Origin of the sequence: Streptococcus oralis subsp. tigurinus, from assembly GCF_002356415.1 — a bacterium.
Taxonomy (GTDB): Bacteria; Bacillota; Bacilli; order Lactobacillales; family Streptococcaceae; genus Streptococcus; species Streptococcus oralis_F.
The window spans coordinates 343,981-459,323 of record NZ_AP018338.1; the positions used below are offsets into that span (position 1 = coordinate 343,981).

Annotated in this window: 107 protein-coding genes, 1 other RNA gene, 4 pseudogenes and 1 riboswitch (2 of these 113 only partly in view); of the genes and pseudogenes, 89 read left to right on the forward strand and 23 right to left on the reverse strand. The window is 43.3% G+C overall.

The features are described 5' to 3' along the window. The 3 genes from STO1_RS01735 to STO1_RS09865 form a co-directional block, all read left to right on the forward strand. Positions 1-910 carry the final stretch of a peptide ABC transporter substrate-binding protein gene (locus tag STO1_RS01735; protein ID WP_084939322.1) on the forward strand. The gene continues 1,073 nt to the left of window position 1, outside the view, so only the last 910 of its 1,983 coding nucleotides appear in the window; its start codon lies beyond the left edge, outside the window; it ends in the stop codon at positions 908-910. Positions 911-1,176: 266 nt separating this feature from the next. Next, positions 1,177-1,512: a hypothetical protein gene (locus STO1_RS09860; protein WP_231870003.1), complete on the forward strand. Its 336-nt coding sequence runs from the start codon at positions 1,177-1,179 to the stop codon at positions 1,510-1,512. Between the two features lie 51 nt (positions 1,513-1,563). Further along, positions 1,564-1,857, forward strand: coding sequence for an IS30 family transposase (locus STO1_RS09865; RefSeq protein WP_231870004.1), 294 nt, complete (start codon positions 1,564-1,566; stop codon positions 1,855-1,857). A gap of 9 nt (positions 1,858-1,866) precedes the next feature. Here STO1_RS09865 and STO1_RS01745 read toward each other — a convergent pair. The 3 genes and pseudogenes from STO1_RS01745 to recU form a co-directional block, all read right to left on the reverse strand. Next, positions 1,867-2,235, reverse strand: a pseudogene (locus tag STO1_RS01745) (transposase); the annotation flags it as partial. Between the two features lie 357 nt (positions 2,236-2,592). Next, positions 2,593-4,770, reverse strand: coding sequence for a penicillin-binding protein PBP1A (gene pbp1a, locus STO1_RS01755; RefSeq protein ID WP_084939319.1), 2,178 nt, complete (start codon positions 4,768-4,770; stop codon positions 2,593-2,595). After that, positions 4,767-5,363, reverse strand: coding sequence for a Holliday junction resolvase RecU (gene recU / locus STO1_RS01760; protein WP_007520634.1), 597 nt, complete (start codon positions 5,361-5,363; stop codon positions 4,767-4,769). Before recU ends, pbp1a begins: the two co-directional genes overlap by 4 nt. A 66-nt stretch (positions 5,364-5,429) precedes the next feature. Here recU and STO1_RS01765 point away from each other — a divergent pair, with 66 nt between their 5' ends. The 17 genes and pseudogenes from STO1_RS01765 (at position 5,430) to tig (ending at position 21,192) form a co-directional block, all read left to right on the forward strand. Further along, the gene (locus STO1_RS01765) at positions 5,430-5,957 is read left to right on the forward strand and encodes an SLOG family protein (protein ID WP_007520633.1); all 528 of its coding nucleotides are present in this window, start codon (positions 5,430-5,432) and stop codon (positions 5,955-5,957) included. Positions 5,958-6,028: 71 nt separating this feature from the next. After that, positions 6,029-6,355 carry a cell division regulator GpsB gene (gene gpsB, locus STO1_RS01770; RefSeq protein ID WP_007520632.1) on the forward strand — a complete coding sequence of 109 codons (327 nt, stop codon included), beginning with the start codon at positions 6,029-6,031 and terminating at the stop codon, positions 6,353-6,355. Between the two features lie 22 nt (positions 6,356-6,377). Then, positions 6,378-6,759: RNase P RNA component class B (gene rnpB / locus STO1_RS01775), an RNA gene on the forward strand. A gap of 83 nt (positions 6,760-6,842) precedes the next feature. Further along, complete coding sequence (locus STO1_RS01780; RefSeq protein ID WP_084917717.1) at positions 6,843-8,015, forward strand: THUMP domain-containing class I SAM-dependent RNA methyltransferase; 1,173 nt, start codon at positions 6,843-6,845, stop codon at positions 8,013-8,015. Further along, positions 8,012-9,454 (forward strand): cell division site-positioning protein MapZ, encoded by a 1,443-nt coding sequence (gene mapZ / locus STO1_RS01785; protein WP_061588438.1) that lies wholly within the window; start codon positions 8,012-8,014, stop codon positions 9,452-9,454. The genes STO1_RS01780 and mapZ overlap by 4 nt, the downstream gene beginning before the upstream one ends. Positions 9,455-9,529: 75 nt before the next feature. Continuing rightward, entirely contained in the window at positions 9,530-10,954 is a 1,425-nt protein-coding gene (gene gndA / locus STO1_RS01790) for an NADP-dependent phosphogluconate dehydrogenase (protein WP_096421690.1), read from the forward strand. 11 nt (positions 10,955-10,965) lie between these two features. Next, on the forward strand, positions 10,966-11,655 hold the full coding sequence (locus tag STO1_RS01795; RefSeq protein WP_000517997.1) for a response regulator transcription factor: 690 nt from the start codon (positions 10,966-10,968) through the stop codon (positions 11,653-11,655). 99 nt (positions 11,656-11,754) lie between these two features. After that, positions 11,755-12,750 carry a choline-binding protein CbpF gene (cbpF, locus tag STO1_RS01800; protein ID WP_061588437.1) on the forward strand — a complete coding sequence of 332 codons (996 nt, stop codon included), beginning with the start codon at positions 11,755-11,757 and terminating at the stop codon, positions 12,748-12,750. Positions 12,751-12,866: 116 nt separating this feature from the next. Beyond that, positions 12,867-13,745, forward strand: a complete 879-nt coding sequence (gene mvk / locus STO1_RS01805; RefSeq protein WP_000163309.1) for a mevalonate kinase — start codon at positions 12,867-12,869, stop codon at positions 13,743-13,745. Further along, complete coding sequence (mvaD, locus tag STO1_RS01810; protein WP_096421692.1) at positions 13,727-14,680, forward strand: diphosphomevalonate decarboxylase; 954 nt, start codon at positions 13,727-13,729, stop codon at positions 14,678-14,680. The genes mvk and mvaD overlap by 19 nt, the downstream gene beginning before the upstream one ends. Then, on the forward strand, positions 14,667-15,674 hold the full coding sequence (locus tag STO1_RS01815; RefSeq protein ID WP_096421694.1) for a phosphomevalonate kinase: 1,008 nt from the start codon (positions 14,667-14,669) through the stop codon (positions 15,672-15,674). The genes mvaD and STO1_RS01815 overlap by 14 nt, the downstream gene beginning before the upstream one ends. Further along, a complete protein-coding gene (gene fni, locus STO1_RS01820; RefSeq protein ID WP_096421696.1) occupies positions 15,658-16,659 on the forward strand; it encodes a type 2 isopentenyl-diphosphate Delta-isomerase in 1,002 nt (333 codons plus the stop codon). The genes STO1_RS01815 and fni overlap by 17 nt, the downstream gene beginning before the upstream one ends. A 166-nt stretch (positions 16,660-16,825) precedes the next feature. Further along, the gene (gene liaF / locus STO1_RS01825) at positions 16,826-17,524 is read left to right on the forward strand and encodes a cell wall-active antibiotics response protein LiaF (RefSeq protein WP_084939307.1); all 699 of its coding nucleotides are present in this window, start codon (positions 16,826-16,828) and stop codon (positions 17,522-17,524) included. Beyond that, complete coding sequence (locus STO1_RS01830; RefSeq protein ID WP_084939306.1) at positions 17,521-18,519, forward strand: envelope stress sensor histidine kinase LiaS; 999 nt, start codon at positions 17,521-17,523, stop codon at positions 18,517-18,519. Before liaF ends, STO1_RS01830 begins: the two co-directional genes overlap by 4 nt. Before the next feature lie 10 nt (positions 18,520-18,529). After that, the gene (locus STO1_RS01835) at positions 18,530-19,162 is read left to right on the forward strand and encodes a response regulator transcription factor (RefSeq protein ID WP_096421698.1); all 633 of its coding nucleotides are present in this window, start codon (positions 18,530-18,532) and stop codon (positions 19,160-19,162) included. Continuing rightward, positions 19,163-19,818 (forward strand): annotated as a pseudogene (locus STO1_RS01840) (DNA alkylation repair protein). It begins immediately after the preceding gene. Between the two features lie 90 nt (positions 19,819-19,908). Beyond that, positions 19,909-21,192, forward strand: coding sequence for a trigger factor (tig, locus tag STO1_RS01845; protein ID WP_096421700.1), 1,284 nt, complete (start codon positions 19,909-19,911; stop codon positions 21,190-21,192). A 47-nt stretch (positions 21,193-21,239) separates the two neighbouring features. Here the strand turns inward: tig and STO1_RS01850 are convergent, their stop codons facing one another. The 3 genes from STO1_RS01850 to rnhC all read right to left on the reverse strand — a co-directional run bounded on the left by STO1_RS01850 (position 21,240) and on the right by rnhC (position 25,238). After that, entirely contained in the window at positions 21,240-23,609 is a 2,370-nt protein-coding gene (locus tag STO1_RS01850; protein ID WP_096421702.1) for an SF1B family DNA helicase RecD2, read from the reverse strand. 129 nt (positions 23,610-23,738) lie between these two features. Next, positions 23,739-24,353: a signal peptidase I gene (gene lepB / locus STO1_RS01855; RefSeq protein ID WP_049479298.1), complete on the reverse strand. Its 615-nt coding sequence runs from the start codon at positions 24,351-24,353 to the stop codon at positions 23,739-23,741. A gap of 9 nt (positions 24,354-24,362) precedes the next feature. Next, positions 24,363-25,238 (reverse strand): ribonuclease HIII, encoded by an 876-nt coding sequence (gene rnhC / locus STO1_RS01860; protein WP_061588428.1) that lies wholly within the window; start codon positions 25,236-25,238, stop codon positions 24,363-24,365. Positions 25,239-25,324: 86 nt separating this feature from the next. Here rnhC and zapA point away from each other — a divergent pair, with 86 nt between their 5' ends. The 6 genes from zapA to STO1_RS01890 all read left to right on the forward strand — a co-directional run bounded on the left by zapA (position 25,325) and on the right by STO1_RS01890 (position 31,981). Then, a complete protein-coding gene (gene zapA / locus STO1_RS01865) occupies positions 25,325-25,627 on the forward strand; it encodes a cell division protein ZapA (protein WP_000002028.1) in 303 nt (100 codons plus the stop codon). Beyond that, complete coding sequence (locus STO1_RS01870; RefSeq protein ID WP_007520605.1) at positions 25,624-26,172, forward strand: CvpA family protein; 549 nt, start codon at positions 25,624-25,626, stop codon at positions 26,170-26,172. The genes zapA and STO1_RS01870 overlap by 4 nt, the downstream gene beginning before the upstream one ends. 113 nt (positions 26,173-26,285) lie before the next feature. After that, on the forward strand, positions 26,286-28,622 hold the full coding sequence (locus STO1_RS01875; RefSeq protein ID WP_096421704.1) for an endonuclease MutS2: 2,337 nt from the start codon (positions 26,286-26,288) through the stop codon (positions 28,620-28,622). A 168-nt stretch (positions 28,623-28,790) separates the two neighbouring features. Continuing rightward, positions 28,791-28,879, forward strand: a riboswitch (glycine riboswitch). Between the two features lie 89 nt (positions 28,880-28,968). After that, entirely contained in the window at positions 28,969-30,291 is a 1,323-nt protein-coding gene (locus STO1_RS01880; RefSeq protein ID WP_007520601.1) for an alanine/glycine:cation symporter family protein, read from the forward strand. Positions 30,292-30,422: 131 nt separating this feature from the next. Continuing rightward, the gene (locus STO1_RS01885) at positions 30,423-30,971 is read left to right on the forward strand and encodes a carboxymuconolactone decarboxylase family protein (protein ID WP_007520600.1); all 549 of its coding nucleotides are present in this window, start codon (positions 30,423-30,425) and stop codon (positions 30,969-30,971) included. 110 nt (positions 30,972-31,081) lie between these two features. Further along, positions 31,082-31,981 carry a TDT family transporter gene (locus STO1_RS01890; RefSeq protein WP_007520599.1) on the forward strand — a complete coding sequence of 300 codons (900 nt, stop codon included), beginning with the start codon at positions 31,082-31,084 and terminating at the stop codon, positions 31,979-31,981. Between the two features lie 23 nt (positions 31,982-32,004). On the opposite strand, the gene serS is transcribed toward STO1_RS01890, so the two are convergent. The 3 genes from serS to STO1_RS01905 form a co-directional block, all read right to left on the reverse strand. Continuing rightward, complete coding sequence (serS, locus tag STO1_RS01895) at positions 32,005-33,279, reverse strand: serine--tRNA ligase (RefSeq protein WP_007520598.1); 1,275 nt, start codon at positions 33,277-33,279, stop codon at positions 32,005-32,007. 213 nt (positions 33,280-33,492) lie between these two features. Then, positions 33,493-33,864: a DUF956 family protein gene (locus STO1_RS01900; protein ID WP_000079370.1), complete on the reverse strand. Its 372-nt coding sequence runs from the start codon at positions 33,862-33,864 to the stop codon at positions 33,493-33,495. A 2-nt stretch (positions 33,865-33,866) separates the two neighbouring features. Beyond that, on the reverse strand, positions 33,867-35,231 hold the full coding sequence (locus STO1_RS01905) for an aspartate kinase (protein ID WP_096421706.1): 1,365 nt from the start codon (positions 35,229-35,231) through the stop codon (positions 33,867-33,869). Between the two features lie 277 nt (positions 35,232-35,508). Here STO1_RS01905 and STO1_RS01910 point away from each other — a divergent pair, with 277 nt between their 5' ends. The 18 genes and pseudogenes from STO1_RS01910 to STO1_RS01995 all read left to right on the forward strand — a co-directional run bounded on the left by STO1_RS01910 (position 35,509) and on the right by STO1_RS01995 (position 49,208). Then, positions 35,509-36,294, forward strand: a complete 786-nt coding sequence (locus STO1_RS01910; RefSeq protein WP_007520595.1) for an enoyl-CoA hydratase — start codon at positions 35,509-35,511, stop codon at positions 36,292-36,294. A gap of 90 nt (positions 36,295-36,384) precedes the next feature. Then, positions 36,385-36,819, forward strand: a complete 435-nt coding sequence (locus tag STO1_RS01915; RefSeq protein WP_045617632.1) for a fatty acid biosynthesis transcriptional regulator FabT — start codon at positions 36,385-36,387, stop codon at positions 36,817-36,819. Then, positions 36,819-37,793, forward strand: a complete 975-nt coding sequence (locus tag STO1_RS01920; protein ID WP_007520591.1) for a beta-ketoacyl-ACP synthase III — start codon at positions 36,819-36,821, stop codon at positions 37,791-37,793. The genes STO1_RS01915 and STO1_RS01920 overlap by 1 nt, the downstream gene beginning before the upstream one ends. Positions 37,794-37,849: 56 nt before the next feature. Then, a complete protein-coding gene (locus STO1_RS01925) occupies positions 37,850-38,074 on the forward strand; it encodes an acyl carrier protein (protein ID WP_007520589.1) in 225 nt (74 codons plus the stop codon). 119 nt (positions 38,075-38,193) lie between these two features. Next, on the forward strand, positions 38,194-39,168 hold the full coding sequence (gene fabK / locus STO1_RS01930; protein ID WP_007520587.1) for an enoyl-[acyl-carrier-protein] reductase FabK: 975 nt from the start codon (positions 38,194-38,196) through the stop codon (positions 39,166-39,168). Further along, a complete protein-coding gene (gene fabD / locus STO1_RS01935) occupies positions 39,161-40,081 on the forward strand; it encodes an ACP S-malonyltransferase (RefSeq protein WP_096421708.1) in 921 nt (306 codons plus the stop codon). Before fabK ends, fabD begins: the two co-directional genes overlap by 8 nt. A 45-nt stretch (positions 40,082-40,126) precedes the next feature. After that, complete coding sequence (gene fabG, locus STO1_RS01940; RefSeq protein WP_096421710.1) at positions 40,127-40,858, forward strand: 3-oxoacyl-[acyl-carrier-protein] reductase; 732 nt, start codon at positions 40,127-40,129, stop codon at positions 40,856-40,858. A 28-nt stretch (positions 40,859-40,886) separates the two neighbouring features. Beyond that, on the forward strand, positions 40,887-42,122 hold the full coding sequence (gene fabF / locus STO1_RS01945; protein WP_057488697.1) for a beta-ketoacyl-ACP synthase II: 1,236 nt from the start codon (positions 40,887-40,889) through the stop codon (positions 42,120-42,122). Between the two features lie 2 nt (positions 42,123-42,124). Then, positions 42,125-42,613 carry an acetyl-CoA carboxylase biotin carboxyl carrier protein gene (gene accB, locus STO1_RS01950; RefSeq protein ID WP_096421712.1) on the forward strand — a complete coding sequence of 163 codons (489 nt, stop codon included), beginning with the start codon at positions 42,125-42,127 and terminating at the stop codon, positions 42,611-42,613. After that, positions 42,610-43,032, forward strand: coding sequence for a 3-hydroxyacyl-ACP dehydratase FabZ (fabZ, locus tag STO1_RS01955; protein WP_000565515.1), 423 nt, complete (start codon positions 42,610-42,612; stop codon positions 43,030-43,032). Before accB ends, fabZ begins: the two co-directional genes overlap by 4 nt. 11 nt (positions 43,033-43,043) lie before the next feature. Beyond that, positions 43,044-44,411, forward strand: coding sequence for an acetyl-CoA carboxylase biotin carboxylase subunit (gene accC / locus STO1_RS01960; RefSeq protein WP_000488663.1), 1,368 nt, complete (start codon positions 43,044-43,046; stop codon positions 44,409-44,411). Positions 44,412-44,446: 35 nt separating this feature from the next. Continuing rightward, positions 44,447-45,313, forward strand: a complete 867-nt coding sequence (gene accD, locus STO1_RS01965; protein WP_001173376.1) for an acetyl-CoA carboxylase, carboxyltransferase subunit beta — start codon at positions 44,447-44,449, stop codon at positions 45,311-45,313. Beyond that, a complete protein-coding gene (locus STO1_RS01970) occupies positions 45,310-46,077 on the forward strand; it encodes an acetyl-CoA carboxylase carboxyl transferase subunit alpha (protein ID WP_001017372.1) in 768 nt (255 codons plus the stop codon). Before accD ends, STO1_RS01970 begins: the two co-directional genes overlap by 4 nt. 147 nt (positions 46,078-46,224) lie before the next feature. Then, complete coding sequence (locus tag STO1_RS01975; RefSeq protein ID WP_096421714.1) at positions 46,225-46,926, forward strand: CPBP family intramembrane glutamic endopeptidase; 702 nt, start codon at positions 46,225-46,227, stop codon at positions 46,924-46,926. A gap of 226 nt (positions 46,927-47,152) precedes the next feature. Next, positions 47,153-47,335: a hypothetical protein gene (locus STO1_RS01980; protein ID WP_007520576.1), complete on the forward strand. Its 183-nt coding sequence runs from the start codon at positions 47,153-47,155 to the stop codon at positions 47,333-47,335. A gap of 26 nt (positions 47,336-47,361) precedes the next feature. Continuing rightward, positions 47,362-48,087 (forward strand): CPBP family intramembrane glutamic endopeptidase, encoded by a 726-nt coding sequence (locus STO1_RS01985; protein WP_096421716.1) that lies wholly within the window; start codon positions 47,362-47,364, stop codon positions 48,085-48,087. A 185-nt stretch (positions 48,088-48,272) separates the two neighbouring features. Then, a pseudogene (gene briC / locus STO1_RS01990) lies at positions 48,273-48,468 on the forward strand (biofilm-regulating peptide BriC). Positions 48,469-48,485: 17 nt separating this feature from the next. Then, complete coding sequence (locus STO1_RS01995) at positions 48,486-49,208, forward strand: CPBP family intramembrane glutamic endopeptidase (protein WP_096421718.1); 723 nt, start codon at positions 48,486-48,488, stop codon at positions 49,206-49,208. Positions 49,209-49,260: 52 nt separating this feature from the next. On the opposite strand, the gene nusB is transcribed toward STO1_RS01995, so the two are convergent. The 9 genes from nusB to gatC form a co-directional block, all read right to left on the reverse strand. Further along, positions 49,261-49,680: a transcription antitermination factor NusB gene (gene nusB / locus STO1_RS02000; protein WP_045617622.1), complete on the reverse strand. Its 420-nt coding sequence runs from the start codon at positions 49,678-49,680 to the stop codon at positions 49,261-49,263. Further along, complete coding sequence (locus STO1_RS02005) at positions 49,673-50,062, reverse strand: Asp23/Gls24 family envelope stress response protein (RefSeq protein ID WP_000510584.1); 390 nt, start codon at positions 50,060-50,062, stop codon at positions 49,673-49,675. Before STO1_RS02005 ends, nusB begins: the two co-directional genes overlap by 8 nt. A gap of 21 nt (positions 50,063-50,083) precedes the next feature. Next, positions 50,084-50,644 carry an elongation factor P gene (efp, locus tag STO1_RS02010; RefSeq protein WP_000568640.1) on the reverse strand — a complete coding sequence of 187 codons (561 nt, stop codon included), beginning with the start codon at positions 50,642-50,644 and terminating at the stop codon, positions 50,084-50,086. Between the two features lie 81 nt (positions 50,645-50,725). Beyond that, entirely contained in the window at positions 50,726-51,853 is a 1,128-nt protein-coding gene (locus STO1_RS02015) for an SPFH domain-containing protein (protein WP_096421720.1), read from the reverse strand. An 8-nt stretch (positions 51,854-51,861) separates the two neighbouring features. After that, positions 51,862-52,818 (reverse strand): zinc-ribbon domain-containing transport protein, encoded by a 957-nt coding sequence (locus tag STO1_RS02020; protein ID WP_096421722.1) that lies wholly within the window; start codon positions 52,816-52,818, stop codon positions 51,862-51,864. Positions 52,819-52,917: 99 nt separating this feature from the next. Continuing rightward, positions 52,918-53,313 carry a hypothetical protein gene (locus STO1_RS02025; protein ID WP_001031998.1) on the reverse strand — a complete coding sequence of 132 codons (396 nt, stop codon included), beginning with the start codon at positions 53,311-53,313 and terminating at the stop codon, positions 52,918-52,920. Positions 53,314-53,370: 57 nt separating this feature from the next. Beyond that, positions 53,371-54,816 carry an Asp-tRNA(Asn)/Glu-tRNA(Gln) amidotransferase subunit GatB gene (gene gatB / locus STO1_RS02030; protein ID WP_096421724.1) on the reverse strand — a complete coding sequence of 482 codons (1,446 nt, stop codon included), beginning with the start codon at positions 54,814-54,816 and terminating at the stop codon, positions 53,371-53,373. Beyond that, the gene (gene gatA, locus STO1_RS02035) at positions 54,816-56,282 is read right to left on the reverse strand and encodes an Asp-tRNA(Asn)/Glu-tRNA(Gln) amidotransferase subunit GatA (RefSeq protein ID WP_049550253.1); all 1,467 of its coding nucleotides are present in this window, start codon (positions 56,280-56,282) and stop codon (positions 54,816-54,818) included. Before gatA ends, gatB begins: the two co-directional genes overlap by 1 nt. Next, a complete protein-coding gene (gatC, locus tag STO1_RS02040) occupies positions 56,282-56,584 on the reverse strand; it encodes an Asp-tRNA(Asn)/Glu-tRNA(Gln) amidotransferase subunit GatC (RefSeq protein ID WP_000705419.1) in 303 nt (100 codons plus the stop codon). The genes gatA and gatC overlap by 1 nt, the downstream gene beginning before the upstream one ends. A gap of 165 nt (positions 56,585-56,749) precedes the next feature. Here gatC and STO1_RS02045 point away from each other — a divergent pair, with 165 nt between their 5' ends. The 15 genes and pseudogenes from STO1_RS02045 to STO1_RS09740 all read left to right on the forward strand — a co-directional run. Then, the gene (locus STO1_RS02045; RefSeq protein ID WP_000468953.1) at positions 56,750-57,442 is read left to right on the forward strand and encodes a YwaF family protein; all 693 of its coding nucleotides are present in this window, start codon (positions 56,750-56,752) and stop codon (positions 57,440-57,442) included. 143 nt (positions 57,443-57,585) lie between these two features. Next, on the forward strand, positions 57,586-59,130 hold the full coding sequence (locus STO1_RS02050; RefSeq protein WP_096421726.1) for a peptide chain release factor 3: 1,545 nt from the start codon (positions 57,586-57,588) through the stop codon (positions 59,128-59,130). A 727-nt stretch (positions 59,131-59,857) separates the two neighbouring features. Continuing rightward, entirely contained in the window at positions 59,858-64,786 is a 4,929-nt protein-coding gene (locus STO1_RS02055) for an accessory Sec-dependent serine-rich glycoprotein adhesin (RefSeq protein ID WP_096421728.1), read from the forward strand. Between the two features lie 219 nt (positions 64,787-65,005). Beyond that, positions 65,006-66,232: a glycosyltransferase gene (locus tag STO1_RS02060; protein ID WP_096421730.1), complete on the forward strand. Its 1,227-nt coding sequence runs from the start codon at positions 65,006-65,008 to the stop codon at positions 66,230-66,232. Positions 66,233-66,247: 15 nt separating this feature from the next. Then, complete coding sequence (locus STO1_RS02065; RefSeq protein ID WP_096421732.1) at positions 66,248-67,477, forward strand: glycosyltransferase; 1,230 nt, start codon at positions 66,248-66,250, stop codon at positions 67,475-67,477. Positions 67,478-67,563: 86 nt separating this feature from the next. Next, on the forward strand, positions 67,564-68,781 hold the full coding sequence (gene secY2, locus STO1_RS02070) for an accessory Sec system protein translocase subunit SecY2 (protein ID WP_096421734.1): 1,218 nt from the start codon (positions 67,564-67,566) through the stop codon (positions 68,779-68,781). 9 nt (positions 68,782-68,790) lie between these two features. After that, on the forward strand, positions 68,791-70,371 hold the full coding sequence (gene asp1 / locus STO1_RS02075) for an accessory Sec system protein Asp1 (RefSeq protein WP_096421736.1): 1,581 nt from the start codon (positions 68,791-68,793) through the stop codon (positions 70,369-70,371). Next, complete coding sequence (gene asp2 / locus STO1_RS02080; protein ID WP_084872580.1) at positions 70,355-71,884, forward strand: accessory Sec system protein Asp2; 1,530 nt, start codon at positions 70,355-70,357, stop codon at positions 71,882-71,884. Before asp1 ends, asp2 begins: the two co-directional genes overlap by 17 nt. Next, on the forward strand, positions 71,881-72,321 hold the full coding sequence (gene asp3 / locus STO1_RS02085; RefSeq protein ID WP_084872581.1) for an accessory Sec system protein Asp3: 441 nt from the start codon (positions 71,881-71,883) through the stop codon (positions 72,319-72,321). The genes asp2 and asp3 overlap by 4 nt, the downstream gene beginning before the upstream one ends. Then, positions 72,314-74,686, forward strand: coding sequence for an accessory Sec system translocase SecA2 (secA2, locus tag STO1_RS02090; protein WP_096421738.1), 2,373 nt, complete (start codon positions 72,314-72,316; stop codon positions 74,684-74,686). Before asp3 ends, secA2 begins: the two co-directional genes overlap by 8 nt. A gap of 12 nt (positions 74,687-74,698) precedes the next feature. After that, positions 74,699-76,219 (forward strand): accessory Sec system glycosyltransferase GtfA, encoded by a 1,521-nt coding sequence (gtfA, locus tag STO1_RS02095; RefSeq protein WP_096421740.1) that lies wholly within the window; start codon positions 74,699-74,701, stop codon positions 76,217-76,219. Further along, entirely contained in the window at positions 76,203-77,549 is a 1,347-nt protein-coding gene (gene gtfB, locus STO1_RS02100; protein ID WP_096421742.1) for an accessory Sec system glycosylation chaperone GtfB, read from the forward strand. Before gtfA ends, gtfB begins: the two co-directional genes overlap by 17 nt. Then, positions 77,542-77,721 (forward strand): accessory Sec system protein Asp4, encoded by a 180-nt coding sequence (asp4, locus tag STO1_RS02105; RefSeq protein ID WP_033583412.1) that lies wholly within the window; start codon positions 77,542-77,544, stop codon positions 77,719-77,721. Before gtfB ends, asp4 begins: the two co-directional genes overlap by 8 nt. Positions 77,722-77,726: 5 nt before the next feature. Further along, positions 77,727-77,948, forward strand: coding sequence for an accessory Sec system protein Asp5 (gene asp5 / locus STO1_RS02110; RefSeq protein WP_084856915.1), 222 nt, complete (start codon positions 77,727-77,729; stop codon positions 77,946-77,948). 68 nt (positions 77,949-78,016) lie between these two features. Then, a pseudogene (locus tag STO1_RS09740) lies at positions 78,017-78,100 on the forward strand (TIGR01741 family protein); the annotation flags it as partial. A gap of 256 nt (positions 78,101-78,356) precedes the next feature. Here the strand turns inward: STO1_RS09740 and STO1_RS02120 are convergent. After that, positions 78,357-79,310 carry an aromatic acid exporter family protein gene (locus STO1_RS02120; protein ID WP_096421744.1) on the reverse strand — a complete coding sequence of 318 codons (954 nt, stop codon included), beginning with the start codon at positions 79,308-79,310 and terminating at the stop codon, positions 78,357-78,359. 49 nt (positions 79,311-79,359) lie between these two features. Further along, positions 79,360-80,571 (reverse strand): serine/threonine transporter SstT, encoded by a 1,212-nt coding sequence (sstT, locus tag STO1_RS02125; RefSeq protein ID WP_096421746.1) that lies wholly within the window; start codon positions 80,569-80,571, stop codon positions 79,360-79,362. Positions 80,572-80,720: 149 nt separating this feature from the next. Here sstT and STO1_RS02130 point away from each other — a divergent pair, with 149 nt between their 5' ends. The 23 genes from STO1_RS02130 (at position 80,721) to STO1_RS02245 (ending at position 102,745) form a co-directional block, all read left to right on the forward strand. Then, positions 80,721-81,281 carry a mechanosensitive ion channel family protein gene (locus STO1_RS02130; protein ID WP_096421748.1) on the forward strand — a complete coding sequence of 187 codons (561 nt, stop codon included), beginning with the start codon at positions 80,721-80,723 and terminating at the stop codon, positions 81,279-81,281. Between the two features lie 57 nt (positions 81,282-81,338). Continuing rightward, entirely contained in the window at positions 81,339-82,247 is a 909-nt protein-coding gene (locus STO1_RS02135; protein WP_000899718.1) for a magnesium transporter CorA family protein, read from the forward strand. A 14-nt stretch (positions 82,248-82,261) separates the two neighbouring features. Continuing rightward, entirely contained in the window at positions 82,262-82,789 is a 528-nt protein-coding gene (locus STO1_RS02140; RefSeq protein ID WP_000963732.1) for a YqeG family HAD IIIA-type phosphatase, read from the forward strand. A gap of 2 nt (positions 82,790-82,791) precedes the next feature. After that, positions 82,792-83,898 (forward strand): ribosome biogenesis GTPase YqeH, encoded by a 1,107-nt coding sequence (yqeH, locus tag STO1_RS02145; RefSeq protein ID WP_096421750.1) that lies wholly within the window; start codon positions 82,792-82,794, stop codon positions 83,896-83,898. Between the two features lie 211 nt (positions 83,899-84,109). Next, complete coding sequence (gene yhbY, locus STO1_RS02150; protein WP_000060171.1) at positions 84,110-84,421, forward strand: ribosome assembly RNA-binding protein YhbY; 312 nt, start codon at positions 84,110-84,112, stop codon at positions 84,419-84,421. Positions 84,422-84,471: 50 nt separating this feature from the next. Further along, complete coding sequence (locus tag STO1_RS02155) at positions 84,472-85,101, forward strand: nicotinate-nucleotide adenylyltransferase (protein ID WP_084872588.1); 630 nt, start codon at positions 84,472-84,474, stop codon at positions 85,099-85,101. Further along, positions 85,101-85,694 (forward strand): bis(5'-nucleosyl)-tetraphosphatase (symmetrical) YqeK, encoded by a 594-nt coding sequence (gene yqeK, locus STO1_RS02160; protein ID WP_033583416.1) that lies wholly within the window; start codon positions 85,101-85,103, stop codon positions 85,692-85,694. The genes STO1_RS02155 and yqeK overlap by 1 nt, the downstream gene beginning before the upstream one ends. Next, positions 85,695-86,195, forward strand: coding sequence for a cysteine hydrolase family protein (locus STO1_RS02165; RefSeq protein WP_096421752.1), 501 nt, complete (start codon positions 85,695-85,697; stop codon positions 86,193-86,195). Positions 86,196-86,207: 12 nt separating this feature from the next. Further along, a complete protein-coding gene (rsfS, locus tag STO1_RS02170; protein WP_096421754.1) occupies positions 86,208-86,561 on the forward strand; it encodes a ribosome silencing factor in 354 nt (117 codons plus the stop codon). A 205-nt stretch (positions 86,562-86,766) separates the two neighbouring features. Further along, the gene (locus STO1_RS02180) at positions 86,767-87,507 is read left to right on the forward strand and encodes a class I SAM-dependent DNA methyltransferase (RefSeq protein WP_096421756.1); all 741 of its coding nucleotides are present in this window, start codon (positions 86,767-86,769) and stop codon (positions 87,505-87,507) included. A gap of 9 nt (positions 87,508-87,516) precedes the next feature. Next, positions 87,517-88,614 carry a nucleotidyltransferase gene (locus tag STO1_RS02185; protein WP_096421758.1) on the forward strand — a complete coding sequence of 366 codons (1,098 nt, stop codon included), beginning with the start codon at positions 87,517-87,519 and terminating at the stop codon, positions 88,612-88,614. A gap of 202 nt (positions 88,615-88,816) precedes the next feature. Then, the gene (locus STO1_RS02190; protein WP_096421760.1) at positions 88,817-90,430 is read left to right on the forward strand and encodes a ribonuclease Y; all 1,614 of its coding nucleotides are present in this window, start codon (positions 88,817-88,819) and stop codon (positions 90,428-90,430) included. 134 nt (positions 90,431-90,564) lie between these two features. After that, positions 90,565-91,191, forward strand: coding sequence for a guanylate kinase (gene gmk / locus STO1_RS02195; RefSeq protein ID WP_000775041.1), 627 nt, complete (start codon positions 90,565-90,567; stop codon positions 91,189-91,191). Positions 91,192-91,215: 24 nt separating this feature from the next. Then, positions 91,216-91,530 (forward strand): DNA-directed RNA polymerase subunit omega, encoded by a 315-nt coding sequence (gene rpoZ / locus STO1_RS02200; RefSeq protein WP_002875802.1) that lies wholly within the window; start codon positions 91,216-91,218, stop codon positions 91,528-91,530. A 65-nt stretch (positions 91,531-91,595) separates the two neighbouring features. Continuing rightward, positions 91,596-93,992 carry a primosomal protein N' gene (locus tag STO1_RS02205; protein ID WP_096421762.1) on the forward strand — a complete coding sequence of 799 codons (2,397 nt, stop codon included), beginning with the start codon at positions 91,596-91,598 and terminating at the stop codon, positions 93,990-93,992. Between the two features lie 12 nt (positions 93,993-94,004). Then, positions 94,005-94,940 (forward strand): methionyl-tRNA formyltransferase, encoded by a 936-nt coding sequence (fmt, locus tag STO1_RS02210; protein WP_096421764.1) that lies wholly within the window; start codon positions 94,005-94,007, stop codon positions 94,938-94,940. Then, positions 94,933-96,246 carry a 16S rRNA (cytosine(967)-C(5))-methyltransferase RsmB gene (gene rsmB / locus STO1_RS02215; protein WP_172843636.1) on the forward strand — a complete coding sequence of 438 codons (1,314 nt, stop codon included), beginning with the start codon at positions 94,933-94,935 and terminating at the stop codon, positions 96,244-96,246. Before fmt ends, rsmB begins: the two co-directional genes overlap by 8 nt. 15 nt (positions 96,247-96,261) lie before the next feature. After that, complete coding sequence (locus tag STO1_RS02220; protein ID WP_096421768.1) at positions 96,262-97,002, forward strand: Stp1/IreP family PP2C-type Ser/Thr phosphatase; 741 nt, start codon at positions 96,262-96,264, stop codon at positions 97,000-97,002. Further along, positions 96,999-98,879, forward strand: a complete 1,881-nt coding sequence (gene pknB / locus STO1_RS02225) for a Stk1 family PASTA domain-containing Ser/Thr kinase (RefSeq protein ID WP_096421770.1) — start codon at positions 96,999-97,001, stop codon at positions 98,877-98,879. Before STO1_RS02220 ends, pknB begins: the two co-directional genes overlap by 4 nt. 85 nt (positions 98,880-98,964) lie before the next feature. Beyond that, the gene (locus STO1_RS02230) at positions 98,965-99,723 is read left to right on the forward strand and encodes a threonine/serine exporter family protein (RefSeq protein WP_096421772.1); all 759 of its coding nucleotides are present in this window, start codon (positions 98,965-98,967) and stop codon (positions 99,721-99,723) included. Between the two features lies 1 nt (position 99,724). Beyond that, positions 99,725-100,180 carry a threonine/serine exporter family protein gene (locus STO1_RS02235; RefSeq protein WP_000176910.1) on the forward strand — a complete coding sequence of 152 codons (456 nt, stop codon included), beginning with the start codon at positions 99,725-99,727 and terminating at the stop codon, positions 100,178-100,180. A gap of 118 nt (positions 100,181-100,298) precedes the next feature. Further along, positions 100,299-101,471 (forward strand): hydroxymethylglutaryl-CoA synthase, encoded by a 1,173-nt coding sequence (locus STO1_RS02240; protein ID WP_007520530.1) that lies wholly within the window; start codon positions 100,299-100,301, stop codon positions 101,469-101,471. Next, complete coding sequence (locus STO1_RS02245) at positions 101,471-102,745, forward strand: hydroxymethylglutaryl-CoA reductase, degradative (protein ID WP_096421774.1); 1,275 nt, start codon at positions 101,471-101,473, stop codon at positions 102,743-102,745. Before STO1_RS02240 ends, STO1_RS02245 begins: the two co-directional genes overlap by 1 nt. 35 nt (positions 102,746-102,780) lie before the next feature. Here STO1_RS02245 and STO1_RS02250 read toward each other — a convergent pair whose 3' ends face one another. Together STO1_RS02250 and STO1_RS02255 are read right to left on the reverse strand one after the other, a co-directional pair. After that, on the reverse strand, positions 102,781-103,746 hold the full coding sequence (locus STO1_RS02250; RefSeq protein WP_096421776.1) for a LacI family DNA-binding transcriptional regulator: 966 nt from the start codon (positions 103,744-103,746) through the stop codon (positions 102,781-102,783). Continuing rightward, complete coding sequence (locus STO1_RS02255; protein WP_096421778.1) at positions 103,727-105,181, reverse strand: sucrose-6-phosphate hydrolase; 1,455 nt, start codon at positions 105,179-105,181, stop codon at positions 103,727-103,729. The genes STO1_RS02250 and STO1_RS02255 overlap by 20 nt, the downstream gene beginning before the upstream one ends. A gap of 91 nt (positions 105,182-105,272) precedes the next feature. On the opposite strand from STO1_RS02255, the gene STO1_RS09680 reads away from it, so the two are divergent. From STO1_RS09680 to scrK, 3 genes are all read left to right on the forward strand, one after another. Continuing rightward, positions 105,273-105,494, forward strand: coding sequence for a hypothetical protein (locus STO1_RS09680; RefSeq protein ID WP_157741816.1), 222 nt, complete (start codon positions 105,273-105,275; stop codon positions 105,492-105,494). Positions 105,495-105,558: 64 nt separating this feature from the next. Next, positions 105,559-107,445, forward strand: a complete 1,887-nt coding sequence (locus STO1_RS02260; RefSeq protein ID WP_096421780.1) for a sucrose-specific PTS transporter subunit IIBC — start codon at positions 105,559-105,561, stop codon at positions 107,443-107,445. Positions 107,446-107,602: 157 nt separating this feature from the next. Then, positions 107,603-108,490: a fructokinase ScrK gene (gene scrK / locus STO1_RS02265; RefSeq protein WP_096421782.1), complete on the forward strand. Its 888-nt coding sequence runs from the start codon at positions 107,603-107,605 to the stop codon at positions 108,488-108,490. 46 nt (positions 108,491-108,536) lie between these two features. On the opposite strand, the gene STO1_RS02270 is transcribed toward scrK, so the two are convergent. Then, positions 108,537-109,154, reverse strand: a complete 618-nt coding sequence (locus tag STO1_RS02270) for a TVP38/TMEM64 family protein (RefSeq protein ID WP_000076176.1) — start codon at positions 109,152-109,154, stop codon at positions 108,537-108,539. Positions 109,155-109,289: 135 nt separating this feature from the next. On the opposite strand from STO1_RS02270, the gene STO1_RS02275 reads away from it, so the two are divergent. The 4 genes from STO1_RS02275 to STO1_RS02290 all read left to right on the forward strand — a co-directional run. Then, positions 109,290-111,923, forward strand: a complete 2,634-nt coding sequence (locus tag STO1_RS02275; protein ID WP_096422974.1) for a DEAD/DEAH box helicase family protein — start codon at positions 109,290-109,292, stop codon at positions 111,921-111,923. A gap of 428 nt (positions 111,924-112,351) precedes the next feature. Continuing rightward, positions 112,352-113,113 carry a DUF6261 family protein gene (locus STO1_RS09745; RefSeq protein ID WP_061588393.1) on the forward strand — a complete coding sequence of 254 codons (762 nt, stop codon included), beginning with the start codon at positions 112,352-112,354 and terminating at the stop codon, positions 113,111-113,113. 98 nt (positions 113,114-113,211) lie between these two features. After that, positions 113,212-114,357: an AbiH family protein gene (locus tag STO1_RS02285; protein WP_061588392.1), complete on the forward strand. Its 1,146-nt coding sequence runs from the start codon at positions 113,212-113,214 to the stop codon at positions 114,355-114,357. Positions 114,358-114,507: 150 nt separating this feature from the next. Then, positions 114,508-115,343, forward strand: the 5' portion of a protein-coding gene (locus STO1_RS02290; protein WP_096421784.1) for a type I restriction-modification system subunit M. The gene runs 736 nt beyond the window's last position; 836 of the gene's 1,572 nt are visible here — the first part of the coding sequence; the start codon lies at positions 114,508-114,510; its stop codon lies off the right edge, out of view.

Consider the following 115,343-nt stretch of genomic DNA (forward strand, 5'->3'; position numbering starts at 1 on the left):
AAGCGGGGCAACTAAACTGCTTCGTAACTTGTTTGTTCCACCTACATTTGTACAGGCAGATGGAAAGAACTTTGGCGAAATGGTCAAAGACAAATTGGTGACTTATGGTGACGAGTGGAGCAACGTGAACTTGGATGATGCTCAGGATGGACTCTACAACCCAGATAAGGCCAAAGCAGAGTTTGCTAAAGCTAAGACAGCTCTCCAAGCAGAAGGTGTGAAATTCCCAATCCACTTGGATATGCCTGTAGACCAAACCAATACAACAAAAGTTCAACGTGTCCAATCTTTTAAACAGTCAGTTGAAGAAAACTTAGGATCTGATAATGTGGTTGTCGATATCCAACAACTTCAAAAAGACGATGTCTTGAACATCACTTACTTTGCGGAAACAGCTGCTGGCGAAGATTGGGATATCTCAGATAATGTGGGTTGGTCTCCAGACTTTGCAGACCCTTCTACCTACCTTGATATTATCAAACCATCTGTAGGGGAAAATACAAAGACTTACCTAGGATTTGACTCTGGAACTAACAATGCTGCGGCTAAGCAAGTTGGTTTGGAAGACTATGAAAAAATGGTTGTGGAAGCTGGGGAAGAAACTACTGACGTTTCAAAACGTTATGAAAAATATGCTGCTGCCCAAGCTTGGTTGACAGACAGTGCCTTGCTCATCCCAACAACTTCTCAAACTGGTCGTCCAATGTTGTCTAAGATGGTACCATTTACACTCCCGTTTGCATACTCTGGTAACAAGGGTATGAGCGAAGCCCTCTTGTATAAATACCTAGATGTACAAGACAAGGCGGTAACAACAGAAGAGTATCAAAAAGCTCAAGAAAACTGGTTGAAAGAAAAAGAAGAGTCAAATAAAAAGGCTCAAGAAGACCTCGCAAACCATGTGAAATAACTTTTACGAAATAATAGAATGGATTTAGTTTTCTTTTAGATACTAAATCCATTTTACATACATTATTTTTCTAATTTTATTTCTATAATGTCTGTAATAGGTTTATTTATTATATATGTTATATATAGAGTTTTTTAAATGCCCAATTTGTAAAATTAATCTAGACAGAAAAAGCCATCTATGTTAGGCTCAGATAAACTACCACATTTGTCTGAAAGGAACTAACATAAATAACCTATACTCATCTTACCACAGACGAGCTTGTAATGATAGAGGCTTACTATCAAGAAAACATAAAAGTTTCAGATATTGTGACTTCACTTGGCAGATCAAAACAGACAGTCTACAATGTCATCAACTATCTGAAAGAGAGGCGCTCTGCTTATGATTACTATAAGCGATATAAAGTCAATAAAAAACTCTGTGGCAGGAATAAAACCAGTCTTACGAAATCAGAAAAAGACTTTATCCAAACTCATTTAGAACAAAATTGGAGCCTTGATGTCATTAAGGGAGCTTATCCAGATAGGATTTCTTGTTCTATGAGAACTCTCTATCGACTAGCAGACCGCGGTATTCTAAAGAAAGAGGATCTCCCTTAGATAGGTAAAAGAAAACCAAATGGTCATAGCGAAAAACGAGGAAAACAAGCGTTGCGCAGAGATTTATGTGAGAGAGCAAACAGTTATCCTAATTTTAAGACAGAATTTGGTCACCTAGAAGGAGATACCATTGTTGGCGAGAAACACAAAATTGCAGTCATTACCTCAGTAGAACGCTGCTCAAAAGCCATCATCACACTGAAAATCAATGGACGGAAAGCAAGTGATATTGAGGCCTCCATCAATCAATGGTTGTCTCAAGTTCCCAGTCATCTCTTTAAGTCGATAACTTTTGATTGTGGGAAAAATTTTCTAATTGGGAATGTACTGAGCCCCAAAAGTTAGACAATTAATTTAACCAAAGGATTTAGTTCTGTATTGAACAGGACTAAATCCTTTTAGTTTGACTTTAATTCGTTTGTTGTTGTAATAATCAATGTAGTCTACAATGGCTTGTTCCAATCACTTAAATGATTTAAACGTTTTCTTGTAGCCATAAAACATCTCAGATTTAAGTATTCCAAAGAAAGATTCCATCATTCCATTATTAGGACTGTTCCCTTTACGTGACATAGATGGACGAATGCCCTTGTTCTCTAAAAACTGATTATAAGATTGGTACTGATATTACCAGCCTTGGTCACGGTGAAGGATTGTTCCACTATATGATTTAGTTGGAAATATCTTCTCAAGCATGGTCTGAACTTGTTTCAAATCTGGAGAATAATAATTATTCTTCCTGTTTGGACAATGGCTATCCCATACCTGTCAATCAGGCGAATCATGTACATTAGTCCAGAAACATCCACCCTAAATCTTTTTGAAAGCTGGTCAAAGCTTAGACCTTGTTTTATGAGCTCATAGATTTGAACCTTGTCTTCATAACTTAATTTCATAAAAATAGCACCCCAATCGTTAGATTTTATGTCTAACGATTGGGGTGCAGTTCAAGATGGCTGTGCATATTATTCAGAAAAAACTATCTAGTTTTTTCTGAATAAAGGAGAATAATTTAATAATATTTAATGATATGGATTTTAACCTTTTAACACTATTTGATCATTTTTAAATTGGGTTTAATTATCGTCTTCGAGGTTGTATCTGGGGTGTTTGATTTTGCTCGCTGGTTCTTGGGTTTGGTTGTTGTGTATTGTTTTCGCTCGTACCCGAATTTGGAGTTGTTGTACTTTCTTGCGTACTAGAACTCTCTGAAGTTGAGCTAGAGCTTTCAGGTGTCGAGCTTTCAGGTGTCGAGCTTTCAGGTGTTGAACTTTGCTGAGGAGCAGTCCACACAGAACGTGCACCCTTTTTAAAGACGAATTCTCCACCTCTGTAGAGTCCTTCTGGCATAGTCCAGTCATCAGGATGATCATCTTCAGATAAATAAGTCATCATCGAACGGTAAACCTTAGCAGCAACATAGAAGCCATCACCAACGATAGGAGTCAGGCGATTCGAGTAACCAGTCCAAACGGCCATTGAATATTTACGAGTATACCCAACGAACATTTCGTCTGGAGCTACATAACCAGTGTTCTTGATGTAGTTTTCAATCTCATCATCCGTGTAGTTTGATGTACCAGTTTTACCAGCCTGTGGCAACCAAGGGAGGTAGGCTCCTCGACCAGTTCCATATGCCAAGACAGTTTTCATCATATCTGTCATCATATAGGCTGTCGTTTCTTTCATGGCACGAGTACCAGGATCAGAGAATTCTTTCGAACTGCCATCACTAAAGACAATTTTGTTAATATACATCGGTTTGCGGTAGATACCACCGTTAGCAAAAGCCGCGTAAGCAGCAGCCATCTTTTCGCTACTTGCTCCATACTTTTTATCAGATTCAGTTGTATTACTTGAAATGGCATTTGCATAGTGCATATCTGGATAGTCAATACCAAGTCCATTTAGGAAGGTTTTGGCTCTGTCTAAACCAACCTTATTCAAGGTTTCTACAGCTGGAACATTCCGTGATTGCTGGAGAGCATACTGGAGTGTTATGTTTCCAAAGTAACTTCTATCCCAGTTGTAGACGGGAGTGTCTGTTCCAGGATAATTGTAAGGAACATCGTGAACAATTGAAGCAGTTGAATCATAGATATCGTACTCCAAAGCTGGGGCATAATCTGTGATTGGCTTCATCGTTGATCCCCAGTCTCGGTTGGTTTCAACAGCTTGGTTGATTCCAAAGGAAACGTTGCTTGATTGGTGACGAGAACCTAGTTGGGCTATAACTTTTCCGTTTGTGACATCAACAATCGTAGAAGCCACTTGCAACTCATCATCTGGATAGTTGACATACTCTTCCGTATTGTAAATATCCCAGAGACGTTGTTGAACCTTAGAATCAACGTTTGTGTAGACTTCCATACCCGTAGTTAAAAGGTTATAACCTGTTTCCTGTTCAACTTGGTCAATCACCTCTTTGAGGTAATTATCCATGTATGGAGGATAACTGTTAGCCGATTTTAGGCTTTGAAGTCCATCTGTAATCGGAGTATTAATCGCTTTTTCATATTGTTCGGCTGTAATGTAACCTTGTCCCTTCATCTCAGAGAGGACGAGATTACGGCGTTCTTGAGCTGCTTCTGGATGTGAGTATGGATCATACTGGTTTGGAGCCTGAGGCATTCCGGCAAGGAGGGCCAATTGAGGAATACTCAAATCTTTGAGGTCTTTGCCATAGTAACTTTGAGCAGCCGTCTGCATTCCGTAGTTACCGTTTGACATGTAAACCTTGTTGATGTAGTAGGTCAAGATCTCTTGTTTAGTCGCTTTTTGTTCTAGCTGGACGGCGAGCCATGCTTCCTGAGCCTTACGAGAAAGGGTTTGATCAGAAGTTGATGTAGAGAAATAAGTTAATTTAATCAGCTGCTGCGTTAAGGTTGAAGCTCCCTGTAGGCCTCCACCACCACGAAGATTTCGTAGAGTGGCACCGAGGATACGAATAGTATCAACCCCACGGTGATTAAAGAAACGATGGTCCTCAATTGAGACGATGGCATTAACCAACTCCGTAGGGATTTCGTTTGCTTGTGCATTGACCCTACGTTCTGATCCGAGATCGGCAATGAGTTCATCGTTTTTGTCATAGATCTTGCTAGACGTTGTAGCGACTAGTTTACTTTCAGATAGGGCTGGAGCCTTGCTAACATAGTAGAGGAAGAGTCCTCCACCTAGCACAACTGCTGCGATAAATACAGTTAAGAGACAGATGCTGACATACTTAGCTATTCGCAGGATAGTTTGTTTGTTCATCTTGTTTTACCACCTAGTAAATGTTCTTTGATAATATCGAGATAGGGAATCTGGGGAAAGGCACCAGGCTCAATCCTATATCCATTTTCTCGAATATATCCAAGTGGCATTGACTTTTGTCCCCTATCTTGATGATAGAAACGAATCAAGTCAATGGCCGGCAATAAATAAGTTTCTTGCTGAGAAGCAAAGTGAAGAAGGACAAAGCAGATTCCTCGCTGAGCAAGGACCTGTTCCATATGCTGAATCTGATGGTGATGGAAATTCTTCATCGGAATTGCATTTCTTTGCCTAGTTTCCTTTGCTTCAAAGTCGATGTAATATCCATCATAAACCCCTGAATAGTCTGTGGTTGAAGCTTGTCTGAAGTAGGCTTCAACGATCTTAGCTCGACTTCGTTGGGGATAGTCGACACGTACGATTTGGATGGGAGTTGGTTTCTTGTGAATCACTGCTAGCCCATGTGACAAATAGTAGTCGTTCGTAGCGTTGATCATCTTTTCAAAAGACATTCCCCGATTTGCGAAATTTTTAGTTTGTGACGGGGGAGCTTGTCTCTTCTGTGATGAAATTTTATGTGGATAGTTGACCATAATTCTCCTTATTGGTACAATAACATCACTCTATTATATCATAAATTTACAAAGAAAGGGTTAAAAATGACAACAGCCTTGATTTTAGGCTATTCTGCCTTCGACCTTGGTCTCTTTAATGATAAGGATATTCGCGTTGATATTATCAAAACAGCTATTCGGAGAGACCTGGAGCGTTTAGCGGAGGAAGGGGTGAACTGGCTTGTATTTACTGGGGCTCTGGGCTTTGAGTACTGGGTGCTTCAGGTGGCAAAAGACATGAAAATAGACTATGGATTTCAGCTGGCGACCATTTTTGATTTTGAAACCCATGGCAGTAACTGGAATGAAGCCAATCAAGTGAAGTTGAGCGAATTCAAGCAAGTTGATTTTGTCAAATATGCCTATTCACAGTATGAACACAAGGGACAACTACGTGATTATCAGAAATTCTTACTGGAGAACACAGATATTTGCTATCTTTTTTATGATGAAGAAAAGGAAACTAAGTTACAATATTTTTATCAAATGATGAAAAATCAAGCGGACTATGTTACAAGACGATTAACATTTGAGGATTTGAATGAACTAGCAGAAAATTTTTCTGAAAAGTAACCCTTTGACCTTGATTTTTACTTGTCTTTTTTTATATAATAATACTAGTAACCCAGAATGGAGAGAGAGACATGGCAAGTATTATATTTTCAGCAAAAGATATTTTTGAACAAGAGTTTGGACGCGAAGTACGTGGATATAGCAGAGCAGAGGTGGATGAATTCCTAGATGATGTGATTAAGGATTATGAAACCTACGCGGCTTTGGTTAAATCCCTTCGCCAAGAAATTGCCGATTTGAAGGAGGAGTTGTCTCGTAAACCACAGGCGGCTCCAACTCAGCCTGATTCTATCGAAGTTGCCGCTTCTACCTCGATGACAAATTTTGATATTTTGAAACGCTTAAATCGTCTCGAAAAAGAAGTATTTGGTAAGCAAGTCTTAGACAATCAAGATTGATATTGAGTAAGGGATGAGTGCAATTTTTGGATAATCGCGTGAAGAGAATCTCTTTTCATGAGGAAAGTCCATGCTAGCACAGGCTGTGATGCCTGTAGTGTTTGTGCTAGGCGAAACCATAAGCCTAGGGACGAGAGATCGTTACGGCAGTCGAAATGGCTAAGTCTTCGGATAGGTCAGAATAGGCTTGAAAGTGCCACAGTGACGGAGTCTTTCTGGAAACGGAGAGAGTGGAACGCGGTAAACCCCTCAAGCTAGCAACCCAAATTTTGGTCGGGGCATGGAGTGCACGGAAACGAACGTAGTACTCTGACTACTAGCAGATTTATGCTGTTAGTGGTAGACAGATGATTATCGAAGGAAGTGGTCCTAGTCACTTCTGGAACAAAACATGGCTTATAGAAAATTGCATATAGGTTGGGGCTGAGAAATCTTTCTCAACCTCATTTTTTAAAGTGAACAAAAGAAAGGTCTTGCAAGACTAGAAATGAAAGAACAATTTAATTTAATCGCAACTGCTGCGGCGGGTCTTGAGGCTGTCGTTGGACGTGAGGTGCGAGACCTTGGTTATGATTGCCAGGTTGAAAATGGGCGTGTCCGCTTCCAAGGAGATGTGAAGGCAATCATTGAGACCAATCTTTGGCTTCGTGCAGCGGATCGCATCAAGATTGTAGTTGGAAGCTTTCCAGCTAAGACCTTTGAAGAGCTTTTTCAAGGTGTTTTTGCTCTAGATTGGGAAAACTATCTCCCGCTAGGAGCACGTTTCCCGATTTCAAAGGCCAAATGTGTTAAGTCAAAACTTCATAACGAGCCCAGTGTTCAGGCCATTTCTAAGAAAGCTGTTGTGAAGAAATTACAAAAACACTATGCCCGCCCGGAAGGAGTTCCTTTGATGGAAACTGGTCCTGAGTTTAAGATTGAGGTGTCCATCCTTAAGGATGTGGCAACTGTTATGATTGACACGACAGGTTCTAGCCTCTTTAAACGAGGTTATCGTACGGAAAAAGGTGGAGCGCCAATCAAGGAAAATATGGCAGCGGCCATTTTACAACTATCTAACTGGTATCCAGACAAGCCCTTGATTGATCCGACTTGTGGTTCAGGAACTTTCTGTATTGAGGCGGCTATGATTGCCAGAAAGATGGCGCCGGGTCTTCGCCGTTCCTTTGCTTTTGAGGAATGGAACTGGGTTAGCGATCGGTTAATCCAAGAGGTCCGTACTGATGCTGCTAAGAAAATTAATCGTGAGATAGAACTGGATATCATGGGCTGTGATATTGATGCTCGTATGGTAGAAATTGCCAAGGCAAATGCCCAAGCAGCAGGTATTGCAGGAGATATCGCCTTTAAGCAAATGCGGGTACAAGATTTGCGCTCAGACAAGGTAAATGGAGTCATCATTTCCAATCCACCATATGGGGAGCGCTTGTCCGATGATGCAGGAGTTACGAAACTTTATGCTGAGATGGGACAGGTCTTTGCGCCACTGAAAACCTGGAGTAAGTTTATCCTGACCAGTGACGAAGCTTTTGAAAGTAAGTATGGAAGTCCAGCAGATAAAAAACGAAAACTTTATAACGGAACCTTAAAAGTGGATTTGTATCAATACTTTGGTCAGCGTGTGAAACGCCAAGAGGTAAATAGAAAGGTAAACTCATGAGCAAGAAAAGACATGATCGTCATAAAAAAGGACATCAAGAACCCAAATTCGGCTTTGATGAAGCAAAAGATTTGACTGTTGGTCAAGTAATTCGTAAGAACGAAGAGGTGGAAGCTGGAGTATTGCCTGAGGACAATATCTTGGACAAATACATCAAACAGCACCGTGAAGAAATCGAAGCCGACAAGTTTGAAACTCGTCAGTTTAAAAAAGAAGAACTGGCTTCTACTCAAAGTCTAGAAGATATGATTCAAGAAGTGCGAGAATCTAGTGAGACTTCTGGAGAGGTAGAAGAGTCAGATGTAGTTATTGAGAAATCTATTGAAGAGATAGACAATGAAGAAACTACTCAGTTTGTTTCCCCGCTTCAAGATGAGGAAAGTACTGAAATAGAGCCTCTCGTTTTAACAGAAACAGCATCCAAGGAAATGAATGAGGAAAATGAGAAACAAGAAGAAACCTATACTTCCCTATCACGATCAGTACAGACGGAACCTGAAACAGGCTCTAAAAAGAGACGTGTGATTACCATCGTTTCTGTGGTAGCTGCAATTCTTGTTCTTGCTGGGACGTATTATGTTTACCGTCAGGTATCTCGTTCGAGCCAAGAAATCCAGTCTTCTCAATCATCTTCAGGAAATCAGGAATCGCAAACTGACTTGCAAGAGTTTAATACGCTCTATGATTCCTTCTATACAGATGAAAATAAGACAGCGTTAAAAAATAGCCAGTTCGATAAGTTGAGTCAACTGAAAACCTTGCTAGATAAGTTAGAAGGCAGTCGTGATCATACATTAGCTAAGTCAAAATACGATAGTTTAGCAACTCAAATCAAGGCCATCCAAGATGTCAATGCCCTCTTTGAAAGTCCAGCTATTACTGATGGTATCTTGGATACTAATGCAAAGGCCAAGGCAGACGCTAAGTTTACAGAAATCAAAACAGGTAACACAGAATTAGACAAGCTCTTGGATAAGGCCATTAGCCTTGGTAAGAGCCAACAAACCAGTGCTTCTAGTTCAAACTCAAGCTCTAGTCAAGCAAGTTCAAGTTCAGCTACAGAAAGCAATGCGAGCAGCACTACACCTTCAACAAGTACCACAGCACCAGCTAGAGATACGAATGGTGGTTTGTCTAGCGATGGTGTCAACCTTCAAAGAAGTGCTAGTCGTGTGCCATACAACCAAACAGCTGTAGACGATAGCAACAACCCTGCTTGGACTTTTGCAGATGGTGTTTTGGAACAAATCCTAGCAACATCACGTGCTCGCGGTTATATCACTGGCAATCAATATATCCTAGAACGGGTCAATATCGTAAACGGAAATGGTTATTACAACCTTTACAAACCAGATGGAACCTATCTCTTTACTCTCAACTGTAAGACGGGGTACTTTGTCGGTAATGGAGCTGGTCACGCGGATGACTTGGACTACTAGGAGTCCGTTACAAAATCCTTTCCTTTCCTAGGTAAAAATGATAAAATAAAACATATTAAACAAGAGGAGTGTCTTATGACAAAAGCTAACTTTGGTGTTGTTGGTATGGCCGTAATGGGTCGTAACCTTGCCCTAAATATCGAATCTCGTGGCTACACAGTTGCCATTTACAACCGTAGTAAAGAAAAAACAGAAGACATGATTGCTTGCCATCCAGAAAAGAAATTTGTACCAAGCTATGACGTGGAAAGTTTTGTAAACTCAATCGAGAAGCCTCGTCGCATCATGCTGATGGTTCAAGCTGGACCTGGTACAGATGCTACGATCCAAGCCCTTCTTCCACACCTTGACAAGGGTGATATCTTGATTGATGGAGGAAATACTTTCTACAAAGATACCATCCGTCGTAATGAAGAATTGGCAAACTCAGGTATCAACTTTATCGGTACTGGGGTTTCTGGTGGTGAAAAAGGTGCCCTTGAAGGTCCTTCTATCATGCCTGGTGGACAAAAAGAAGCCTACGAATTGGTTGCTGATGTTCTCGAAGAAATCTCAGCTAAAGCACCAGAAGATGGCAAACCATGTGTGACTTACATCGGTCCTGATGGAGCTGGTCACTATGTGAAAATGGTTCACAACGGTATCGAGTATGGTGACATGCAATTGATCGCAGAAAGCTATGACCTTATGCAACACTTGCTAGGCCTTTCTGCAGAAGATATGGCTGAAATCTTTACTGAGTGGAACAAGGGTGAATTGGACAGCTACTTGATTGAAATCACAGCTGATATCCTAAGCCGTAAAGACGATGAAGGTCAAGAAGGACCAATCGTAGACTACATCCTTGACGCTGCAGGTAACAAAGGAACTGGTAAATGGACTAGCCAATCATCACTTGACCTTGGTGTACCATTGTCACTCATCACGGAGTCAGTATTTGCCCGCTACATCTCTACTTACAAAGAAGAGCGTGTACATGCTAGCAAGGTACTTCCAAAACCAGCCGCCTTCAAGTTTGAAGGAGACAAGGCTGAGTTGATTGAAAAGATTCGTCAAGCCCTTTACTTCTCAAAAATCATTTCATACGCACAAGGTTTTGCCCAATTGCGTGTAGCTTCTAAAGAAAACAACTGGAACTTGCCATTTGCGGACATCGCATCTATCTGGCGTGCTGGCTGTATCATCCGTTCTCGTTTCTTGCAAAAGATCACTGATGCTTACAACCGTGATGCAGACCTTGCCAACCTTCTTTTGGATGAGTACTTCTTGGATGTAACAGCGAAATACCAACAATCTGTACGTGATATCGTAGCACTTGCTGTTCAAGCTGGTGTACCAGTACCAACTTTCTCAGCAGCCATTACTTACTTTGATAGCTACCGTTCAGCTGACCTTCCAGCTAACTTGATCCAAGCACAACGTGACTACTTCGGTGCTCACACTTACCAACGTAAAGACAAAGAAGGAACATTCCACTACTCTTGGTATGACGAAAAATAAGTAGGTCTGCCATGGGGAAACGGATTTTATTACTTGAGAAAGAACGAAATTTAGCTCATTTTCTCAGTCTGGAACTCCAAAAAGAGCAATACCGTGTTGATCTGGTAGATGAAGGGCAAAAAGCCCTCTCCATGGCTCTCCAGACGGACTATGACTTGATTTTACTGAATGCTCATCTGGGGGATATGACGGCCCAGGATTTTGCAGACAAGCTGAGTCGGACAAAACCTGCCTCAGTGATCATGGTCTTGGACCATCGTGAAGAATTGCAAGACCAGATTGAGACAATCCAGCGCTTTGCCGTTTCTTACATCTATAAGCCAGTGATTATTGATAATCTGGTAGCCCGTATTTCAGCGATTTTCCGAGGTCGGGACTTCATTGACCAACACTGTAGTCAGATGAAAGTTCCAACGTCTTACCGCAACCTACGTATGGATGTAGAACATCATACCGTTTATCGTGGCGAGGAGATGATTGCTCTGACGCGCCGTGAGTATGACCTCTTGGCTACTCTCATGGGAAGCAAGAAAGTCTTGACTCGTGAGCAGTTATTGGAAAGTGTTTGGAAGTACGAAAGTGCGACAGAAACCAATATCGTGGATGTTTATATCCGTTATCTACGTAGCAAGCTTGATGTAAAAGGTCAAAAAAGCTACATTAAAACTGTGCGTGGTGTTGGTTACACCATGCAAGAATAGAAAAGCAGTTGCAGTTGTGTAACTGCTTTTTTTGAGGAATTTCTATATATTGACATACAGTCGGGTCTTTGCTACAATCAGTTATGGAGGAAAGATCGAATGAAAAAATTTAAAATAATGATGCAAGTTGGACTGACAGTTTCTTTATTTGCTTTGTTAGCGACAAGCACCGTCTTTGCGGATGATACTGATTCAGAAGGCTGGCAATTTGTCCAAGAAAATGGTAGAACCTACTACAAGAAGGGAGAACTCAAAGAAACCTACTGGCGAGTGATTGATGGGAAGTACTATTATTTTGATCCTTTATCTGGAGAAATGGTTGTCGGCTGGCAATATATACCTGCTCCACACAAAGGGGTTACGATTGGTTCTTCTCTAAGGCAAGATATTGCTTTTAGACCAGATTGGTTTTACTTTGGTCAAGATGGGGTATTACAAGAATTTGTTGGTAAGCAAGTTTTAGAAGCAAAAACTGCTACAAATACCAACAAACATCATGGGGAACAATATGATAGTCCAGCAGAGAAACGAGTCTATTATTTTGAAGATCAGCGTAGCTATCACACTTTAAAAACTGGTTGGATTTCTGACGGAGGGCATTGGTATTATTTACAGGAGGATGGTAGCTTCGATGCTCGTATCGACAGTTTAATGGTTGGGGAGCCAGTACGTGGTTGGATCAATGATAACTCAACTTGGTACTATCTCGATCCAACAACTGCTGCAATGCAAACTGGGTGGCAACAACTTGGCAATAAGTGGTACTATCTCCGTTCATCAGGATCTATGGCAACTGGTTGGTACCAGGAAGGCTCCACTTGGTATTATTTAGACGAGCCAAATGGCGATATGAAAACGGGCTGGCAATACCTTGGGAACAAGTGGTACTATCTCCGTTCATCAGGATCTATGGCAACTGGCTGGTATCAGGAAGGCTCGATTTGGTACTACTTACATGCAAGTAATGGAGATATGAAGACAGGCTGGTTCCAGGTCAATGGCAAATGGTACTACGCTTACAGCTCAGGTGCTTTAGCAGTGAATACGACCGTAGAAGGCTATTCGGTCAACTATAATGGCGAGTGGGTTCAATAATGAAAGAGGCGATTGTGAAGGAAACAATCGCTTTTTTTGTGAAAATATAATAAAATAGATAGGAGAAATACTACTGTATGAAATGAGACGGTCTTTTCGTCTGGTTAAAGGAAAACATGACAAAAAAAGTTGGTGTCGGTCAGGCACATAGTAAGATTATTTTAATAGGGGAGCATGCGGTCGTATACGGCTATCCTGCCATTTCCCTGCCTCTCTTAGAGGTGGAGGTGACATGTAAGGTGGTCCCTGCTGAAAGTCCGTGGCGTCTCTATGAGGAGGATACCTTGTCCATGGCGGTTTATGCTTCGCTGGAGTATTTGGATATCAAAGAAGCCTGCATTCGATGTGTGATTGACTCGGCTATCCCTGAAAAACGGGGAATGGGTTCGTCAGCGGCTATCAGCATAGCAGCCATTCGAGCTGTTTTTGACTACTATCAAGCCGACCTGCCTCATGATGTACTAGAAATCTTGGTCAATCGGGCTGAGATGATTGCCCATATGAATCCAAGCGGTTTGGATGCTAAGACCTGTCTCAGTGACCAGCCCATTCGCTTTATCAAGAATGTTGGTTTTACAGAACTTGAGATGAACCTATCTGCCTATTTGGTGATTGCAGATACAGGTGTGTATGGTCACACTCGTGAAGCCATCCAAGTGGTTCAAAGCAAGGGGAAGGATGCTCTGCCGTTTTTGCATGCCCTGGGAGAATTGACCCAGCAGGCAGAAGAGGCAATTAGACGAAAAGATGCTGAGGGACTGGGACAAATCTTCAGTCAAGCGCATTTACATTTAAAAGAAATTGGTGTTAGTAGCCCTGAGGCAGACTCCCTCGTTGAAACGGCTCTGAGCCAGGGTGCTCTAGGTGCCAAGATGAGTGGTGGTGGGCTAGGAGGCTGTATCATAGCCTTGGCAACCAATTTGACTCAAGCTCAAGAACTAGCAGAAAGATTAGAAGAGAAAGGAGCTGTTCAGACATGGATCGAAAGCCTGTAACAGTACGTTCCTACGCAAATATTGCCATTGTCAAATATTGGGGAAAGAAAAAAGAAAAAGAGATGGTTCCTGCTACTAGCAGTATCTCTTTGACTTTGGAAAATATGTACACAGAGACGACTTTGTCGCCTTTACCGACGGATGCGACTGCTGATGCCTTTTATATCAATGGTCAACTTCAGAGTGAGGATGAGCATGCCAAAATGAGCAAAATCATTGACCGTTACCGCCCAGAAGGTGAGGGCTTTGTCCGTATTGATACCCAAAACAACATGCCTACCGCAGCGGGCTTGTCCTCAAGTTCCAGTGGTTTGTCCGCCTTGGTCAAGGCCTGTAATGCTTATTTCCAGCTTGGTTTGAATCAGAGTCAGTTGGCGCAGGAAGCTAAGTTTGCCTCAGGTTCTTCCTCTCGGAGCTTTTATGGACCACTAGGTGCCTGGGATAAGGATAGTGGGGAAATTTACTCTGTTGATACAGACCTGAAACTAGCTATGATTATGTTGGTGTTAGAGGATAAGAAAAAACCAATTTCTAGCCGTGATGGAATGAAACTTTGTGTGGAAACCTCGACGACCTTTGATGATTGGGTTCGTCAGTCTGAGAAGGATTATCAGGATATGCTGGTCTATCTCAAAGAGAATGATTTTGCCAAGGTTGGGGAATTAACGGAGAGGAATGCCCTTGCTATGCACGCTACGACGAAAACAGCATCGCCAACCTTTTCATATCTGACGGATGCGTCCTATGAAGCCATGGACTTTGTCCGCCAACTTCGTGAGCAAGGGGAAGCCTGCTACTTTACCATGGACGCCGGTCCCAATGTCAAAGTCCTCTGTCAGGAGAAAGACTTGGAGCATTTATCAGAAATTTTCGGTCAACGTTACCGCTTGATTGTGTCAAAAACAAAGGATTTGAGCCAAGATGATTGCTGTTAAAACTTGCGGAAAACTATACTGGGCAGGTGAATATGCTATTTTAGAGCCAGGACAGTTGGCCTTGATAAAGGCGATACCTATCTATATGAGGGGAGAGATTGCCTTTTCTGATAGCTACCGTATCTATTCAGATCTGTTTGATTTTGCAGTGGACTTGACGCCAAATCCTGACTACAGCTTGATTCAAGAAACGATTGCTCTAGTGGAAGATTTCCTCGTTTATCGTGGGCAAGCCTTGCGACCTTTTTTCTTGGAAATCCGTGGAAAAATGGAACGCGAAGGCAAAAAGTTTGGTCTGGGTTCTAGTGGTAGCGTCGTTGTCTTGGTGATCAAGGCCCTGCTGGCTCTGTATGATATTACGGTTGATCAGGATTTCTTGTTCAAGCTGGCTAGCGCGGTCTTGCTCAAGCGAGGTGACAATGGTTCTATGGGAGACCTTGCCTGTATTGTGGCAGAGGATTTAGTTCTCTACCAGTCTTTTGATCGAAAGAAGATAGCTGCTTGGTTGGAAGAAGAAAGTTTGGAGACAGTTTTGGAGCGTGACTGGGGCTTTTCCATCTCACAAGTGAAACCAGCCCTAGAATGTGATTTCCTAGTGGGATGGACCAAGGAAGTAGCCGTATCGAGCCAAATGGTTCAGCAAATCAAGCAAAACATAGACCAGAATTTTTTAAGTTCCTCAAAAGCAACGGTATCTGCTTTGGTAGAAGCCCTGGAGCATGGGAATGCAGAAAAAATTATTGAGCAGCTGGAAACAGCCAGTCAGCTTTTAGAAGGTTTGAGCCCAGATATTTACACACCTTCGTTGAGACAGTTGAAAGAAGCCAGTCAAGATTTGCAGGCTGTTGCCAAGAGTAGTGGCGCTGGTGGTGGTGACTGTGGGATTGCCTTGAGTTTTGATGATCAATCAACTGAAACCTTAAAAAACCGTTGGGCCAATCTGGGGATTGAGCTCTTATACCAAGAAAGGATAGGACATGACGACAAATCGTAAGGACGAGCATATCCGCTATGCCCTTGAGCAGAAAAGTTCCTATAATAGCTTTGATGAGGTGGAGTTGATTCATTCTTCCCTGCCTCTTTATGACCTGGATGAGATTGATTTGTCTACAGAGTTTGCAGGTCGAAAGTGGGACTTTCCTTTTTATATCAATGCCATGACAGGTGGGAGCGACAAAGGTAAAGAAATCAATCAAAAACTGGCTCAGGTGGCAGAAGCCTGTGGGATTTTGTTTGTGACGGGATCTTATAGCGCAGCCCTAAAAAATCCTACAGATGACTCTTTTTCTGTCAAGACTAGCCATCCAAATCTCCTCCTTGGAACCAATATTGGATTGGACAAGCCTGTCGAGTTAGGACTTCAGACTGTGCAAGCGATGAATCCTCTTCTTTTGCAAGTGCATGTCAATGTTATGCAGGAATTACTCATGCCTGAGGGAGAAAGGAAGTTCAGAAGCTGGCAATCGCATCTGGCAGACTACAGCAAGCAAATCCCCGTTCCTATTGTCCTAAAGGAAGTGGGCTTTGGAATGGATGTGAAGACCATCGAGAGAGCTTATGAACTGGGCGTTCGAACGGTTGACCTGTCAGGTCGTGGTGGTACCAGCTTTGCCTATATCGAAAACCGTCGCAGTGGTCAGCGTGATTATCTCAATCAATGGGGTCAGTCTACTATGCAGGCCCTTCTCAATGCCCAAGACTGGAAAGACAAGGTTCAACTCTTGGTCAGTGGTGGTGTTCGGAATCCGCTGGATATGATTAAGTGTTTGGTCTTTGGCGCCAAGGCCGTGGGATTGTCACGTACCGTTCTAGAGTTGATTGAAACCTATTCAGTCGAAGAAGTGATTGGCATTGTCCAAGGCTGGAAAGAAGATCTGCGTTTGATCATGTGTGCCCTTAATTGTGCCACCATAGCGGATCTGCAAAACGTAGACTATATTCTTTATGGTAAACTAAAAGAATCTAGAGATCAGATCTAAAGAGGTCGGGACAAGAATCCCGCCCTTTTTTGTAGCCTTTTGTCAACTGTGGTGGGCTGAAAGAAGCTAGCTTGTAGGAGCGATTTCTGTCCCATCGCCTTTTTCCATCCTCAGACCGAGGTGACTTTTTTGAATTGTGATAAAATAGAAGGGAGAGGATGCATCTATGAAAAAATTTCAAATCTTTTTATTTATTGAAGCCTGTCTGTTGACGGGAGCTCTGATTTTGATGGTATCAGAGCATTTTTCGCGTTTTTTGCTGATTCTATTCCTCTTTTTGCTCTTGCTCCGCTATTATACAGGTAAAGAAGGCAACAACGTATTCCTCCTTGTGGCGACTATTCTTTTCTTTTTCATCGTCATGCTCAATCCCTTTGTGATTTTAGCCATCTTTGTAGCAGTTATCTATAGTCTTTTTCTTCTCTATCCGATGATGAATCAAGAAAGAGAGGATACGGATTTGGTCTTTGAAGAGGTGGTAACGGTTAAAAATGAACGCAATCCTTGGTTTGGCAATCTCCATCATTTTTCTAGCCACCAGACATGTCAATTTGACGATATCAACCTCTTTCGCCTCATGGGTAAGGACACCATTCATCTAGAAAGAGTTATCCTAACCAATCATGACAATGTCATTATCCTTAGAAAGATGGTCGGAACGACTAGGATTATCGTGCCCGTAGATGTGGAAATCAGTCTCAGTGTCAACTGCCTCTATGGAGATCTTACCTTCCTTCATCAACCTAAGAAATCCCTTCGCAATGAACACTATCATCAGGAAACCAGGGACTATCTCAAGAGTAACAAGAGCGTCAAGATTTTCCTAACTACTATGGTTGGCGATGTGGAGGTGGTCAGAGGATGAAAAAGCAATCTTATCTGTTAATCGGTCTGACTTCTTTCCTCTTTATCCTCTTTTTGACCAATAGTCTACTTGATATTTTTGAACTGGATTGGTCCTATTTGCTACAGGATATCGAGAAAACAGAGAAGCTCATCTTCTTAATCTTGGTCTTTAGCCTTTCCATGACCTTCTTTTTTGTCCTTTTTTGGCGCGTTATAGAAGAAGTCTCTCGCAGAAAAATGCAGGTTAATCTCAAGCGACTGCTAGCAGGAAAAGAGGTGGTTGCCTTTGCGGATCCAGACTTGGATGCCAGTTTTAAGTCCTTGTCTGGCAAGCTCAATCTCTTGACAGAAGCTGTTCAAAAGGCTGAAAATCAAAGCCTGGTCAAGGAAGAAGCACTCATCGAGAAAGAACGGAAGCGGATAGCACGTGACTTGCACGATACAGTTAGTCAGGAGTTGTTTGCGGCCCATATGATTTTATCAGGTGTCAGTCAGCAGGCTTTGAAGCTGGATAGAGAAAAGATGCAGACCCAGTTGCAAAGTGTTGCAGCTATCCTTGAAACAGCCCAGAAAGATTTGCGGGTCTTGCTCTTGCATTTGCGCCCAGTAGAGTTGGAAGAGAAGAGTTTAATTGAGGGGATTCAAATCCTCTTAAAAGAGCTTGAGGACAAGAGTGATCTCAAGGTTAGTCTCAAGCAGAATGTGTCTAAATTGCCCAAGAAGATTGAAGAACATATCTTCCGTATTCTTCAGGAGTTGATCAGCAATACCCTTCGCCATGCTCAGGCATCTTGCCTAGATGTCTACCTCTATCAGACAGATGTTGAATTGCAGCTGAAGGTAGTGGACAATGGGATTGGTTTCCAGTTAGGGAGTTTAGATGACTTGAGTTATGGACTGCGAAATATCAAGGAGCGAGTCGAAGATATGGCAGGAACGGTTCAACTCTTGACAGCTCCCAAACAAGGACTGGCGGTTGATATCCGTATTCCCCTGTTAGATAAGGAATCATAAAGGAGTAGAGATGAGAATTTTACTGGTAGATGACCATGAAATGGTTCGATTGGGCTTGAAAAGCTATTTTGATCTCCAAGACGATGTGGAAGTTGTGGGCGAGGCTGCCAATGGGTCTCAAGGTATTGACTTGGCCTTGAAACTGCGTCCAGATGTCATTGTCATGGATATTGTTATGCCTGAGATGAATGGGATTGATGCAACCTTGGCCATCCTCAAAGAATGGCCTGAAGCCAAGATTTTGATTGTGACCTCTTACCTAGACAATGAAAAAATCATGCCGGTCTTGAATGCTGGTGCCAAAGGTTATATGCTCAAGACTTCTAGTGCAGATGAATTGCTGCACGCTGTTCGTAAGGTTGCTGCTGGCGAGCTGGCTATTGAACAAGAGGTCAGCAAGAAGGTTGAATACCACCGTAATCATATGGAGCTTCATGAGGAGCTGACTGCGCGTGAGCGAGACGTACTTCAACTCATCGCCAAGGGCTACGAAAATCAGCGGATTGCAGATGAACTTTTTATCTCTCTCAAGACGGTCAAGACCCATGTGTCCAATATCCTTGCTAAACTTGAGGTCAGCGATCGCACCCAGGCAGCGGTCTATGCCTTTCAGCACCACTTGGTCGGTCAGGAGGACTTTTAGATGAGTCTTGCAGATTTACTTGAGGAGCTAGAAGCAGCAAAAGACCCTGAAAAAGCAGGGCCTATGGAAGCCTATATGCGCCATCAATTTCCCTTTCTAGGTATTGCAGGTCCTGAAAGAAATGCCCTCTATAAAAAGTATTTTCCAGAAGCGAAAAAAACAAGAGTTATTGACTGGGATTTTGTAGATATCTGCTGGGAAAAGGAGCCTAGAGAATACCAATATGTAGCTGCCAACTATTTGAAAGCCATGCAGTCTTATCTAACGAAGGATGATTTGCATAAGCTTGAGCGTCTGGTCGTGACCAAGTCTTGGTGGGACACGGTAGATATCCTAGATCGAGTAGTAGGAAGTTTGGTAGCCGACCATCAGGAGCTTGAAGAAGTGCTTTTAAAATGGAGTCTATCAGATAATATCTGGTTGAGACGAGTCGCTATTGATCACCAGTTGTTAAGGAAAGAGAAAACAAATGTCCAACTGATGGAAAAGATCCTGCTCAACAATCTGGACCAGACAGAATTTTTTATCAACAAAGCCATCGGCTGGGCTCTAAGAGACTACTCTAAAACCAATCCCGAATGGGTAGCACGTTTTATTGAAAAAATAAGAAGAGAATGGCTGAACTTAGTATCAAGGAAGCGAGCAAGTACCTCTAGCACTATTGAAAAGCGCATTCATTACTTGAAAAAAGTCGCTATTATATGGTATAATGGACTGTATTAAAAATTTTAAGGAGAAATGACAGAATGTCTGTATCATTTGAAAACAAAGAAACAAACCGTGGTGTCTTGACTTTCACTATCTCTCAAGACCAAATCAAACCAGAATTGGACCGTGTATTTAACTCAGTAAAGAAAACTCTTAACGTTCCTGGTTTCCGTAAAGGTCACCTTCCACGCCCTATCTTCGACCAAAAATTTGGTGAAGAAGCTCTTTATCAAGATGCAATGAACGCTCTTTTGCCAAACGCTTATGAAGCTGCAGTAAAAGAAGCTGGTCTTGAAGTCGTTGCACAACCAAAAATCGATGTGACTTCAATGGAAAAAGGTCAAGACTGGGTTATTACAGCTGAAGTCGTGACAAAACCTGAAGTAAAATTGGGCGACTACAAAAACCTTGAAGTGTCAGTAGATGTAGAAAAAGAAGTTACAGACGCTGACGTTGAAGAACGTATCGAACGCGAACGCAACAACTTGGCTGAATTGGTTATCAAAGAAGGCGCTGCTGAAAATGGCGACACTGTTGTGATTGACTTCGTTGGTTCTATCGACGGTGTTGAATTTGACGGTGGAAAAGGTGAAAACTTCTCACTTGGACTTGGTTCAGGTCAATTCATTCCTGGATTTGAAGACCAATTGGTAGGTCATTCAGCTGGTGAAACTGTTGATGTTCTTGTAACATTCCCAGAAGACTACCAAGCAGAAGACCTTGCAGGTAAAGAAGCTAAATTCGTAACAACTATCCACGAAGTTAAAGTTAAAGAAGTTCCAGCTCTTGACGATGAACTTGCAAAAGACATCGACGAAGAAGTGGAAACACTTGCTGAATTGAAAGAAAAATACCGCAAGGAATTGGCTGCTTCAAAAGAAGAAGCGTACAAAGATGCAGTAGAAGGTGCAGCGATCGATAAAGCTGTAGAAAACGCTGAAATCGTAGAACTTCCAGAAGAAATGATCCACGAAGAAGTTCACCGTTCAGTAAATGAATTCCTTGGAAACTTGCAACGCCAAGGGATCAACCCTGACATGTACTTCCAAATCACTGGAACTACTCAAGAAGACCTTCACAAACAATACGAAGCAGAAGCTGAGTCACGTACGAAGACGAACCTTGTTATCGAAGCAGTTGCCAAAGCTGAAGGATTTGACGCTTCTGAAGAAGAAATCCAAAAAGAAATCGAGCAATTGGCTGCAGATTACAACATGGAAGTGGCACAAGTTCAAAACTTGCTTTCAGCTGACATGTTGAAACACGATATCACTATTAAAAAAGCTGTCGAATTGATCACAAGCACAGCAACAGTTAAATAATCTTAAAAGAGAAAAATCCCACCTGACTAGGTGGGATTTCTGTTGCACTATTTTCCAAAAATCTCTTTTAATTCTGCATCTGTAATCCCAATCATAGCGGGGATGCTAGACCAGTTTTCCTCGGTGAGGATGTAGGATTGTTCAGAGTCACTTGCTGTAGAAGTTTCAGAGAAGGCTTGTTTACTTTCTTCAATATTAGTTTCAATTAAATCACTGAAACGCTCAATCAGATAGGTCTTGCGGGCAGTCCCGATATGCTTGACTGCATAGTCAAAGGCCTGTAATTCACCAAGAAGGATGAGCTTGCTCTTGGCCCGTGTGATAGCTGTGTAGATGAGATTCCGCTCTAGCATACGCTTGCTAGCATTGGTGATGGGCAGGATGACAACAGGAAACTCACTTCCCTGAGACTTATGAATACTCATGGCATAGGCTAGTCGAATCTTGTACCATTCGTTACGTGGGTAGATAACCTCATTACCATCAAAATCAATGACAATCTCGTCTTGTTTGGACTCGGTGTATTTTCCAGGAATCAGATCCGTGATGTAGCCTAGGTCTCCATTAAAGACATTGACTTCAGCGTCGTTGACTAGGTGAATGACCTTGTCCCCTGTTCGATAGTGACACTGGGTTGCTTCAAAACTAACTTGCCCCTTTTGCTGAGGATTGAGGAGGTCTTGCATGAGTAGGTTGATGGCGTCAATACCAGAAGTTCCTCGATACATAGGCGCTAACACCTGAATATCACGAGCCGGAATGCCACTTCTGAGGGCAGCACCGAGGATTTTCTCAATCGTAGCTGGGATATGGCCGCTAGCGATTTCAAAGTAGGAACGGTCAGCTTTTTTCTGGGTAAAGTCGGCTGGCAAGATGCCTTGTCGAATCTGACTCGCCAAGGTAACGATAGTTGATTCTTCGCTCTGACGGTAAATCCGTTCCAAGCGCGTCTGCGGAATCAGGGGTATCTGGAGCAGGTCTGCCAGGACTTGTCCGGGACTAACAGAAGGCAATTGGTCGCTATCCCCCACGATGAGGATTTTACTGTTAGAGGAGATATTGGAGAAGAGTTGGTTAGCTAGCCAAGTATCCACCATGGAAAACTCATCTACAATGATAAAATCGGCATCCAGATAATCTTCCAGATGACTGGTATCATCGTCTCCTGTCATCCCCAAATGACGGTGTATGGTCGCGCTAGGCAAACCTGTTAATTCATTCATGCGCCGAGCCGCTCGACCAGTTGGAGCAGCAAGAAGGATAGGCAGATTACTTTTTTTCCTGAGATCGAGCCCTTCTAAAAGGGCATAAACAGTGATAATTCCATTGATAACAGTCGTCTTACCTGTACCAGGTCCACCTGTCAGGATAAAGACCTTGTTCTGGATAGCGTCGCAGATAGCCTGTTTTTGAATGCTATCGTACTGAATCCCCAGTTCTTGCTCGACAGTAGAGATATGCTTGTGAATGGTTTCCAAATCCTGATTTTTCTTCTTTTCTTTTTCAAGGATACGAACCAAGTGACTGCGAATGCCTTCTTCAGCGAAAAAGAGGCTGTTATCAAAGATTTTAGTGTCAATCTGCTGAACCTTGTCTTCTTCAATCAGATGAGATAATTCCTGAGCGACTTGGCCGGGATCGAGTTCCACGGGACGGGAAGACTCGAGAAGAGTCAGGGTTTGTTCCAGCAAATCTCGGGCTTCCATATAGGTATCGCCCGTATCCATACATCCTTGAAAGAGACTATGGACAAGGCCAGCACGGAAGCGCTCGGGAGCTTGGCTTTCAATGCCAAGTTCGGCGGCTAATTGGTCAGCAATGGTAAAGCCCAAGCCCTTGATATCCTCAACCAGCTGGTAGGGATAATTTTCGACAATATCCAGCGTTTCTTCCTTGTAAAAGTCTTGAATTTGAAAGGCTAGTTTATTGGGAATACCGTAGTTGGCCAGTTTTGCCAAGACCATTTCTGTCCCATAGTTGAGACGGAGGGTGGAGACAAAAGCCTCACGGTTTTTGGCAGAGAGTCCAGCAATGCTTTCCAGCTTTTCAGGATGCTCCAGAATTTCGTCTATGGTATTGTCACCATAGGTATCAACGATTTTCTGGGCAGTTTTGAGACCGATTCCCTTAAAATGACTGCTGGAGAAATACTTGACCAAGCCCTTGCTAGTGGGTTTTGCTCGCTCATAACGACTGATTTGTAGCTGTTCACCATACTTGGAGTGCTGAACGATTTGCCCCCAAAAAGTATAGTCTTCGCCCTCAATCACATCAGCCATGGTTCCTGTAACAATGATTTCAAAATCGTCAAAGTTCTCCGCATTGGTATCTTCGATATCTAGGAGGAGGATGCGATAAAAATTGCTGGGATTTTCAAAAATAATCCGTTCAATGGTGCCTGAAAAATAAACTTCCATAGGTTTCCTTTACATGAGTTCGTGAGAGTTGTACCCTTAGCTTCTTTCAACAAGCTAGGAGACTAAAAGGTCTTCTTCTCGCAATAGAAAAAGAGGCTGAAACTTAGCATTCTCGGCCTCTTCCTTATCTTAAAAAGTTCCGATACGGTTAAGTGGCCAGAAACGGAATTTTGCTTCGCCTTTGATATCGCTGGCCTTGAAGGTACCAACATGGCGGCTGTCGCTAGAGACTAGACGATCGTCACCAAGGAGAAGGTATTCGCCTTGAGGGACAGTAAAGCTGAAGCTGGTGTTGGAATTGACATCAACCGTAAAGGCTTGTGCTTTTTGAGCAAGTTCTCTAAAGTAAACTCCCTTATTGCCTTCAAATCCTTTGCCAGTATAGGTGTTTTGCAACTTTTCTGTTTTGAACAAGTTGAGGTATTCAGCTAGGTAGGGTTCATTCGTTTCTTCACCGTTGATAAAGAGTTTGTCATTTTCGTAGCGGATGGTATCACCAGGCATACCGATGACCCTTTTGACAATGTCTTTATTTCCGTCTTCCTCATGCGCAACCACGATATCGAAGCGGTCAATTGGGAGGTGTTTAACAACGAAGAGAACTTCTCCGTCAGCTAGGGTAGGGTCCATCGAGTGTCCTTCCACACGGACATTGCTCCAAAGGAAAATGCGGCTAAGGCCTACCAGTGCGATAATCAGGAAGATAACTCCCCATTCTTTTATAAATGATTTTAAATAGTTCATGGTTTACCTCTATAGAAGTTTTTTTGCTTTTTCAGTATTTTTAAAATGCAGTTTGGCGCAGAAATGAAGTCCCTTCATACCATAGGCTTGAAGGATTTTGCTGGCAACCTTATCAGATGCAGTTCCAGCACCGCTAGGTAGTTGATAGCCCAGTTCTCGTCCCAGATTTTCTAAGTTTTCGAGGAAGAGATCCCGCGCGATGATGGAGCTAACCGCAACAGCCAGGTATTTGCCCTCAGCTTTTTCTTCCAAAGTGATCTTATTTGGAAAACGGTTGGCTTCTTGAGCCAAGTACTTGTCATAGTTTTTAGGACTTGTAAAAGCATCAATCACGATTTTCTCTGGCTGGACTCCTTTTTGAAGCAGGAGAAAGATAGCTTGGTTGTGAAGGGCAACCTTTACAGAAACAGCATTGTAACGCTCTCCGATAACTTCATTATATTTGCTCGGTGAAAGAAGGAGCGCTTGATGCGAAATCTTTTCCTTGAGGATAGGGGCAATCTGACGAATCTTTTGGTCTGTCAGAGTCTTAGAATCCCCCACGCCGAGTTTTCGCAAGAAATCATGCTGGTCCGGTGTTACGAAGGAAGCCACTACAGAAAGCCCACCAAAGTAGGAACCGTTTCCCACCTCATCAGTCCCAATCATAGGAAAATCTTGACCACTGTTTTCTTGTTGAACCTCATAGTCAAAGAAACTGGCGTACTGCTCAGCAGCTTCGCCCTGGAGGAGAACTTTTCCAGAAGTATAGATGGAAACTGTTGCCTGAGGGAAGCGTAAAAAATAGCGGATATAGGGATTTTTACTAGGACTGAGAGCCTTCTGATACTGACTTAAAAAGCTCTGAATTTCCTGTTCACTGGGTGTGAGTGTGATACTTGCCATAGTCTCTATTGTACCACAAAAGCAGGAGAATTGGTAAAAACTGACAAAGTTAGCGAAATTTGGTATAATATCGTGAGGTGAATTTTATGGCAAATCTAAATCGATATAAGTTTACATTCGGGAAAAAGACATTAACCTTGACAACCGAGCATGACAACCTCTTTATGGAGGAAATTGCCAAGGTTGCGACTGAAAAATACCAAGCAATTAAAGAACAAATGCCTGGGGCGGATGATGAAACCATTGCGCTTCTTTTGGCAGTCAACTGTCTGTCTACACAGCTCAACCGTGAGATTGAATTTGATGACAAGGAGCAAGAGTTGTTAGAACTCCGCCACAAGTTAATTGCTGTCAAACAAGAACAGAGCAAGATTGAGGATTCCCTATGATTTCAATCCTACTCTTATTGGTTCTTGCTTGGGGCTTTTACATCGGCTACCGAAGAGGTTTGGTGCTGCAAGTTTATTATTTCCTCGTTGCAGTAATTTCAGCCTTTGTTGCGGGACAGTTTTATAAATCACTGGGAGAACACTTCCACTTGCTTGTCCCTTATGCCAATCCTCAGGAAGGACAGGGTACCTTTTTCTTCCCTTCAGACCAGCTGTTTTACCTAGACAAGGTCTTTTATGCGGGTCTCGCCTACCTTCTAGTTTTCGGAATTTGTTACAGTATCGGACGTTTTATCGGTTTGTTCCTACACTTGATTCCAACTAAAAAGCTCGATGTCAAATGGTTCCGTATCGGAGCAGGCGTTTTGTCTCTATTGGTAACCTTATTTGTCCTGCAAATGGCTCTGACCATTCTTGCAACGGTGCCTCTGGCAGTCATTCAAAATTCACTTGAAAAAAGTATAGTAGCCAAAAACATCATCCAAAGTGTCCCTTTTACGACAAACTTCATCAAACAACTCTGGGTGACAAATTTAATCGGATAAAAAGGGCGGGATTTTTCCTAGCCCTTTGTTTACAGATTGGACGACTAGGGTCAGGTAAAGTCCAAAAATCTCTAGGTACAACAATCTTGTAAACCAGCATACAAGGAAAGAATATGAATACAAAAATACTAGAAACTTTAGAATTTAATAAAGTCAAAGCCTTGTTTGAACCGCATCTCCTGACAGAACAAGGACTGGAGGAGATAAAAGTCTTGGCTCCAACTGCCAAGGCGGATAAGATCAAACAAGCCCTTACAGAGATGGAGGAAATGCAAGCCCTATTTGTGGAGCAACCCCACTTTACAATCCTAGCGACACGTGAGATCTCAGCTGTTTGCAAGCGTTTGGAGATGGGGGCGGACCTCAATATTGAGGAGTTCCTGCTCCTCAAACGGGTCTTGCTTGCTAGCCACGAATTGAAAACCTTTTACGCTAATCTTGAAAATGTTCGTTTGGATTATTTGGCGAGATGGTTTGAGAAATTCCACGATTTTCCTCATTTACAAGGGAGTCTCCAAGCCCTCAATGATGCTGGATTTATCGAAAATTTCGCCAGCGAAGAACTAGCGCGCATCCGTCGGAAGATTCATGATAGCGAGAGTCAAGTTCGTGACGTTTTGCAAGACTTACTCAAGCAAAAAGCGCAGATGTTGACGGAAGGGATTGTAGCTAGCAGAAATGGCCGTCAAGTCTTACCAATCAAGAACACCTATCGCAATAAGATTGCAGGTGTTGTTCATGACATCTCTGCCAGTGGAAACACGGTCTACATCGAGCCACGTGAGGTCGTGAAACTGAGCGAAGAAATCGCTAGTCTGCGAGCTGATGAGCGTTATGAGATGATTCGCATCCTACAGGAGCTCTCGGAACGCGTCCGTCCTCATGCTTCAGAGATTGCTAATGACGCTTGGATTATCGGCCATCTGGATCTGATTCGTGCCAAGGTGCGTTTCATCCAAGAAAGACAAGCAGTTGTTCCTCAACTTTCAGAGAATCAAGAGATTCAACTCCTTCATGTTCGCCATCCTTTGGTCAAAAATGCAGTGGCAAACGATGTACACTTTGGTAAGGACTTAACGGCTATTGTCATTACAGGGCCCAATACAGGTGGGAAGACTATCATGCTCAAAACCTTGGGTTTGACTCAACTGATGGCCCAGTCAGGCTTGCCTATTTTAGCTGATAAGGGGAGCCGAGTCGGTATTTTCGAAGAAATCTTCGCAGATATTGGGGATGAGCAGTCTATCGAGCAAAGCTTGTCTACCTTTTCGAGCCACATGACCAATATCGTAGATATTCTTGGCAAGGTCAACCAACACTCGCTTTTACTCTTAGATGAGCTTGGAGCAGGTACCGATCCGCAGGAAGGTGCTGCCCTTGCTATGGCTATTCTGGAGGATCTTCGTCTACGTCAGGTCAAGACCATGGCGACGACCCACTATCCAGAGCTTAAGGCTTATGGTATTGAAACAGCCTTTGTGCAAAATGCCAGCATGGAGTTTGATACAGCTAGCCTGCGTCCGACCTATCGCTTTATGCAGGGAGTTCCTGGACGAAGCAATGCTTTTGAAATTGCCAAACGCCTAGGACTGTCAGATGTCATCGTCGGGGATGCCAGTCAGCAGGTCGACCAAGATAATGACGTCAACCGTATCATTGAGCAATTAGAAGAGCAAACGCTTGAAAGCCGTAAACGTTTGGACAATATCCGTGAGGTGGAGCAAGAAAACCTCAAGATGAATCGAGCACTCAAAAAACTTTACAACGAACTCAATCGGGAAAAGGAAACGGAGCTCAATAAGGCGCGTGAACAAGCTGCTGAAATTGTGGAACTAGCGCTAAGTGAGAGTGACCAGATTCTTAAGAACCTCCACAGTAAGTCTCAACTCAAACCCCACGAAATCATTGAAGCCAAGGCTGAGTTGAAAAAACTGGCTCCTGAAAAAGTCGACTTGTCTAAAAACAAGGTCCTTCAAAAAGCCAAGAAAAAACGAGCTCCAAAGGTGGGAGATGACATCGTGGTTCTAAGTTATGGCCAACGCGGAACATTGACGAATCAGCTCAAGGATGGCCGTTGGGAAGCCCAAGTTGGTTTGATCAAGATGACCTTGGAAGAGAGAGAATTTGACCTTGTTCAGGCTCAGCAAGAAGCCTCAGTCAAGAAAAAACAAGTCAATGTCGTCAAACGTGCTTCTGGTCGTGGTCCGCAAGCGAGACTGGATCTCCGAGGCAAACGGTACGAAGAGGCCATGAATGAGCTGGACGCCTTTATTGACCAAGCCCTGCTCAATAACATGGCGCAAGTCGACATCATCCATGGTATCGGAACAGGTGTCATTCGTGAGGGCGTCACTAAATACCTACAAAGAAACAAGCATGTCAAGAGTTTCGGCTATGCTCCACAAAATGCTGGAGGCAGTGGCGCTACCATTGTGACCTTTAAAGGATAGAGAGAAGAAGGATTCGCTCTTTCTGAAAAAAGAAATGAAAAGTCAAAAATTTTCATAGAAAATATTGACAAAGGCTAACTTTTCTTGTAGAATAATAAAAAATAAAATACCAACACCGAATGAAGTTTAATAGAAGTGGAGAAAGGTTTGTTTTCCATGACTGTAAATGGACGGAACTCTGGAGAGACCGTAAAGGCACCGAAGGGGCAAGGCAGGCAACTGCTCAAACTCTCAGGTAAAAGGACAGAGCTAGGATAGACCGCTTTTTGGCATTTATCTAAGCATTCCAGAGTACATGTATCTTGCATGTGCTCTTTCTTTTGGGGTTGAAAGATAGGAGTAGGATATGTTAGAATTGCTTAAAGCGCTTGATGCTTTCGTTTGGGGGCCTCCCCTCTTATTGTTATTGGTCGGAACGGGAATCTACTTGACCATCCGACTAGGACTTTTACAGCTGGTTCGTCTCCCCAAGGCCTTTCAGTTGATCTTTACCAAGGACAAGGGACATGGGGATGTATCGAGCTTTGCTGCTCTATGTACAGCTCTTGCCGCTACTGTTGGAACGGGAAATATCATCGGAGTTGCGACAGCCATTAAGGTTGGTGGGCCAGGTGCTCTCTTTTGGATGTGGATGGCAGCCTTCTTTGGGATGGCAACCAAGTATGCTGAAGGCTTGCTGGCTATCAAGTACCGCACTAAAGATGCAAATGGGGCTGTAGCTGGAGGGCCCATGCATTACATCCTTTTGGGGATGGGAGAAAAGTGGCGTCCACTTGCTATCTTCTTTGCCCTAGCGGGTGTATTGGTAGCCCTCCTAGGGATTGGTACCTTTACCCAAGTCAATTCGATTACAGAATCCATTCAAAATACAGCCCAAGTTAATCCAGCTATCACGGCTCTGATTTTATCCATTTTTGTAGGGATTGCTGTCTTTGGTGGCCTCAAATCCATATCAAAAGTTTCGACAGCAGTGGTTCCTTTTATGGCTATTGTCTATATTTTAGGAACTCTTACAGTTATTCTCTTTAATATCGAGAAAGTCCCAGCTACACTTGCTCTCATCTTTACTTCAGCCTTTAGTCCAGTTGCTGCGGTAGGTGGTTTTGCAGGTGCCAGCATTCGGAAGGCTATCCAAAATGGTGTGGCGCGAGGAGTCTTTTCTAACGAATCTGGTCTTGGTTCTGCTCCCATCGCAGCGGCTGCAGCTAAGACAAATGAACCAGTCGAGCAAGGCTTGATTTCCATGACAGGAACCTTTATTGATACCCTCATTATCTGTACGTTGACTGGTTTAACAATCTTAGTAACTGGTGTTTGGAGCGGAGATTTGAATGGAGTTGCCTTGACCCAGTCAGCCTTTTCAACAGTTTTTTCATATTTTGGCCCTGCTCTTTTGACTATCTTCCTTGTGCTCTTTGCCTTTACGACGATTCTCGGATGGAACTACTACGGGGAGCGCTGTTTTGAGTTTCTCTTTGGTGTCCGCTTTATCTGGCTTTACCGTGTAGTCTTTGTAGTCATGGTCTTGTTGGGAGGATTTATCGAGTTGGATATGGTTTGGATTATCGCAGACATCGTCAATGCCTTGATGGCCTTACCTAACTTGATTGCCCTTTTGGTCTTGTCCCCAGTAGTTGTTGCTGAGACTAAGAAGTATTTTAAGAACTAACCCAATCACACTTTTAGTGTGATTTTTTTCATTCCATAGACATTTCCTATCGAGGCGATTGAAAATATATATTATCCAAGTGGAAAATTCTATGATAGACTAAATGACAATAAAATGAAAAGAGGTTTCTTATGACAACATTTATCATCCACACAGTAGAATCAGCACCAGCAGAAGTAAAAGAAGTTCTTGAAACAGTACAAAAAGATAACAATGGCTATATTCCCAACCTAATCGGTCTCTTGGCCAATGCCCCAACCGCGCTTGAAGCCTACCGAACTGTCGGAGCCATCAACCGTCGCAATAGCTTAACACCAGTGGAACGCGAAGTAGTGCAAATCACAGCTGCCGTAACCAATGGTTGTGCTTTCTGCGTCGCAGGTCACACAGCCTTTTCCATCAAACAAATCCAGATGAATGATGATCTTCTCCAAGCCCTTCGCAACCGCACTCCGATTGAAACAGATCCTAAATTGGACACCCTAGCTAAGTTTACCTTGGCGGTCATCAATACCAAAGGGCGTGTAGGAGATGAAGCCTTGGCTGAATTTTTGGAAGCTGGCTACACGCAACAAAATGCCCTGGATGTGGTTCTCGGTGTTAGTCTTGCCAGTCTTTGCAACTATACCAACAACCTAGCTAATACGCCTATTAACCCAGAATTACAACCGTATGCTTAGTTCGAATCATAGAGAAAAAATGAAGGCTGATTCATCCAGTCTTCATTTTTCTGTGCTATTTTAAGCGCTTTTATGCTATACTAATAATAATATGATTAACGGAGATTAGGATGAAAAAACTCCCCTTGGTATTTTCTGGTTGTTTGCTAGGTTTGGCAGGAGCTGGAAATCTTATTTTAGATACGTTGCCGGTTCTGTCCCATCTTTTTAGTCTGACAGGTTTAATTTTGTGGATTTACTTTCTGATTCTTCATCTTTTTAATTGGAAGGAAACCAAGCAAGAATTGACCAAGCCCCCTCTTTTGTCTGGGATGGCCACTTTTCCCATGGCTGGGATGATTTTATCGACCTATGCCTTTCGCGTATTCCCTGCTCTTCCTTTGCTAGCACAAGGGATCTGGTGGTTTTCCTTTCTCTTGGATTTAGCTTTGATTGCTACTTTTACCATCAAATTTGCCTGCCAAGGTCGAAAGACTAATGCGACTCCTAGCTGGACGGTGCTCTATGTGGGGATAGCTGTGGCAGCCTTGACCTATCCTCTGGTAGGCATTATCGAGATTGCCTATGCGACCTTGAGTTTTGGTTTTGTCTTGACCTTCTATCTCTATCCGCTTATTTATAGGGATTTAAAGAAAACTCCACTCCCAGTAGCCTTGCTTGGACAGGAAGGAATCTACTGTGCTCCCTTTTCTCTACTTCTGGCATCCCTAGTTCGAGTTGGAGGAGCAGGTTTACCGACTTGGCTCTTGATCGTCATGATTTTGGCATCTCAATCCTTCTTTTTCTTTGTTTTAACTCGCTTGCCTAATATTTTAAAACAAGGATTTCAACCAGCCTTCTCAGCCCTCACTTTTCCAACAATTATCACAGCTACTTCGCTCAAGATGGCTCAGGGAATTTTGAAACTTCCATTTCTGGATTATCTGGTGTTGGCTGAAACTGTTATATGCCTAACTATTTTATTCTTTGTATTGGGTGCTTATCTGATTTGGTTACGAAAAAGGGTCTAGCTAGAAATAGCTAAACCTTATTTTTATGGTTTGATAACTTCAGCTCCACCCATATATGGACGAAGTGCTTCTGGAATAGTTACAGAACCATCTTCATTTTGATAGTTTTCAAGAATTGCAGCCACTGTACGTCCAACTGCAAGTCCAGAGCCGTTCAAAGTGTGAAGGAGTTTTACCTTGCCATCGGCTTCATCGCGGTAGCGAATTTGAGCACGACGGGCTTGGAAATCTTCTGTATTTGAACAGCTTGAGATTTCACGGTAGGTATTTTGGGCTGGAATCCAAACTTCCAAGTCGTAAGTTTTGGCAGCTGAGAAGCCCATGTCCCCAGTAGAGAGGGCAACGACACGGTATGGAAGATTGAGTTTTTGAAGGATGTTTTCAGCGTTGGCTGTCATTTTTTCCAATTCTTCATAAGATTCTTCTGGTTTGGCAAATTTGACCATTTCAACCTTGTGAAATTGGTGTAGACGAATTAAACCACGAGTATCACGACCAGCAGAACCAGCCTCAGAACGGAATGATGGGCTCATAGCAGTGAAGTAGATTGGTAGGTCCTTTCCGTCAAGGATTTCATCGCGATAGTAGTTTGTCAAAGGCACTTCAGCGGTAGGAATAAGGACATAATTAGTGTCTTTCAATTCAAAAGTGTCTTCCTTGAATTTTGGATATTGACCAGTACCAAACATAGAATCATGGTTAACCATGTATGGTGTGATGACTTCAGTATAGCCCTCTTTTCCATGCTCGTCCAACATAAAGTTGTAGATAGCACGTTCCAAACGAGCCCCAAGTCCTTTATAGAAGAGGAAGCGAGCACCAGTAACTTTTGCTCCACGTTCCCAGTCAAGGATACCCAAGTCTTCACCAAGATCCCAGTGAGCTTTTGGTTCAAAGTCAAACTCGCGTGGAGTTCCCCAACGACGGACTTCCACATTGTCATCTTCGTCGGCTCCGATAGGAACACTGTCAGCAGGGATATTTGGAAGAGTAGTGGTAAATTCTGTCAATTTAGCATCGATGTCCGCCAATTCCGCATCCAAGGCTTTGACTTCAGCAGATAAGTTTTGCATCGCAGCAATCTTGTCATCGGCATTTTCCTTGTTGCGCTTGGCTTGGGCAATCTCAGCTGAAACTGTGTTGCGTTCTGCCTTGAGGTTTTCAACCTTGACCAAGATGTCACGACGTTTAGCATCGATTTCTTTCATCTCGTTTAAGACAGCAGGATCTACACCACGTGTAGCCAATTTTTCTGCGACAGCATCAAAGTCTGTACGAATACGTTTAATATCTAACATAAGAACTCCTTTATGAAAAAAACACACCTGACAAAGCGTTGGAGTGGCAGGGCCACGGTTCCATCCAACTTCACAGGTGTGCACTTGATTGTGTATGTAATTGTTACTAACGGTAGAATTTCACTTACCCCTCCTATCTGCTCGCAGCACCCGCAGACTTTCTGGAAGAAGAGGATAACCTACTTATCCGTTGCTATGATTATACTAAAGTTTCTACTTTTTTGCAAATAGATTTTTGAATTTTTGACCAATGGTCTGGAGTAAAGTAGGAAGTTTCACAACCTTGTCATTGCCCAGTTTTTCGCGAGCAATTTTAAGAATGGCACCTGAGTCTTTTGAAGCAAAGAGGAATTTTCCTTGATCAGTGAAGACTTCAAAGTGGCGACTGATTTTGCGACCACTTACGTTGGCTCCAATTTGCTGAATACTTGACCAGGGAATTTGGATATATTGTTCGACATTGACATCAGGATAAAACTCTAAGGCTTGATCCCCAACTAGAAATTTTCCGACTTTTCCCGAGATGGAAAGATAGGATGTTCCAGTGGTTTGTAAGTCAATGACTTTATTGAGTGATTGGGCCATGATTAATCTTCCTTACTTTCATCGAAAAAGGCGCGGTAGAGAGCCTTGATAGCTGCCTTTTCTTGCTCTTTATTGACAACAAACATGATGGAAACTTCACTTGAGCCTTGGGACATCATCTGGATGTTGATTTTATTTTCAGATAGAGCGCGTGTTGCAGTAGCAGTTACCCCGATATGGCTCTTCATCTTTTCTCCGACAATCATAATGATGGAAAGGTCATGTTCGATTTCAGCATGGTCCACTTCGGCTTTTTGAACTAACTGACGCAGAATTTCTTCCTCCTTGATAGGAGTCAATTCACGGGAACGAAGGATGATTGAAAGGTCGTCGATACCTGTTGGCATATGTTCCCAACCAATGTTAAGATCTTCAAGGATTTGAAGAATCTTACGACCGAATCCAACCTCGCGGTTCATGAGGTATTTTGACATGTTGATGCTGACGAATCCAGAATCACCAGCGATCCCAACGACTGGGAATTTATCGCTACTGTGTTTTAGAACGATACGAGTTCCTGGGTGGTCAGGGTTATTGGTGTTTTTGATGACAAGAGGAATTTTTCCGCGGTAGGCAGGTAGAAGGGCTTCATCATGAAGGACTGAAAATCCAGCGTATGCCAACTCACGCATTTCACGGTAGGTTAATTCAGGAATGGAGTGTGGTTGATGGATAATACCAGGGTGGGCAGCAAAGATACCGTCTACGTCTGTAAAGTTTTCATAGAGATCAGCCTTGACTCCAGCTGCGATAATGGAACCAGTAATATCTGAACCTCCACGTGAGAAGGTACAGATTTGATTTTCCTTAGTTACGCCAAAGAAACCAGGGATGACAAGGACTTCGTTGCTATCAGCCAAGCCTTCAATCTTGTCATAACTAGATGGGATGATACGTGCGTTTCCTGGTTCACTTGTGACAATGATTCCAGCTTCTCTTGGGTGAACATAGCGTGCATCGATACCGTTTTGGTTAAAGTAGGCTGCAATGAGTTTGGCATTGTTATTTTCTCCAGCCGCTAGGAAGGTATCATAGAGAAATTCATTGTCTTCTATAGGAAGAGTTACCAAGGCCCGAATGCTTTTAGAAATCTTTTCTAAAACGGCAGGTTTTAGGCCTAGTTCACTAACCATAGCGGCATAACGATCAATGATCCAGCTTTGGCTAGCGTTGATATCATTTCCCGCCACATAGTCGCGATAGTATTTAATCAAGGCATCGGTTACCTTGGTATCTTCAGCATTGCGTTTTCCGGGTGCAGAAACGACTACAAAACGGCGTTCCTTATCACTTTTAACGATGTTTAAAACTTTTTCTAACTGACCAGCAGAGGCAAGCGAACTTCCACCAAATTTTACAACCTTCATAAAGACTCCTCAAGTAAGTATTTTATACGATTATAGCAGAAAGAGGGGCATTTTTCAATGAAGAAAATAGCTCCCTATTACAATAGGAGTAAATGCTAACTTATTCTGAAAAGCGACAACAGTTTAAAAGTAAGAGAGTCAAATTTTATTTACATTCATAAACGGTGGGGAAATAATCAGCTGAGACACTTTCCTTTAGTTTTTCCTTGCCTCTTTATCCCAAAAAAGGTATACTTTGGTAATAAAATAATTTTATCATCATACAAAAGGAGAAGCTATGAATCATATCCTATACCAGATCGTAGATGATCTAGCTATTATTACTTTGAATCGTCCTGAAGTCGCAAATGGTTTCCACATCCCAATGTGTGAGGAAATCTTAGAAGCTTTGACCTTGGCAGAGCAGGAACAAGCTGTACAGTATATCTTGATAAATGCTAATGGGAAGGTCTTTTCAGTGGGGGGAGACCTGGTCGAGATGAAGCGGGCGGTGGATGAGGATGATATCCCTTCACTGACAAAAATCGCAGAATTGGTCAATACAATTTCCTATAAGATCAAGCAAATACCCAAACCTGTTTTGATGGAAGTAGATGGGGCAGTTGCAGGAGCTGCAGCAAATATGGCAGTAGCGGTTGATTTCTGTATAGCAACAGACAAGGCCAAGTTCATTCAGGCCTTTGTCGGGGTTGGGTTGGCTCCCGATGCAGGAGGTATTCATCTCCTAAGTCGTAGTATAGGAGTGACAAGAGCAGCCCAGCTTGCCATGACAGGAGAAGCCTTGACAGCGGAAAAAGCTCTGGAGTGGGGCGTCGTTTATCGAGTCTGTGAGGCAGATAAGTTGGAAAAAACAAGAGACCAGGTTCTAAAAAAACTCAGACGTGGTTCAGCTAATTCCTATGCAGCGATTAAAAAGCTGGTTTGGGAAAGCCAATTTAAGGATTGGCAAGATTATGCCGAATTGGAGTTGAAGCTGCAGGAATCCTTAGCTCAAACCGAAGATTTCAAAGAAGGAGTTCGCGCTCATTCAGAAAGAAGACGACCAAAATTTTCAGGAAAGTAAAAAAATACTTGCACTATCTTTTGAAGTTTGATATACTTTTTCTATCAAATGTTTTGATTGTAAAAGTTTTTTGAGGAGGAGGGAAAAAGTTTGGACTACCAACGAGTAAATGATTATTTAACATCCATTTTTAATAATGTCCTTGTGATTGAGGAGGTTAGCTTACGAGGTAGTCGATTCAAAGATATCTCCATCAAAGAAATGCACACAATCGATGTGATTGGAAAATTCCCTGAGGCAACGCCTAGCAAAGTTTCCAAAGAACTGATGGTAACCTTAGGAACTGTTACGACGAGCTTGAATAACCTAGAAAGAAAGGGTTATATTGAGCGAATTCGTTCCGAACAGGATCGTCGTGTGGTCTATCTACATTTGACAAAGAAAGGTCGTTTAGTCCACCGCCTTCATAAACGTTTCCACAAGGCCATGGTTGAAAAAATTATCGAGGGTATGAGTCCTGAGGAGATGAAAGTTATGGGCAAGGGCTTGACTAACCTTTATCAATTTTTGGAGGATTTGAAATAATGGCTTTTGCTAAAATAAGCCAGGTTGCTCATTATGTACCAGAGCAAGTGGTCACCAATCAAGATTTGGCTCAAATAATGGATACAAGCGATGAGTGGATTTCAAGTCGTACAGGAATTAAACAGAGACATATTTCAAAAACGGAGTCAACGAGTGATTTGGCGACAGAAGTTGCCAAAAGCTTACTGGCTAAGGCGAGTATAGAAGCTGAGCAGATTGACTTTATCATTGTAGCAACAATCACACCTGACTCAATGATGCCTTCTACAGCAGCGCGAGTTCAGGCCAATATTGGTGCTAACAGAGCCTTTGCTTTTGATCTTACAGCTGCTTGCAGTGGTTTTATCTTTGCACTTTCAACTGCTGAAAAGTTTCTGACATCTGGACAGTTTAAAAAAGGGATTGTTATCGGTGCTGAAACCTTGTCTAAGGCGGTTGACTGGTCAGATCGATCTACTGCGGTGCTCTTTGGAGACGGTGCTGGTGGAGTTCTCTTGGAAACAAGTGAGAACCGCCACTTCCTTGCAGAGAGTATGCACAGTGATGGTACTCGAAGCGAGTGCTTAACTTATGGCCAAACGTCCTTGACTTCCCCCTTCTCTAATCAAGAAGCAGTTCCTGCATTTTTGAAAATGGATGGGCGAGCAGTTTTTGATTTTGCGATTCGAGATGTTGCTAGGTCAATCAAGCAGACCATTGACGAAAGTCCAGTGGGAGCATCTGATTTGGACTATCTCTTGCTTCATCAGGCCAATATCCGCATATTGGATAAAATGGCTAAAAAAATCGGTGTTGATCGCGACAAACTTCCAGCCAATATGATGGAGTATGGGAATACCAGTGCGGCAAGCATCCCGATTTTACTATCAGAGTGTGTGGATCAGGGGTTGATCCGTGTAGACGGTAGCCAAACGATTCTTTTATCAGGCTTCGGTGGAGGCTTGACCTGGGGCACGCTCATTCTTACAATCTAGGTAATCATGTGGTGAACACATTGTTATAAATTTTTATATTTTAAAGGAGTCCTATCATGGCAGTATTTGAAAAAGTACAAGAAATTATCGTTGAAGAACTTGGAAAAGATGCATCAGAAGTAACACTTGAATCTACTTTTGATGATTTGGATGCAGACTCATTGGACTTGTTCCAAGTAATCTCAGAAATTGAAGATGCTTTTGATATCCAAATCGAAGCAGAAGATGACTTGAAAACAGTTGGTGACTTGGTTGCCTATGTTGAAGAGAAAACAAAATAAGAACGAATAAGATATAGAAGGAGTTGGGGGAACCCACTCCCTCTTGTTTAGGTAATGGTTTGAGACTCAAATAATATACTAATCGAACTATTACGTAAGCAAGGACTGATGGAGGCACTATGAAAACACGTATTACAGAATTATTGAACATTGATTATCCTATCTTCCAAGGAGGAATGGCCTGGGTCGCTGATGGCGACTTGGCCGGAGCTGTTTCTAAAGCTGGCGGTTTAGGGATTATCGGTGGGGGGAATGCACCTAAAGAGGTCGTAAAGGCTAATATCGATAAAATCAAATCACTTACGGACAAACCTTTTGGTGTTAACATCATGCTCTTGTCACCTTTTGTAGAAGACATCGTTGATCTCGTGATTGAAGAAGGGGTCAAGGTGGTGACAACTGGTGCAGGAAATCCAAGTAAATACATGACTCGTTTCCATGATGCTGGAATTACAGTTATTCCTGTTGTTCCAAGTGTTGCTTTGGCAAAACGCATGGAAAAAATTGGTGCAGATGCAGTTATTGCAGAGGGGATGGAAGCCGGTGGACATATTGGTAAATTAACAACGATGACCTTGGTTCGCCAAGTTGCTGCAGTTGTTTCAATTCCAGTTATCGCAGCTGGAGGAATTGCCGACGGTGAAGGTGTCGCTGCAGGCTTTATGCTTGGTGCAGAGGCTGTTCAAGTTGGTACGCGTTTCGTAGTAGCTAAGGAATCTAACGCCCATCCAAAATACAAGGAAAAAATCTTAAAAGCGCGTGATATCGATACGACTATTTCAGCTCAGCACTTTGGACATGCTGTTCGTGCCATTAAAAATCAGTTGACACGTGACTTTGAGCAGGCTGAAAAAGATGCCTTTAAACAAGAAAATCCGGATTTAGAAATCTTTGAACAAATGGGAGCTGGTGCTCTTGCTAAAGCCGTTGTTCATGGAGATGTAGAAGGTGGATCTGTCATGGCAGGTCAGATCGCTGGTTTGGTCTCTAAAGAAGAAACCGTTGAAGAAATCCTAAAAGATCTATACTATGGCGCTGCCAAGAAAATTCAGGAAGAAGCCTCTCGTTGGGCAGGAGTTGTAAGAAATGACTAAAACAGCCTTTCTATTTGCAGGTCAAGGTGCTCAGTATCTAGGGATGGGACGAGACCTCTATGATCGCTACCCTATCGTCAAGGAAACAATTGACCAAGCCAGTCAGGTTTTGGGTTATGACCTCCGTGACTTGATTGATAAGGAAGAAACCAAGTTAAACCAGACTCGCTATACGCAACCAGCTATTTTAGCGACTTCGGTTGCTATTTACCGACTATTGAAAGAAAAGGGTTACCAGCCAGATATGGTAGCAGGATTGTCTCTTGGGGAATATTCTGCTCTTGTAGCAAGTGGTGCCTTGGACTTTGAGGATGCAGTTGCCTTGGTTGCTAAACGTGGTGCTTATATGGAAGAAGCTGCACCTGCAGGCTCTGGGAAGATGGTTGCCGTTCTTAATACTCCAGTTGAAGTGATTGGGGAAGCTTGTGAAACAGCCTCTAAAGTTGGAGTAGTGACTCCAGCTAACTACAACACCCCAAGCCAAATCGTCATCGGTGGTGAGGTGGCTGCGGTTGACCGCGCAGTTGAACTCTTGCAGGAAGCAGGAGCAAAACGATTGATTCCTTTAAATGTATCTGGTCCTTTCCATACTGCCCTTCTTGAGCCAGCTAGTCAGCAACTAGCTGAAGCTCTTGAGGGAGTGAGTTTCGCTGATTTCACTTGCCCACTAGTTGGCAATACGGAAGCTGCTGTTATGGAAAAAGATCGAATCCAAGAGCTTTTGACGCGTCAGGTCAAAGAACCTGTTCGTTTTTATGAAAGCATTGCTGTGATGCAGGATGCTGGGGTAACCAACTTTATTGAAATTGGTCCTGGTAAGGTCCTATCAGGCTTTGTCAAAAAAATCGATAAAACAGCTCAGCTAGCTAACGTTGAAGACCAAGCAAGCTTGGATGCTTTGTTAGGAAACTAATGATCCCTTCTCCCACAAAATACAACAGGAAACAGGAGAGATAGAATGCAACTTACAAACAAAAATGTCTTTGTAACAGGTTCAAGTCGTGGTATCGGACTTGCCATTGCTCACAAATTTGCCCAACTAGGCGCTAATGTAGTTTTGAATAGTCGCGGAGCAATCTCAGAAGAATTGCTGGCTGAGTTTTCAAACTATGGTGTCAAAGTAGTACCGATTTCAGGTGATGTTTCAGACTTTGCAGATGCCAAGCGTATGGTAGATCAAGCGATTGCAGAACTCGGTTCTGTTGATGTCTTGGTCAACAATGCTGGGATCACTCAAGATACGCTTATGCTCAAGATGACCGAAGAAGACTTTGAAAAAGTGATTAAGATCAACTTGACAGGTGCTTTCAACATGACGCAAGCAGTCTTGAAACAGATGATCAAGGCACGTGAAGGTGCGATTATCAACATGTCTAGTGTGGTCGGTTTGATGGGAAATATCGGACAAGCCAACTATGCAGCTTCTAAAGCAGGTTTGATTGGTTTTACCAAGTCAGTTGCACGTGAAGTTGCCAATCGCAACGTACGCGTAAATGCTCTTGCACCAGGAATGATCGAGTCAGATATGACTGCTGTTTTGTCTGATAAGGTCAAGGAAGCGACGCTAGCACAAATCCCAATGAAGCGTTTTGGACAAGCAGAACATATCGCAGATGCCACGGTCTTCTTAGCCCAACAAGATTATTTGACTGGACAAGTTCTCGCTGTTGATGGCGGACTTAGCATGTAAAAAATAAGGAAAGATATAGGTAAGACAGATGAAACTAAATCGAGTTGTAGTAACAGGTTATGGATTGACCTCTCCTATCGGAAATACTCCAGAAGAATTTTGGAACAGTTTGCAAACTGGGAAAATCGGGATTGGAGAAATCACTAAGTTTGACCATAGCGAATTTGCTGTGCACAATGCGGCAGAAGTTCAAGATTTCCCCTTTGATAAATACTTTGTCAAAAAAGATACCAACCGTTTTGATAACTATTCTTTGTATGCCTTGTACGCAGCTCAAGAAGCGGTGACAAATGCTAATCTTGATGTAGAAGCAATCGATAAAGATCGCTTTGGTGTCATCGTGGCTTCTGGTATTGGGGGAATTAAAGAAATCGAAGACCAAGTTATCCGTCTTCACGAAAAAGGCCCAAAACGTGTTAAGCCATTGACACTTCCAAAAGCCTTGCCAAATATGGCTTCGGGAAATGTTGCCATGCGCTTTGGAGCAAACGGTGTCTGTAAATCAATTAATACAGCCTGTGCCTCATCAAATGATGCTATTGGCGATGCCTTCCGTTCAATCAAGTTTGGTTTCCAAGATGTCATGTTAGTAGGTGGATCAGAATCATCTATCACTCCTTTTGCCATCGCTGGTTTCCAAGCATTGACTGCCCTATCAACTACAGAAGATCCAACTCGTGCTTCTATTCCGTTTGACAAAGACCGTAATGGTTTTGTGATGGGAGAAGGTTCTGGAATGCTGGTTCTTGAGAGTCTTGAACATGCTGAAAAACGTGGCGCAACTATCTTGGCTGAAGTAGTTGGTTATGGAAATACCTGTGATGCTTATCATATGACTTCACCTCATCCAGAAGGTCAGGGTGCAATCAAGGCAATTAAATTAGCTTTGGAAGAGGCAGAGATTTCTCCAGAACAAGTGGCTTATGTCAATGCCCATGGAACTTCAACTCCTGCTAATGAAAAAGGAGAAAGTAGTGCCATTGTAGCTGTTCTTGGTAAAGAAGTACCAGTATCTTCAACCAAGTCCTTTACAGGACACTTGCTTGGTGCTGCAGGGGCAGTAGAAGCCATCGCTACAATTGAAGCCATGCGTCATAACTATGTACCAATGACGGCTGGAACAAGTGAGTTATCAGACTATATCGAAGCGAATGTCGTTTATGGACAAGGCTTGGAGCAAGAAATCCCTTATGCTATTTCAAACACTTTTGGTTTTGGTGGACACAATGCGGTTCTTGCTTTCAAACGTTGGGAGAATAAATAATTATGAATTTAAATGAGATCAAGGACTTGATGGCTCAATTTGACCAATCAAGTTTGAGAGAATTTTCTTATAAAAATGGAACGGACGCATTGCAGTTTAGTAAGAATGAAGCAAGAATGGCTTCTGAAGCACCAGCTCAAGTTGCTCCAGTGCCAACTGCAGTAGCTGCAAGTCCAGTAGTTTCTGCCCCTTCAACTCCAGTAGAGAGTTCTGTGGAAGAAGCTCCAGCACCAGCTGAAACGACGGTTGCTCCAGAGGGTGATGTTGTTGAAAGCCCACTTGTAGGGGTGGCTTATTTGGCTGCTGGACCAGATAAACCTGCCTTTGTCACAGTTGGAGACAGTGTTAAAAAAGGTCAGACTTTGGTGATCATTGAAGCCATGAAAGTCATGAATGAAATTCCTGCACCTAAGGATGGTGTGGTGACAGAAATTCTCGTTTCAAATGAAGAAATGGTTGAGTTCGGTAAAGGATTGGTACGCATCAAATGATCGATATTCAAGGAATCAAAGAAGCTCTACCCCATCGCTACCCCATGCTCCTAGTGGATCGTGTCTTGGAAGTGAGCGAGGATACCATTGTTGCCATTAAAAATGTGACAATCAACGAACCTTTCTTCAATGGTCATTTTCCTCAATACCCAGTTATGCCAGGTGTTCTTATCATGGAAGCCTTGGCTCAGACTGCTGGTGTCTTGGAATTGTCCAAACCTGAAAATAAAGGGAAACTGGTCTTCTATGCTGGCATGGATAAGGTTAAGTTCAAGAAGCAAGTTGTACCAGGTGACCAATTAGTCATGACGGCAACCTTTGTGAAACGTCGTGGTACGATTGCCGTGGTTGAAGCAAAGGCTGAAGTAGATGGCAAGCTTGCAGCGAGTGGTACTCTTACCTTTGCAATTGGAAACTAAGGAGGATCTCCATGTTTCGTAAAATTTTGATTGCCAACCGTGGTGAGATTGCGGTTCGCATTATTCGAGCTGCGCGTGAATTGGGCATTGCGACCGTGGCAGTTTATTCAACTGCTGATAAGGAAGCCCTTCACACACTCCTAGCGGATGAAGCTATCTGTATCGGACCTGGTAAGGCGACAGAATCTTATCTCAATATCAATGCAATTTTGTCTGCTGCGGTCTTGACAGAAGCAGAAGCCATCCATCCAGGTTTTGGATTTCTTAGCGAAAACTCCAAATTTGCCACGATGTGTGATGAAGTAGGGATTAAGTTCATCGGCCCTTCTGGTGCTGTGATGGATACCATGGGAGATAAGATCAATGCGCGTGAGCAAATGATCAAGGCTGGGGTTCCAGTTATCCCAGGATCTGATGGTGAAGTTCACACGGCTGAAGAGGCGCTTGCAGTTGCAGAAAAAATTGGCTATCCAGTCATGCTTAAGGCATCGGCAGGTGGTGGTGGAAAAGGGATTCGTAAGGTTGAAAAGGCAGAAGACTTGGTCGCAGCCTTTGAGACAGCATCCAGTGAAGCTAAGGCCAATTTTGGAAATGGCGCTATGTATCTTGAGCGTGTGATTTATCCAGCTCGTCATATCGAAGTTCAGATTCTTGCAGATCAAGAGGGTCATGTTGTCCATCTTGGTGAACGGGATTGTTCACTCCAACGGAATAACCAAAAGGTCTTAGAAGAAAGCCCATCCATTGCGATTGGCAAAACCCTTCGTCATGAAATTGGTGCTGCAGCCGTTCGTGCAGCAGAGTCTGTAGGCTATGAAAATGCAGGAACGATTGAATTTCTGCTCGATGAAGCGAGTGGCAATTTCTACTTCATGGAAATGAATACTCGTGTGCAAGTTGAACACCCAGTCACAGAGTTTGTTTCAGGTGTTGATATCGTGAAGGAGCAGATTCGCATTGCTGCCGGGCAACCTTTACCTTTCAAACAAGAAGATATCGTCCTACGAGGTCATGCTATCGAGTGCCGGATCAATGCAGAAAATCCAGCATTTAACTTTGCTCCAAGTCCAGGTAAAATCACCAACCTCTACCTTCCAAGTGGAGGAGTTGGATTGCGTGTAGACTCTGCAGTCTATCCAGGTTATACCATTCCTCCTTACTATGATAGTATGATTGCCAAAATCATTGTTCATGGGGAGAATCGTTTTGATGCCTTAATGAAGATGCAACGGGCACTTTATGAACTTGATATTGAAGGAGTACAAACCAATGCAGACTTCCAGTTGGATCTGATTTCAGACCGCCGAGTTATCGCTGGTGACTACGATACTTCCTTCTTGATGGAAACTTTCTTGCCAAAATACCAAGAAAAAGAATAGACTTTCAAATAGTATGAGAACTAAAAGGGGGAGTTATGGCTCTATTTAGTAAAAAGGATAAGTATATTCGGATCAATCCTAACCGTTCCGTAAGGCAGAAACCACAAGCCAAGCCTGAGGTTCCGGATGAACTCTTCTCCCAGTGTCCTGGTTGTAAACACACCATTTACCAAAAGGATCTTGGGAGCGAACGAATTTGTCCCCATTGTAGCTATACTTTCCGTATTTCAGCTCAGGAACGCTTGGATTTGACGATTGATTCTGACACCTTTGTGGAGATGTTTACGGGTATTGAAACTCAAGATCCATTAAACTTTCCTGGCTACCAGAAAAAACTAGCTAGTATGCGTGAAAAGACAGGTTTGGATGAAGCAGTACTGACTGGTACAGCTAGCATCAAGGGACAAAAAGTTGCCCTTGGGATCATGGATTCAAACTTTATCATGGCTTCTATGGGAACCGTTGTGGGTGAAAAAATCACGCGCTTGTTTGAGTATGCAACGGTAGAAAACTTGCCAGTCGTTCTCTTCACAGCTTCTGGTGGAGCCCGTATGCAAGAAGGAATCATGAGCTTGATGCAGATGGCTAAGATTTCTGCGGCAGTTCAACGTCATTCCAAGGCAGGACTTTTTTACCTAACTATTTTAACCGATCCGACAACAGGTGGGGTGACCGCTTCTTTTGCTATGGAAGGGGATATTATCCTAGCGGAGCCACAGAGTTTGGTTGGTTTTGCTGGACGTCGTGTTATCGAAAATACAGTTCGTGAGACCTTGCCGGATGACTTCCAAAAGGCAGAATTTCTGCTTGAACATGGATTTGTTGATGCAATTGTCAAACGGAGAGAATTGCCTGAAACAATTGCTAAATTAGTAAGATTGCATGGAGGAAGTCGCGGATGAATATTGCAAAAATAGTCAGAGAGGCACGCGAGCAAAGTCGCTTGACAGCCCTTGATTTTGCCAATGGCATCTTCGATGAGTTTATCGAATTGCATGGAGATCGCTCTTTCCGAGATGATGGTGCGGTCATTGGTGGAATTGGCTGGTTAGGTGACCAAGCAGTCACAGTCGTCGGTATCCAAAAAGGGAAGAGTCTTCATGATAACCTCAAACGAAATTTTGGGCAACCTCATCCAGAAGGCTATCGTAAGGCTCTTCGCCTGATGAAACAGGCAGAAAAGTTTGGCCGTCCAGTTGTGACTTTTATCAATACGGCGGGTGCTTACCCAGGTGTTGGAGCCGAGGAACGTGGACAAGGTGAAGCAATTGCCCGAAACCTGATGGAAATGAGTGACCTCAAGGTTCCAATCATTGCGATTATTATCGGTGAAGGTGGATCTGGTGGGGCCCTAGCTCTAGCCGTAGCTAACCGTGTCTGGATGTTAGAAAACTCAATCTACGCCGTACTTAGCCCTGAAGGATTTGCCTCTATCCTTTGGAAGGATGGAAGTCGTGCTATGGAAGCGGCGGAGTTGATGAAAATCACTTCACATGAACTCCTAGAAATGGGAATCGTAGACAAGGTAATCTCAGAAGCAGGGCTGTCAAGTAAAGAACTGCTAGGTTGCGTTAAAAATGAATTGCGTGCAGAACTAGATAGATTGCAAGAACTACCACTCGACCAACTTATCGAAGAACGTTACCAACGCTTTAGAAAATACTAAGAAAACTTAAAAGCTAGAACAATTTGTTCTAGCTATTTTGATAATAGAGCATGGATAAACATGAATACTCTAGATAAATAAGAAAAACAATCAATGGTCTATCCTCTATATTGCCCTAATAGAGAGTTTACCATTAGGAGAGAAAGAATGAAAAAGACAATACATTTAGGAATCTGTATGATTTTAATGTTCCTGTACATTTATTTAACGCCATTAGGGGCTATAACTCTAGCTAGAACCTTTGGTTTAGGAATGGACAGCTATATAATCTTCCTAGTTGGAGAAGTGTTGCTTATTTTCTTTTTATTCGTTTTGTGGTTGAAAAAGAAGAAGATGCTCTTTATCTTCGACAAAAAGGGTTGGTGCTGGTCTTATCTCGCTTTCTTAGTGGCTTGTTTCCTTATCTATTCTTTTTTAAATGGATTTAGAATGCAGAATATTCGATTGATTGACCATAGCTTTATTTTCCAAGACCTTCTTTCAGAACTTTACTTAAACGGGAGAGAAACGACTCTATCAAGTCTTATATTTTTAATCTTTAACATTTCGATTGTACCTGTTGTTGAGGAGACAATCTATAGGGGTTATTTTATGAATACCTTCTTTCCGAAGTCGGAGTTTTATTTGGATGTGATCTTGTCTTCTTTCATCTTCGGGCTCAGTCACTTAGTTCTATCTCATCGTGACCCCATCAGTCTCATCATTTATAGTATTCTTGGTCTTCTATTTACAGTTGTTTATCGAGTTACGGGTAGTCTTCGGTTTACCATTGTTTGTCATAGTTTCTATAATGCAATTCCCTATGCTCCGTCGATCTTATTTTATATCTATTATTTGATTTTTAGATAGTAGGAAGTTAGGAGATAAAGAAAAAAGCGTTTGATATCTGTCAAACCTTTTTCTAATTTGATGGGGAGATAGAGAAATCTCTTTTATCAATTTCTTATTTCTCAATGAGTAACGCTACCATTTAGGGTGAAAAATTGACAGTTGAGGAGATAGACTATAAAATAGACAAAAAGATATGTACTGTAGATGTAAGCTTACAAAAATTTATTTTAAGGAGCTACTTGATATGACAGGTACAGAAACATTTACAGTTCTTTCATCTGAGGACTTAGAACAAGTTTCAGGTGGTGGCATGATTTGGTTGGTTGATGATTATTATTGGAGTTGGCCTTATGCTTACAGCATTGCAACTGATTCAAGTACAATATGTACTAGAATGACTGGTTATGGTAACGGAATTATACCTTAATGTTCTAATAATTTAAAGGGGTAAGTATGAAAAAACTAGGGCATTTGGGAGTCTATACATCACTGGTATTTCTATCGGTTTATCTACCAGAGTTGGGGATTATGCATTTAACTAAGTTTTTAGGATGGGGGATAGATGGCTATTCTATCTTTTTAACAGTTGAAGTAATAGCTCTTTTGCTATTATTTATCTACTGGCTCCAAAAGAAAGAGATGCTCTATGTTTTTGAAAAAAAGGGTTCAAAGAAGTCAAAATTCTTTTACCTTGTAGTTGGTCTAGTGGCTACTTATTTTGATCGTCAATTGGTGGATGCTTTTCAGTTACAGTTTCATCACCTAATTGATAACAAGTATATCTTTCAAGACCTTCTTTCGATTCTATACTCCAATGGTCAACCAACTTTTCTATCAACTGTTCTCAGTTTTAGTTTAACAGTAATCGTCGGACCTATATTAGAGGAACTGATTCATAGAGGGTACTTTATGAATACCTTCTTTCCCCAATCCAAGTACTATCTGGATGTTGTCCTATCTGCTCTTATCTTTGGACTTAGTCATTTAATCCTAACTCACCGAGATCCTATCAGTTTGATTATTTATAGTTTGGGCGGCCTCTTCTATGCCCTTGTCTACCGTTGGACAAAGAATCTAAAAATCACCATCCTGTGCCATAGTTTTTTCAACTTTCTCATTTATGCAAAACCTATTTGGATTTTTGTTTATAATTATGTCTATTATCATTTTTTTAGATAGTGGAAGTCAAACACTTTTTCTAATTTGATAGGAAGTTAGAGAAATCTTTTTTATCAATTTCTTGTTTTTCAATGAGTAAAGCTACCATTCAGGACGAAAAATTGACAGTTGAGGAGATAGACTATAAAATAGACAAAAAAGATTTATACTGTAGATATAAGCTTACAAAAATTAATTTTAAGGATGTGCTTGCAACGGCAGGTACAGAAACATTTACAGTTCTTTCGTCTAAAGACTTAGAGCAAGTTTCAGGCGGTCTTGCTATTTGGGAAAATGGTTGTGGTAGATGGGTTATATTATAGAAAATTTGCTCCCTATATGGGGCAAGGAGCACTTAATTCTTATAGGGATGCTTGGAAGTACGGTTTCCAAGCAGGATAATCTTTCAAAAAAGAACGATGAAAAACACAAAGAAACTAAGACAATTTGGAATATTTTTGCTTATTATTTTACTATCTACCTATTTACCGCAAATAATTGGTTTGTATGTGACGATAATTTTAGGGTTAGGCGCTGATGTCTACTCTCTTATTTTAACAATGGGATTAGTAGGAAGTTTCCTTCTATTAATTTGGTGGTTAAAAAAGAAAAAGATGCTCTTTATCTTTGAGAAAAAGAGCTGGAACTGGTCAACTATCTTTTACTTGTTTGCATGTTATGTGGTTCATCAGATTCTCGGTAATTTTTGGGCACGTTTTGCTCATTTGATTAATCATAGGAATATTCATGATGTCTATTTTGCGGTGGTACTTTCAAATGGACAACCAACTGTTCTATCTACAGTTCTTAGTTTTATCTTAACAGTCGTTATTGGTCCTATTTTGGAAGAGACGCTTGATCGTGGGTATTTTATGAACACCTTCTTTACTAAGTCAAAGTTCTATTTAGATGTCATCTTATCAGGCCTTATCTTTGGACTTAGTCATTTGATCCTATCTCACCGAGACCCAATTAGTTTATTATATTATAGTCTGATTGGTCTCTTTTTTGCCCTTGTTTATCGTTCTACCGACAATCTGAGATTAACGATTCTCTGCCATAGTTTTTTTAACTTTCTCAATTATGCAAAACCTATCTGGATTTTTGTTTACAATTATATCTATTATCATTTTTTTAGATAGTGGGAGGCAAAGAAAAAAGCGTTTGATAGCTGTCAAACACTTTTTCTTTTTACTATTCTTCTGTTACAAACTGGCTGAGCAGTCCATTGATAAAACGGGCAGATTTTTGATCTGAGAAGTCCTTTGCAAGTTCGATAGCTTCATTAACAGCAACCAGCTGAGGGGTGTCAAATGAAGTGATTTCAAAGACTCCCAAGCGAAGGAGGTTTCTCTCCACGAGCGTTAAACGTTCGATGGTCCAACCTGCTTTTAAATGCTGTGTGATTTGCTTGTCTAGTTCTTCCTTTTTAGCTTGAACACCAGAAACTAGCTCTGTCAAAAAGGCTGGAAGTTGCACATCAGTATCTTCACGATCATGAGTATAGGCGAAACGACAAGCAGTTTCGACATCCGTACCGAACTCAAGGCTCATGAGAGCTTGAAAAGCGCATTTACGGAGTTGGCGTCTAGATTCTAATAGTGGACTAGTCATTGAGGAAGTCCTCGTCAAATAGATCTTTCAATTCTGGTTTTGGTGTTTTATCTGGAACGATACCTGCAACGTGGATATTGATAGCAGCGAGTTCTACATCAGCCATATTGCGGACTGCATCTTTGACAGCTTTCTGGATCGCAACAGCTACCTTAGGAACTTTTACTCCGTACTCAAGGTAGAGATAGATATCTGCTGTGAGCTCTTCGTCCACGTTTTTAAGATAAACACCACGGCCAAGAGAAAGTTTTGAAAGGGTGTCAGATACTGATTTGTTTGAAAAAGAGTGTACACCCTCTACTTTTGCAGTAGCAATAGCAATGATTTTTTCAAGTACACGTGGGGCGATAACGATTTCGCCAAGTTGTTCTTCAATTCCCATAGAATGACCTCTTTCTAGAGATTAGGCACGAGAAACGTAAGTTCCTTCTGCAGTGTTGATAACGAGTTTTTGTCCTGCTTCGATGAAGTCTGGAACGTTTACGACAAGTCCAGTTTCCATCGTTGCTGGTTTACCAGAACCTGTAACAGTAGCACCTTTGATAGATGGTTGAGTTTCTGCAACTGTCAATTCAACAGTAGTAGGAACTGTGACACCAATCACTTCAGTTCCGTAGAATTGGATCTTCACATCTGAGTTTTCAAGGATGTAAAGCAATTCGTTTTCAACGTTGACTACAGGGATTTCGTATTGGTCGTAAGTTTCTGTATTCATGAAGTAGGCTGTGTCATCCATTTTGTACAAGTATTGAGCTGGGACAGTCTCGATAATAGCTTGTTCAAATTTTTCCTCTGGACGGTAGCTTGTGTCAAATGTAGAACCAGTACGGACATCACGCAATTTCATACGCATGATCGTGTTTCCTTTACCTGGTTTGTGGTGGCTAGCTTCCAAAACGCGGATCAATTTTCCGTCAGCTGTTTCAAAGGTCATACCAGCCTTTAATTTACTTGCTTCAATCATGTTTTTACCTCTTTAATAAAATAATTTACTCTTTATTGTACCATAAAAGACAACATTACTCAAATGTCAGAAGGAGCTTAATTAGTTGACTGGTACGATATTTCCATCTTCGTCTTTGGTAACGAGGACGTATTTTCCATCGACTTCGATGTAAAAATTCTTGCTGGCAGTTTGTCCAGTATTTTGAGCCTGTGCTTGATTTTGGACTTGTTGGCTGAATTGACCACCCAGAGTTTGGCCAAGATTCATGCCCATAAACATGTTCATCCCATTGCCATTTCCTTCGTTGGCAGCTGCAGCAATAAGCGCTTCGTTGCGAGCACGGCGTTCTTCGATTTCAATCGTGTTGTACTTCATTGCCACCAGCTCACTATCAAGCTTGCGAACGATATCAAGACTTTCTTGGTCGTAGCTGAGGTCTTCAAGCAAGATATTAGTTGCTTCAATTCCGTAGAGGCCTGTCCAAACCTTGTTGACCTCTTGTTTAGCGAGTTCGTTAAAGGTATCTTGGTTGGCATTGAGGCTATAGATATCAACCTTGTTTTCGTTGGTATATTTGGCAATGGCAATTGCGATTTTTGGTGCGATATTTTGACGGAGCGTTCCTTGAGCAACATCCTGAAGAGTATATGGTTGGCTATCTGTAATTTGCTGACTAACAGAGCTCACATAGAAGAGAACTGGATCCGCGATTTTTACATCAAACAAGCCATAGAAACGGATGTTGAGCAGTTGTTGGTAACGTTCACTGAAATATTCGACCGCATTTTGTGTGCCGAACTTATTGCCCGCGATAGGTTGCATGCGGATAAAGATAATTTCCTGTTGGGTGATGACTTGTCCACCGAAAGAGAAACGATTTTTAAAGTTTTCCCAAGTACCTTTTAAGCCACCTTTTTCAAGGAGCCAAGCGTTATCACCAGCTTGCCATTCGTGGTTACCAGCTTCGAGGACGTCGCCAAGGAAGGTACCGTTATTTACCAAAACAGCGCTATAGCCTTGAGGAACGATAACCACACTGCCGTCCGACAAGAGGCCTGTATTTTGATTGCTGTGACGAGAACGTCCATCGGGGTCTTTTGTGAGTAATTGTCCCTTGATGGCCAAGGCATCGCCAGAGACATTGTCTGGAAGGACAATGGCTTCCTTGAATTTACTGTCATTAAAACTATTTAAGCCTGCTGATAAGGCTGCACGTATAAATCCCATAATTCCTCCTAATTATATAGTTCGTCTTCATCCACAACATCGTAGGTATCGAGTACCCATTGGTTTGGACTGCGTGTTAATTCAGCACCGCAATAGTCACATTTGCTAATAGCTGATATTTTCAGTGGCGCGCCACAGTTTGGACAGTGGTCGCTGACGGCATCCTCTTGAACAGTTGATTCAGTTTGGCTACCGTGTTTGCGAATAAAGTTCAATTGATACACGGTGAAGAGATCTTTTTTAGGATCTCCTTCAAGTACACGACGACTCTCATCGTCAATGACATAGTCCCGCAAGGTAGACGATAGGATTACTACTAAGGTATCGTTTCCGTCAGGATTTTCAATGAACTCCTTGATGCGAACATTTTCGATACACACTTTCTCTAAAACATTGGTTGTTTTAGCACGAATATGGTCCTCAAGTTGGGTACTGTGTTGAGAGTAGAGACTGGTACTTTCCAAAGCGCGGACAGAGTTCCAATTTTTCTCAGTCCAGGCAACCTGCAATTTAAGGTAGACTTCCTTAACCCAAGATGTGAAGGCTTCCGCGTCAAAGTTTGGATCCCCATATTTCACACGACTAATGGCCAGTGTGTTATGTTCAACTCGACGATGGAGCGTTTGAGAATCATTACTAGTGTAGGTTGAACTCGAATCTCCAGACTTATTCTGCAAGGATTTGACGATAACAACTAGTATGATTCCTCCGACTAATATGAACATAAATCCTAGATAGGGAGAGCTAGCAGAACTGTCAGAGGATGATCCATATCCAGAGCGGTAGTAGTGGTAGGATGAGCCACCAGAACGACTTCCACCTCCACTTGAGCGGCTACTACTTCTGGAGCTACTGCGGCTGCTCCCTCCACTTCTGGAATGTCCGACACCCGCATCAACGATTTGAGGCACGGATAGAAAAACAAGTAATAAACAGGTCATTAAAAGAGCGTAAAACTTTTTCATGTGTCCCCTAACTATATGATTGAAAAGGTAGAATTCTGAATTCGAATGATTATTAAACTATTTAATAACCTTTAAAAATAATCTGATATATACTAGGCGTTATTTACTAGCATTTAGCTTCTTTATGGAATGGCGTTCGATGAGCCATCCCACAATCCATCCTATTGCTAGCAAGTAATTTTCAAAAGCACCGATAGCATTTACAGGAGAGTGATACTCCATATAATTGAGTAAGTGATTTGTTCCTATTCCAATTCCGCCAATAATGAGAGCAAGAAGTGCGATTCGTAGATAGAACCAATCGTATTTAATATTGATAGCGAGAATAATAATCAATACAGCTAAATTCCATATTCCAATTTCTCGTTGCCAACCAGCAGATATTCCGTACCCGGAGTGGCTTCCCATGTACGATGGAAAGAAAATTTGTAGTATAGAAGCGCCTAACATAGCGATGATGACTAAGACAAATAGCAATCGTAAAAATTTGTTCATTTATTCTCCTTGTCTCATTCTCGTCTTAAAAGTAGAAAAAAGTGTATAAAGAGTAAATTACTCACTTTCTTTCAACTTGGCCAATTCCTGTGCAAGGAGTTTAAGGGCAACTTGTGGATTGGCTTGGCCTTTGGTTGCCTTCATAAGGAATCCTGTGAAGGCCTTGTCTGCGTTGCGTTTGCCTGACTTGAAGTCGGCAACGGCAGCTTCGTTATCCGCAAAGACTTGATGGATGATTGGAATCAGAACATCTGGATCAGAGATTTGCACCAAGCCTGCTTTTTCCACGTATTCACGCGCGCCACCGCCATTTTTAGCCAGGTGGACAAAGACCTTCTTGGCAATCTTAGAAGAGATAGTACCATCTTCGATGATGGAAATCATTTCTACCAAGTTTTCTGGTGTCAATTCGATTTGTTCTAGTGTTTTACCTTCGGCGTTCAAGAACTGAGCAACTTCACCTTGGAGCCAGTTAGAAACTTGTTTGGCATCGCCACCGAGTGCAACAGCTTTTTCAAAGAAGTCAGAAGTGACCTTATTTGCAGTCAACTGACTAGCATCGTAGTCTGACAAGCCAAGGTCAGCAACGTAGCGTGCACGGCGTTCCTTTGGAAACTCTGGCAGTTCAGTACGCATTTCCTCAATCCACTCATCTGAGATTTCAAAGAGTGGGAGGTCTGGTTCTGGGAAGTAGCGGTAGTCTGCAGCGCCTTCCTTAACACGCATGAGGATGGTTGCTTTGTTGGCTTCATCGTAACGGCGTGTTTCTTGGCGAATTTGACCACCTGAGCGAAGAATTTCAGCTTGGCGTTGAACTTCGTATTCAAGACCCTTACGGACGTTAGAGAAGGAGTTGAGGTTTTTCAACTCAGTCTTGGTACCGAATTTTTCTTGACCATAAGGACGAAGGGAGATATTGGCATCCACACGCATAGAACCTTCTTCCATCTTAACGTCAGAAATGCCAGCGTACTGGATGACTTCCTTGAGGGCTGTTAGATAAGCATAGGCTTCTTCAGGAGAACGCATGTCCGCTTCAGATACAATCTCAATCAAAGGCACCCCTTGGCGGTTGAGGTCAACATAAGAGTAGCCATCTGTACCGTGGGTGTTTTTACCAGCATCTTCTTCCAAGTGAGCGCGCTCGATACCGATTTTCTTAGTCGTACCGTCTTCTAGCTCCACTTCAATCCAACCATTATAACCGATCGGCTCATCAAACTGAGAAATTTGGTAGGCTTTTGGATTATCAGGGTAGAAGTAGTTCTTGCGGTCAAAGTGCATCTTTTTGTGGATGTCCATGTTGAGGGCAAGAGCTGCCTTGATACCAGCATCGACAACACCTTTATTGAGAACCGGAAGTACTCCTGGGAAAGACCAGTCAATCACGTTAGTGTTGGCATTTTGGTCATTTCCAAAGTGAGCAGAAGTAGGTGAGAAGATTTTTGAATTGGTGTTGAGCTCTACGTGGACTTCAAGTCCAATGACTGTTTCAAAGTTCATTAGTTGTCACCTCCAAAAATCACGGGTTGTTGTTTGTGGTAGTCTGTTGTTGCTTCAAAGGCAGCAGCAGCTTGGTAAATGGTTTCCTCAGAGTATTTAGGACCGATCAATTGGAGACCGACTGGTAGACCTTGAGCAAATCCAGCAGGAATCGAAATTCCTGGAAGACCAGCTAAGTTGACTGGGATGGTCAAAAGGTCAGCCAAGTACATGGCAACGGGGTCATGGTTGAGGGAGTCCAAGTCATAGGCAACGCTTGGAGCAGTTGGTCCCAAAATCAAGTCGTAATCCGCAAAGACGTTTTCGAAATCTTGAATGATGAGGGTACGGACCTGACCAGCCTTCTTGTAATAGGCATCATAGTAACCTGATGAAAGGCTAAATGTTCCAAGCATGATACGGCGTTTCACCTCTTCACCGAAACCTTGGCTACGGCTGTTTACATAGATTTCATCAAGGTTGCTTGCATCTTCTGCGCGGTAGCCGTAACGGATACCGTCAAAGCGTTGCAAGTTTGATGAGGCTTCTGATGAAGCGATAATGTAGTAAACGGCAACACCGTATTTAGAGTGAGGAAGGCTGACTTCTTCGACGATAGCACCAAGTTTTTCAAAGTGTTTGGCTGCATTTAGAATGGTTTCCTTAACCTCTGGGTCAATCCCTTCACCAAGGTATTCCTTAGGCAAAGCAATTTTCATTCCTTTGATGTCTTGACCAATTTTTGAAGTAAAGTCGGCAATGCGGACAGGAGCAGAAGTAGAATCTTTGACATCTTCGCTGGCAATAGCGTTGAGCAAGAGAGCATTTTCCTTAACAGTAGGTGCAAAAGGTCCGATTTGATCTAGAGAGCTACCAAAGGCAATGAGACCGAAACGAGAAACCGTTCCGTAGGTTGGTTTGAGACCAACAATCCCGTTGAAGGCGGCAGGTTGGCGGATGGAACCACCAGTATCAGAACCGAGTGACAAGCGGACTTGCCCTGACGCTACAGCTGCAGCAGAACCACTTGATGAACCACCAGGAACCTTGCTGTGGTCCCAAGCATTTTTAGTGGCACCGTAATGAGAAGTCTCACCAGAACCACCCATGGCAAACTCGTCCATGTTGGTCTTTCCGACAACAATCATGCCCTTGGCTTTTGCATTGGCAACGGCTGTCGCATCAAAGATAGGCTCGTAGTTGTAGAGCATTTTTGAGGCTGCAGTTGTGAGGATACTGTCTGTAGAGATATTATCCTTAACTGCCAGTGGAATTCCTGAAAGGACATTGTCCGCGTCAATTCCAGCTTCATCAATAGCCTTAGCTTGAGCAAGGGCTTGTTCTTCAGCGATGGTAACAAAAGCGTTAATAGCTGTCTCGCGAGACTTGATATCTTCAAGCGTGGCTTGGGTCAATTCAGTTGCTGAAATCTCCTTAGAGACAAGGAGATTGTGCAAGTCTTCAATAGTTTTGTTATTAAAAGTCATTAGGCATCTCCTCCATCATCTAGGATAGCTGGTACCTTGATATAGTAGTTGTCTTTTTCAGGTACGTTTTTAAACAAGCGGTCACGGTCTGTTCCTTCTTCAGCCACATCAGGGCGGAGTACGGTCTTACGGTCAGCCATGGTCGTAGTAGGTGCGACACCAGTTGTGTCGACTTCGCCCAGCAACTCAACCATATCTACAATCTTAGACAGGGTGGTCGCAAAAGCAGCAGTTTCTTCTTCAGAGAATCTTAATTTTGAAAGATTGGCAACGTGCGTTACCTCTTCTTGCGTAATTTTCATCTTGCATCCTTTCGTGAAATGATGATTTTTAGTCTGTTCTATTTTACCATATTTTCCTATAAATAAGGGAGCCAAACTGAAAAGAAATAGAAATTGAAAAATCGCTTTTAATTCGCTATAATGGTTAAACTAGAGAATAGAAAAAATAAGAGTTAGGATAGAAATATGTTCCATCAATTTATCACCAGATCTCAAACGGTTCCTCCTCCCATTTCCCTCTTTTGGTATGGGATCATGATGCTTACTTTAGTGCTTTGTATTTATGGAGCACTTGCTTATCACAAGAATCCGAAATTTGTCCGCTTGTTTAAGGGGATTCAGATCCTCCAGTTGCTAGCCCTATATAGTTGGTATGTTGGCTTTGGGATTCCATTTTCTAATAGCCTTCCATTTTACCATTGCCGTTTGGCTATGTTTGCGGTGGTTTTCTTGCCAGATAAATGGCGGAGCAAGCAATATTTTGCCCTCTTAGGAGCAAGTGGAGCGGTCTTTGCCTTGGTTTACCCGGTTTTTGACCCCTATGATTTCCCCCATATTACCAGTTTTTCATTTTTGATTGGGCACTATGCTCTTCTAGTGAATTCATTGGTTTACTTGATGAATCACTATGATAAGAGCCTACTAAAGAAATATATGATTGTAGCCTATACCTTTATTCTCAACCTCTTTCTAGTTGCAGTTAATCAGGTGACAGGTGGAAATTATGGTCTCTTAAGAGATACCCCGTTTATCTCGAATGCTCCTCTATGGTTAAAATATCTTCTTGTGTCCGTCATCCTTTCGCTGGCTCTGGTTCTCTTTGATATCTTGTTTAAAAAACGGTGGAAAAAGAGAAATCAGGTGCAACCTGTGCTCTAGCTTGCCTTTTCATCGGATGAGCAATTGAAAAACTCCCCAAAATCCGATATAATGGAGAGTTGAAAGGAATAGTAAAATCCAATGTAAACATCATTCTTAGCTACTGAAACAACTAAAAATAGAAAATCAAAGAAAGAGAACTTATGACTATTCAAGAAGAAATAAAGAAACGCCGTACCTTTGCCATTATCTCCCACCCGGACGCGGGGAAGACAACCATCACTGAGCAGTTGCTCTACTTTGGGGGCGAGATTCGTGAGGCTGGTACGGTAAAAGGGAAGAAAACAGGGACTTTTGCCAAGTCTGACTGGATGGATATTGAGAAACAACGTGGGATTTCGGTCACGTCATCTGTTATGCAGTTTGACTATGATGGCAAGCGCGTGAATATCCTCGACACACCAGGGCACGAGGACTTCTCAGAAGATACTTATCGGACCTTGATGGCGGTGGATGCTGCGGTCATGGTCGTGGACTCTGCCAAGGGTATCGAGGCCCAAACCAAGAAATTGTTTGAGGTTGTGAAGCACCGTGGCATTCCAGTCTTTACCTTTATGAACAAGCTGGACCGTGACGGTCGTGAGCCACTGGACCTCTTGCAAGAACTAGAAGAAGTCCTTGGCATTGCGAGTTATCCAATGAACTGGCCAATCGGGATGGGGAAAGCCTTCGAAGGATTGTATGACCTCTATAACCAACGCTTGGAGCTCTATAAAGGGGATGAACGTTTTGCCAGTCTGGAAGAAGGGGATAAGCTCTTTGGAAGCAATCCTTTCTACGCTCAGGTTAAGGACGATATCGAACTGTTGCAAGAAGCAGGAAATGAATTTTCAGAAGAAGCTATTCTTGCAGGAGAACTGACTCCGGTCTTCTTTGGTTCAGCCCTCACTAACTTTGGGGTGCAGACCTTCCTTGAGACCTTCCTTAAGTTTGCTCCAGAACCACATGGTCACAAGAAAACAGATGGTGAAATTGTGGATCCTTATGACAAGGATTTCTCAGGATTTGTCTTTAAAATCCAAGCCAACATGGACCCTCGTCACCGTGACCGTATCGCCTTTGTTCGTATCGTATCAGGTGAATTTGAGCGAGGGATGAGTGTCAATTTGCCTCGTACTGGTAAGACTGCCAAACTATCTAATGTGACTCAGTTTATGGCTGAAAGTCGTGAAAATGTGACCAATGCTGTTGCAGGAGATATTATCGGGGTTTATGATACTGGTACTTATCAGGTTGGAGACACTTTGACAGTTGGAAAAAACAAGTTTGAATTTGAACCGCTACCAACCTTTACCCCTGAAATTTTCATGAAAGTTTCTGCCAAGAACGTCATGAAGCAAAAATCTTTCCACAAGGGGATTGAGCAACTGGTGCAAGAAGGAGCCATTCAGCTTTATAAGAATTACCAAACTGGCGAGTACATGCTAGGGGCTGTGGGACAACTCCAGTTTGAAGTCTTTAAGCACCGCATGGAAGGCGAGTACAATGCAGAAGTTGTCATGAGCCCAATGGGTAAAAAGACGGTTCGTTGGATCAAGCCTGAGGACTTGGATGAACGGATGTCCTCAAGCCGCAATATCTTGGCTAAAGACCATTTCGACCAACCAGTCTTCCTCTTTGAAAATGACTTTGCCCTCCGCTGGTTTGCAGACAAGTATCCAGACGTAGAGTTGGAAGAGAAAATGTAACTCAGCACCAACAATTGGAACTAAAGTTCCTAATTGTTGGACGCTAGTCGCTATTTGGCGAACTAGCTAACTGCCTTACTAACTACGTTTGGCAAATAGAATCGATTTGCCAAACTCCGTGTCGTAGTGTAAAATCGACTTACCTAAACGCTTCACTAGGAGAAATCCACGAATATTATCGATTCGTGGATTTTTCCGTCGTAACCACGTTTTACAAATGAAATCGATTTGTAAAACTCAGTGTCGTAGATTAAGGCTATTAATTAGTATGGCATTTTGCTTAAATACGTCGTAAGAAAAGTCCTCGAATGTTTTTGATTCGTGGATTTTTTTGTTGGAAAGGATAGAAAGTTACCTCGGCTACCGGCCTCATTGATTCATTTGTGAAACTGCCTTTAAATACTCTATTCTTAAAAGTCTGTGGATGCTATTGATTCATGGACTTTTTCTATATTTTGAATAAAAATCAACTCCTTGAGTAATTGCAATTATTTGCTCAAATTTAAAAGTATATAGAAATGGTTAAAAATAAATAAAATATATTAACAGAACAATAAAATGAAAATTATATTGAAAAAACAGAATAGATTTGAAATCAAGTTATTTTTGAAATCATTTTCTTTCTTTAGAGTGTGTTATAGATATTGAATTGTCGGTATATTTGGTATATAATAAAAAGATAGTATTTTATAGGTGAATAGATCTTTTTCAAGTTGAGGGGATGAACATGTTTTTTAGACGCCAGAAGGGTGAATATAGAGAAACAGACCGTGTAACTCGGTTCAAATTAATCAAATCAGGGAAGCATTGGCTACGGGCCTCGACTTCCCTTTTTGGCTTATTTAAGGTGATGCGTGGAAGTGCGGATGCGAGCCAAGTAAAGACAGAAATGGTTGAAAAGCAAGAAGGTCAGAAGTTGACCGGCTTGGATGTCTTGAAAGGGATAGCAGCTACGGGAACGATCTTAGGTGGTTTTGCTGCGACGCAAACGCGTGTTTATGCCAATGATGCAGTCGCTGTTGAAAAGACTGTCGAATCAAAAGATACCCTGGCGACGAGAGATTCAGTAGTGCTGGGGACGACACAGGATCATCAAGATGCCGCTAGCTTGTCTCTGTCTATCAGTCAAAGCCAGTCATTGTCAGAATTCAATTCGCAGAGCGCCAGTCAATCTGCGTCTACGAGTCAGTCTATCAGTGCCTCAAACTCCTCTAGCGTAAGCCAGTCGATGAGCCAATCTGCTTCTACTAGTCAATCTTTGGCAAACAGTCAAAGTGTAACTGCTAGTTCAAGTGACTCCCTTGGAACACAAAATCAAGCGAATAGTAATCTGTCAGAGAGAGCTTCGGTTGGTGTTCAAAGTCAGTACCAAACAAGTGAGTCAGCTCGGGAGACAGTGAAAGAATCACAACCTTCAAAAGAATTAAAAGCAGTTGATTTTTCTACAGAATCCTTGCCTCGAAGTCAGTCTGGTCATGTAAAGAATGAAGGTGTGACGGCTGAATCGAGTCTCACAATGACTTCTGTAGCCTTGACAGAAAAGCAAAGTGAAGAAAAACGGAAGAAATTAGAGGCCTTGTCTGCTGAGATTGGGCAATTTCTAGCTCAAGCGCAGGGACTTCCAAACTCGGATGAGGCGATCACGAAGGCTAGTCTAGCGAAGAATGAGATAGCAGAGGCCTTGAAAGGGGAGGTTTCTGATCTTACTCCTATTTTGAATAAGGCTACAGAAGCTCGAAACAGTATTGCAAATGCTGTGTTACGTGCCAACTCTGGACTTCGTGACAGCAGAAACGGACAAGCTTTGACCCAAGCTTCAAATACCGCTAGCTTCAGAGCTGCTAGGGATACAGAGAAGCCAGAACTTCAGAAAATAACCGTTACAGGTGGCGCAGTTCTAGAAGGACAAAAATTTAAAATTTATCGAGAAGAAAATTTTTCTGCGACCATTGAGTTTACTGATAACAGTGGTCGAATTGAACATGCAAAATTTGTTCCTACTGCTGTTCCCGCGGCCTATCCGGCTACTTCAACTGTTGTCTCATTCACTACGAGTAATGGTCAAAGTATCAGAATGATTGTTCCAACAAATAAACTAGCCAAAGATGGAAATGCTACAGCATCAAATCCTTTCACCGTTTCAATCACGGGTTCTGTTGGAAAAAATCAAGCAGTAAATAGTTTGTGGACCCGTTATGTTTTCACCTATGATCAGGAAGGTAATTTTAGCGGAAATACTACTGACGTAGGTCTTGTAAAAGATTTAACAGCCAACCCTGCCGCAATTCAATTTGAAGTCCATGCTCAGTCTGAAAAGTACGAACCAGCTATCAATGCTGAGGTGAATCGAAACTTTACTCTAACGGCTAATTCAGGGACTGTTTCTGTTGGTGAAGCCAGTCAGTACATCACGAATGCTACAGGGACGCCAGAATTACCTACTACAGGAATTACTAAGGGAACTAGAATAACCTATACTTGGAAATCTGGAACCAATACGAATTTGTCTGCTGGTCGGCATACTTTGACAGCGGTGGTAACTTATCCAGATGGAAGTACGGATGAAGTAGAGATTCCGATTGAGGTTCGCCCTCAGACACCTAGAATTGAGGAACGTTTCCTTAACGAAAAAGGTGGTCTCACAAATCAAGCGATTACGATAGATGGAGTGACTCCAGGTGGGACTGTTACTCTTACAATTGCAGGGGAAACATTCACCAAACAAGCAACGGGGAGCTCGACTAGTGTAACCTTTACTGCAAATGAGTTGAAGAAAGTATATGATCGTAATGGAGGACGACTTCCTAGTGGACCGGTGACTGCAAGTACGACAGTGGATGGTTTGATTTCAGATACATTTAATGGGCAAATCACGCCAAATCAAGCGTCAATTTCAGTAAGTAATAGCCAATCAGCTTCAGTAAGTTCGAGCCAATCCGCTTCATTTAGTGCTAGTCAATCTGCATCTGCAAGTTCTAGCCGGTCAGCGTCCGTAAGCTCAAGCCAATCTGCTTCAGCGAGCGCTAGTCAGTCAGCCTCAGCGAGCGCTAGCCAATCCGCTTCAGCGAGTGCAAGTGAATCAGCTTCAGTAAGCTCCAGCCGGTCTGCATCGGTAAGTTCAAGTGAATCCGCTTCAGCCAGCGCTAGTCAATCAGCCTCAGTAAGTTCAAGCGAATCAGCCTCAGCGAGCGCTAGCCAATCCGCTTCAGCGAGCGCTAGTCAGTCTGCGTCCGTAAGCTCAAGCCAATCTGCTTCAGCGAGCGCGAGCCAGTCAGCGTCTGTCAGCTCAAGCGAATCGGCTTCAGTAAGTGCCAGCCAGTCTGTGTCCGTAAGCTCAAGCCAATCAGCATCAGTGAGTGCTAGTCAATCTGCATCTGCAAGTTCGAGTCAATCCGCCTCAGTAAGCTCAAGTGAATCGGCTTCAGAAAGTTCGAGTCAGTCCGCTTCAGTAAGCTCGAGTCAGTCTGCATCGGTAAGTTCTAGCCGGTCAGCGTCCGTAAGCTCAAGCCAATCTGCTTCAGCGAGCGCTAGTCAGTCAGCCTCAGCCAGCGCTAGTCAATCCGCTTCAGCCAGCGCTAGTCAATCTGCGTCGGCAAGTTCGAGTCAGTCAGCGTCAGTGAGTGCAAGTCAGTCCGCTTCAGTAAGCTCAAGCGAATCAGCTTCAGTAAGTGCAAGTGAATCAGCCTCAGCGAGCTCTAGTCAATCCGCTTCAGTGAGTTCAAGCCAGTCAGCCTCAGTCAGCGCTAGCCAGTCAGCCTCAGTAAGTGCGAGTGAGTCAGCATCAGCAAGTGCGAGCCAGTCTGAATCAGTAAGTTCGAGTCAATCCGCCTCAGCGAGCGCCAGCCAATCCGCTTCAGTGAGCGCGAGCCAATCAGCCTCAGTCAGCTCAAGTCAATCTGCCTCAGCGAGCTCTAGTCAGTCAGCCTCAGTGAGTTCGAGCCAATCCGCTTCATTTAGTGCTAGTCAATCTGCATCTGCAAGTTCTAGCCGGTCAGCGTCCGTAAGCTCAAGCCAATCTGCTTCAGCGAGCGCTAGTCAGTCAGCCTCAGCGAGCGCTAGCCAATCCGCTTCAGCGAGTGCAAGTGAATCAGTTTCAGTAAGCTCCAGCCGGTCTGCATCGGTAAGTTCAAGTGAATCCGCTTCAGCCAGCGCTAGTCAATCTGCGTCTGCAAGTGCAAGTCAATCCGCTTCAGCCAGCACTAGTCAATCTGCGTCGGCAAGTTCGAGTCAGTCAGCGTCAGTGAGCTCGAGTCAATCAGCATCTGCAAGTTCGAGTCAGTCCGCTTCAGCGAGTGCTAGTCAATCAGCATCTGCAAGCTCAAGCCAATCCGCCTCAGCAAGTTCGAGCCAATCCGCCTCTGCAAGTGCTAGCCAGTCAGCCTCAGTAAGCTCGAGTCAATCGGCATCATTGAGTGCTAGTCAATCCGCTTCTGTAAGTGCGAGTGAGTCAGCCTCAGTAAGCTCGAGTCAATCGGCATCATTGAGTGCTAGTCAATCCGCTTCTGTAAGTGCGAGTGAGTCAGCCTCAGTAAGCTCAAGCCAGTCAGCCTCAGTCAGCGTTAGCCAATCAGCATCGGTCAGCTCAAGCCAATCCGCCTCAGTGAGCGCTAGCCAATCAGCGTCAGTGAGCGCTAGCCAATCAGCATCATTGAGTTCGAGTCAGTCCGCATCGGTGAGCTCAAGCCAGTCAACTTCATTGAGTGCCAGCCAATCTGCTTCAGCGAGCGCAAGTGAGTCAGCGTCAGTCAGCTCAAGCCAATCTGCTTCAGCAAGCGCTAGTCAGTCAGCCTCAGTAAGCTCGAGTCAATCGGCATCATTGAGTGCTAGTCAATCCGCTTCTGTAAGTGCGAGTGAGTCAGCCTCAGTAAGCTCAAGCCAGTCAGCATCAGTCAGCGTTAGCCAATCTGCATCGGTAAGTTCAAGTCAATCCGCTTCATCCAGCGCTAGTCAATCTGCGTCTGCAAGTGCAAGTCAATCCGCTTCAGCCAGCGCTAGTCAATCTGCGTCGGCAAGTTCGAGTCAGTCAGCATCAGCAAGTGCGAGCCAGTCTGAATCAGTAAGTTCGAGTCAATCCGCCTCAGCGAGCGCCAGCCAATCCGCTTCAGTGAGCGCGAGCCAATCAGCCTCAGTCAGCTCAAGTCAATCTGCCTCAGCGAGCTCTAGTCAGTCAGCCTCAGTGAGTGCGAGCCAATCCGCTTCAACAAGTACTTCAACTTCTGCAAGTATGCTAGCAGACGAGTTAGCGTTGGAAAGTGCCTCGATCTCAGCAAGTACATCAGTGAGCGAATCTACCTCAACGAGTGAATCACTCTCAGCTAGCATGTTAGCCAGTGAATCGACTCTAGCAAGTGCTTCGATTTCAGCAAGTATGTCAGTGAGCGAGTCAACGTCGATTAGCGCTAGTCTCTCAACTTCAGATTCTGTTAGTAGATCTGTGTCAGCAAGTGCTCTGGCATCTACTTCAACAAGCACCTCTCTTTCAATGGCAAACATTGCAAGCCAAGGTCAATCCGCTTCAAGCAAGCCAAAACAAGCCTTGCCAAATACAGGAGCGTCGACTTCGGTAGCATCTGCTTTGTTGGGAGCATTGACAGCTGTGACAGGTATCGGTCTTCTTGCCAAGAAGAGTCAGAATGACGATCAAGAAAGTCATTGATAAGATATAAAAATCAATGAATAAATAGTAAAATGGAAAACCTTTGAAAACATGATTTTTCAAAGGTTTTTTCTATATGCGAGAAGGGGAAAATCCTCTTTTGAGTTTGAAATAAACTAGGGGAAAAGGTATAATAGGAAGGTGAGATAATCATCGAAAAAATCAGAATTATGGTAGAAGAAAAGTAGCCAAAAGAATGTGAAAAGAAAAGGGGACGAAATGAAAAAAGAGCTTCAAAAAGCCATTGTACTCGGTGGTGATAATGCATATATGGACAAGATTGAGACAACAATCAAGTCAATCTGCGCCCATAACCGAGCAGTGACTTTTTATGTTTTCAATGATGATTTGCCATCTGAATGGTTTCAGCTCATGGAGAGACGTTTAGAACCTCTAGCCTCAAAAATCGTCAATGTCAAGATTAGTCATCAAGGTTTGAAAGAGTATCGTTTACCACTAGCTCACTTAAGTTATGCAACTTTCTTTCGCTATTTTATACCTCAGTATGTCAACGAAGACCTAGCCTTGTACCTGGATTCGGATATTATCGTTAGATCAAACCTAGATCAACTCTTTTTAGAAGATATGGCAGACTGGCCAGTAGCTGCTGTCGCAGATGCTCTAGTTCCTAGCACTTTTAATGCAGGTGTCTTGCTGATTAATGTCGCTCTCTGGCGTCAAGAAAAGGTGACGGAGCACTTGTTGAGCTTGACAGACCAACTGCATGATCAAGTTTTTGGCGATCAGGGCGTGTTAAATCACCTCTTTGAAAGTCGTTGGAAATCGCTGCCAGCTACCTATAATTTTATGGTTGGTATGGATACAGTGGCTCGAAATTACCAGATGGATTCTTGGTATAGCGATTCTCTTGCTACTGAGAAGACAGCTAAGATTATTCATTATACAGGGGACAAGCCGTGGTATCAAATCAACCTCAACCGTTTCAGGGAGGACTGGTGGTTTTACTACGGACTAGAGTGGTCTGATATCGTCATGAAAAAATGTGATTTTCATAAAGGATTAGCATCTTTAGTTCAAGCTCCCCAGTATGCGACCGCTATTTTTACCAATACGTGTCACATGGAGAGAATCGAACACCTGATCCAAGAACTGCCCGATGTTGAGTTCTCTATCCTAGCTCATACCAATTTTGCGCCGGAAATCATGAACTTGCAATCGCATCTGAATGTACGCCTCTATCCCTACTTTAATCCCATGAATGTCAGAAAAGTCTTGGAAAAGATTGACTTTTACTTGGATATCAATCATGAGGATGAAATTGCAAACATTATCCAAGAGGTGCAGCAAAGAGAAATCCCTATATTTGCTTTTGAGACCACTAGTCATGACTCGAGTGGTTACAGTTATGTCTACTCACCAGCAGCCGTAGGTCAAATGATCGAGTCTATCCGTACGCTTTTGGAATCACAGAAGCAGTCGTTGTAAACTGAAGGAAACTAAATGAAAAAAACAATTGTTCTCGCAGGAGATTATGCCTATATCCGCCAGATTGAAACAGCGCTCAAGTCTCTCTGCTATCATAATAGCCATGTCAAGGTCTATATCTTTAATCAGGATATTCCCCAGGAGTGGTTCCGTGCTCTCAGACCGATAGTAGAGCAGATGGGCGGTGAGTTGATGGATGTCAAGATGCTTGGCGCCCAGTTTCAGATGAACTGGAGCAACAAATTGCCCCATATCAATCACATGACCTTTGCCCGTTACTTTATCCCTGATTTTGTCGAAGAGGACAAGGTACTTTACTTGGACAGTGATTTGGTAGTAACGGCTGATCTGACGGCTCTCTTTGAAATGGACTTAGGAGAAAACTACCTGGCTGCAGCACCATCTTGTTTTGGAGTTGGGGTTGGCTTTAATGCAGGTGTACTCTTGATCAATAACAAAAAATGGCGGGCAGAAGCTGTGAGACAAGAGTTAGTTGAGTTGACGGAGCGGGAACACCAAAATGTGAGTGAAGGAGACCAGTCCATACTCAATATGCTCTTTCATGACAGCTATGCTCCTCTCGATCAGAACTATAATTTCCAGATTGGTTTTGACAGTGGGGCTGCCTCACATGGGCATGAGTTCATCTTCCAGATTCCCCTAGAGCCCCTGCCAGCCATCTTGCATTTCCTCTCTCAGGACAAACCTTGGAATACTCATTCGGTCGGGCGTTTGCGTGAGGTTTGGTGGCTCTATCATCTGATGGAGTGGTCTGCCATTACTGAAAAATGGCGTCAGGCTGGAATTGACTATCCAGTCACAGTCTATCAGCCAGCTATGTCTTGTGTTAATTTGACTAACTCCTGGCATCTTGAGAAAATCGACTATCTGGTTCAAGCCTTGCCAGAGGTGCATTTCTACATTGCAGCCTATACGACGATGGCACCGGAACTCATGCTCTTATCACGTTTTGAAAATGTGACTCTCTATCCCAACACCTTTCCCCTCTTGGTTGAGAAACTGATCCAGCAGGCAGATGTCTACCTTGATATTAACCACGATGACAAGTTGAGTGTTGTTTATGACTATATTTCACGCTTTGAGAAACCAATCTTGACTTTTGACAATACCCAGTCCCAGGAACTAGCTGAAAGTGCCTATGTGGGTATTTTCTCAGCAGAAAGACCAGAAGAAATGGTAGCTGCTCTGACAGCTTATCTGGACGAGAAAACTCACGAAAACTGAGATAGAGGTTTGAAGATGCTAAGATAAAAAGGCTGGATTGGTCCCGTATGACAGGACGGAAAGATAAAAAAGAAAAGGAGGAGCTAGTGAAAGAATTTCGTTCATCGATAGCAGTAAAAAAAGGGATGCACACCCTGTTTTTGCTCTTTATTTATGTGCTCGGGAGTCGTATCGCTCTTCCCTTTGTTGACCTCAATAGTCGGGATTTTCTCGGAGGAGGCGCAGCCTATCTGGACTTTTCAGTAGCCCTGACTGGTGGAAATCTTCGGAGCCTCTCTCTCTTTTCCATCGGGCTTTCACCTTGGATGTCAGCTATGATTTTGTGGCAGATGTTTTCCTTTTCAAAGAAACTGGGCTTAAACTCAGTTTCTTCGGAAGTCCAAGATAGACGGAAAATGTACTTGACGTTAGGGATTTCCTTGATTCAGGCCTTGGCCTTGACTACAAACCTTCCTGTCCAAGCTCCCTACAATCCCTTCTTGGTCTTTCTCCTCAATACCAGCCTTTTGGTTGCGGGGACCTTCTTCTTAGTTTGGCTGTCAGACATCAATGCGTCTATCGGAGTTGGAGGCCCTGTCGTTATTTTATTGGCGAGTATGGTGGCTTCACTCCCTCAGGACATCATCCAATCGGTCCAAGTTCATAAGATCTCTCCTTGGTTGCTTTTCCTGTTGGTAGTGCTAGGTGTCCTCTTTACCTATCTAGTCGTTCTCTTTTACAGAGCTAGATACCGCATCCCTATCAATAAAATCGGGCTTCATTCTCGCTTTAAACGCTATTCCTATCTGGAAATCATGCTCAATCCTGCAGGTGGCATGCCTTATATGTATGTGATGAGTCTCATGGGCTTGCCTTCTTATCTCTTGCTCTTGCTTCAACATCTGGATAAGGGTAATCCACTCTACCCTGCCATACTGGAGCAGTATGCGATGGGGAAACCCTTGTGGATCTATGCTTATATCCTTATCCTCTTTGTCTTTAGCATTGCCTTTGCCTTTGTCAATGTGAGTGGTCAACAGATCGCAGATCGGATGAAGCAATCAGGAGATTACATCTACGGGGTCTATCCTGGTGAGGATACCAGTCGCTTTATCAATCGCTTGGTTCTCCGATTTGCTCTGATAGGTGCAGTCTTTAACGTTACCTTGGCTGGACTTCCGATCTTGTTTGTCTTGAAGGATGAGAGTCTGTTCAAAGTCAGCATGATTCCCGGACTCTTTTTAATTTTGAGTGGTATGCTCTTTACGATTCATGATGAACTGCAAGCGCTCAGACTAAATGAAAGGTATCGGCCACTATTCTAGGAGGTTTTGATGTATTACTTTATCCCGGCTTGGTATGGCAAGGAGCGTCCCTGGCATGCTGATTTGACACCTTGGTATTTTTCTCATTTTAAGTTAGAATTTGATGACACCTTCAATCAGATTCGCTTGATGCAACGCCAAGGGATCCCTGCCCAAGTCCTCCTTTTGTCCTATCAGCCTCATCTGCGCTATTTTCTCCATCGCCAAGGTATTTTAGAAGCACCGGTTTATTCCTTATTTGATGAATTGCAGGATTTTCATGAGATTCGACCACAGGTCTTGCAACTAAGAGATATTGAGTGGGATGAGGATTGCGACTTTGTTTACAGTCCCTTTACTATTCTGGTGCTGAAGGATGGCAAGCCCTATGCCCAGGTAGAGCATGGGATAGAAGGTTTTATCAGTACGATTCAGTATTTCAAGGAAGATGGGCTCTTGTCTGCCAATTACCTGATGGATGATCGGGGGCTGGTTTCCAGTGTGATTTACTACGAAGAGGGTCAGGCTCTCTACCAAGACTACCTCAATCCCAAGGGACTGTGGCAGTTTAGAGAGTACTTGCAAGATGGGGGCCGTATCGAGGTCAATCCTATCTTTGCTTTTCGTTTCCAAAAAGAGTCTTACCGAGATATGGGAGAATTGATTGCGGAGTTTTTTGACAAGAAAATAGCTCAACTCCCTGAGGAAGGAGCGACCTATTTTCTGCCTGCTTGTGACCAGCACAATGCTTTTCTTTTAGATCGATTGCCTCGCCAAAGCACCAAGGTTCTCAGCCTTTTTATCGGACGAAATCCTCAAGAACAATTACTGCAACTGGCGGATTTGTTGCCTAAAGTGGACCTTGTTCTGGTCGACAGAGAGGACACCTTGCGCTTGGTTCAGTCTGCCTTTTCAGAACAAGCAACGAAATTTCGTCATTTATCGCCTTTTGATACCCGCTTGGAGCTGGGAAAGAGCCAGACTCGGAAGGAGTCGCTCCTCTACTATCAACTGGACTTTGAGCAGGGGATAGAGGACCAAGCGCTCTATCAGGTCTTGCATTTCCTTTCTGAAAACAAGGATACGGAGCTGGTTTTTGGAGCCTTTGCTGCTAGTCAAGAAGAAATGAAGCGGCTGGAAACACGTGTTTCTGAGATGGTCGCAGATCAGTTTCAAGACCAGGAACTGGAGAAGGAAGTTGATTACCAAGGAGCTGAAAATCCACTTGAGGACAATCGCCATCAGAGCAAGTGCTATTCGTTTGTCAATATGAAGGATGAATCGGAGTTAATCAAGCAGCTGGAATTTGTTCGTTTGATTGTCGATTTGAACAGACAGCCTCTCCTCTATACCCAAATCGCGGGGATTAGTGCTGGTATCCCTCAAATCAATAGGGTCAAAACAGAGTATGTCAGCCATCAGAAGAATGGTTATCTGTTGGAAAACACTGCTGATTTTGCGCAAGCTGCCCATTACTATCTCGATAGCCTGCAGGTGTGGAATGATGCTCTGATCCATTCCATCGAAAAGATAAAGGAACACACTGGGGAGCAATTCCTAATCAAGCTAGAAAAGTGGTTGGAGGAGGTGACTCATGGAAAAGAAGTATAAAATCTTGCAAATCGGTCCAGAGGATTGGCAAGATACTCTTGCCCTACCAGTCCAACTAGACTGGTATCATGTCCCTCCCAACACACCGTCTGCCATCCAGAAAATCATGGATGAGAATGACCTAGATCACTTTCATGCTGTCATTCTCACGGATGGGGCTTATTTAGTAGATTTGCTGCCTTTTGCATCTAGCTTGGAACCCTATACGGTTTTCTATCCAGAACAGTTTGCAAGTCAGGATGAAGGTCTTCATAATCTCATCAAACAGCACTGCATGCAAGCGATGGACCTGTCAGACCGACAGGGCTTTGTTCGAGACCTCTCCACCTCCCTCTTTGAAGGTGGTTATGGGGACAAGCTAAGCCCAGCTACGATACGGATTCACCCGAGTTTTCAAGGCTCTGTCTCCTATCAAGGATTTGAGCATCTGGAGTTAGAAGGTGATTTTGGCAAGACCTATACCCAGCTAGCCTCTTGGGCCTATAATCAGACTGTCCAAGCCCATTCGCCAATCGAACTCTGGCTCGAATATGAAAAGAGTGGACCAGTGGACTTGCGCCTGCGTTTGCGAAAGATCCCAGCAGGATCTGTCTCCGAGATTAGTCAGGGCATTCTCCTTGAGGAAGCAGACTTTGCCTCAGCAATCATTGTGGAACAAGACTATGATGCTTATCTGAGTATTTCTCTTGAAGCGCGTGGTCAAGGGAAGGTCAACATCGGCAATCTCCACCAACGCTGGAGCCGGAAACAGTTTGGAAAGTTTGTTCTCGGAGGCAATATCCTGCATGACAAAAAACGTGAGGAAATCAACTATTTCTTTCACCCGGGGGATTTCAAGCCACCTCTAGCGGTCTATTTCTCAGGTTACCGTCCGGCGGAAGGTTTTGAGGGTTACTGGATGATGAAGAATCTCAGATGCCCCTTTCTCCTCTTTTCGGACCCTCGATTAGAAGGAGGAGCCTTTTACCTAGGAACTGAGGAGTTGGAAGACAGTATACAAGCAACCATCCAACACTATCTAGACTATCTAGGCTTGGATAGAAGTGACTTGATCCTATCTGGGCTGTCAATGGGAACCTTCCCAGCCCTCTACTACGGAGCCTACTTTGAACCCAAGGGGATTATAGTCGGAAAACCCTTGACCAATCTAGGAACCATCGCACAGCGGGGCCGACTAGAGGCACCAGGAGTCTTTCCGACTAGCTTTGATGTCTTACACCTTCAGACAGGAGGAGTGAGCCAGAAAGACATGAAGGACTTGGATCAACGTTTTTGGACCCGATTTAAACAAGCTGATTTTTCCCAGACGACCTTTGGTCTTTCTTACATGAAGGACGAGGATATGGATAGTGGAGCCTATGACCAACTAGTGGAGACACTCTGTCAGACAGGAGCCAAGATCTTGTCCAAAGGAACCGCAGGTCGACACAATGATGATACAGGAACAAACGTTGCCTGGTTTATTCATTTTTACAAGATGATACTAGAAGAATACAGAAGAGGTGAGACATGATTATCATCAAGAGAGAGGATATTAGGTGGGGTGAGATGGGAGCCACTTATCTTTATGGTAGCCAGATCACCTATCATGCAGACGGTCATGTTACACTGAAAAATCCTTTGCTGGCTTCAGGTGAAACCCTTAAAACCTGGTTTTCCAGTGTCAACTACCAGGCCACTAGAAGCCAGCCTAGCCTCCCTCTCCTTAAGAAAAATCATACCTACCGTCTCTCTATGAAGATGCAGGTTCAACCAACCAATGGTCTTTATCTCAAACTGACCTTTTTAAACCGTTATGAGGAAATCATCGAGGAGAGGATTGAAAGACAATTTTCCTTTAGCTTCACCTATCCTGAAACGGCCTACACCTATCGCCTCTCCTTGATTAGTGCAGGTTTTGAGACTCTTGACTTTGTTTCGTTTTCTATTGAGGAGGATGCTGGTGTTTAATCGTTTGTATCAAGAAAGACAACTGAGAAAGGTCAAGAAACTTTTAAGCCAAATCAATGCCCTCAAAGAAGAGATGGCAGCTCTCAGTGATGAGGAAATGGCTGCCAAAACAGAGGAGTTTCGCCAGCGCCTTGCTCAGGGAGAAACCTTGGATGAGCTATTGGTAGAAGCCTATGCCCTTGTCCGTGAGACCGATAAACGTGTCTTGGGTCTCTTTCCCTATGATGTGCAAGTCATGGGAGCTATTGTGATCCACCAAGGAAATGTGGCTGAGATGAATACGGGTGAAGGCAAGACCTTGACTGCAACCATGCCCCTCTACCTCAATGCCCTAACGGGAAAAGGCAGCATGCTGGTCACAACTAATGACTATCTGGCTAGACGGGACGCAAGTGAAATGGGCCCAGTCTACCAATTTTTAGGTTTAACTGTCGGACTGTCCTTTTCAGAGGACCCAAAAGAGGACTTGACTGCCGAAGAGAAAAGAAAGATCTACACCTCGGACATCGTCTACACGACCAATAGTGTACTGGGATTTGACTATCTCAATGACAATCTTGCCTCCACTAGTGAAGGAAAGTTCCTGCCTCCCTTTAACTATGTCATCATTGATGAAATCGATGACATTCTACTCGATAGTGCCCAAACTCCCTTGATTATCGCAGGCTCTCCCCGTGTCCAGTCTAACTATTATGGGATGATTGATACCCTAGTGACGACCTTGGTCCAGGGAGAGGACTATATCTACAAGGAAGAAAAAGACCAAGTTTGGTTAACCCGAAAGGGGGCCCAGACGGTTGAAGGCTTCCTAGGAATCGACCATCTCTACAAGGAAGAGTATGCAAGTTATGTTCGGCATCTGGTCTATGCTCTCAGAGCTCATATGCTCTTTACCAAGGACAAGGACTATCTGGTTCGAGGGCAAGAAATGGTCTTGTTAGACAAGGGAACAGGGCGTTTGATGGAAATGACCAAGCTTCAAGGAGGTCTCCACCAAGCCATCGAAGCCAAGGAACATGTGAAGCTCTCTCCTGAAACCAGAGCTATGGCTTCGATCACCTACCAGAGTCTCTTTAAGATGTTTCGCAAAATCTCAGGTATGACAGGAACGGGAAAGGTGGCAGAGAAAGAATTTTTCGAAACCTATAACATGTCTGTCATTCGCATTCCGACCAATCGCCCACTTAGACGGATGGACCATCCGGACAATCTCTATGTGACTCTCCCTGAGAAAGTGTATGCCTCTCTCGAAGCTATCAAGACCTATCACTCCAAAGGCAATCCGCTCCTGATCTTTGTCGGATCTGTTGAAATGTCCCGACTTTACTCGTCCTTGCTCTTGCGAGAGGGGATTTCCCACAATGTCCTTAATGCCAATCATGCGGCGCGTGAAGCCCAAATCATCGCAGAGTCTGGACAGATGGGGGCAGTGACCGTTGCGACTTCTATGGCAGGTCGCGGGACAGATATCAAACTCGGTCCAGGAGTTGCAGAATTGGGCGGTTTGATTGTGATTGGTACCGAGCGGATGGAGAGCCGACGAATTGACCTGCAAATCAGAGGTCGTTCTGGCCGGCAGGGTGATCCAGGTATGTCTCAATTTTTCGTATCGTTTGAAGATGATGTGATCAAAAAGTTCGGACCGTCTTGGGTTCACGACCTGTATCAAGACTACCAAGTGGAAGATATTAGCAAACCTATCCTACTCAAGGCTCGCAAGTACCGCAATCTCGTCAGAAAAGCCCAAGAGGCTAGTGATAGTGCCAGTCGCTCAGCGCGCAGACAAACCTTAGAGTATGCGGAAAGCGTCAATATCCAGCGTCAGATGGTCTACCAAGAAAGAGATCGTTTGCTGGATGGGAGCCGTGATTTAGAGAATATCCTTGGGGATATACTGGCAGACTATACCAAACAAATCTCAGAAAAAACCTATAGCAGTCCCCAAGAGCTCTTTCACTTCATCGTGACCAATATTAGTTTTGTGATGAGAGAATTACCAGCTGATTTGGATTTAGCTGATGCAGATCAGATTCGGGAGTTACTAGAGGAAATAATAGCCAAGGAAATCGCAGCTAAAAAGGAAGTCCTCCAACCTCACCAGCTCTATGATTCTTTTCTAAGAATATCCATGCTCAAGGCTATTGATGACAACTGGGTTGAGCAAGTCGACTACCTGCAACAGCTCAGTCTAGCAATCGGGAGCCAGTCTGCTTCTCAAAAGAACCCTATCGTGGAGTACTATCAGGAGGCTTATGCAGGCTTTGAAACCATGAAGCAACAAATCCGTACAGATATGGTACGCAATCTTCTCATGGGGATTGTGGAAGTAACGCCCAAAGGTGAGATTCTCACCCATTTTCCATAAAAAGAGGATCATATGACAATTTACAATATAAATCTAGGAATCGGTTGGGCGAGCAGTGGTGTCGAGTATGCCCAGGCCTACCGAGCAGGGATTTTTAGAAGCTTAGACCTAGCATCTAAGTTTATCTTTACCGACTTGATTTTAGCGGACAATATCCAGCATTTAACGGCCAATATCGGCTTTGCGGATGATCAGGTAATCTGGCTTTACAATCATTTTACAGATATCAAGCTAGCACCGACCAGTGTTACAGTTGACGAGGTCTTGCCCTCTTTCGGTGGCCTTGAGAGTCATAGGGAGCAGGATGGCAAGGTCTTACGTGTCTACTTTTCAGATGAGGATAAGTTTGTGACTTGCTACTTGGTAGACTCGGCTAAGAATCTGGTACAGCATGCAGAGTATGTGTTTGGGGGGAACTTGATTCGCAAGGATTATTTCTCCTACACACGCTACTGTACAGAATATTTCGCACCTAAAGACCAGGTGGCTAGGCTCTATCAACGAACCTTTTTCAATGAAGATGGCAGCACTGCTTACGATATCTTGCTGACTGAAGGACAGGAAGAGGTCTATCGATTTAAGGACCGGATTCTGTACGGAAAGCCAGCCCTTATGCGCTATTTTATGCAAAGTTTGAACTTGAGCAAGTCTGATTTGGTCATCTTGGATAGGGAAACAGGGATTGGTCAGGCTGTTTTTGAAGAAGCACAAAAGGCCCATCTAGCAGTTGTCGTTCACGCAGAGCACTATAGTGAAAATGCTAGCAACGAAGACTATCTCCTTTGGAATAACTACTATGAGTATCAATTTACAAATGCGGACAAGGTCGATTGCTTTATCGTTTCCACGGATCGGCAGAAGGAGATTCTCGAAGGTCAATTTGCCCAGTACAGTCAGCATCGTCCACGAATCGTCACGATTCCAGTTGGGAGCATTGATCAGTTGACGAAGCCTGCTAGGGAACGAAAGCCCTTTTCTCTCATTACCGCTTCGCGTTTGGCCAAGGAAAAACACATCGACTGGCTCGTCAAGGCGGTTATCCAAGCGCATCAAGTCCTCCCTGAGCTCACCTTTGACATTTATGGCAGTGGGGGTGAGGAGTCCCTTTTAAGGGAAATCATCACGGCTCACCAAGCGGAGAACTATATCCAGCTCAAGGGGCATGCAGACCTGGCTCAGATCTATCCCCAGTATGAGGTCTATCTGACAGCCTCAACCAGTGAAGGCTTTGGTCTGACCTTGATGGAGGCAGTTGGTTCAGGCTTGCCCCTGATTGGTTTTGATGTGCCTTATGGAAACCAGACCTTTATCCAGGACGGTCAAAATGGCTACTTGATTCTAAGTTCGGATGACCATGTTGAAACGGCGATTAAAAGGGCCTTTGCAGAAAAGATCTGCCAGCTCTATCAGGAAAATCATTTGCCAGCTATGCGAACAGCATCTTATGAGCTAGCTAGAGGATTTTTAACAGATAAAGTAAGGGACAAGTGGAAGAAAACGATAGAGGAGGTCCTGCATGATTCAACTATTTGATCGATATGGCCAGGAAAGTCGAGATTTACATGAAAGTCTAGAAGCTGCTGGCCTGTCCCATGTCACGGTTGTGATCGAGCCAGATGGCTTTCTCCCAGATGGGATTCTTTCTCCCTTTACCTACTATCTGGGTTACGAGTCGGGAAAAGCTCTTTATTTCAACCAAGTAGCCGTACCTGAGTTTTGGGAGATTGCGGGCAATAACCAGTTTGCGCATATCCTAGAGGATTCTCGGGAGAGGGGCGTGATTCACTATGTGGATGCTCCTCAGGCCCGTTTGGTCAAGCAAGTCGACTGGAAGGACCTATCCGGCGGTATCTACCAAGCAGACCACTATAACCGATACGGAGCCTGCTTTGCCAAGACCACCTATAGTGCAGATGGACAGGCTATCCTGACCAAGTACCAGGATGCAAAGGGACAGGAAATTGTACTAGAAAACCATGTGACAGGCGATATCCTCCTAACCTTGCCCGGACAAGCCCTGCGCCATTTTAAAAATCGAGTAGAATTCACGATTTTCTTTTTGCAAGACTTGGGAATCGACACTCGCCACCTTCTCTTTAATACTCTAGCCACCTCTTTCTTGGTCTCATACCATTATCCAGATAAGACTGGACGGGATATTTTAGTCTGGCAAGAACCGCTAGATGATTGTCTTCCTGGAAATATGCAGTTGCTACTGGAGCAAGAGGGGCTGAGAGCTAAGCAGATCCTCATACCAGACAAGGCTACCTATGAACAGGCCTTGGCCTTGGCCAATCCAGCCTATCATGACAAGTTTGCCCATCTAGGTTATCATTATCAGTTCAAAAGAGAAAACTTCGTTCGAGCAGATGCCTTGATTGTTACCAACTCAGATCAGATCGAGCATATCGAAACCCTGATTGAGTCCTTGCCAATGGTGACCTTCCGAATCGCGGCAGTGACTGAGATGTCGTCCAAGTTGCTGACCTTGCTTTCTTATCCCAATGTCGTTCTCTATCAAAACGCTAGTCCGCAAAAGATTCGAGAACTCTACCAGCTGTCGGATCTCTATCTAGACATCAATTACGGAAACGAGCTTTTGGATGCTGTCCGTCAAGCCTTCGAGCACAATATGCTCATCCTAGCCTTTGACCAAACAGCTCATAACAGACCTTACACAGCTCCAGAACACCTCTTTGATGTCCAGGCTGTTGGAGACATGATTGCGAAGATTCAAGAAGCTCTCAGCAGTCTTGACAAGATGGGCCAAGCCCTTGGACATCAAGGCCGCCATGCCAACTATGTGGACTTGGCTACTTACCAAGAGAGGATGGAAAGGATAATAGGGGATGGGCATGACTAAAAAAGATTTATTTTACAAGGATGTCGAAGGACGCATGGAAGAGTTAAAGCAAGGAGCGCTTAAGAAAGAAAAGCCTACCCGAGGAGAAAAGATCAGTAAAACTTTCTCCATTTTACTCGGCATGCTCATCCTTCTTACCCTGATCTTTACATTATTAGGAATCTTGAGGTGAAATTGATGGAAGTTTTGATGATTATAGGAATAATCCTAGCCGTCGCCTTAATTGTCCTGGTTCTCATCCAACCTCGCCAAAGCCAACTCTTTTCCATGGATGCGACCAGCAATATCGGAAAACCAGGCTACTGGCAGAATAACCGCTTGGTAAAAATGGTGACCCTCTTGATTAGCCTAGCCTTGTTTGTCTTGCTCCTCGTTTTTATGATGGTGACCTATCAGTAAGAACGCGGTACCATTCACAGATAGAGGATAATAGAGACGGGGAAAATACATCTAAACCGGAGGAACATATGGAAAAACAGATTAATGAGAAAATTATCGAAATCGTACATCAAGTCAACGATATGATTCCAGTTGAGTGGGATGATTTGTATCCCTTATACCAAGCAGGCTACATTCCTTGCGGATATGCGGGTGGACAATATAAAGTCTTCTAGCTTGAATTGTTATGAAAGTCAATCAGACTGTTGAGATATTCTGTGAATTTTAAAATATGGCTAGTCGTGATAGGGATTCAGGTTCTACAGAAAATATCCCTGTCTTGATGATTCTAAGGGGAATGGTCAAATAATTTCCCTCCAAATACAAAACACAAGAACCTCAGAGGAATTCTCTGAGGTTCTTTGCGTTTTAGTTTCCATATTTTTGGTAAAAATCAACCTTAACCTGGATAAAGGTTTCGGCTTCGCGTAGTAGCTGCAGGAGGGTGGCACGGGTTTCAAACTCCTCACGTGTTTTAGGGAGACTCCGGTTGCGGAAGACTTGCAGATAGCGTTCGATGTCATCAAGTAGGTCATGAGCAGGATTGGTCTGACTTAGCTGGGCAGCAATCTTAGCAAAGAGCTGGGCTAAAATCAAACTCTCACTTGCGGCCAGATGACAGGTATTGATCTGCTGGGCCATATTTCGCAGGATGCGACTTTGTCGCTGCCTCATCTCAAAGTAGTGGATGTGGTAGTCCGTTTGGTGAAAGAGATGGTCTGAGTGGTCCAAATAGACCAGTTTGAGGGCTTCTTCAAGAAGCTCATCCAATTCGTCAACGAGTTGGGCTTGATTGCGCCCGTCTCCTCTTGATAGATAGTATTTAAAGCGAAGCAGGATGTCTTTTAACTTTTCTTCGACCTGAAGGTGATAGCTGTGAATGGCCTTTTCCCGAGAGGGCATGTAAAGGTTGACTAACAGAGCAAAGCTTGTCCCGATGAGAAAGAGGAGCACTTCATTGAGCAAGAGAGCTGGAGAAGTAGACTCCTGTACCAAGAGATGACCGACCAAGACACTGCTAGGTGTGATGCCGATTTCCCAGCCCATTTTGTAAGCAAGAGGCACGTAGAGAGCCAGATAGAGGCCTAGACTCCAGATGTGAAAGCCGGTCAGCTGAAAGGCTAGAACGCCGATAGCGAGCGCTAGGAGCATGGAAAAGAGGCGGTTACGGGCCAATTTTAGCGTACTTCTGCGCGTGTCAGAAAGGCTTAAGAGGGCGATAATGCCAGCTGAAACTGCTGATGATAAATCTAAAAAATAAGCGAGAAAACAAGCGAGGCAGGTCGCCAAGATCAGTTTTGTCGTACGTTGGGTGATAGACATGAGAATTTCCTAAACTAATAGAATCAAGTGTTTAACGAGGAGTCAGAGACTAGGGGCGAAGTTTTCGGTTTGTAGCATACTCGGCAACCGCTGTAAAGAGGACATCTGTTGAAGAGTTCAGGGCTGTTTCACAGGAGTCTTGAACGACCCCAATCACAAATCCGACTCCGACAACCTGCATAGCCAAGTCGTTGGAAATTCCAAAGAGGCTACAAGCCACAGGAATGAGGAGAAGGGATCCCCCAGCGATTCCAGAGGCACCGCAGGCAGAAATGGCAGCCACGACACTGAGCACAAATGCTGTCCCAAAGTCTACCGAGATTCCGAGTGTATTGACGGCAGCTAGAGTCAGGACATTTATGGTAACAGCAGCGCCAGCCATATTGATGGTCGAACCAAGCGGGATGGAGACAGAGTAGGTGTCAGGATTCAGTCCCAAGTCTTGGCAGAGTTTCATATTGACAGGGATATTGGCGGCAGAGCTACGAGTGAAAAAGGCTGTAATACCACTGACACGTAGACATTTCAAAACAAGGGGATAGGGATTTTTCCTCATAAAGAGAAAGGCGATGAGCGGGTTGATGATGAGGGCAACAAAGGCCATGGTAGCAATCAAGAGTCCTAGGAGGACACCGTAGTTGGCCAGACTGGCAATACCCTTGTCTGAGATGGTCTTAAACACCAAGCCTAAAATTCCAAAAGGAGCTAGATTGATAATCCATTCCACGATTTTAGAGGTGACATCTGCCATGGTTCTCAGTAATTCTTTACTGTGTTTACTTGCCTCTCTCATAGCCAGACCAAAGACGACTGCCCAAGAGAGAATCCCGATATAGTTGGCTTCAACAATGGCATTCAAGGGATTATCCACCAGTTTGAGCAAGAGGTTGCTGAGGACTTGACCGATACCGTCAGGAGCAGCAACTTCTGTATTTGCGCTGGTCAGGGTGATTTGCACAGGCAGTAAGAAACTAGCTAGAACGGCTACTAATGCAGCAGCAAAGGTTCCAAGCAAGTATAGGAAGATAACCGTCTTCATATTGGTGTTTTGTCCCTTTTGGTGTTGGGAAAGGGCATTGGCAACAAGAGCAAAAACCAAAATAGGAGCGATGGCTTTCAATCCGCCTACAAAGAGGTCTCCAAGCAGACCAATTCCTGTAAGGTTTGGAAAGAGCATCCCTAATGTCGCTCCCAAAATCATTCCAATAAGGATTCGTTTGATGAGGCTTGCCTTGGTCCAGGCTCTAATGATTCGTTTCATAGCAGTCTCCTTCAAATGTATTGTTTATAATTATAGTATAAATATGCTATAGAGGCAAGTGATATTTTGAAAATAGGAACAATAATTGAATAATTATGAAAGAAAAGAGAAGGGCGATTTTATGGTATAATAGGGAAAAGGAGTTTTATATGCAAGATTTTTTTCAACGCTATTTTGATAAAATTGATTTAACAACCATATTAGAGAATCTCTTAACCAAGGTGATTTCTCTTTTGATTTTGTTTTTGCTATTTTATATAGCTAAAAAGATGCTTCATGCAACTGTCCGAAAGATTGTCAAACCCTCACTTAAATTTTCCAATCGAGATGCAGGAAGACAAAAAACCATCTCCCGTTTGCTGGAGAATGTCTTTAACTACATTCTTTATTTCTTTTTGCTCTACTGTATCCTGTCTATTTTAGGACTGCCAGTTTCTAGCCTCCTTGCTGGTGCGGGGATTGCCGGGGTGGCCATTGGTATGGGGGCACAAGGTTTTCTATCTGATGTTATTAATGGTTTCTTCATCCTCTTTGAACGCCAGCTTGATGTGGGTGATGAAGTGGTCCTCACAAATGGACCGATTACCGTCTCTGGAAAGGTCGTTAGTGTAGGAATCCGTACAACACAACTGCGCGGTGATGATCAAGCTCTTCACTTTGTTCCTAACCGCAATATTACCGTTGTTAGTAATTTATCCCGTGCTGAATAGTCCGACTATTTTAGCAGATTTGTGGTACAATAGAAGGAGTTTGGTAAAGGAGAGAGTATGCTATTTGTAGAGAAAAAACTAGGTCACGATCGTACTTGGATAGACCTTGATGTGGATAAGATTAAAAATATGGAAGATCTTTCTGATATCTATGGATTGGACAAGGAAACCATCGAGTATGCTCTGGATAGAAATGAACGAGCCCACATGGATTATAACCGTGAAACGGAGACGGTAACCTTTATTTATAATGTTCTTGACTTAGAAAAAGACAAAGAATATTATGAAGCGATTCCGATGACCTTTATCGTTGAAAAACAACGGCTGATTACTATCAGCAATCACAAGAATACTTATGTGATTAAACGCATGGCAACCTACCTTGAAAGCCATGAAATTATTTCAATCTACAAATTTCTTTTTGCCAGTTTAGAGATTATTAGCAATGCTTACTATCCAGTTATTGAAGAGATGGATAAAAGTAAGGATGAAATCAGTGCACTTCTTCGTCAAAAAACAACTAAAAAAAATCTTTTCGCCCTCTCTGACTTGGAAACTGGTATGGTTTACCTGACAGCTGCTGCTAAACAAAATCGTCTCCTCTTGGAACACATTCAAGGGCATGCACTTTATCGCAATCTTAATGAGGTGGAAAGAGAGCAGTTTGACGATGCTATGATTGAAGCCCATCAGTTGGTTTCAATGACAGATTTGATATCTCAAGTCTTGCAACAACTCTCAGCCTCTTACAATAACATCCTAAATAATAATCTGAATGATAATTTGACAACTTTGACAATTATCTCAGTCTTGCTAGCTATCCTTGCGGTTATTACAGGATTTTTCGGAATGAATGTTCCCTTACCGTTTACAGATGAACCAAATGCTTGGATTTATATTTTGATAGCTAGTCTCATTTTATGGGCAGTCTTAGCTCAATGTTTAAAGAAAATTGCTAGAAATTAAAAAAAGGAGCCAGAATGGCGATTGAAAACTATATGCCAGATTTTGCTGTGGAAGCAGTCTATGATCTGACAGTCCCAAGCCTGCAAGCGCATGGTATCAAGGCTGTTTTGGTCGATCTGGACAATACCCTCATTGCTTGGAACAACCCTGATGGGACGCCAGAGATGAAGCAATGGCTACATGACCTTCGGGACGCGGGCATTCGCATTATCGTGGTCTCAAATAATACCAAAAAACGAGTTCAACGCGCAGTTGAGAAATTTGGGATTGATTACGTTTATTGGGCCTTGAAGCCTTTCACATTTGGGATCGACCGTGCCATGAAGGAATTTCACTATGAAAAAAATGAAGTGGTCATGGTCGGCGACCAACTCATGACGGATATTCGCGCAGCCCATCGTGCGGGTATTCGCTCGATCTTAGTCAAACCCTTGGTCCAACATGACTCGATCAAAACGCAGATTAACCGAGCTCGCGAGCGCCGTGTCATGCGAAAAATCACTGAAAAGTATGGACCGATTACATATAAAAAAGGAATTTAACTATGGAAGAAATTCTCTGTATTGGTTGTGGAGCAACCATTCAGACGACAGACAAGGCTGGTCTTGGTTTCACTCCCCAGTCGGCACTTGAAAAAGGTTTGGAGACTGGAGAAGTTTATTGCCAACGCTGTTTCCGTCTCCGCCACTACAATGAAATCACAGATGTCCAGTTGACGGACGATGATTTTCTCAAACTCTTGCACGAGGTGGGAGACAGTGATGCCTTAGTGGTCAATGTCATTGACATCTTTGACTTCAATGGATCAGTTATCCCAGGCTTACCGCGCTTTGTATCGGGCAATGATGTCCTCTTGGTCGGAAATAAAAAAGATATCCTGCCCAAGTCAGTTAAACCGGGCAAGATTAGCCAGTGGCTCATGGAACGTGCCCACGAAGAAGGACTTCGTCCAGTTGATGTGGTTTTAACTTCAGCCCAAAACAAGCATGCTATTAAGGAAGTCATTGACAAGATTGAACACTACCGTAAGGGCCGTGATGTCTACGTAGTTGGGGTAACCAACGTTGGAAAATCAACTCTCATCAACGCTATTATCCAAGAAATCACAGGTGACCAAAATGTCATCACGACTTCGCGTTTTCCGGGAACAACCTTGGACAAGATTGAGATTCCGCTCGACGACGGATCTTATATTTACGATACGCCAGGGATTATCCACCGCCACCAGATGGCCCACTACTTGACGGCCAAAAACCTCAAGTATGTCAGCCCTAAAAAGGAAATCAAGCCCAAAACCTATCAGCTTAACCCTGAACAAACCCTGTTTCTAGGTGGTCTCGGACGCTTTGACTTTATATCAGGAGAAAAACAAGGATTTACTGCTTTTTTTGACAACGAACTCAAACTCCACCGTACCAAGCTAGAAGGCGCTAGTGCCTTCTATGACAAGCACCTCGGAACCCTTCTCACACCACCAAATAGCAAGGAAAAAGAAGATTTCCCAAAACTAGTCCAGCAGGTCTTTACCATTAAGGACAAGACAGACCTGGTCATCTCAGGACTAGGCTGGATCCGCGTAACAGGCACTGCCAAAGTCGCCGTCTGGGCACCAGAAGGCGTCGCCGTCGTCACACGAAAAGCCATTATTTAAACACAGAAAGGAAAGAGTTATATATAAAGGCGAGCATTGCGAGCCCATAACGAATACTTTTCGCCGTGGTGTCAGTTGGTACAAGGAGTTGTATCAACTGCGGAAAATCTGAGACCTTAGGCTCAGATTTTAGTCATGAAAGTCCGAAGGACTTTGCTGACGTCCGTAACCACTTCAGAAAAGTATAAAAAGAAACTCTTTTAAAGAGAATATGTCATTAACATCAAAACAACGTGCCTTCCTCAACAGCCAGGCACATACCCTCAAACCCATCATCCAAATCGGTAAAAATGGACTTAACGACCAAATCAAAACCAGCGTTCGCCAAGCTCTTGACGCCCGTGAATTGATTAAAGTTACGCTCTTGCAAAACACAGATGAAAACATCCACGAAGTAGCTGAAATCTTGGAAGAAGAAATTGGTGTGGATACAGTCCAAAAAATCGGACGCATCTTGATTTTGTATAAACAATCCAGCAAGAAAGAAAATCGCAAGATTTCTAAAAAAGTCAAAGAAATCTAAAACCTACTCCAGACAACTGTTTTTACAGAGAATTAAAGGAAGACGAGCCTATGGCAATCGAATTATTGACTCCCTTTACCAAGGTAGAGTTGGAGCCAGAAATCAAGGAGAAAAAACGCAAACAAGTCGGGATTCTAGGGGGGAATTTTAATCCCGTTCATAATGCCCATCTTATCGTTGCGGACCAAGTCCGACAACAGTTGGGACTGGACCAAGTCCTGCTTATGCCCGAATACCAACCTCCTCATGTAGATAAAAAGGAAACCATCCCCGAGTACCATAGGCTCAAGATGCTTGAATTGGCAATAGAGGGGATTGAAGGTCTAGCCATTGAAACCATTGAGTTAGAGCGCAAGGGCATTTCCTACACCTACGACACCATGAAGATTTTGACAGAGAAACATCCAGACACGGATTATTACTTCATTATCGGGGCTGATATGGTGGACTATCTGCCTAAATGGTACCGAATTGATGAGCTGGTCGACATGGTTCAGTTTGTTGGAGTTCAGCGCCCACGCTACAAGGCAGGGACTTCCTATCCAGTTATCTGGGTGGATGTGCCTCTCATGGACATCTCGTCCAGCATGGTGCGTGACTTCATTGCTCAAGGTCGGAAACCTAACTTTCTCCTACCTCAGCCAGTGCTAGACTACATCGAGAAGGAGGGGCTTTACTGATGGCATACCAAGACTATATCAACTGTTCCCGAGAGGCTTTGTTGGAAAAAATGGCAGAGCTTCTGCCTGAAAAACGTTTAACCCATTGTTTGGGGGTGGAGCGTGCAGCCATAGAACTTGCCCAGCGATTTGAAGTCGATGCTGAGAAAGCTGGTCTAGCAGGCCTTCTTCATGATTATGCTAAAAAGCTGTCAGATCAGGAATTTCTAGACTTGATTGACCGTCATCAGCTAGACACTGATCTCAAAAACTGGGGCAATAATGTCTGGCATGGTATGGTTGGCATCTACAAGATTCAGGAAGATTTGGATTTGCATGATCCAGAAATCCTGCGAGCTATTGAAATCCATACAGTCGGAGCTGGTCAGATGACCGATCTAGATAAAGTCATCTACGTCGCAGATTATATCGAGCACAATCGTGCCTTTCCAGGAGTGGATGTGGCGCGTGAAATTGCGGAGCTATCGCTCAATAAGGCAGTGGCCTACGAAACAGCTCGTACCGTGGAGCATTTAGCTCATCAGGGATTTCCCATCTATCCCCAAACCCTTGAAACCTATAACGCCTTTGTGCACTATTTGAAAGAGGACTAAATGAGGACGGCTTTTATAATCATTGATGTTCAGAATATTTTAGTGGAAACCGGTTTTCAGACAAATAGTCTATTGGAAAAAATTTCTTATTTACAAAACCAGGCTAGAAGCAAGAATATCGAAATTATCTATGTTCAACATATTGAGGACTCTGAAGCTCAAACATCAGAAGATTGGCAGTTATCTGAGCTTTTAAATCGAAAACCTAATGAAAAGGTCTTTCAGAAGAAGTATAACAGTATTTTCAAAGAAACTGGTTTAAAAGAATACTTGGATAAACAGGGAATTGAAAAATTAGTTTTATGTGGTATGCAGACAGAATATTGTGTGGATACCTCTGTCAAGGTTGCCTTTGAATATGGCTATCAGCTTATTATTCCAGAAGGAACTTGCACAACGTTTGATGGGAATGACATTCCAGCAGAAACGATAAATGAATTTTATGAGGACATTTGGGTGGGGCGCTTTGCAGATGTCCTAGATTACAAACATATTTTCTAGAAAGAGGACTAAATGAACGAAAAAGAATTACTAGAACTAGTCGTGAAAGCGGCTGATGAGAAACGTGCGGAGGATATCCTTGCACTTGACGTAAAAGATTTGACCAGCGTGACGGACTACTTTGTCATCACGAGCTCGATGAATAGCCGTCAGTTGGACGCTATCGCTGAAAATATCCGTGAAAAAGTAGCTCAAGCAGGCTTTAAAGGCAGTCATGTTGAAGGCGATGCAGCTGGAGGCTGGGTTTTGCTAGACCTAGGTGGTGTCGTTGTGCATATCTTCTCAGAAGAAATGCGTGCCCACTATAACCTAGAAAAACTATGGCATGAGGCGGCTTCTGTAGATATTTCAGAAGCCTTGGCCTAGTAGATGAACTCAGTTGCAGTCAACTGGGTTTATTTGCTTATTTTAGAAAAATTGATAGAAAGGTAAAGGGCGTCGTGTTTTGTTCATCTCGAAACTGAACACGAGCTAAAAGCTGCGAGAAAAAGAGTAACTTCCTTTGTATCTGACGATACAGCAGAAAGTTTCCTATTTTCTCCTTGCTTTTAACGCTCTTTGTATCTTAATTATGGCGACTTATGAAACCTTTGCGGCTGTTTACGATGCTGTGATGGACGATAGTTTATACGATAAATGGACGGATTTTTCCCTCCGTCATTTGCCAAAGACCAAGGAGAGAAAGAAACTCTTGGAGCTGGCTTGTGGAACAGGCATCCAGTCTGTCCGCTTTTCTCAGGCTGGTTTTGATGTGACTGGACTTGATTTAAGCGCGGATATGTTGAAGATTGCGGAGAAGAGAGCGGCTTCATCCAAGCAAAAGATTGATTTTATTGAAGGCAATATGCTGGATTTATCCAAGGCAGGTCAATACGACTTTGTCACGTGTTACTCTGACTCTATCTGCTACATGCAGGATGAGGTGGAAGTAGGGGATGTCTTTAAGGAAGTGTATAATGCCCTCAATGAAGACGGAGTCTTTATCTTTGACGTGCATTCAACCTACCAGACGGATGAGGTTTTTCCAGGCTATTCTTATCATGAAAATGCGGAAGATTTTGCCATGCTTTGGGACACCTATGAGGACGAAGCTCCTCACTCCATCGTGCATGAGTTGACTTTCTTTGTTAAGGAAGCGGACGGTTCCTTTAGTCGCCACGATGAAGTGCATGAGGAGCGTACATATGAAGTCTTGACCTATGATATCTTGCTGGAACAGGCCGGCTTCAAGTCTTTCAAACTCTATGCGGACTTTGAGGACAAGGAGCCGACAGAAACCAGCACCCGTTGGTTTTTTGTCGCGCAGAAGTAGGAGAACATTATGACCATCACAGGTATTATCGCGGAGTTTAATCCTTTTCATAATGGGCATAAATACCTGCTGGATCAGGCGAAGGGACTGAAAATCGTTGCCATGTCTGGGAATTTCATGCAGCGTGGAGAGCCTGCTATTGTGGACAAGTGGACACGGGCTCGCATGGCACTGGAAAATGGAGCGGATCTGGTAGTGGAATTGCCCTTTTTAGTCAGTGTTCAGGCGGCAGATTTCTTCGGTCAAGGGGCTGTGGATATCTTGGCGCGGTTAGGTATTGATAGCATAGCTTTCGGGACAGAGGAAGTTCTGGATTATCAGAAAATTGCTGACTTATACACAGAGCAAGGTACTGAGATGGAGAATTTTGTGGAAAATCTGCCTGATTCCCTTTCCTATCCCCAGAAAACCCAAGCCATGTGGAAGGAATTTGCAGGTCTTGATTTTTCAGGCAATACACCCAATCATGTTCTAGCTTTAGCCTATGCCAAGGCGGTTGCGGGACGTAGAATCAAACTCCATCCGATTCAGCGTCAGGGGGCTGGCTATCATTCTGTGGACAAGGAGGTGGACTTTGCCTCGGCGACAGCCCTCCGTCAGCACCTATCAGACCAAGATTTCTTAGAACGCTTTATGCCTTCTGTTGCTCTCTTTGAGCAGGCGAGTAAGGTGAGCTGGGATGACTATTTTCCATTTCTCCGCTATCAAATCTTGTCAAATCCAGACCTAACGACCATCTATCAGGTCAATCAAGAAATGGCAGTGCGTATCAAGGAAGCTATCAAAACAGCCCAGTCTCTGGACGAATTGGTCGAGGCAGTTGCCACCAAACGCTACACCAAGGCGCGTGTCAGACGCCTCTTGACTTATATTTTGGTGCAGGCCAGAGAAAGCGACTTGCCAGAAGCCATCCATGTCCTTGGCTTTACCAAAAAAGGCAGACAACACCTCAAGTCTCTGAAAGAGCAGGTCCGTCTAGTCAGCCGAATTGGCAAAGAACCATGGGATGCCATGACTCAAAAGGCAGATCAGATTTACCAACTAGGACAGCCAAGTATAGCAGAACAGAATTTTGGCAGAGTGCCGATTAGAATAGAATCAAACTAAGTCTACTGAAAGGTAGGCTTTTTATTGTATGTTTTAATGAAAATGTCATTTTTAAGTGTTAGAAAGTTTGTTTGGCGATTTCAGAACTTTCACCTAAAATTCACACAAAACTCTTCAATTTGGGTTTGTGAAAATCGGTTTTTTATGATAGAATATTAAGGAATGTATGTCATTCGATAAACGAATTTAATGAGGTAAAAACATGGAAATCATGACACTTGCGATTGCTGTTTTTGCCGTCATCATTGGTTTAGTCATTGGATATGTCAGCATCTCAGCTAAGATGAAATCATCTCAAGAGGCTGCAGAGTTGATGCTTCTAAATGCTGAACAAGAAGCAACTAATTTACGAGGACAAGCTGAGCGCGAAGCGGATTTATTGCTAAATGAAGCCAAGAGCGAAAGCAAGTCTCTTAAAAAAGAAGCACTATTGGAGGCCAAAGAGGAAGCCAGAAAATACCGTGAAGAAGTGGACGCTGAATTTAAGTCAGAACGTCAGGAGCTCAAGCAAATTGAAAGTCGTTTGACGGAGAGAGCTACGAGCCTTGACCGTAAGGACGACAATTTGACGAACAAAGAAAAAACACTTGAACAAAAAGAACAAAGTATTTCTGATAGAGCAAAAAACCTTGATGCACGTGAAGAGCAATTAGAGGAAGTCGAAAGACAAAAAGAAGCTGAACTGGAACGTATCGGTTCCCTTTCCCAAACTGAGGCTCGAGATATTATCTTGGCTCAGACAGAGGAAAATTTGACCAAGGAAATTGCTAGCCGCATTCGTGAGGCAGAGCAAGAGGTCAAGGAACGTTCAGACAAGATTGCGAAAGATATCTTGGTTCAGGCTATGCAGCGTATCGCTGGTGACTATGTAGCAGAGTCAACAAACTCTACAGTTCACCTACCAGACGATACCATGAAGGGACGCATTATCGGTCGTGAAGGACGTAATATTCGTACCTTTGAAAGTTTGACAGGGGTAGATGTCATCATTGACGACACGCCAGAAGTGGTAACCTTGTCAGGATTTGATCCGATTCGTCGTGAAATTGCTCGTATGACCATGGAAATGTTGCTCAAGGATGGCCGTATCCACCCAGCTCGTATCGAGGAATTGGTGGAGAAAAACCGTCAGGAGATTGACAATAAAATCCGTGAATACGGTGAGGCTGCTGCCTATGAGATTGGTGCGCCAAACCTCCATCCAGACTTGATGAAGATCATGGGACGTTTGCAGTTCCGTACTTCTTATGGACAAAATGTCTTGAGTCATTCGATTGAGGTTGCTAAGCTATCTGGTATCATCGCCAGTGAACTTGGTGAAAATGCAGCTCTTGCCCGTCGTGCTGGATTCCTTCACGACATTGGGAAAGCTATTGACCGCGAGGTTGAAGGTAGCCACGTTGAGATTGGTACGGAATTGGCTCGTAAGTACAAGGAACACCCAGTTGTGGTGAATACCATTGCTAGCCACCACGGCGATGTCGAAGCCGAAAGCGTCATTGCAGTGATCGTTGCCGCAGCAGATGCCTTGAGTGCAGCGCGTCCAGGTGCTCGTAGTGAATCTCTTGAAAGCTATATCAAACGTCTCCATGATTTGGAAGAAATCGCCAATGGCTTTGAAGGAGTGCAAAATAGCTTTGCTCTTCAAGCAGGACGTGAAATCCGTATCATGGTTAATCCAGGACAAATCAAGGACGACAAGGTCACAATCTTGGCTCACAAAGTTCGTGAGAAAATTGAAAATAATCTCGATTACCCAGGAAATATCAAAGTAACCGTGATCCGCGAACTTCGTGCAGTAGATTATGCTAAATAAATAAGAAAGAGCAGTTGAAATATTACTGCTTTTTTGTTACACTAGATAGAAAGACTGTAGAAGGATCACTGACGCTATCATCAGTATCCGAGAGAAATTTTACTTTATTTCACAGACTAACTAAAGGAGACATAATGGCAGACCGAGGCTTGCTAATCGTTTTTTCTGGTCCTTCAGGAGTTGGGAAAGGAACGGTTAGAAGAGAGATTTTTGAGAGTTCTGAGAATCAATTTCAATACTCTGTATCGATGACGACACGTGCGCAACGTCCTGGTGAAGTGGACGGAGTGGACTATTTCTTCCGTACTCGTGAAGAGTTTGAAGAGCTGATTCGTCAAGGTCAGATGTTGGAATATGCAGAATATGTCGGTAACTACTATGGAACTCCTTTGACCTATGTCAACGAAACCCTAGATAAGGGAATCGATGTCTTCCTTGAGATTGAAGTCCAAGGAGCCCTTCAGGTTAAGAAAAAGGTTCCAGATGCTGTCTTTATCTTTCTAACGCCACCAGATTTGGATGAATTGCAAGACCGTTTGGTAGGTCGTGGAACAGATAGCGCTGAAGTGATTGCCCAACGAATCGAAAAAGCCAAGGAAGAAATTGCCCTCATGCGTGAGTATGATTATGCCATTGTCAACGATCAGGTGCCCCTCGCTGCTGAACGTGTCAAGCGTGTGATCGAAGCAGAACACTTCCGTGTGGACCGTGTCATTGGTCACTACCAGGAGATGTTGCCAAAATCTCCAACTACTCGATAAACTATAGGAAACAGGTACAAGCAAATGATGTTAAAACCCTCTATTGATACCTTGCTCGACAAGGTACCATCAAAATATTCACTCGTAATCTTGGAAGCAAAACGCGCCCACGAACTAGAGGCCGGTGCGCCAGCAACTCAAGAGTTTAAGTCTGAAAAATCAACTCTTCGTGCTTTGGAAGAAATCGAGTCTGGAAATGTAACCATTCACCCAGATCCAGAAGGAAAACGCGAAGCGGTTCGTCTCCGTATCGAAGAAGAAAAACGCCGCAGAGAAGAAGAAGAAAAGAAAATCAAAGAGCAAATCGCTAAAGAAAAAGAAGATGGTGAAAAAATTTAAGGTTGGGGGGACTCAATCTTATTTTTTCTATTGCAAGAATTTACTGACAAGAAGGAGGTGAGAAGATGGTTATAGCAAAGATTATCGTGGATGTTCCCCTGATGCAGACAGACCAGCCCTATAGTTATAAGGTCCCAGAGGAATTTGTAGAGATGCTGGAAGTCGGTATGCGGGTCCATGTTCCTTTTGGCAAAGGCAATCGCTTGATCCAAGGAATTGTGCTTGGCTTGGAGTCCCAGTCGGATGAAGAAGCTGCCAATCAGGACTTGAAGGAGATTGCAGAGGTGCTGGATTTTTCCCCTGTTCTCACTCAAGAGCAACTCTGGCTGGCTGAGGAGTTACGCAAGTCTGTCTTTTCTTACAAAATCTCCATTCTAAAAGCCATGTTGCCTGGATTTTTAAGCTCCAGTTATGATAAGATTCTCTATCCTCTGGAAGGTCTGAGTCAGGCAGACCGAGAGCGTCTGTTTGGTTCAGAAGATTCGCTAGCCTTTTCTTCTCTAGACCTTGCCAAACAGGCAGAAATGATGCGCTTGACCAGAAAAGGGCTGCTCCGCTTAGAATACCAGGCAGTCGATCAAAAGAAGGTCAAGACCCAGTCTTGGTATGAGATTGATGCTACTCGACTAGAGCAGATTGAGATTTCTGCGCGTGCTAAGAAAAAGGCAGAGCTGAGAGACTATTTGCTGTCTCATCCTAAGAGTGCTCCTCTGGCTAGTTTGTTAGAGTCCTACTCACGCGAGCAAGTCAATTTTTTTGTGGAACAAGGAGCTCTAACCCTAGTCCAAAAGGAAGTGCAACGCTCAGCTGCTTATTTCGAAGGCATTGAGGCCAGTCAGCCTTTGTCTCTGAACCCAGAGCAAAGACAAGCTCGCGATGCCGTTGTCAGTGCTATTGGTAGTCAACAGCCTCCATTCCTCCTTCAAGGGATTACAGGAAGTGGGAAAACGGAGGTTTACTTACAGATCATCCAAGGAGCCTTGGACAAGGGGAAGACAGCTATTTTACTGGTTCCTGAGATTTCTCTGACGCCACAAATGACGGAGCGTTTTATTGCTCGATTTGGTGAGAAAGTGGCTATTCTTCACTCGGGCCTGTCCAATGGTGAAAAGTACGACGAATGGCGCAAGGTTGAGCGTGGCGATGCCCAAGTTGTTGTTGGCGCTCGATCAGCTATCTTTGCTCCTTTGAAAAATCTAGGTGTTATAATTATCGACGAAGAGCATGAAGCTAGCTATAAGCAAGACAGCAATCCCCGTTATCATGCTAGAGAGGTCTCCATTTTACGGGCTCAGTACAATCAAGCAGCCCTAGTCCTTGGTTCGGCAACACCGAGCTTAGAGAGCCGTGCGCGGGCTGGAAAAGGCGTCTATCAACACTTACGTCTGACCCAACGGGCCAATCCTTTAGCCACTATTCCTGAGGTTCAAGTGATTGACTTTCGGGACTATATCGGGCAGAATGAGACGTCAAACTTTACGCCCCCTTTGCTAGAAGCCATCCAAGAACGCTTGGATAAAAAAGAGCAGGTAGTCCTCATGCTCAACCGTCGGGGCTATTCTAGCTTTGTCATGTGTCGGGAGTGTGGGACGGTGGATACTTGTCCCAACTGTGACATTTCTCTCACCCTGCATATGGATACCAAGACCATGAACTGCCATTACTGTGGCTTTTCCAAAGGAATTCCTCATGTCTGTCCAAATTGTCAGAGCCACAGTATTCGTTACTATGGGACAGGGACTCAAAAGGCTTATGATGAGCTAGCAGAACTCTTTCCTCAGGCTCGCATTCTACGGATGGATGTGGATACGACCCGTAAGAAAGGCAGTCACCAAGCTCTTCTTGACCAGTTTGGCCGAGGGGAAGCAGATATCTTGCTGGGAACTCAGATGATTGCCAAGGGCTTGGATTTTCCCAATGTGACCCTAGTCGGAGTACTTAATGCGGACACGGCCCTAAACTTGCCTGATTTCCGTTCTTCTGAGAGAACCTTCCAACTCTTAACCCAGGTGGCAGGCCGTGCAGGTCGTGCGGAAAAAGCAGGGCAGGTCTTGATCCAGTCATACAATCCGGAGCACTATGCCATTCGTTTTGCCAAGGAACAGGACTATGAAGGTTTTTACGCCTATGAAATGAGTATTAGGCGCCAACTCGGCTATCCGCCTTATTATTTTACGATTGGGATTACCCTCTCTCACAAGAAAGAAGAAGAGGTTGTCAAACGTGCCTATGAAGTTATGGGGATTTTGCGCTCAGGTTTATCGGAAACTAGTAAAATCCTTGGACCAACGCCAAAACCCATCGCCCGTACCCACAACCTTTATCATTACCAGATTTTAATTAAATACCGTTTAGAAGATGAGCTGGGACCGACTCTCAACCAGGTCTTGGCCTTGACTCAAGAACGGGAAAATAGCGAGCTTCGTCTCAGTATTGACCATGAGCCGCAGCAATTTTTATAAGAAGGAGAAGAAATGACAAAACTAATCTTTATGGGGACACCCGACTTTTCAGCAACAGTTTTGAAGGGGTTGTTATCAGATGACCGTTACGAGATTCTAGCTGTTGTGACCCAGCCAGATCGCGCTGTCGGTCGTAAAAAAGTAATCCAAGAAACCCCAGTCAAGCAGGCTGCCAAAGAAGCAGGCCTTCCTATCTACCAACCTGAAAAATTATCTGGAAGTCCAGAGATGGAAGCCATTATGAAGCTAGGGGCGGATGGGATTGTGACCGCTGCTTTTGGGCAGTTCCTCCCAAGTAAACTTCTTGATAGCATGAACTTTGCGGTCAACGTTCACGCCTCCCTTCTTCCAAAACACCGTGGTGGCGCCCCCATTCATTACGCCTTGATTCAAGGGGATGAGGAAGCTGGTGTGACCATTATGGAGATGGTTAAGGAAATGGATGCAGGAGATATGATTTCCCGTCGCAGTATTCCCATCACAGATGAGGACAATGTCGGAACCTTGTTTGAAAAATTGGCAATCGTTGGTCGCGATTTGCTTTTGGATACGCTACCTGGCTACCTAGCAGGAGAAATCCAACCTGAACCACAAGATCCTAGTCAAGTCACTTTCTCGCCAAATATTAAGCCAGAAGAAGAGAAACTCGATTGGACTAAAACCAATCGTCAACTCTTCAACCAAATACGTGGCATGAATCCATGGCCTGTTGCTCACACTTTTCTCAAGGGTGATCGCTTTAAGATTTATGAAGCCCTGCCAGTAGAAGGTCAGGGAGCTCCAGGTGAGATTCTGTCTATTGGCAAGAAGGAATTGATTGTCGCAACAGCTGAAGGTGCTCTGTCTCTCAAGCAAGTGCAGCCAGCTGGTAAGCCTAAGATGGACATTGCTTCCTTCCTCAACGGTGTTGGACGCACATTGACAGTAGGAGAACGATTTGGTGACTAAAGTAGAAACGGCTAGAAGTCTAGCTCTAGCAGTGCTAGAGGATGTTCTAGTCAACCAAGCCTACTCAAATATTGCTTTAAACAAACACCTCAAGGGGAGTCAACTCTCAGTAGCAGATAATGGTTTGGTGACAGAGATTGTCTACGGAACGGTAGCCCGAAAACTCACCCTGGAATGGTACCTATCCCACTTTATCGAAGATCGGGACAAGCTAGATAACTGGCTCTATATCCTGCTCCTTCTGAGCGCCTACCAACTTCGGTACCTGGATAAGATTCCTAATCACGCTGTAGTCAATGAAGCGGTAGAGCTAGCCAAAGCCCGTAAAAAAGGCAGTGAAAAATTGGTCAACGCCGTCCTTCGTCGTATCTTGCGAGAAGGTTGGCCAGATATTGACAGCATCAAACGCAAAAACAAGCGTGATTCCATTGCCTATTCTCTCCCAGTTTGGCTCGTGTCTAAACTCAAGGAAGAATACGGTGAAGAGCGAGCACAAGCCATCTTTGAAAGTCTCTTGGTGCGCAACAAAGCCAGTATTCGTGTAGCCGATTTGAGCCGAAAAGAGGAAATCAAAGCTTTGTTAGAGGCGACCGATTCCCCTTTAGCGGCCACTGGTCTGGTCAAGGAGCAAGGCCACTTTGCAGGACATGATTTGTTCGCAGAAGGGGCTATAACCATCCAAGATGAATCCAGTCAACTAGTTGCTCCGACTCTTGATCTACAAGGTGATGAACAGGTCCTAGATGCCTGTGCCGCTCCGGGTGGAAAAACAGCCCATATGGCCTCTTACCTCACATCCGGTAAGGTGACGGCTTTGGATCTTTATGACCATAAGTTGGACTTGATCCAAGAAAATGCGGAGCGTTTAGGTGTGGCAGATCAAGTGCAAACGCAAAAATTGGATGCCAGAAAGGTGCATGAGTTTTTTGAAAAGGACTCTTTTGATAAGATTTTGGTAGATGCTCCCTGTTCTGGGATTGGACTCTTGCGTCGTAAACCAGACATCAAATACAATAAGGAAACGGCAGATTTCACGTCCTTACAGGAAATTCAGCTGGAAATATTAGGTAGTGTTTGTCAAACGCTACGAAAAGGTGGTATAATAACGTATAGTACCTGTACTATTGTCTCTGAGGAGAACTTTCAAGTCGTTGAGGCGTTTTTAGAAAGTCACCCCGAGTTCGAGCAGGTTAAACTAGAACACGAATGCAAAGATATCCTGAAAGATGGCTGCATCCTGATTACTCCTGAATTGTATGGAAGTGATGGATTCTTTATCAGCCAATTTCGCAAGATATCAGAATAGGAAGGAACTGACACAATGGAAATAGCATTATTAACAGATGTTGGTCAGAAACGGACAAATAATCAGGACTATGTCAATCACTTTGTCAACCGAGCAGGACGCACTATGATCATCTTGGCTGACGGAATGGGAGGACACCGTGCAGGAAATATCGCTAGTGAGATGGCAGTCACAGACCTCGGTGTGGATTGGGTAGATACTCAAATTAACTCAGTCAATGAAGTTCGTGAGTGGTTTGCCCACTACCTAGAGATTGAAAATCAAAAAATTCATCAACTAGGTCAGGACGAAGCATATAGAGGCATGGGAACAACGCTAGAAGCTGTTGCGTTTATTGACAACCAAGCTATCTATGCTCACATTGGAGATTCTCGTATCGGTTTGATTCGTGGAGAAGAATACCACCAGTTGACGAGTGACCATTCCTTGGTTAATGAATTGCTCAAAGCTGGTCAATTGACTCCAGAAGAGGCAGAAACTCACCCTCAAAAGAATATCATCACCCAGTCTATCGGACAAAAAGATGAAATTCAACCCGATTTTGGAATGATTACACTGGAGTCTGGGGATTATCTCCTACTCAACAGTGATGGCTTGACCAATATGATTTCGGCTGGCGAGATTTATGATATCGTAACCAGCGATATTTCCCTAGCAGACAAGGCGGCAACCCTCATTCGCTTCGCTAACAATGCAGGAGGTTTAGACAACATTACGGTTGCCCTTGTTTACATGAACGAGGAGGCGGCAGAATGATCCAAATCGGCAAGATTTTTGCCGGGCGGTATCGGATTGTCAAGCAGATTGGTCGAGGAGGCATGGCAGATGTTTACTTGGCCAAGGATTTGATCCTAGATGGGGAAGAAGTGGCAGTTAAGGTCCTGAGGACCAACTACCAGACGGACCCGATTGCTGTGGCACGTTTCCAGCGGGAAGCGAGGGCTATGGCGGATCTGGACCATCCTCATATCGTTCGGATAACAGATATCGGTGAGGAAGATGGCCAACAGTACCTAGCTATGGAATACGTAGCAGGACTTGACCTCAAGCGGTATATCAAAGAACACTATCCTCTTTCAAATGAAGAGGCGGTTCGGATTATGGGACAGATTCTTTTGGCTATGCGTTTAGCCCATGCTAGAGGAATTGTTCACCGAGATTTGAAACCTCAAAATATCCTCTTGACGCCAGATGGAACTGCTAAAGTTACTGACTTTGGGATTGCAGTGGCCTTTGCAGAGACGAGTCTGACCCAGACCAACTCGATGCTGGGTTCGGTTCATTATTTGTCACCTGAGCAAGCGCGTGGTTCAAAAGCGACCTTCCAGAGTGATATCTATGCAATGGGAATTATCTTCTATGAAATGCTGACGGGTCATATCCCTTATGATGGGGATAGTGCGGTTACGATTGCCCTTCAGCATTTCCAGAAGCCACTTCCGTCCGTCATAGCTGAAAACCCATCTGTCCCTCAGGCTTTGGAAAATGTTGTCATCAAGGCAACTGCTAAGAAATTGTCTGATCGCTATCAGTCTGTTTCAGAAATGTATGTGGACTTGTCAACTAGCTTGTCTTATAATCGTCGGAATGAACCGAAACTGGTCTTTGACGATGCGAGTAAGGCGGATACGAAGACTTTACCTAAAGTCCCACAAAGTACATTGACCTCGATTCCAAAAGCTCCGGCGCAGGAGGAACGTCCTCAGTTAAAGAAATTAACCCCAGAGCAAGCACCTACGCAAAAGCCAACTAAAAAGCGGAAGTTTAAGGCTCGCTATATGATTCTTTTAGCTAGTCTTCTGTTGGTTGCGGCCTCTTTAATCTGGATTTTGTCTAGAACACCTGCAACGATTCCCATTCCTGATGTGGCTGGACAAACCGTTGCAGAGGCTAAAGAAGCACTCAAAAAATCTAAGTTTGAAGCTGGTGAAGAAAAGTCAGAGGCCAGCGATACCGTAGCAGAAGGACGCGTTATTCGAACCGATCCTGAAGCTGGCAGCGACCGAAAAGAAGGAACTAAGGTTAATTTGATTGTTTCTTCTGGTAAGAAATCCTTCCAATTGAGTAATTACGTCGGACGCAAGTATACGGATGTCGTAGCTGAACTCAAGGGGAAGAAGGTTCCTGAGAATCTAATCAAGATGGAAGAGGAGGAATCCAGCGAAAGCGAACCTGGAACCATTCTCAGACAAAGTCCTGCGGCAGGTACGACTTATGATCTTTCAAAAGCCAGCACAATTACTTTAACGGTTGCTAAGAAAGTAACAAGTGTTTCTATGCCAAGTTATATTGGTTCAAGTCTCGAATTTACAAAGAATAATTTAACTCAGATTGTCGGTGTAAAAGAGGCCAATATTGAGGTTGTCGAAGTTTCGACTGCTCCTGAAGGCACAGCAGAAGGTACAGTTGTAGATCAAACACCAAAAGCGGGTGAAAAGGTTGACCTTGCTAGCACGCGTATCAAACTTTCCATCTACAAACCGAAAACACCACCGTCAACTTCATCTTCTAATTCTGCACAGCGTGGGAACCAAAGTTCTTCTTCAACTCCAAATCAGGGGAACCAACAAGGAAACACTCCTTCAACTAGTCAATCAAATAGTGAAGGAACGCGTGAAAGTTCTCGAGATTAAACGAATCTTTGTCATGATTTCATGACAAAGATTTTTTTTCATTGATTTTTGTGATAAAATATAGGAAGCAGAAAAGGAGGAGAAAATGGACGAATCGAGAGAGTTGAACGCCGTTATTGATGTCATTATGTTAGCTGGAACCATTCTCTTAAAAAGCGGTTCGGAGATTTATCGGGTTGAGGACACCATGATCCGTATCGCTCATTCACAGGGAATAGTGGATTGTAACGTTCTTGCCATGCCAGCAGCTATTTTCTTTTCTATTGAGAATACCAATATTTCTCGTATGAAACGAGTAACTTCTTCCTCCTACAACATCGAAAAAGTTTGTGATGTCAACCAAGTATCTCGAGAACTTGTAGGTGGCCAGATTGATCTTTCTACAGCCTTTACAAGGCTCAAAGAAATCGGCAATCAACCCCTTCCTTATACCAAGTTCCAAGTGACTATTGCAGCAACTCTCAGTGCCCCTTTTTTCTCGATTATGTTCGGGGGGAATACCTATGATGCTTTTGGTGCGGCCATTGCGACCTTGCTTGGTTTTGCTTTCTCTCTCTATGTAGAGAAGTTTGTCCGCATTCCTTTTGTAACCGCCTTTGCGGGAGCCTTTGTTTTTGGCTTGATTGCCCAGTTCTGGGCCCGCTATACAGGATTTCCTTCGACGGCAGACTTGATCATAGCGGGAGCCGTCATGCCTTTTGTTCCAGGGATTGCTCTGACAAATGCAGTTCGGGATATCATGACCAACCATATCAACTCTGGTATGAGCAAGATGTTTGAATCCCTGCTCATTACCCTCGCTTTAGGGGCCGGTACCTCCGTCGCCCTAGTTTTGATGACATAAGATGACTCTAACAAGTATTTTACTCCAAGCAGTAGCGAGTTTACTCGCCATTATCACCTTTCTAATCGTACTGAATGTTCAACGCTCTATGCTCCTACCTGGTGGTGTTCTGGGAATGGGTGTCTGGCTCCTCTATCTTGTACTTAAAGAACCAACCAATGTTATTGTTGCGACCTTTATCGCAGCGGTGGTTGGTTCTTGCATCAGCCAGATTCTAAGTATTGTCTATAAGACGCCAGCAGTGGTCTTTGTCTTGGCCATTCTTGCTCCCTTGGTGCCAGGTTATCTATCCTATCGAACGACAGCTTTCTTTGTGACAGGTGATTACAGTCATGCCCTTACCAGTGCAACACTAGTAGTTATGTTGGCTCTAGTCATTTCTATCGGGATGGCCAGTGGAACAGTGATTCTGAAGCTTTATTACTATATCCGAAAACAGCGAGGCATATCCTCCTAATGCTGTCAAAGCAAAGACTTGATTTGTTGAATCAGGTCTTTTTTCTCTCATTTGTTCCTATTTGTGATAAAATAGAATAGAACGATTTTTTACAATGAATGAAAAAACAGAGGTAAATATGACAATCGGTATTGATAAGATTGGTTTTGCAACCAGTCAATATGTCTTGAAATTACAAGACCTAGCAGAAGCAAGAGGAGTTGATCCGGATAAATATAGTAAGGGTCTCTTATTAAACGAAATTAGCATTGCACCATTGACTGAGGATGTTGTCACCTTAGCTGCCAGTGCAAGCAACTCTATTTTGACAGATAAAGAAAAAGAAGAAATTGACATGGTCATCGTGGCGACCGAGTCAGGGATTGACCAGAGTAAGGCAGCGGCGGTCTTTGTTCACGGTCTATTAGGTATCCAGCCTTTCGCTCGCAGTTTTGAAATCAAAGAAGCTTGTTACGGAGCAACAGCTGCCCTCCATTATGCCAAGTTGCATGTGGAAAATTCTCCAGAGTCCAAGGTCTTGGTCATCGCCAGCGATATTGCCAAGTATGGTGTAGCGACTCCAGGTGAACCAACTCAGGGAGCTGGGAGTGTGGCGATGCTGATTACGCAAAATCCGCGTACCATGGCCTTTAACAATGATAACGTTGCCCAAACGCGTGATATTATGGATTTCTGGCGTCCGAACTATTCAACTACTCCTTATGTAAACGGCTTGTACTCAACTCAGCAATATCTTGACAGTCTTACGACGACTTGGGATGAATACAAGAAACGCTATGACTGGACTATGGATGACTTTGCGGCTATCTGCTTCCACTTGCCTTATCCCAAATTAGCCCTAAAAGGCTTGCGCAAGATGATGGATAAGACTTTGTCTCAGGAAAAGAAGGATAGTCTGCAAGAAAACTTTGATAAGTCCATTCTCTACAGTCAGATGATTGGGAATATCTACACAGGTTCCCTCTTCCTTGGGCTTCTCTCCCTTTTGGAAAATGCAGAGAATTTGAAGGCTGGAGATAAAATTGTCCTCTACAGTTACGGAAGTGGAGCGGTCTCAGAGTTCTTTAGTGGAGAACTGGTTGAAGGCTATGAGGCCTACCTTGATAAGGATCGTTTGACCAAACTCAAGCAACGTACAGCATTGTCTGTTGCAGACTATGAAAAAGTCTTCTTCGAAGAGGTGGAGTTGGATGAGTCTGGTTCAGCCCAATTTGCAGGCTATGAACATCAAGACTATGCCTTGGTTGAAATTCTCGACCACCAACGCCGTTATAGCAAGGTTGAAAAATAATGAAGTTAAGTTGGAATGGATTTTCTAAAAAGTCATACCATGAGCGCCTTGAGTTACTGAAAGCTCAGGCGCTCCTTAGTCCTGAAAAACAGACCAGTCTGGAGCAGGATGAACAAGTCAGCTTGGCAGTTGCAGACCAGCTGAGTGAGAATGTGGTGGGAACATTCTCTCTACCTTATTCCGTCATTCCAGATCTTGTGGTGAATGGTCAGGACTACACAGTTCCCTATGTGACAGAAGAACCCTCAGTGGTTGCTGCGGCTAGCTATGCTAGTAAAATCATCAAGCGAGCAGGTGGCTTTACTGCTCAAGTACATGAGCGTCAGATGATTGGTCAGGTAGCACTTTATCATGTTACTGATCCAGAGCTAGCGCAAGAGAAGATTGCCAGCAAGAAAGCGGAGCTCTTGGAACTTGCCAATCAAGCCTATCCGTCTATCGTCAAACGTGGTGGCGGGGCGCGTGATTTGCATGTAGAGCAGATCAAAGGTGAAACAGACTTTCTCGTTGTCTATCTCCATGTCGATACCCAGGAAGCTATGGGAGCCAATATGCTCAACACCATGCTGGAAGCCTTGAAGCCAGTCTTAGAAGAACTCAGTCAGGGACAGAGTCTCATGGGAATCCTGTCCAACTACGCGACCGATTCTCTGGTGACTGCAAGCTGTCGTATCGCCTTTCGCTACTTGAGTCCCCAAAGGGACCAAGGACGAGAAATTGCGGAGAAAATAGCCTTGGCTAGCCAGTTTGCGCAGATTGATCCCTACCGAGCGGCTACCCATAATAAAGGGATTTTTAATGGTATCGATGCAATTTTGATTGCCACTGGTAATGACTGGCGTGCCATCGAAGCTGGGGCCCATGCCTTTGCCAGTCGAGACGGGCGCTATCAAGGTCTCAGTCGATGGAGTCTAGATAGGGACACAGAAGAATTGGTCGGTGAGATGACCTTACCCATGCCGGTAGCGACCAAGGGTGGCTCTATCGGTCTCAACCCACGTGTAGCTCTCAGTCATGAACTACTAGGAAATCCTTCTGCCAAGGAATTAGCTCAGATTATCGTGTCCATCGGTCTTGCCCAAAACTTTGCGGCTCTCAAAGCCTTGGTCAGTACGGGCATCCAGCAAGGCCACATGAAATTGCAGGCCAAATCCCTAGCTCTCCTAGCAGGTGCTAGTGAGTCCGAGGTTGCTCCCCTCGTTGAGCGACTCATCGCAGATAAAACCTTTAACTTAGAGACAGCCCAGCGCTATCTAGAAAACTTAAGATCATAAAAAAACTCAGACGAATTCGTCTGAGTTTTTTGTACTTAAATACTTTTTCCAGGTAATAGGGTGACTGGTAGGAAGTAACCAGTTGTCGCGACCTCTTTGCCTTCAATCTTCTGCAAGAGGAGATCGACAGTGAGGTGGGCAATCTCTTTCATAGGTTGCTTAATCGTTGTCAGGTGAGGATAGTAGTTCTCGATAAAGTAGGTCCCATCATAGCCGATGACCTTGAGCTCATCAGGAACAGAAATTCCCAGCTCTTGAGCGATTTTGATAACCAGGATAGCTGTCAAATCATCCGAAGCAAAAATCGCATCTGGTTTCTGATGGGTCAAGATATTCTTGATTTCCATTTCTTTTCGGACGGGAGAAAAGTCACTCGAAACATTGATAATAGGCGCTTTCGGGAGAACCGATGCAAAACCAGCATGGCGCAGTCCAGTAGGTGAGTTCGAGTTGTCATTCCCTGTAATCATAATGATAGACTGGGCGCCTGTCTTGACCAAGGTTTGGGCTGCGAGGAACCCGCCGCCGTAGTTATCAGAGGAGACGACAGGGATGTCTGGAGACAAGTTTCGGTCAAAGGAAATAATCGGTGCCGTCACACGATTGTAGTCTTCGATTCCCAAGTTGTGACTTCCAGAAATGATACCATCGACCTGGTTGGCCTCCAGCATTTCAATGTACTCCCGTTCTTTTTCAGAGTCGTGTTCGCTGTTACAGATGATGGTCTTGTAGCCATTTTTGAAGAGTTGGTGTTCCAATTTGTCAATCAACTCCGCATAAAAGACATGACTGATGTTGGGAAAAATAAGTCCAATCAACTTGGCAGATTTTCCTTGGAGGCTTCGAGCCAGATTGTTGGGTTTGTAGCCCAATTCTCGCATGGCTTCATTAACCTTTTGAATGGTTTTCTCAGATAGATACCCCTTTTTATTGATGACCCGTGAGACGGTAGTGGGGCTGACGCCTGCAAGTTTTGCGACATCAGTTAGTTTTGCGACCATAATCTAATTCATAGTAAGTTCCAGTTGGGTTTCCAGATTTGATGAGGATACCATTTTGGTCCGCATGTGGGAAGACACGACCAGAAAATACTTTTTCTCCTTTATTGATGAAAATTTCAAAGACCGACTTGTCGATGAAGATAGTGGCAGTTGTAGCTTGGTTATTGATAGGGCAAGAACGAGTTGTACCAAATTCTTGGGCGTACTGTTCACCGGCCTGACTACGATCCACTGTCACCTGTCCATTGACAAAGTCAAAGTTGATTGAAAGCCCCTTGCCTTCTTTGTCAGCGAGCAAGATAATCTCGCTTTGGCTATTGGCCTCCAAGTTGAGCTCCAGTTCATAGGTGTTATTGGTTTTAGTACGATTTGAGAAGACTTCTTCAGAAGAACGAAGTTCTTTGACGGCTGAGACAGGATATTGGTAGAGTTTGCCATCTTTGATAGTGAGTTCTTTGACCAATGAGAAGGTTCCTTGGTGGTCAAAACGGTCAGATGGGTAAGAAACATCTGGTAATCCAAGCCAACTTACTGCTAGTGCACGTCCATCTGGAGCGTTGAAGGCTTGCGTTGCATAGGCTTCGAAACCATAGTCTAGATTTTGCAATGGAGACACATCTACCATTTTGGCATTTTCAGGATCAAAGGAAGCCCCGATTTTGTACATGTTTGGATAGATATTATCATAGTCTAGAACACTCTTATCCAATCCTTGTGGGCAGTAGAGAAGGACAGGTTGCTCCCCTACAAAGACCAGATTTGGGCATTCCATCATGTAGGCAGTGCGGTCGTTAGCAAAGTCAAGGTCGCCAACTGCTTGCCAGTTTGTATAATCATTGTCCACAGCCTTGTAGAGACGGACGAAGCCTTTTTTCTCCAAGTCCTGTCCACCGACGATAGCATAATATTGACCTTTAAAGTTAAAAATTTGTGGGTCGCGAAAGTGGTCTGTAGAGTCTGCTGGCTGGTCAATCAAGATCTTGTCAATTTTCGTAATCTTACCATCTTTATCCATCAAAGCACCAATCTGGTATGGGTGACGAATCCAGTTTTCATCACGGACATTTCCTGTATAAAATAGGAACAAGTTATCGCCAAACTGCATGGCAGAACCAGAGTAGGCACCGTGACTATCCAATGGAGTATCTGGCAAAATTTTGACTCCAGTTTCTCTAAAGTGAACCAAATCATCACTTTCTAGCTGTGCCCAAGATTTTAAACCGTGGGCTGCACCAAAGGGGAAGTTCTGGTAAAAGAGAATCCACTTGCCATCAAAGTAAGAAAAGCCATTTGGATCATTGAGAAGCCCCATTTTAGGCTCAACATGGTAATGAGTATGCCATGGAGATTGTGCCATCTTTTCCTTTATATGTTGAATTTCTTCTTGCGTCCAATCTTCATAGGGTCTATAACGACGCTCGGTTGTCCATTCCATTTTATCTTTCCTCCATAAGTTCTATTCTATTATTAATAGTAAACGTTTTCGGCAAAAAAAGCAAGTCTTTTATGTTAAAAAAAAGAAAAATATGTCAAACGATTGCCATAAAACAAGTAAAGGGAATCTGGCAAATTTTCACGAAAAAATGAAAGAAAATGTAAATAAAAACCTTGATTCCTCAAGTTTAAAGATATTTTTTGAGGAAAAAGAGAATTTCCCTCAAAAACGAGTAAAAATAATCAGAGAAAAAAGAAAGGAAATAAAAAATCCTGCAAAACGCTTGACATATTTTAGAAACGTGATAAAATAATAGTCGTAGGGCGAATAAAATCGCTTTCAAACAAGAACAAAATTTTATAAGGAGATTTTTGCAAATGAACAATCAGGATATTGCAAAAAAGGTCATCGAAGCCCTTGGTGGACGTGAAAATGTCAACAGTGTGGCCCACTGTGCGACTCGTCTACGTGTCATGGTCAAAGATGAAGGGAAAATCAAGAAGGAAGTGATTGAGAACTTGGATAAAGTTCAAGGAGCTTTCTTTAACTCAGGCCAATACCAAATCATCTTTGGTACAGGTACAGTAAACAAGATGTACGACGAAGTGGTTGCACTTGGTTTGCCAACCTCTTCTAAAGAAGATATGAAAGCAGAAGCTGCTAAACAAGGAAACTGGTTCCAACGTGCTATCCGTACTTTCGGTGACGTCTTTGTACCAATCATTCCAGTTATCGTAGCGACAGGTCTCTTCATGGGTCTTCGTGGTCTCTTGAACGCTCTTGGAATCACACTTCCAGAAGATGTTACCATTTACAGCCAAATCCTCACAGATACAGCCTTCATCATCTTACCAGGTTTAGTTGTATGGTCAACCTTCCGTGTATTCGGTGGAAATCCAGCTGTTGGTATCGTCCTCGGTATGATGCTGGTTTCTGGCTCACTTCCAAACGCTTGGGCTGTAGCATCAGGTGGTGAAGTAACAGCTATGAACTTCTTTGGCTTCATTCCTGTTGTTGGTTTGCAAGGTTCTGTTCTTCCAGCCTTCATCATCGGGGTGGTCGGAGCCAAGTTTGAAAAAAGTCTCCGCAAAGTAGTTCCAGATGTCTTGGATCTTTTGGTGACACCATTCGTGACACTTTTGGTTATGTCTATCCTTGGACTCTTTGTCATCGGACCAGTCTTCCACGTTGTTGAAAACTACATCCTTCTCGGAACAAAAGCGATTCTTGGCTTGCCATTTGGTCTCGGTGGTTTTGTCATCGGTGGGGTTCACCAATTGATCGTCGTATCAGGTGTACACCACATCTTCAACTTACTTGAAGTGCAATTGCTTGCTGCTGACCATGCCAACCCATTCAACGCCATCATCACTGCAGCGATGACAGCTCAAGGGGCTGCAACTGTTGCCGTTGGTGTTAAAACGAAGAATCCTAAACTGAAAACACTTGCTTTCCCAGCTGCTCTTTCTGCCTTCCTCGGTATTACAGAGCCTGCTATCTTCGGGGTAAACTTGCGCTTCCGTAAACCATTCTTCCTTTCATTGATCGCTGGTGCTATCGGTGGTGGATTAGCTTCTATCCTTGGACTTGCTGGTACTGGTAATGGTATCACCATCATCCCTGGTACTATGCTTTACGTTGGGAATGGCCAATTGTTCCAATACCTTCTTATGGTAGCTGTATCATTCGTTCTTGGTTTTGCCCTTACCTACATGTTTGGTTACGAGGACGAAAAAGAAGTTGCTAGTGAAGTGGCGACAGAGCGCTTGGTTCAAGAAGAAACAACTGGTAACATTCCAGTAGCTCCTCAAAATGAAACAATCCAAACTCCTATCGTTGGTGATGTCGTAGCGCTTGCTGATGTGAATGATCCAGTCTTCTCAAGTGGTGCAATGGGACAAGGAATCGCTGTAAAACCTAGCCAAGGTGTGGTATATGCTCCAGCTGATGCAGAAGTATCGATCGCCTTTGCTACAGGACATGCCTACGGTTTGAAGACAGCTAACGGAGCTGAAATCTTGATCCACGTTGGGATCGATACGGTGACTATGAACGGTGAAGGATTTGAACAAAAGGTTGCTCAAGGCGACAAGGTTAAAGCTGGTGACATTCTTGGAACCTTTGACTCAAACAAAATCGCTGCTGCAGGTCTTGACGATACAACAATGGTTATCGTAACCAACACAGCAGACTACGCTTCTGTGACACCAGTTGCAAGCGGTTCTGTTGTCAAGGGAGACGCAATCATCGAAGTGAAAGCCTAATCCTCTTCAAAATCAAATCTAAAAACAAAACGAACAAATGACATGTTTGTTCGTTTTTGCTTGAATGGTAAGATTTACAGAGGAAAATCTAAAATATAGAGAAATCTAGACTTTCAAAATATGCTATAATAAAGAAAATAAAAACAAGAGGTTTATCATGACAAAATTATACGGAAGCTTAGAAGCGGGCGGTACAAAGTTTGTCTGTGCTGTCGGTGATGAAAACTTTAATGTTGTGGAAAAAACACAATTTCCAACAACAACTCCTATCGAGACTATCGATAAAACCATCGAGTTCTTTTCAAAATTCGATAATCTTGCTGGTCTTGCTGTCGGTTCATTTGGTCCCATCGATATCGACAAAAACTCAAAAACCTATGGCTTTATCACAACGACTCCAAAACCAAACTGGGCAAATGTAGACTTGCTTGGGGCCCTCCGTCGCGCCCTCAATGTACCCATGTATTTCACGACAGACGTAAACAGCTCTGCTTATGGTGAAGTGGTTGCCCGTAACAATGCTGGTGGCCGTATCGAGAACTTGGTTTACTACACTATCGGTACAGGGATCGGTGCAGGTGTCATCCAACGTGGCGAGTTTATCGGTGGTGCAGGTCACCCTGAAATGGGTCACTACTATGTAGCTAAACACCCAATGGATATTGAAAAAGAATTCAACGGTGTTTGTCCTTTCCACAAGGGCTGTTTGGAAGGCTTTGCAGCTGGACCAAGTTTGGAAGCTCGTACAGGTGTTCGTGGTGAAAACATCGAACTCAACAGTTCTGTCTGGGATGTTCAAGCCTACTATATCGCTCAAGCTGCGGTCAATGCTACAGTGACTTTCCGCCCAGATGTGATCGTCTTTGGTGGTGGAGTCATGGCCCAACAACACATGCTGGATCGTGTGCGTGAGAAATTCACAGCTCTCCTCAACGGCTACCTACCAGTACCAGACGTGCGTGACTACATCGTGACACCTGCAGTTGCTGGAAATGGTTCTGCCACACTTGGGAACTTTGTCCTTGCTAAGAGTGTCGCAAAATAAAACAAAGAAAACATCCGCTTGGGAAACCAAACGGATTTTTCTATTCTCAAAACATCTGCCAGAAGAAATCAATAATATAGGTCAAACCATAAGTATAAACCACTAGGGTAAAGGGCTTGGTCAGAATGATGATAATCATATAGCGCTTGAAGGTCATCTTGGTCAGGGCAGCCAGCATACAGAGAAAGTCAGCTGGACTGACAGGCCAGATCATCATAAAGATAAAGAACCGCTCGAAACGATTGCCCTTATCTAGCCAACCGATATACTTGTCATAGGTGCGCTTGCTGACGACGGACTGGACAAAGGCAGCTCCATAGAGACGCACCAGGTAAAAGATAATGGCACAGCCAATCACGATGCCGATATAGTTATAGATGGTTCCGATGATGTGGCCGTAAATAAAGACCCCAGCCACTGAGGTCAAAGCTCCCGGAATGATCGGAACGACGGTTTGTAGGATCTGTAAAAAGATAAAGAGTGGTGGCCCCCAAACCCCAGCTTGCTGGATAAAGGCCGATAGGGTTTCCTTGGACTGTAACACTCCTGCCTGATAGGCCCAAATACAGAAAATCAAGGTGCCGACTCCCCCGACGATAGATGAGATATTGATGACTTGCTGTAGAAGGGGAGAAACAGCTTTCATTTGCTTATCCTGTGACATGTAAACTCCTCATAGATAGTATGGTTCTACTATACCATATTTTTCTTATAAAGACTAATTTGATTCCTTATCTTGCTTTTTATATAAGTGTGGTACAATTAAAGGAGTAAGTCAAGAGATATAATGGTGAAAGAAATGTTAGATTTAAAATTTAAAGGAAGATGGAGAAAGTACCAAAAGGAAGTCTTAGATCGTTTTCAGAACTATCAAACAGATGGCCATGTTCACCTAGTGGCGGCACCAGGGTCCGGCAAGACCACCATTGGTATCGAGCTGATCGCTCGTTTTGGCAACCCAGCCCTTGTCTTGGTTCCAACTGTCACCATTCGTGAACAATGGGTAGATAGGATCCAAACAGCCTTTTTAGAGAACGAACAGAAGATTTCAGATCTCGTTTCCCAAAACTTAAAGGAGATGAAGGCATTAACGATTGTGACATATCAGGCTTTTCATAGCGCCATGAACCAATTGCAATCACAAGAAGATGGAGAAGCAGAGGATTTTGTGGGGTTTGATTTGCTTGCAAGTCTAAGAGCTCAGAAAGTTGCTACTCTTTGCTTGGACGAATGCCACCACCTGCGCAATGAATGGTGGAAAAGTCTGGAAGTCTTTCGCAAGCAGTATGGACAGTTGCAAGTCATCTCCCTGACAGCGACACCACCTTATGACAGCGAACCTGAACTCTGGGAACGCTATATCCGAATGTGTGGGGAAATTGACCAAGAAATCACGGTACCTGAACTAGTCAAGGAAGACACCCTCTGCCCTCATCAGGATTTTGTTTATATCTGTTCACCAACAGCTGAAGAGTCAGAACACCTCAGGCAGTTTGAAGATAGAAAGTGGGAGTATATCCATCAGCTTTTGGTCAATCCTGACTTTCAAGCTCTAGTATCAGGTTCGAAGGTACTCAAAGGAGATATTTCATCCGATGTTCTATTAGAAGACCCTAAGTACTTGTCGGCTATTTTGATCTATATGCATTCTCAAGGCTTGACCATTCCTGACTCTTTAGAGAATCTTTTGGGGGCGAAACGTCTGCCTCAGGTGAACTCCTACTGGCTCGAGCTGTTGTTGCAGAGCGTTCTCTATCAAACTCCAGATTGGTACGAGGATTCAAATGGATTTAGGGAAAAGTTAGAATCGGAGTTAAAAGCACGGGGGTTGATCGAACAGCGACAGGTTTCTCTAGTCAAGTCCAAGTCTAAGGACAAGATTTTAAATCAGTCTTTGGGGAAATTGTCTGGTATTGCAGATATTTTTCTGACTGAGTATAAGAGTATGGGACAAGATTTGCGACAACTCGTCTTGGCGGATTATATTCGCAAGGATTTTGCCACCTATCTGGGAGATAATCAGGCAACCATTTCTCAGTTGGGGGTTCTCCCTTATTTTGAAAGCATTCGTCGCAAAGCTCAGGAGCAAGAGATAGCTGTATCTTTGGCTGTCTTGTCAGGGAGTATCGTTATTCTTCCCACCAATGTGGCAGCAGAGTTGAAGGAACTCTTGCCTCAGGTTCATCTTAGTTTTTCGTCTCTTGGTCAGTTAGACCAAGAGGATTATGTGCTGGTGGGATTCCCTAGTACTGCTAAGGGTATTGTAGCGGCGGTGACGGAACTTTTTCAACGAGGGCAGATTCAAGTCCTAGTCGGAACCAAATCTCTCCTCGGAGAGGGTTGGGATGCTCCTTGTGTTAATTCCCTAATCCTCGGAAGCTTTGTGGGGAGCTTTATGCTGAGTAACCAGATGCGGGGGCGTGCCATTCGTATCTGGCCGGGACATCCAGAAAAGACCAGTAACATCTGGCATCTGGTAGCCGTTCAAGCGCAAGCGCTCATCACTCTTCCTGGTGAGGAGCCAAGACCAGAGAGCAATCAGGATCTGCAAACCTTGTCTCGTCGTATGGAACATTTTCTTGGACTGGCCTATAATCAGGAGAGTATTGAGACCGGTTTGGATCGTTTGGATTTTCCAAAGCCCCCTTTTAAGAAAAAGCAAATCAGAGAGTATAACGAACGGATTAAGATGTTATCCAAGGATCGAGCAGGTTTGCGCAAAAAATGGTACGATTCTCTCGTAGTGGCAGATCAATTTGAGATTGTCACTGAAGTTGCGACTCAAAAACAGAAAATTCCAATCATGCTCCAGTTTGATGCATTAAAATGGGTACGCATGTCTTTGCTGCTGTTAGCAGTGGATTTATTGGTTTTGTTGTTTAGAATGAGACTGACTGGAGTTTGGTGGCTTACAGCAGCTTGTCTCCTCTTTTTGGCCTTTGCATCTTGGCGCTACCTCTGCTATAAGAGTCCCTATAAACGTTTGCAATCTTTGGGTGAGCAGATCCGAAAGGCTCTGCTAGATTCGGGGCATCTAACGGACGATCAATCCCGTGTTCAGGTAGAGGAGGACAAGGAAAACTATATGGTTTTCGCCTATCTCAAGGGAGGTAGTATGAGAGATAAGGAATTGTTTGCTCAGACTGTGGGAGAGTTCTTTGCACCAGTGGACAATCAGCGCTATCTCTTGAAGGCAGAGAAAGTCCGACAAGGTCAGTCACCTTACTATGCCGTGCCAAGCCTTTTTGATAAGCGCAAGGAAGAAGCGCAGAAATTCCTTGACTTTCTGACGCCAACTATCGGACGCTATCACCTGATCTACACACGAACAGAGACCGGACGGAAAATCCTTCTCGAAGCTCGTATCAAAGCTCTTTCTAACAAAAATGACCGTATCTTGACTAAGAAGAAGGTTAAAAGCCAGTTGGAGTAGGGTAGGTAGCTATTCGAAGTTTCGAAGATATGAATTTACTAAAGTTTATATGCATTCTAAACTTAGAATGATAAGAAATGCATAAATTTATAAGTATTCTAAGCTTCGAATGGTCTAGCTGAGAAAGTTTTGAGGTCTTCGAACTTTCGAATAGTCGTCTTTCCTAAAGTTTAGATGTATTCTAAAGCTAGAAAAGTTAAAATCTAAAAATAGTAAGAGTCTCTATCTGACAGACGGGATGTGTGTCCAGTCAGATAGGGATTTTTTGTTTTGGAAATAAAAGATTTGCCCTGAGAAGTACATTTTAGATGGAAATATTGACAGTTCAGAGGGAGGGGGACAAATCTTTTAAAGTAACTGTTAGAATGGATTTATAAATTTAAGGGAAAACTCCTTTTTGAAATAATGAAAAAAGAAAGGTTATCATCATGACAAAAATATTCACTATCCGTCCACTAAGCTATACCAACTTTACCAACCGTGAGTTTGAAAGTCTCATGGTAGACACAGGTCAACTACTAGAAGTTTTTGCTAAGGCACATAAGGACGAGCCTATGTATAGCAAACATCTCGATTCCTTCAAGAGCAAGCTGGCAGACTTCCAAAGCCAACTCGCTATCGTAGAAAAGAAAGAGGCGACGAATCTGACCGAAGTCGATCGCAATCGTGACAGTGCCCTAGTTGGTCTCTTTACCCTTCATCGAGGATTTGCTAAGATCAAGGAGACCAAACTCAAAGAAGCTCATGAGACCTTGAAACCAGTCTTTGCCAAGTACAAGGATATCACCAAGCATAGCAATGATGTGGAAACGGCAGAAATCAAGAGTTTACTCAAAACGCTGAGCGAAGAACCCTACCATACGGCAGTGACCAGTCTAGGACTGACACCTATGCTACAGGCGGTGATCAGTGCGCAGGAGGAATATGATAAGGTGGAAAGTCAGGCGCGTGCGCATAAGTCTGCCAAGGAAGTCGGAAAGACCAGACAAGTCCGTACCGAACTAACCAGCATCTACGACCTCTTTATGCGCTATACCGCAGCCAGTGCAGAAGCCTATCCTGAAAAGGAACACCTAACCAAACTCCTTAAAGACTTGAACACAATCCGAGACAGTAAACGTCGATTGAGTGGTTCGAGTAAGAAGGATAAGAAAGTAAAAGTAGAAGAAGCAGAACAAGCAGCAGGATAAAAATAAACGTCTTTAGATATATTATTATCTAAAGGCGTTTTTTGGTGGATTCGTGGTATAATTTTGGTAATTATCTATAATGAAGAGGAGAAAAAATCATGGCAGATACAATTTTAATTTTAGGTAATGGTTTTGATATTGCAATGGGGCGAAAAACAAAATATACCGATTTTATTGACTTTGAAAAACAATTGTTTTCTAATCCAGATGAGGAGTTGTTAGAATTTCTAAAAGTTAAAAATATAAGGATTGAGAAATACAAGGATAATTTATATTTAAAATTTATCAATGAGAATAAAGCTACTCTGGGAGATAATTGGTCTAATCTTGAAATAATGATTTCGCAACTTGCAGATGCAATAATGTATTTCAAAGAAAATAATGATTTAATATTCAAAGTTACTATTACAGGACAAACTGGGTTACTGGATGAGAAATTATCAAAAGAAAAAAATTATAGGTCAAAATTATATATTTCAGATTTGTTTTTTTTACTCTTTCATAAAAAAGGCTGGGGTTCTTTAGAAAGAGAAGTTGCAATGGAAAAGTTGAATAATGAATTTATCAATCAACTTGATCTATTGATTGAATTGTTAGAAATATATTTATCTTATAGAGACTTTCTTGATTTTAAAGTTATCGAGATAAAATCCAAGCCAACAGCTCTAGATGCAATATCAGATTTGTCAAATTCCTCTGTCCTAAACTTTAATTATACAAACACCTCACGATATTTATTTGGAACTTCTGAGAAGAGAACTCATTTCATACATGGGCGAATTGACTTAATTAGAACCTTCAGTCGAATTAATACGATGGTTTTTGGAATTGAGGATAAAGAAAATGATGTTAACAGTGATTTAATTCCCTACCAGAAATATTATCAAAGAGTAGTAAAAGAAACGGGAAATGATTTTGAAAATTTTTTTAAACGAACTTTCTATGATATAGATGACGAATTCAGAAGTCAACTTCCAAATTCAAAGAATATCATTGTTTTTGGACACTCAGTTGACCCTTTGGATAAGGAAATATTTCAAAAATGTTTTGCATTAGCAGAAAATGGAAAGTATGATTACCGATTTATTTTCACTTATTTTGATGAGCAAGCTAAACGTTCAATTATTAAGAATCTCGCAATCATCCTTGGCAAAGAAAAACTGGTAGAGTTAACAGGAAAACGGAATGTCGTATTTGTTAAGAGTGATGATAAGGACCGTATGAACAAAGAGCTACTACCTTAATAAAATCAAAAAATAATTGAATTTATAGAATAAAATTGTAAAATCTTAATCTAAAAACATTTCTATCCCACTCGTTCTCCCTAGTTCGAGTGGTTTTTCTTGAAATATGATAAAATAGAAAAGATAATACATTAATTAAGGAAAGTAAAAATGGCAAGTAAAGAAAATGCAGAACGCAAGGAGCTGCATCGTAAAATTTGGGCGATTGCAGATGATGTGCGTGGAGCTGTAGATGGTTGGGATTTTAAGCAATATATCCTAGGTATCCTTTTCTATCGCTTTATTTCAGAGCATATGGCAGACTATTTTGACCGTGCTGAGCATGAAGCTGGCGACTTAGAATTCCGTTATGCTGAATTGAGTGACCAAGAGGCTGAGCAAGATTTCAAACCAGGGACAGTTGAAGATAAGGGATTCTTTATCCTTCCTAGTCAACTATTTGAAAATGTAGTTAAGGATGCTTCACAAAACGAAAATTTAAACGAAGAATTGGCCAATATCTTTCAGGCTATTGAGAAGTCAGCGATTGGCTTTAAATCAGAAGATGATATCAAAGGTTTGTTTGATAACTTGGATACACGAAGCAACATACTTGGTGGAACTGTTCCAGAAAAAAATAAACGACTTTCTGATATCCTTAATGGTATCAATAGCATTAACTTTGGAAACTTTGAAGAAAATGATATCGATGCCTTTGGGGATGCTTATGAGTTCTTGATTTCTAATTATGCCAGTAATGCAGGAAAAAGTGGGGGTGAATTTTTCACTCCTCAGACAGTTTCTAAACTACTAGCTCGACTAGTCATGGTCGGTAAGGATAAGATTAACAAGGTTTACGACCCAACATGTGGGTCGGGCTCACTCCTCCTTCAGATGAAAAAACAATACGAAGAACATATCCTAGAGGATGGTTTCTTTGGTCAAGAAATCAACATGACCAACTATAACTTGGCTCGTATGAATATGTTCTTGCATAACATCAACTA

Bases quoted from the DNA above. Each gene is read 5' to 3' on its own strand.
- STO1_RS09860 (WP_231870003.1), top strand. From the start codon at position 1,177: ATGATAGAGGCTTACTATCAAGAAAACATAAAAGTTTCAGATATTGTG.
- pbp1a (WP_084939319.1), bottom strand. From the start codon at position 4,770: ATGAACAAACAAACTATCCTGCGAATAGCTAAGTATGTCAGCATCTGT.
- recU (WP_007520634.1), bottom strand. From the start codon at position 5,363: ATGGTCAACTATCCACATAAAATTTCATCACAGAAGAGACAAGCTCCC.
- STO1_RS01765 (WP_007520633.1), top strand. From the start codon at position 5,430: ATGACAACAGCCTTGATTTTAGGCTATTCTGCCTTCGACCTTGGTCTC.
- gpsB (WP_007520632.1), top strand. From the start codon at position 6,029: ATGGCAAGTATTATATTTTCAGCAAAAGATATTTTTGAACAAGAGTTT.
- STO1_RS01780 (WP_084917717.1), top strand. From the start codon at position 6,843: ATGAAAGAACAATTTAATTTAATCGCAACTGCTGCGGCGGGTCTTGAG.
- mapZ (WP_061588438.1), top strand. From the start codon at position 8,012: ATGAGCAAGAAAAGACATGATCGTCATAAAAAAGGACATCAAGAACCC.
- gndA (WP_096421690.1), top strand. From the start codon at position 9,530: ATGACAAAAGCTAACTTTGGTGTTGTTGGTATGGCCGTAATGGGTCGT.
- STO1_RS01795 (WP_000517997.1), top strand. From the start codon at position 10,966: ATGGGGAAACGGATTTTATTACTTGAGAAAGAACGAAATTTAGCTCAT.
- cbpF (WP_061588437.1), top strand. From the start codon at position 11,755: ATGAAAAAATTTAAAATAATGATGCAAGTTGGACTGACAGTTTCTTTA.
- mvk (WP_000163309.1), top strand. From the start codon at position 12,867: ATGACAAAAAAAGTTGGTGTCGGTCAGGCACATAGTAAGATTATTTTA.
- mvaD (WP_096421692.1), top strand. From the start codon at position 13,727: ATGGATCGAAAGCCTGTAACAGTACGTTCCTACGCAAATATTGCCATT.
- STO1_RS01815 (WP_096421694.1), top strand. From the start codon at position 14,667: ATGATTGCTGTTAAAACTTGCGGAAAACTATACTGGGCAGGTGAATAT.
- fni (WP_096421696.1), top strand. From the start codon at position 15,658: ATGACGACAAATCGTAAGGACGAGCATATCCGCTATGCCCTTGAGCAG.
- liaF (WP_084939307.1), top strand. From the start codon at position 16,826: ATGAAAAAATTTCAAATCTTTTTATTTATTGAAGCCTGTCTGTTGACG.
- STO1_RS01830 (WP_084939306.1), top strand. From the start codon at position 17,521: ATGAAAAAGCAATCTTATCTGTTAATCGGTCTGACTTCTTTCCTCTTT.
- STO1_RS01835 (WP_096421698.1), top strand. From the start codon at position 18,530: ATGAGAATTTTACTGGTAGATGACCATGAAATGGTTCGATTGGGCTTG.
- tig (WP_096421700.1), top strand. From the start codon at position 19,909: ATGTCTGTATCATTTGAAAACAAAGAAACAAACCGTGGTGTCTTGACT.
- STO1_RS01850 (WP_096421702.1), bottom strand. From the start codon at position 23,609: ATGGAAGTTTATTTTTCAGGCACCATTGAACGGATTATTTTTGAAAAT.
- lepB (WP_049479298.1), bottom strand. From the start codon at position 24,353: ATGAACTATTTAAAATCATTTATAAAAGAATGGGGAGTTATCTTCCTG.
- rnhC (WP_061588428.1), bottom strand. From the start codon at position 25,238: ATGGCAAGTATCACACTCACACCCAGTGAACAGGAAATTCAGAGCTTT.
- zapA (WP_000002028.1), top strand. From the start codon at position 25,325: ATGGCAAATCTAAATCGATATAAGTTTACATTCGGGAAAAAGACATTA.
- STO1_RS01870 (WP_007520605.1), top strand. From the start codon at position 25,624: ATGATTTCAATCCTACTCTTATTGGTTCTTGCTTGGGGCTTTTACATC.
- STO1_RS01875 (WP_096421704.1), top strand. From the start codon at position 26,286: ATGAATACAAAAATACTAGAAACTTTAGAATTTAATAAAGTCAAAGCC.
- STO1_RS01880 (WP_007520601.1), top strand. From the start codon at position 28,969: ATGTTAGAATTGCTTAAAGCGCTTGATGCTTTCGTTTGGGGGCCTCCC.
- STO1_RS01885 (WP_007520600.1), top strand. From the start codon at position 30,423: ATGACAACATTTATCATCCACACAGTAGAATCAGCACCAGCAGAAGTA.
- STO1_RS01890 (WP_007520599.1), top strand. From the start codon at position 31,082: ATGAAAAAACTCCCCTTGGTATTTTCTGGTTGTTTGCTAGGTTTGGCA.
- serS (WP_007520598.1), bottom strand. From the start codon at position 33,279: ATGTTAGATATTAAACGTATTCGTACAGACTTTGATGCTGTCGCAGAA.
- STO1_RS01900 (WP_000079370.1), bottom strand. From the start codon at position 33,864: ATGGCCCAATCACTCAATAAAGTCATTGACTTACAAACCACTGGAACA.
- STO1_RS01905 (WP_096421706.1), bottom strand. From the start codon at position 35,231: ATGAAGGTTGTAAAATTTGGTGGAAGTTCGCTTGCCTCTGCTGGTCAG.
- STO1_RS01910 (WP_007520595.1), top strand. From the start codon at position 35,509: ATGAATCATATCCTATACCAGATCGTAGATGATCTAGCTATTATTACT.
- STO1_RS01920 (WP_007520591.1), top strand. From the start codon at position 36,819: ATGGCTTTTGCTAAAATAAGCCAGGTTGCTCATTATGTACCAGAGCAA.
- STO1_RS01925 (WP_007520589.1), top strand. From the start codon at position 37,850: ATGGCAGTATTTGAAAAAGTACAAGAAATTATCGTTGAAGAACTTGGA.
- fabK (WP_007520587.1), top strand. From the start codon at position 38,194: ATGAAAACACGTATTACAGAATTATTGAACATTGATTATCCTATCTTC.
- fabD (WP_096421708.1), top strand. From the start codon at position 39,161: ATGACTAAAACAGCCTTTCTATTTGCAGGTCAAGGTGCTCAGTATCTA.
- fabG (WP_096421710.1), top strand. From the start codon at position 40,127: ATGCAACTTACAAACAAAAATGTCTTTGTAACAGGTTCAAGTCGTGGT.
- fabF (WP_057488697.1), top strand. From the start codon at position 40,887: ATGAAACTAAATCGAGTTGTAGTAACAGGTTATGGATTGACCTCTCCT.
- accB (WP_096421712.1), top strand. From the start codon at position 42,125: ATGAATTTAAATGAGATCAAGGACTTGATGGCTCAATTTGACCAATCA.
- fabZ (WP_000565515.1), top strand. From the start codon at position 42,610: ATGATCGATATTCAAGGAATCAAAGAAGCTCTACCCCATCGCTACCCC.
- accC (WP_000488663.1), top strand. From the start codon at position 43,044: ATGTTTCGTAAAATTTTGATTGCCAACCGTGGTGAGATTGCGGTTCGC.
- accD (WP_001173376.1), top strand. From the start codon at position 44,447: ATGGCTCTATTTAGTAAAAAGGATAAGTATATTCGGATCAATCCTAAC.
- STO1_RS01970 (WP_001017372.1), top strand. From the start codon at position 45,310: ATGAATATTGCAAAAATAGTCAGAGAGGCACGCGAGCAAAGTCGCTTG.
- STO1_RS01975 (WP_096421714.1), top strand. From the start codon at position 46,225: ATGAAAAAGACAATACATTTAGGAATCTGTATGATTTTAATGTTCCTG.
- STO1_RS01980 (WP_007520576.1), top strand. From the start codon at position 47,153: ATGACAGGTACAGAAACATTTACAGTTCTTTCATCTGAGGACTTAGAA.
- STO1_RS01985 (WP_096421716.1), top strand. From the start codon at position 47,362: ATGAAAAAACTAGGGCATTTGGGAGTCTATACATCACTGGTATTTCTA.
- STO1_RS01995 (WP_096421718.1), top strand. From the start codon at position 48,486: ATGAAAAACACAAAGAAACTAAGACAATTTGGAATATTTTTGCTTATT.
- nusB (WP_045617622.1), bottom strand. From the start codon at position 49,680: ATGACTAGTCCACTATTAGAATCTAGACGCCAACTCCGTAAATGCGCT.
- STO1_RS02005 (WP_000510584.1), bottom strand. From the start codon at position 50,062: ATGGGAATTGAAGAACAACTTGGCGAAATCGTTATCGCCCCACGTGTA.
- efp (WP_000568640.1), bottom strand. From the start codon at position 50,644: ATGATTGAAGCAAGTAAATTAAAGGCTGGTATGACCTTTGAAACAGCT.
- STO1_RS02015 (WP_096421720.1), bottom strand. From the start codon at position 51,853: ATGGGATTTATACGTGCAGCCTTATCAGCAGGCTTAAATAGTTTTAAT.
- STO1_RS02020 (WP_096421722.1), bottom strand. From the start codon at position 52,818: ATGAAAAAGTTTTACGCTCTTTTAATGACCTGTTTATTACTTGTTTTT.
- STO1_RS02025 (WP_001031998.1), bottom strand. From the start codon at position 53,313: ATGAACAAATTTTTACGATTGCTATTTGTCTTAGTCATCATCGCTATG.
- gatB (WP_096421724.1), bottom strand. From the start codon at position 54,816: ATGAACTTTGAAACAGTCATTGGACTTGAAGTCCACGTAGAGCTCAAC.
- gatA (WP_049550253.1), bottom strand. From the start codon at position 56,282: ATGACTTTTAATAACAAAACTATTGAAGACTTGCACAATCTCCTTGTC.
- gatC (WP_000705419.1), bottom strand. From the start codon at position 56,584: ATGAAAATTACGCAAGAAGAGGTAACGCACGTTGCCAATCTTTCAAAA.
- STO1_RS02045 (WP_000468953.1), top strand. From the start codon at position 56,750: ATGTTCCATCAATTTATCACCAGATCTCAAACGGTTCCTCCTCCCATT.
- STO1_RS02050 (WP_096421726.1), top strand. From the start codon at position 57,586: ATGACTATTCAAGAAGAAATAAAGAAACGCCGTACCTTTGCCATTATC.
- STO1_RS02055 (WP_096421728.1), top strand. From the start codon at position 59,858: ATGTTTTTTAGACGCCAGAAGGGTGAATATAGAGAAACAGACCGTGTA.
- STO1_RS02060 (WP_096421730.1), top strand. From the start codon at position 65,006: ATGAAAAAAGAGCTTCAAAAAGCCATTGTACTCGGTGGTGATAATGCA.
- STO1_RS02065 (WP_096421732.1), top strand. From the start codon at position 66,248: ATGAAAAAAACAATTGTTCTCGCAGGAGATTATGCCTATATCCGCCAG.
- asp1 (WP_096421736.1), top strand. From the start codon at position 68,791: ATGTATTACTTTATCCCGGCTTGGTATGGCAAGGAGCGTCCCTGGCAT.
- asp2 (WP_084872580.1), top strand. From the start codon at position 70,355: ATGGAAAAGAAGTATAAAATCTTGCAAATCGGTCCAGAGGATTGGCAA.
- asp3 (WP_084872581.1), top strand. From the start codon at position 71,881: ATGATTATCATCAAGAGAGAGGATATTAGGTGGGGTGAGATGGGAGCC.
- gtfA (WP_096421740.1), top strand. From the start codon at position 74,699: ATGACAATTTACAATATAAATCTAGGAATCGGTTGGGCGAGCAGTGGT.
- gtfB (WP_096421742.1), top strand. From the start codon at position 76,203: ATGATTCAACTATTTGATCGATATGGCCAGGAAAGTCGAGATTTACAT.
- asp4 (WP_033583412.1), top strand. From the start codon at position 77,542: ATGACTAAAAAAGATTTATTTTACAAGGATGTCGAAGGACGCATGGAA.
- asp5 (WP_084856915.1), top strand. From the start codon at position 77,727: ATGGAAGTTTTGATGATTATAGGAATAATCCTAGCCGTCGCCTTAATT.
- STO1_RS02120 (WP_096421744.1), bottom strand. From the start codon at position 79,310: ATGTCTATCACCCAACGTACGACAAAACTGATCTTGGCGACCTGCCTC.
- sstT (WP_096421746.1), bottom strand. From the start codon at position 80,571: ATGAAACGAATCATTAGAGCCTGGACCAAGGCAAGCCTCATCAAACGA.
- STO1_RS02130 (WP_096421748.1), top strand. From the start codon at position 80,721: ATGCAAGATTTTTTTCAACGCTATTTTGATAAAATTGATTTAACAACC.
- STO1_RS02135 (WP_000899718.1), top strand. From the start codon at position 81,339: ATGCTATTTGTAGAGAAAAAACTAGGTCACGATCGTACTTGGATAGAC.
- STO1_RS02140 (WP_000963732.1), top strand. From the start codon at position 82,262: ATGGCGATTGAAAACTATATGCCAGATTTTGCTGTGGAAGCAGTCTAT.
- yqeH (WP_096421750.1), top strand. From the start codon at position 82,792: ATGGAAGAAATTCTCTGTATTGGTTGTGGAGCAACCATTCAGACGACA.
- yhbY (WP_000060171.1), top strand. From the start codon at position 84,110: ATGTCATTAACATCAAAACAACGTGCCTTCCTCAACAGCCAGGCACAT.
- STO1_RS02155 (WP_084872588.1), top strand. From the start codon at position 84,472: ATGGCAATCGAATTATTGACTCCCTTTACCAAGGTAGAGTTGGAGCCA.
- yqeK (WP_033583416.1), top strand. From the start codon at position 85,101: ATGGCATACCAAGACTATATCAACTGTTCCCGAGAGGCTTTGTTGGAA.
- STO1_RS02165 (WP_096421752.1), top strand. From the start codon at position 85,695: ATGAGGACGGCTTTTATAATCATTGATGTTCAGAATATTTTAGTGGAA.
- rsfS (WP_096421754.1), top strand. From the start codon at position 86,208: ATGAACGAAAAAGAATTACTAGAACTAGTCGTGAAAGCGGCTGATGAG.
- STO1_RS02180 (WP_096421756.1), top strand. From the start codon at position 86,767: ATGGCGACTTATGAAACCTTTGCGGCTGTTTACGATGCTGTGATGGAC.
- STO1_RS02185 (WP_096421758.1), top strand. From the start codon at position 87,517: ATGACCATCACAGGTATTATCGCGGAGTTTAATCCTTTTCATAATGGG.
- STO1_RS02190 (WP_096421760.1), top strand. From the start codon at position 88,817: ATGGAAATCATGACACTTGCGATTGCTGTTTTTGCCGTCATCATTGGT.
- gmk (WP_000775041.1), top strand. From the start codon at position 90,565: ATGGCAGACCGAGGCTTGCTAATCGTTTTTTCTGGTCCTTCAGGAGTT.
- rpoZ (WP_002875802.1), top strand. From the start codon at position 91,216: ATGATGTTAAAACCCTCTATTGATACCTTGCTCGACAAGGTACCATCA.
- STO1_RS02205 (WP_096421762.1), top strand. From the start codon at position 91,596: ATGGTTATAGCAAAGATTATCGTGGATGTTCCCCTGATGCAGACAGAC.
- fmt (WP_096421764.1), top strand. From the start codon at position 94,005: ATGACAAAACTAATCTTTATGGGGACACCCGACTTTTCAGCAACAGTT.
- STO1_RS02220 (WP_096421768.1), top strand. From the start codon at position 96,262: ATGGAAATAGCATTATTAACAGATGTTGGTCAGAAACGGACAAATAAT.
- pknB (WP_096421770.1), top strand. From the start codon at position 96,999: ATGATCCAAATCGGCAAGATTTTTGCCGGGCGGTATCGGATTGTCAAG.
- STO1_RS02230 (WP_096421772.1), top strand. From the start codon at position 98,965: ATGGACGAATCGAGAGAGTTGAACGCCGTTATTGATGTCATTATGTTA.
- STO1_RS02235 (WP_000176910.1), top strand. From the start codon at position 99,725: ATGACTCTAACAAGTATTTTACTCCAAGCAGTAGCGAGTTTACTCGCC.
- STO1_RS02240 (WP_007520530.1), top strand. From the start codon at position 100,299: ATGACAATCGGTATTGATAAGATTGGTTTTGCAACCAGTCAATATGTC.
- STO1_RS02245 (WP_096421774.1), top strand. From the start codon at position 101,471: ATGAAGTTAAGTTGGAATGGATTTTCTAAAAAGTCATACCATGAGCGC.
- STO1_RS02250 (WP_096421776.1), bottom strand. From the start codon at position 103,746: ATGGTCGCAAAACTAACTGATGTCGCAAAACTTGCAGGCGTCAGCCCC.
- STO1_RS02255 (WP_096421778.1), bottom strand. From the start codon at position 105,181: ATGGAATGGACAACCGAGCGTCGTTATAGACCCTATGAAGATTGGACG.
- STO1_RS09680 (WP_157741816.1), top strand. From the start codon at position 105,273: ATGTCAAACGATTGCCATAAAACAAGTAAAGGGAATCTGGCAAATTTT.
- STO1_RS02260 (WP_096421780.1), top strand. From the start codon at position 105,559: ATGAACAATCAGGATATTGCAAAAAAGGTCATCGAAGCCCTTGGTGGA.
- scrK (WP_096421782.1), top strand. From the start codon at position 107,603: ATGACAAAATTATACGGAAGCTTAGAAGCGGGCGGTACAAAGTTTGTC.
- STO1_RS02270 (WP_000076176.1), bottom strand. From the start codon at position 109,154: ATGTCACAGGATAAGCAAATGAAAGCTGTTTCTCCCCTTCTACAGCAA.
- STO1_RS02275 (WP_096422974.1), top strand. From the start codon at position 109,290: ATGTTAGATTTAAAATTTAAAGGAAGATGGAGAAAGTACCAAAAGGAA.
- STO1_RS09745 (WP_061588393.1), top strand. From the start codon at position 112,352: ATGACAAAAATATTCACTATCCGTCCACTAAGCTATACCAACTTTACC.
- STO1_RS02285 (WP_061588392.1), top strand. From the start codon at position 113,212: ATGGCAGATACAATTTTAATTTTAGGTAATGGTTTTGATATTGCAATG.